The 113,588-nt window shown below is 30.4% G+C and carries 128 protein-coding genes and 1 pseudogene (2 of these 129 only partly in view); 91 read left to right on the top strand and 38 right to left on the bottom strand.

What is annotated here, in order from left to right:
• The 4 genes in view from ACIJYH_RS01770 to ACIJYH_RS01785 are tightly spaced (at most 2 nt apart) and all read left to right on the top strand, a layout consistent with a single transcriptional unit that may run on beyond the window.
• On the top strand, positions 1-629 hold the 3' portion of the coding sequence (locus ACIJYH_RS01770; protein ID WP_435163536.1) for a membrane dipeptidase. It extends 337 nt beyond the left edge of the window; the window shows 629 of its 966 coding nt (coding positions 338-966); its start codon lies off the left edge, out of view; its stop codon occupies positions 627-629.
• 2 nt (positions 630-631) lie between these two features.
• Entirely contained in the window at positions 632-2,293 is a 1,662-nt protein-coding gene (locus ACIJYH_RS01775; protein ID WP_435163538.1) for a hypothetical protein, read from the top strand.
• Between the two features lie 2 nt (positions 2,294-2,295).
• Positions 2,296-2,907 carry a DUF3726 domain-containing protein gene (locus ACIJYH_RS01780; RefSeq protein ID WP_435163539.1) on the top strand — a complete coding sequence of 204 codons (612 nt, stop codon included), beginning with the start codon at positions 2,296-2,298 and terminating at the stop codon, positions 2,905-2,907.
• Complete coding sequence (locus ACIJYH_RS01785; RefSeq protein WP_435163540.1) at positions 2,900-3,067, top strand: hypothetical protein; 168 nt, start codon at positions 2,900-2,902, stop codon at positions 3,065-3,067. Before ACIJYH_RS01780 ends, ACIJYH_RS01785 begins: the two co-directional genes overlap by 8 nt.
• Here the strand turns inward: ACIJYH_RS01785 and ACIJYH_RS01790 are convergent.
• From ACIJYH_RS01790 to ACIJYH_RS01800, 3 genes and pseudogenes are all read right to left on the bottom strand, one after another.
• On the bottom strand, positions 3,064-3,609 hold the full coding sequence (locus ACIJYH_RS01790) for a hypothetical protein (protein WP_435086650.1): 546 nt from the start codon (positions 3,607-3,609) through the stop codon (positions 3,064-3,066). The two genes, ACIJYH_RS01785 and ACIJYH_RS01790, sit on opposite strands and share 4 nt — an antisense overlap.
• Positions 3,610-3,762: 153 nt before the next feature.
• Positions 3,763-5,122: pseudogene (locus ACIJYH_RS01795) on the bottom strand (aminomethyl transferase family protein).
• Positions 5,115-5,843, bottom strand: coding sequence for a methylenetetrahydrofolate reductase (locus tag ACIJYH_RS01800; protein WP_435163542.1), 729 nt, complete (start codon positions 5,841-5,843; stop codon positions 5,115-5,117). Before ACIJYH_RS01800 ends, ACIJYH_RS01795 begins: the two are co-directional and overlap by 8 nt.
• A 103-nt stretch (positions 5,844-5,946) precedes the next feature.
• Here ACIJYH_RS01800 and ACIJYH_RS01805 point away from each other — a divergent pair, with 103 nt between their 5' ends.
• The 15 genes from ACIJYH_RS01805 to ACIJYH_RS01875 are packed head-to-tail and all read left to right on the top strand — an operon-like array spanning position 5,947 to position 17,880.
• A complete protein-coding gene (locus tag ACIJYH_RS01805) occupies positions 5,947-7,140 on the top strand; it encodes an aromatic ring-hydroxylating oxygenase subunit alpha (RefSeq protein WP_435164229.1) in 1,194 nt (397 codons plus the stop codon).
• A gap of 2 nt (positions 7,141-7,142) precedes the next feature.
• Positions 7,143-7,550: an AAA family ATPase gene (locus ACIJYH_RS01810; protein WP_435097894.1), complete on the top strand. Its 408-nt coding sequence runs from the start codon at positions 7,143-7,145 to the stop codon at positions 7,548-7,550.
• A complete protein-coding gene (locus ACIJYH_RS01815; protein ID WP_435163544.1) occupies positions 7,550-7,924 on the top strand; it encodes a cytidyltransferase in 375 nt (124 codons plus the stop codon). Before ACIJYH_RS01810 ends, ACIJYH_RS01815 begins: the two co-directional genes overlap by 1 nt.
• A gap of 6 nt (positions 7,925-7,930) precedes the next feature.
• Entirely contained in the window at positions 7,931-8,782 is an 852-nt protein-coding gene (locus tag ACIJYH_RS01820) for a HalD/BesD family halogenase (protein WP_435163546.1), read from the top strand.
• A gap of 1 nt (position 8,783) precedes the next feature.
• The gene (locus tag ACIJYH_RS01825; RefSeq protein WP_435163548.1) at positions 8,784-9,563 is read left to right on the top strand and encodes an enoyl-CoA hydratase; all 780 of its coding nucleotides are present in this window, start codon (positions 8,784-8,786) and stop codon (positions 9,561-9,563) included.
• Positions 9,563-9,760, top strand: coding sequence for a hypothetical protein (locus ACIJYH_RS01830; protein ID WP_435088775.1), 198 nt, complete (start codon positions 9,563-9,565; stop codon positions 9,758-9,760). Before ACIJYH_RS01825 ends, ACIJYH_RS01830 begins: the two co-directional genes overlap by 1 nt.
• Before the next feature lie 3 nt (positions 9,761-9,763).
• Positions 9,764-10,198 (top strand): CoA-binding protein, encoded by a 435-nt coding sequence (locus ACIJYH_RS01835; RefSeq protein ID WP_435097902.1) that lies wholly within the window; start codon positions 9,764-9,766, stop codon positions 10,196-10,198.
• A complete protein-coding gene (locus ACIJYH_RS01840) occupies positions 10,199-10,618 on the top strand; it encodes a YeeE/YedE family protein (protein ID WP_435163550.1) in 420 nt (139 codons plus the stop codon).
• Positions 10,615-11,028: a DUF6691 family protein gene (locus ACIJYH_RS01845; protein ID WP_435088778.1), complete on the top strand. Its 414-nt coding sequence runs from the start codon at positions 10,615-10,617 to the stop codon at positions 11,026-11,028. Before ACIJYH_RS01840 ends, ACIJYH_RS01845 begins: the two co-directional genes overlap by 4 nt.
• A gap of 5 nt (positions 11,029-11,033) precedes the next feature.
• A complete protein-coding gene (locus ACIJYH_RS01850) occupies positions 11,034-11,606 on the top strand; it encodes an NAD(P)H-dependent oxidoreductase (protein WP_435097908.1) in 573 nt (190 codons plus the stop codon).
• A complete protein-coding gene (locus ACIJYH_RS01855) occupies positions 11,575-12,051 on the top strand; it encodes a hypothetical protein (protein WP_435088780.1) in 477 nt (158 codons plus the stop codon). The genes ACIJYH_RS01850 and ACIJYH_RS01855 overlap by 32 nt, the downstream gene beginning before the upstream one ends.
• A 56-nt stretch (positions 12,052-12,107) precedes the next feature.
• Positions 12,108-14,537 (top strand): GcvT family protein, encoded by a 2,430-nt coding sequence (locus tag ACIJYH_RS01860; RefSeq protein ID WP_435163552.1) that lies wholly within the window; start codon positions 12,108-12,110, stop codon positions 14,535-14,537.
• A complete protein-coding gene (locus ACIJYH_RS01865; RefSeq protein ID WP_435117343.1) occupies positions 14,537-15,286 on the top strand; it encodes an electron transfer flavoprotein subunit beta/FixA family protein in 750 nt (249 codons plus the stop codon). The genes ACIJYH_RS01860 and ACIJYH_RS01865 overlap by 1 nt, the downstream gene beginning before the upstream one ends.
• Positions 15,286-16,239, top strand: coding sequence for an electron transfer flavoprotein subunit alpha/FixB family protein (locus ACIJYH_RS01870; protein WP_435163554.1), 954 nt, complete (start codon positions 15,286-15,288; stop codon positions 16,237-16,239). Before ACIJYH_RS01865 ends, ACIJYH_RS01870 begins: the two co-directional genes overlap by 1 nt.
• A gap of 36 nt (positions 16,240-16,275) precedes the next feature.
• Entirely contained in the window at positions 16,276-17,880 is a 1,605-nt protein-coding gene (locus ACIJYH_RS01875; protein ID WP_435163555.1) for an electron transfer flavoprotein-ubiquinone oxidoreductase, read from the top strand.
• 1 nt (position 17,881) lies between these two features.
• On the opposite strand, the gene ACIJYH_RS01880 is transcribed toward ACIJYH_RS01875, so the two are convergent.
• On the bottom strand, positions 17,882-18,256 hold the full coding sequence (locus ACIJYH_RS01880; RefSeq protein WP_435163557.1) for a DUF2237 family protein: 375 nt from the start codon (positions 18,254-18,256) through the stop codon (positions 17,882-17,884).
• Positions 18,257-18,724, bottom strand: a complete 468-nt coding sequence (gene hisI, locus ACIJYH_RS01885) for a phosphoribosyl-AMP cyclohydrolase (RefSeq protein WP_435088785.1) — start codon at positions 18,722-18,724, stop codon at positions 18,257-18,259.
• Between the two features lie 76 nt (positions 18,725-18,800).
• Here hisI and folE point away from each other — a divergent pair, with 76 nt between their 5' ends.
• From folE to ACIJYH_RS01930, 9 genes are all read left to right on the top strand, one after another.
• Positions 18,801-19,418 (top strand): GTP cyclohydrolase I FolE, encoded by a 618-nt coding sequence (folE, locus tag ACIJYH_RS01890; protein WP_435163559.1) that lies wholly within the window; start codon positions 18,801-18,803, stop codon positions 19,416-19,418.
• A gap of 1 nt (position 19,419) precedes the next feature.
• Positions 19,420-20,421 (top strand): oxidoreductase, encoded by a 1,002-nt coding sequence (locus ACIJYH_RS01895; RefSeq protein ID WP_435163561.1) that lies wholly within the window; start codon positions 19,420-19,422, stop codon positions 20,419-20,421.
• Positions 20,421-21,308 (top strand): LysR family transcriptional regulator, encoded by an 888-nt coding sequence (locus tag ACIJYH_RS01900; protein ID WP_435088788.1) that lies wholly within the window; start codon positions 20,421-20,423, stop codon positions 21,306-21,308. The genes ACIJYH_RS01895 and ACIJYH_RS01900 overlap by 1 nt, the downstream gene beginning before the upstream one ends.
• A gap of 135 nt (positions 21,309-21,443) precedes the next feature.
• The gene (locus tag ACIJYH_RS01905; protein WP_435163563.1) at positions 21,444-22,463 is read left to right on the top strand and encodes an extracellular solute-binding protein; all 1,020 of its coding nucleotides are present in this window, start codon (positions 21,444-21,446) and stop codon (positions 22,461-22,463) included.
• 3 nt (positions 22,464-22,466) lie between these two features.
• Complete coding sequence (locus ACIJYH_RS01910; protein ID WP_435163565.1) at positions 22,467-22,637, top strand: hypothetical protein; 171 nt, start codon at positions 22,467-22,469, stop codon at positions 22,635-22,637.
• A gap of 75 nt (positions 22,638-22,712) precedes the next feature.
• Positions 22,713-24,332 (top strand): ABC transporter permease, encoded by a 1,620-nt coding sequence (locus ACIJYH_RS01915; protein ID WP_435163567.1) that lies wholly within the window; start codon positions 22,713-22,715, stop codon positions 24,330-24,332.
• A 7-nt stretch (positions 24,333-24,339) separates the two neighbouring features.
• Positions 24,340-25,398: an ABC transporter ATP-binding protein gene (locus ACIJYH_RS01920; RefSeq protein WP_435163569.1), complete on the top strand. Its 1,059-nt coding sequence runs from the start codon at positions 24,340-24,342 to the stop codon at positions 25,396-25,398.
• Between the two features lie 17 nt (positions 25,399-25,415).
• Positions 25,416-26,114, top strand: a complete 699-nt coding sequence (locus ACIJYH_RS01925) for an AzlC family ABC transporter permease (RefSeq protein WP_435163571.1) — start codon at positions 25,416-25,418, stop codon at positions 26,112-26,114.
• Positions 26,107-26,427 carry an AzlD domain-containing protein gene (locus tag ACIJYH_RS01930; RefSeq protein WP_435163573.1) on the top strand — a complete coding sequence of 107 codons (321 nt, stop codon included), beginning with the start codon at positions 26,107-26,109 and terminating at the stop codon, positions 26,425-26,427. Before ACIJYH_RS01925 ends, ACIJYH_RS01930 begins: the two co-directional genes overlap by 8 nt.
• Here the strand turns inward: ACIJYH_RS01930 and ACIJYH_RS01935 are convergent.
• Entirely contained in the window at positions 26,420-27,103 is a 684-nt protein-coding gene (locus ACIJYH_RS01935) for an MBL fold metallo-hydrolase (RefSeq protein ID WP_435163574.1), read from the bottom strand. The genes ACIJYH_RS01930 and ACIJYH_RS01935 overlap by 8 nt on opposite strands.
• A 22-nt stretch (positions 27,104-27,125) precedes the next feature.
• Here ACIJYH_RS01935 and ACIJYH_RS01940 point away from each other — a divergent pair, with 22 nt between their 5' ends.
• Genes ACIJYH_RS01940 through ACIJYH_RS01965 form a run of 6 tightly spaced genes read left to right on the top strand, consistent with a single transcriptional unit; the run spans position 27,126 to position 34,625 of the window.
• On the top strand, positions 27,126-27,563 hold the full coding sequence (locus ACIJYH_RS01940; RefSeq protein ID WP_435163576.1) for a DUF4396 domain-containing protein: 438 nt from the start codon (positions 27,126-27,128) through the stop codon (positions 27,561-27,563).
• Positions 27,564-27,566: 3 nt separating this feature from the next.
• Complete coding sequence (gene putA, locus ACIJYH_RS01945) at positions 27,567-30,602, top strand: bifunctional proline dehydrogenase/L-glutamate gamma-semialdehyde dehydrogenase PutA (RefSeq protein WP_435163577.1); 3,036 nt, start codon at positions 27,567-27,569, stop codon at positions 30,600-30,602.
• A complete protein-coding gene (locus ACIJYH_RS01950; protein ID WP_435163579.1) occupies positions 30,603-31,802 on the top strand; it encodes an MFS transporter in 1,200 nt (399 codons plus the stop codon).
• A complete protein-coding gene (locus ACIJYH_RS01955; RefSeq protein WP_435163580.1) occupies positions 31,777-32,493 on the top strand; it encodes a class I SAM-dependent methyltransferase in 717 nt (238 codons plus the stop codon). The genes ACIJYH_RS01950 and ACIJYH_RS01955 overlap by 26 nt, the downstream gene beginning before the upstream one ends.
• Complete coding sequence (locus ACIJYH_RS01960) at positions 32,486-33,949, top strand: DUF294 nucleotidyltransferase-like domain-containing protein (RefSeq protein WP_435163582.1); 1,464 nt, start codon at positions 32,486-32,488, stop codon at positions 33,947-33,949. Before ACIJYH_RS01955 ends, ACIJYH_RS01960 begins: the two co-directional genes overlap by 8 nt.
• The gene (locus tag ACIJYH_RS01965) at positions 33,933-34,625 is read left to right on the top strand and encodes a 3'-5' exonuclease (RefSeq protein WP_435163584.1); all 693 of its coding nucleotides are present in this window, start codon (positions 33,933-33,935) and stop codon (positions 34,623-34,625) included. The genes ACIJYH_RS01960 and ACIJYH_RS01965 overlap by 17 nt, the downstream gene beginning before the upstream one ends.
• Here the strand turns inward: ACIJYH_RS01965 and ACIJYH_RS01970 are convergent, their stop codons facing one another.
• A complete protein-coding gene (locus tag ACIJYH_RS01970; RefSeq protein WP_435163586.1) occupies positions 34,626-35,153 on the bottom strand; it encodes a cytochrome b in 528 nt (175 codons plus the stop codon). It abuts the gene before it with no gap.
• On the opposite strand from ACIJYH_RS01970, the gene ACIJYH_RS01975 reads away from it, so the two are divergent.
• Both ACIJYH_RS01975 and ACIJYH_RS01980 read left to right on the top strand, forming a co-directional pair.
• Positions 35,148-35,615 carry a c-type cytochrome gene (locus ACIJYH_RS01975; RefSeq protein WP_435163588.1) on the top strand — a complete coding sequence of 156 codons (468 nt, stop codon included), beginning with the start codon at positions 35,148-35,150 and terminating at the stop codon, positions 35,613-35,615. The two genes, ACIJYH_RS01970 and ACIJYH_RS01975, sit on opposite strands and share 6 nt — an antisense overlap.
• A gap of 28 nt (positions 35,616-35,643) precedes the next feature.
• On the top strand, positions 35,644-36,168 hold the full coding sequence (locus ACIJYH_RS01980) for a hypothetical protein (RefSeq protein ID WP_435163590.1): 525 nt from the start codon (positions 35,644-35,646) through the stop codon (positions 36,166-36,168).
• Here ACIJYH_RS01980 and ACIJYH_RS01985 read toward each other — a convergent pair.
• Together ACIJYH_RS01985 and ACIJYH_RS01990 are read right to left on the bottom strand one after the other, a co-directional pair.
• Entirely contained in the window at positions 36,155-38,692 is a 2,538-nt protein-coding gene (locus ACIJYH_RS01985) for an ABC transporter permease (protein WP_435163592.1), read from the bottom strand. The genes ACIJYH_RS01980 and ACIJYH_RS01985 overlap by 14 nt on opposite strands.
• On the bottom strand, positions 38,676-39,341 hold the full coding sequence (locus ACIJYH_RS01990; protein WP_435163593.1) for an ABC transporter ATP-binding protein: 666 nt from the start codon (positions 39,339-39,341) through the stop codon (positions 38,676-38,678). The genes ACIJYH_RS01985 and ACIJYH_RS01990 overlap by 17 nt, the downstream gene beginning before the upstream one ends.
• On the opposite strand from ACIJYH_RS01990, the gene ACIJYH_RS01995 reads away from it, so the two are divergent.
• The 5 genes from ACIJYH_RS01995 (at position 39,340) to ACIJYH_RS02015 (ending at position 44,049) form a co-directional block, all read left to right on the top strand.
• Positions 39,340-39,948, top strand: coding sequence for an arylesterase (locus tag ACIJYH_RS01995; RefSeq protein ID WP_435163595.1), 609 nt, complete (start codon positions 39,340-39,342; stop codon positions 39,946-39,948). The genes ACIJYH_RS01990 and ACIJYH_RS01995 overlap by 2 nt on opposite strands.
• Positions 39,949-40,029: 81 nt before the next feature.
• Complete coding sequence (locus ACIJYH_RS02000) at positions 40,030-40,527, top strand: tetratricopeptide repeat protein (RefSeq protein ID WP_435163596.1); 498 nt, start codon at positions 40,030-40,032, stop codon at positions 40,525-40,527.
• A gap of 30 nt (positions 40,528-40,557) precedes the next feature.
• Positions 40,558-42,183, top strand: a complete 1,626-nt coding sequence (locus ACIJYH_RS02005; protein ID WP_435163598.1) for a SulP family inorganic anion transporter — start codon at positions 40,558-40,560, stop codon at positions 42,181-42,183.
• A gap of 15 nt (positions 42,184-42,198) precedes the next feature.
• Positions 42,199-43,380, top strand: coding sequence for an NAD(P)/FAD-dependent oxidoreductase (locus ACIJYH_RS02010; RefSeq protein ID WP_435163600.1), 1,182 nt, complete (start codon positions 42,199-42,201; stop codon positions 43,378-43,380).
• Positions 43,381-43,425: 45 nt separating this feature from the next.
• A complete protein-coding gene (locus ACIJYH_RS02015) occupies positions 43,426-44,049 on the top strand; it encodes an SOS response-associated peptidase (RefSeq protein WP_435163602.1) in 624 nt (207 codons plus the stop codon).
• Between the two features lie 7 nt (positions 44,050-44,056).
• On the opposite strand, the gene ACIJYH_RS02020 is transcribed toward ACIJYH_RS02015, so the two are convergent.
• Entirely contained in the window at positions 44,057-45,085 is a 1,029-nt protein-coding gene (locus tag ACIJYH_RS02020) for a permease (RefSeq protein WP_435163604.1), read from the bottom strand.
• A gap of 112 nt (positions 45,086-45,197) precedes the next feature.
• Between ACIJYH_RS02020 and ACIJYH_RS02025 the strand changes: the two genes are divergently transcribed.
• The 11 genes from ACIJYH_RS02025 (at position 45,198) to ACIJYH_RS02075 (ending at position 54,230) form a co-directional block, all read left to right on the top strand.
• Positions 45,198-46,544 carry an NAD(P)/FAD-dependent oxidoreductase gene (locus ACIJYH_RS02025; RefSeq protein WP_435163605.1) on the top strand — a complete coding sequence of 449 codons (1,347 nt, stop codon included), beginning with the start codon at positions 45,198-45,200 and terminating at the stop codon, positions 46,542-46,544.
• A 39-nt stretch (positions 46,545-46,583) separates the two neighbouring features.
• Positions 46,584-47,033 (top strand): YtoQ family protein, encoded by a 450-nt coding sequence (locus ACIJYH_RS02030; RefSeq protein WP_435163607.1) that lies wholly within the window; start codon positions 46,584-46,586, stop codon positions 47,031-47,033.
• A 22-nt stretch (positions 47,034-47,055) separates the two neighbouring features.
• Complete coding sequence (locus tag ACIJYH_RS02035; protein ID WP_435163609.1) at positions 47,056-47,187, top strand: hypothetical protein; 132 nt, start codon at positions 47,056-47,058, stop codon at positions 47,185-47,187.
• On the top strand, positions 47,184-48,452 hold the full coding sequence (locus tag ACIJYH_RS02040; protein WP_435163610.1) for a flavin-containing monooxygenase: 1,269 nt from the start codon (positions 47,184-47,186) through the stop codon (positions 48,450-48,452). Before ACIJYH_RS02035 ends, ACIJYH_RS02040 begins: the two co-directional genes overlap by 4 nt.
• Complete coding sequence (locus tag ACIJYH_RS02045; RefSeq protein ID WP_435163612.1) at positions 48,449-48,865, top strand: RidA family protein; 417 nt, start codon at positions 48,449-48,451, stop codon at positions 48,863-48,865. The genes ACIJYH_RS02040 and ACIJYH_RS02045 overlap by 4 nt, the downstream gene beginning before the upstream one ends.
• Positions 48,862-49,539, top strand: a complete 678-nt coding sequence (locus ACIJYH_RS02050) for a DUF1028 domain-containing protein (RefSeq protein WP_435163613.1) — start codon at positions 48,862-48,864, stop codon at positions 49,537-49,539. Before ACIJYH_RS02045 ends, ACIJYH_RS02050 begins: the two co-directional genes overlap by 4 nt.
• Positions 49,540-49,543: 4 nt before the next feature.
• Positions 49,544-50,698 (top strand): acetylornithine deacetylase, encoded by a 1,155-nt coding sequence (gene argE / locus ACIJYH_RS02055; protein ID WP_435163614.1) that lies wholly within the window; start codon positions 49,544-49,546, stop codon positions 50,696-50,698.
• Positions 50,699-50,928: 230 nt separating this feature from the next.
• On the top strand, positions 50,929-51,216 hold the full coding sequence (locus tag ACIJYH_RS02060; RefSeq protein ID WP_435163616.1) for a DUF1330 domain-containing protein: 288 nt from the start codon (positions 50,929-50,931) through the stop codon (positions 51,214-51,216).
• A 24-nt stretch (positions 51,217-51,240) separates the two neighbouring features.
• Positions 51,241-52,353, top strand: a complete 1,113-nt coding sequence (gene rseP / locus ACIJYH_RS02065) for an RIP metalloprotease RseP (protein ID WP_435163618.1) — start codon at positions 51,241-51,243, stop codon at positions 52,351-52,353.
• A gap of 157 nt (positions 52,354-52,510) precedes the next feature.
• Complete coding sequence (locus ACIJYH_RS02070; RefSeq protein ID WP_023648697.1) at positions 52,511-52,786, top strand: HU family DNA-binding protein; 276 nt, start codon at positions 52,511-52,513, stop codon at positions 52,784-52,786.
• Between the two features lie 142 nt (positions 52,787-52,928).
• Positions 52,929-54,230 (top strand): ammonium transporter, encoded by a 1,302-nt coding sequence (locus ACIJYH_RS02075; protein ID WP_435163619.1) that lies wholly within the window; start codon positions 52,929-52,931, stop codon positions 54,228-54,230.
• Between the two features lie 51 nt (positions 54,231-54,281).
• Here ACIJYH_RS02075 and ACIJYH_RS02080 read toward each other — a convergent pair whose 3' ends face one another.
• Both ACIJYH_RS02080 and ACIJYH_RS02085 read right to left on the bottom strand, forming a co-directional pair.
• The gene (locus ACIJYH_RS02080) at positions 54,282-54,752 is read right to left on the bottom strand and encodes a peroxiredoxin (RefSeq protein ID WP_435163621.1); all 471 of its coding nucleotides are present in this window, start codon (positions 54,750-54,752) and stop codon (positions 54,282-54,284) included.
• Positions 54,753-55,766, bottom strand: a complete 1,014-nt coding sequence (locus ACIJYH_RS02085) for a rhamnosyl transferase (RefSeq protein WP_435163623.1) — start codon at positions 55,764-55,766, stop codon at positions 54,753-54,755. It lies immediately after the preceding gene.
• Positions 55,767-55,843: 77 nt separating this feature from the next.
• Between ACIJYH_RS02085 and ACIJYH_RS02090 the strand changes: the two genes are divergently transcribed.
• Positions 55,844-56,227: a rhodanese-like domain-containing protein gene (locus ACIJYH_RS02090; protein ID WP_435163625.1), complete on the top strand. Its 384-nt coding sequence runs from the start codon at positions 55,844-55,846 to the stop codon at positions 56,225-56,227.
• On the opposite strand, the gene ACIJYH_RS02095 is transcribed toward ACIJYH_RS02090, so the two are convergent.
• Entirely contained in the window at positions 56,224-56,811 is a 588-nt protein-coding gene (locus tag ACIJYH_RS02095) for a 2-hydroxychromene-2-carboxylate isomerase (RefSeq protein ID WP_435163627.1), read from the bottom strand. The genes ACIJYH_RS02090 and ACIJYH_RS02095 overlap by 4 nt on opposite strands.
• On the bottom strand, positions 56,804-57,277 hold the full coding sequence (locus ACIJYH_RS02100; protein ID WP_435163629.1) for an ABA4-like family protein: 474 nt from the start codon (positions 57,275-57,277) through the stop codon (positions 56,804-56,806). Before ACIJYH_RS02100 ends, ACIJYH_RS02095 begins: the two co-directional genes overlap by 8 nt.
• Before the next feature lie 26 nt (positions 57,278-57,303).
• Here ACIJYH_RS02100 and ACIJYH_RS02105 point away from each other — a divergent pair, with 26 nt between their 5' ends.
• The gene (locus ACIJYH_RS02105; RefSeq protein WP_435163631.1) at positions 57,304-57,732 is read left to right on the top strand and encodes a regulatory protein RecX; all 429 of its coding nucleotides are present in this window, start codon (positions 57,304-57,306) and stop codon (positions 57,730-57,732) included.
• A 122-nt stretch (positions 57,733-57,854) separates the two neighbouring features.
• Here the strand turns inward: ACIJYH_RS02105 and ACIJYH_RS02110 are convergent, their stop codons facing one another.
• Genes ACIJYH_RS02110 through ACIJYH_RS02120 form a run of 3 tightly spaced genes read right to left on the bottom strand, consistent with a single transcriptional unit; the run spans position 57,855 to position 58,940 of the window.
• Entirely contained in the window at positions 57,855-58,004 is a 150-nt protein-coding gene (locus tag ACIJYH_RS02110; protein WP_435087419.1) for a hypothetical protein, read from the bottom strand.
• Positions 58,004-58,765 (bottom strand): 3'(2'),5'-bisphosphate nucleotidase CysQ family protein, encoded by a 762-nt coding sequence (locus ACIJYH_RS02115; RefSeq protein ID WP_435163632.1) that lies wholly within the window; start codon positions 58,763-58,765, stop codon positions 58,004-58,006. The genes ACIJYH_RS02110 and ACIJYH_RS02115 overlap by 1 nt, the downstream gene beginning before the upstream one ends.
• Before the next feature lie 7 nt (positions 58,766-58,772).
• Positions 58,773-58,940 carry a DUF3553 domain-containing protein gene (locus ACIJYH_RS02120; RefSeq protein WP_435163633.1) on the bottom strand — a complete coding sequence of 56 codons (168 nt, stop codon included), beginning with the start codon at positions 58,938-58,940 and terminating at the stop codon, positions 58,773-58,775.
• A 41-nt stretch (positions 58,941-58,981) separates the two neighbouring features.
• Between ACIJYH_RS02120 and mnmA the strand changes: the two genes are divergently transcribed.
• The 13 genes from mnmA to ACIJYH_RS02185 all read left to right on the top strand — a co-directional run bounded on the left by mnmA (position 58,982) and on the right by ACIJYH_RS02185 (position 70,478).
• A complete protein-coding gene (gene mnmA, locus ACIJYH_RS02125) occupies positions 58,982-60,100 on the top strand; it encodes a tRNA 2-thiouridine(34) synthase MnmA (protein ID WP_435163634.1) in 1,119 nt (372 codons plus the stop codon).
• Between the two features lie 164 nt (positions 60,101-60,264).
• The gene (locus ACIJYH_RS02130; RefSeq protein ID WP_435163635.1) at positions 60,265-61,440 is read left to right on the top strand and encodes a trans-sulfuration enzyme family protein; all 1,176 of its coding nucleotides are present in this window, start codon (positions 60,265-60,267) and stop codon (positions 61,438-61,440) included.
• A gap of 7 nt (positions 61,441-61,447) precedes the next feature.
• Positions 61,448-62,668: an MFS transporter gene (locus ACIJYH_RS02135; RefSeq protein WP_435163636.1), complete on the top strand. Its 1,221-nt coding sequence runs from the start codon at positions 61,448-61,450 to the stop codon at positions 62,666-62,668.
• Positions 62,669-62,672: 4 nt separating this feature from the next.
• Entirely contained in the window at positions 62,673-63,836 is a 1,164-nt protein-coding gene (locus ACIJYH_RS02140) for a chorismate-binding protein (protein ID WP_435163638.1), read from the top strand.
• On the top strand, positions 63,833-64,390 hold the full coding sequence (locus ACIJYH_RS02145; protein ID WP_435163640.1) for an aminodeoxychorismate/anthranilate synthase component II: 558 nt from the start codon (positions 63,833-63,835) through the stop codon (positions 64,388-64,390). The genes ACIJYH_RS02140 and ACIJYH_RS02145 overlap by 4 nt, the downstream gene beginning before the upstream one ends.
• Positions 64,353-65,123: an aminotransferase class IV gene (locus ACIJYH_RS02150; protein ID WP_435163642.1), complete on the top strand. Its 771-nt coding sequence runs from the start codon at positions 64,353-64,355 to the stop codon at positions 65,121-65,123. Before ACIJYH_RS02145 ends, ACIJYH_RS02150 begins: the two co-directional genes overlap by 38 nt.
• A gap of 3 nt (positions 65,124-65,126) precedes the next feature.
• Positions 65,127-65,525: an HIT family protein gene (locus ACIJYH_RS02155; RefSeq protein WP_435087400.1), complete on the top strand. Its 399-nt coding sequence runs from the start codon at positions 65,127-65,129 to the stop codon at positions 65,523-65,525.
• A gap of 111 nt (positions 65,526-65,636) precedes the next feature.
• Complete coding sequence (locus tag ACIJYH_RS02160) at positions 65,637-66,431, top strand: adenylyl-sulfate reductase (RefSeq protein ID WP_435087398.1); 795 nt, start codon at positions 65,637-65,639, stop codon at positions 66,429-66,431.
• A 33-nt stretch (positions 66,432-66,464) separates the two neighbouring features.
• Complete coding sequence (gene aprB, locus ACIJYH_RS02165) at positions 66,465-66,935, top strand: adenylyl-sulfate reductase subunit beta (protein WP_435087396.1); 471 nt, start codon at positions 66,465-66,467, stop codon at positions 66,933-66,935.
• Positions 66,935-68,794 (top strand): adenylyl-sulfate reductase subunit alpha, encoded by a 1,860-nt coding sequence (gene aprA, locus ACIJYH_RS02170; protein WP_435163644.1) that lies wholly within the window; start codon positions 66,935-66,937, stop codon positions 68,792-68,794. Before aprB ends, aprA begins: the two co-directional genes overlap by 1 nt.
• Positions 68,795-68,814: 20 nt before the next feature.
• Positions 68,815-69,165 (top strand): hypothetical protein, encoded by a 351-nt coding sequence (locus ACIJYH_RS02175; protein WP_435087393.1) that lies wholly within the window; start codon positions 68,815-68,817, stop codon positions 69,163-69,165.
• Positions 69,166-69,234: 69 nt separating this feature from the next.
• A complete protein-coding gene (locus ACIJYH_RS02180; protein ID WP_435163646.1) occupies positions 69,235-69,369 on the top strand; it encodes a hypothetical protein in 135 nt (44 codons plus the stop codon).
• Positions 69,370-69,398: 29 nt separating this feature from the next.
• Positions 69,399-70,478 (top strand): sulfite exporter TauE/SafE family protein, encoded by a 1,080-nt coding sequence (locus ACIJYH_RS02185; RefSeq protein ID WP_435163648.1) that lies wholly within the window; start codon positions 69,399-69,401, stop codon positions 70,476-70,478.
• A gap of 5 nt (positions 70,479-70,483) precedes the next feature.
• On the opposite strand, the gene ACIJYH_RS02190 is transcribed toward ACIJYH_RS02185, so the two are convergent.
• From ACIJYH_RS02190 to ACIJYH_RS02200, 3 genes are read right to left on the bottom strand one after another with little or no spacing between them, the layout of a single operon-like run.
• Entirely contained in the window at positions 70,484-71,566 is a 1,083-nt protein-coding gene (locus ACIJYH_RS02190) for a YeiH family protein (RefSeq protein WP_435163650.1), read from the bottom strand.
• Positions 71,567-71,574: 8 nt separating this feature from the next.
• Positions 71,575-72,741 (bottom strand): UxaA family hydrolase, encoded by a 1,167-nt coding sequence (locus ACIJYH_RS02195; RefSeq protein WP_435164232.1) that lies wholly within the window; start codon positions 72,739-72,741, stop codon positions 71,575-71,577.
• 4 nt (positions 72,742-72,745) lie between these two features.
• The gene (locus ACIJYH_RS02200; RefSeq protein ID WP_435087388.1) at positions 72,746-73,030 is read right to left on the bottom strand and encodes a UxaA family hydrolase; all 285 of its coding nucleotides are present in this window, start codon (positions 73,028-73,030) and stop codon (positions 72,746-72,748) included.
• Positions 73,031-73,145: 115 nt separating this feature from the next.
• On the opposite strand from ACIJYH_RS02200, the gene xsc reads away from it, so the two are divergent.
• Together xsc and ACIJYH_RS02210 are read left to right on the top strand one after the other, a co-directional pair.
• The gene (gene xsc, locus ACIJYH_RS02205) at positions 73,146-74,930 is read left to right on the top strand and encodes a sulfoacetaldehyde acetyltransferase (RefSeq protein WP_435163651.1); all 1,785 of its coding nucleotides are present in this window, start codon (positions 73,146-73,148) and stop codon (positions 74,928-74,930) included.
• 39 nt (positions 74,931-74,969) lie between these two features.
• Positions 74,970-76,274, top strand: a complete 1,305-nt coding sequence (locus ACIJYH_RS02210; protein ID WP_435163652.1) for an NAD(P)/FAD-dependent oxidoreductase — start codon at positions 74,970-74,972, stop codon at positions 76,272-76,274.
• Here ACIJYH_RS02210 and ACIJYH_RS02215 read toward each other — a convergent pair.
• The 6 genes from ACIJYH_RS02215 to ACIJYH_RS02240 are packed head-to-tail and all read right to left on the bottom strand — an operon-like array spanning position 76,271 to position 81,941.
• Complete coding sequence (locus ACIJYH_RS02215) at positions 76,271-77,422, bottom strand: M24 family metallopeptidase (protein ID WP_435163654.1); 1,152 nt, start codon at positions 77,420-77,422, stop codon at positions 76,271-76,273. The genes ACIJYH_RS02210 and ACIJYH_RS02215 overlap by 4 nt on opposite strands.
• A complete protein-coding gene (locus ACIJYH_RS02220) occupies positions 77,422-78,198 on the bottom strand; it encodes a fumarylacetoacetate hydrolase (protein WP_435163655.1) in 777 nt (258 codons plus the stop codon). Before ACIJYH_RS02220 ends, ACIJYH_RS02215 begins: the two co-directional genes overlap by 1 nt.
• Before the next feature lie 9 nt (positions 78,199-78,207).
• The gene (locus tag ACIJYH_RS02225; protein WP_435163657.1) at positions 78,208-79,011 is read right to left on the bottom strand and encodes a M23 family metallopeptidase; all 804 of its coding nucleotides are present in this window, start codon (positions 79,009-79,011) and stop codon (positions 78,208-78,210) included.
• Complete coding sequence (locus ACIJYH_RS02230) at positions 78,996-79,754, bottom strand: SDR family NAD(P)-dependent oxidoreductase (RefSeq protein WP_435087374.1); 759 nt, start codon at positions 79,752-79,754, stop codon at positions 78,996-78,998. The genes ACIJYH_RS02225 and ACIJYH_RS02230 overlap by 16 nt, the downstream gene beginning before the upstream one ends.
• A gap of 1 nt (position 79,755) precedes the next feature.
• Entirely contained in the window at positions 79,756-80,346 is a 591-nt protein-coding gene (locus ACIJYH_RS02235; RefSeq protein ID WP_435095346.1) for a TerC family protein, read from the bottom strand.
• The gene (locus tag ACIJYH_RS02240; protein ID WP_435163659.1) at positions 80,346-81,941 is read right to left on the bottom strand and encodes a GMC family oxidoreductase; all 1,596 of its coding nucleotides are present in this window, start codon (positions 81,939-81,941) and stop codon (positions 80,346-80,348) included. The genes ACIJYH_RS02235 and ACIJYH_RS02240 overlap by 1 nt, the downstream gene beginning before the upstream one ends.
• Positions 81,942-82,090: 149 nt before the next feature.
• On the opposite strand from ACIJYH_RS02240, the gene ACIJYH_RS02245 reads away from it, so the two are divergent.
• The 6 genes from ACIJYH_RS02245 to ACIJYH_RS02270 all read left to right on the top strand — a co-directional run bounded on the left by ACIJYH_RS02245 (position 82,091) and on the right by ACIJYH_RS02270 (position 88,124).
• Positions 82,091-83,188 (top strand): TRAP transporter substrate-binding protein, encoded by a 1,098-nt coding sequence (locus ACIJYH_RS02245; protein ID WP_435163661.1) that lies wholly within the window; start codon positions 82,091-82,093, stop codon positions 83,186-83,188.
• 68 nt (positions 83,189-83,256) lie between these two features.
• The gene (locus ACIJYH_RS02250; protein WP_435095340.1) at positions 83,257-83,895 is read left to right on the top strand and encodes a TRAP transporter small permease subunit; all 639 of its coding nucleotides are present in this window, start codon (positions 83,257-83,259) and stop codon (positions 83,893-83,895) included.
• A complete protein-coding gene (locus ACIJYH_RS02255; protein ID WP_435163663.1) occupies positions 83,896-85,230 on the top strand; it encodes a TRAP transporter large permease in 1,335 nt (444 codons plus the stop codon). It begins immediately after the preceding gene.
• Positions 85,231-85,256: 26 nt separating this feature from the next.
• A complete protein-coding gene (locus ACIJYH_RS02260) occupies positions 85,257-86,714 on the top strand; it encodes a cytosine permease (protein WP_435163665.1) in 1,458 nt (485 codons plus the stop codon).
• A gap of 5 nt (positions 86,715-86,719) precedes the next feature.
• Positions 86,720-87,466, top strand: a complete 747-nt coding sequence (locus ACIJYH_RS02265; protein WP_435163667.1) for an SDR family NAD(P)-dependent oxidoreductase — start codon at positions 86,720-86,722, stop codon at positions 87,464-87,466.
• Between the two features lie 7 nt (positions 87,467-87,473).
• Positions 87,474-88,124 carry a DUF3047 domain-containing protein gene (locus ACIJYH_RS02270; RefSeq protein ID WP_435163669.1) on the top strand — a complete coding sequence of 217 codons (651 nt, stop codon included), beginning with the start codon at positions 87,474-87,476 and terminating at the stop codon, positions 88,122-88,124.
• On the opposite strand, the gene ACIJYH_RS02275 is transcribed toward ACIJYH_RS02270, so the two are convergent.
• Genes ACIJYH_RS02275 through ACIJYH_RS02290 form a run of 4 tightly spaced genes read right to left on the bottom strand, consistent with a single transcriptional unit; the run spans position 88,125 to position 91,575 of the window.
• Complete coding sequence (locus ACIJYH_RS02275) at positions 88,125-89,012, bottom strand: DMT family transporter (RefSeq protein WP_435163671.1); 888 nt, start codon at positions 89,010-89,012, stop codon at positions 88,125-88,127. It abuts the gene before it with no gap.
• A gap of 59 nt (positions 89,013-89,071) precedes the next feature.
• Positions 89,072-89,935: a DMT family transporter gene (locus tag ACIJYH_RS02280; protein ID WP_435163673.1), complete on the bottom strand. Its 864-nt coding sequence runs from the start codon at positions 89,933-89,935 to the stop codon at positions 89,072-89,074.
• A 3-nt stretch (positions 89,936-89,938) separates the two neighbouring features.
• Positions 89,939-91,021, bottom strand: a complete 1,083-nt coding sequence (locus tag ACIJYH_RS02285) for a glycosyltransferase family 4 protein (RefSeq protein WP_435163674.1) — start codon at positions 91,019-91,021, stop codon at positions 89,939-89,941.
• Positions 91,021-91,575, bottom strand: a complete 555-nt coding sequence (locus ACIJYH_RS02290; protein WP_435163676.1) for a thioredoxin family protein — start codon at positions 91,573-91,575, stop codon at positions 91,021-91,023. Before ACIJYH_RS02290 ends, ACIJYH_RS02285 begins: the two co-directional genes overlap by 1 nt.
• Before the next feature lie 20 nt (positions 91,576-91,595).
• Between ACIJYH_RS02290 and ACIJYH_RS02295 the strand changes: the two genes are divergently transcribed.
• The 3 genes from ACIJYH_RS02295 to ACIJYH_RS02305 are packed head-to-tail and all read left to right on the top strand — an operon-like array spanning position 91,596 to position 93,347.
• Positions 91,596-92,108: a gamma carbonic anhydrase family protein gene (locus ACIJYH_RS02295; protein WP_435163678.1), complete on the top strand. Its 513-nt coding sequence runs from the start codon at positions 91,596-91,598 to the stop codon at positions 92,106-92,108.
• A gap of 3 nt (positions 92,109-92,111) precedes the next feature.
• Positions 92,112-93,032 (top strand): ROK family protein, encoded by a 921-nt coding sequence (locus ACIJYH_RS02300; RefSeq protein WP_435163680.1) that lies wholly within the window; start codon positions 92,112-92,114, stop codon positions 93,030-93,032.
• A gap of 24 nt (positions 93,033-93,056) precedes the next feature.
• On the top strand, positions 93,057-93,347 hold the full coding sequence (locus ACIJYH_RS02305; RefSeq protein WP_435088876.1) for a DUF1330 domain-containing protein: 291 nt from the start codon (positions 93,057-93,059) through the stop codon (positions 93,345-93,347).
• A gap of 2 nt (positions 93,348-93,349) precedes the next feature.
• Here ACIJYH_RS02305 and ACIJYH_RS02310 read toward each other — a convergent pair whose 3' ends face one another.
• Genes ACIJYH_RS02310 through ACIJYH_RS02320 form a run of 3 tightly spaced genes read right to left on the bottom strand, consistent with a single transcriptional unit; the run spans position 93,350 to position 95,075 of the window.
• Positions 93,350-93,556 carry a SlyX family protein gene (locus tag ACIJYH_RS02310; RefSeq protein ID WP_435088877.1) on the bottom strand — a complete coding sequence of 69 codons (207 nt, stop codon included), beginning with the start codon at positions 93,554-93,556 and terminating at the stop codon, positions 93,350-93,352.
• Positions 93,557-93,564: 8 nt separating this feature from the next.
• Complete coding sequence (locus ACIJYH_RS02315) at positions 93,565-94,194, bottom strand: flavin-binding protein (protein WP_435163682.1); 630 nt, start codon at positions 94,192-94,194, stop codon at positions 93,565-93,567.
• A 5-nt stretch (positions 94,195-94,199) separates the two neighbouring features.
• Entirely contained in the window at positions 94,200-95,075 is an 876-nt protein-coding gene (locus ACIJYH_RS02320; RefSeq protein ID WP_435163684.1) for an NAD(P)-dependent oxidoreductase, read from the bottom strand.
• Between the two features lie 14 nt (positions 95,076-95,089).
• Between ACIJYH_RS02320 and ACIJYH_RS02325 the strand changes: the two genes are divergently transcribed.
• From ACIJYH_RS02325 to ACIJYH_RS02370, 10 genes are all read left to right on the top strand, one after another.
• Positions 95,090-96,295 (top strand): MFS transporter, encoded by a 1,206-nt coding sequence (locus tag ACIJYH_RS02325; protein ID WP_435163686.1) that lies wholly within the window; start codon positions 95,090-95,092, stop codon positions 96,293-96,295.
• A gap of 43 nt (positions 96,296-96,338) precedes the next feature.
• The gene (gene rpoZ, locus ACIJYH_RS02330; RefSeq protein ID WP_435117525.1) at positions 96,339-96,875 is read left to right on the top strand and encodes a DNA-directed RNA polymerase subunit omega; all 537 of its coding nucleotides are present in this window, start codon (positions 96,339-96,341) and stop codon (positions 96,873-96,875) included.
• 22 nt (positions 96,876-96,897) lie between these two features.
• Positions 96,898-97,890, top strand: coding sequence for a tRNA dihydrouridine(20/20a) synthase DusA (gene dusA, locus ACIJYH_RS02335; protein WP_435163688.1), 993 nt, complete (start codon positions 96,898-96,900; stop codon positions 97,888-97,890).
• 40 nt (positions 97,891-97,930) lie between these two features.
• Entirely contained in the window at positions 97,931-98,716 is a 786-nt protein-coding gene (locus ACIJYH_RS02340) for a sulfite exporter TauE/SafE family protein (protein ID WP_435163690.1), read from the top strand.
• 59 nt (positions 98,717-98,775) lie between these two features.
• Positions 98,776-100,257, top strand: coding sequence for a tripartite tricarboxylate transporter permease (locus tag ACIJYH_RS02345; protein WP_435163692.1), 1,482 nt, complete (start codon positions 98,776-98,778; stop codon positions 100,255-100,257).
• Positions 100,250-100,696 (top strand): tripartite tricarboxylate transporter TctB family protein, encoded by a 447-nt coding sequence (locus ACIJYH_RS02350; RefSeq protein WP_435163694.1) that lies wholly within the window; start codon positions 100,250-100,252, stop codon positions 100,694-100,696. Before ACIJYH_RS02345 ends, ACIJYH_RS02350 begins: the two co-directional genes overlap by 8 nt.
• 163 nt (positions 100,697-100,859) lie before the next feature.
• Positions 100,860-101,840, top strand: coding sequence for a Bug family tripartite tricarboxylate transporter substrate binding protein (locus tag ACIJYH_RS02355; protein ID WP_435088886.1), 981 nt, complete (start codon positions 100,860-100,862; stop codon positions 101,838-101,840).
• A gap of 75 nt (positions 101,841-101,915) precedes the next feature.
• Positions 101,916-103,337, top strand: coding sequence for an acylating sulfoacetaldehyde dehydrogenase (gene sauS / locus ACIJYH_RS02360; RefSeq protein ID WP_435163696.1), 1,422 nt, complete (start codon positions 101,916-101,918; stop codon positions 103,335-103,337).
• Between the two features lie 4 nt (positions 103,338-103,341).
• Complete coding sequence (locus ACIJYH_RS02365; protein ID WP_435163698.1) at positions 103,342-104,856, top strand: AMP-binding protein; 1,515 nt, start codon at positions 103,342-103,344, stop codon at positions 104,854-104,856.
• 4 nt (positions 104,857-104,860) lie between these two features.
• The gene (locus ACIJYH_RS02370) at positions 104,861-105,259 is read left to right on the top strand and encodes an HIT family protein (protein WP_435163700.1); all 399 of its coding nucleotides are present in this window, start codon (positions 104,861-104,863) and stop codon (positions 105,257-105,259) included.
• A gap of 107 nt (positions 105,260-105,366) precedes the next feature.
• Here ACIJYH_RS02370 and ACIJYH_RS02375 read toward each other — a convergent pair whose 3' ends face one another.
• Both ACIJYH_RS02375 and ACIJYH_RS02380 read right to left on the bottom strand, forming a co-directional pair.
• A complete protein-coding gene (locus ACIJYH_RS02375; RefSeq protein ID WP_435088890.1) occupies positions 105,367-105,651 on the bottom strand; it encodes a hypothetical protein in 285 nt (94 codons plus the stop codon).
• A complete protein-coding gene (locus ACIJYH_RS02380) occupies positions 105,635-107,089 on the bottom strand; it encodes a phosphomannomutase/phosphoglucomutase (protein WP_435163701.1) in 1,455 nt (484 codons plus the stop codon). The genes ACIJYH_RS02375 and ACIJYH_RS02380 overlap by 17 nt, the downstream gene beginning before the upstream one ends.
• Positions 107,090-107,246: 157 nt before the next feature.
• On the opposite strand from ACIJYH_RS02380, the gene ACIJYH_RS02385 reads away from it, so the two are divergent.
• The 3 genes from ACIJYH_RS02385 to ACIJYH_RS02395 are packed head-to-tail and all read left to right on the top strand — an operon-like array spanning position 107,247 to position 110,826.
• A complete protein-coding gene (locus ACIJYH_RS02385) occupies positions 107,247-109,184 on the top strand; it encodes a ribonucleoside-diphosphate reductase subunit alpha (protein ID WP_435163703.1) in 1,938 nt (645 codons plus the stop codon).
• On the top strand, positions 109,175-110,191 hold the full coding sequence (locus ACIJYH_RS02390; protein ID WP_435088893.1) for a ribonucleotide-diphosphate reductase subunit beta: 1,017 nt from the start codon (positions 109,175-109,177) through the stop codon (positions 110,189-110,191). Before ACIJYH_RS02385 ends, ACIJYH_RS02390 begins: the two co-directional genes overlap by 10 nt.
• A 2-nt stretch (positions 110,192-110,193) precedes the next feature.
• Complete coding sequence (locus ACIJYH_RS02395) at positions 110,194-110,826, top strand: class I SAM-dependent methyltransferase (protein WP_435163705.1); 633 nt, start codon at positions 110,194-110,196, stop codon at positions 110,824-110,826.
• 2 nt (positions 110,827-110,828) lie between these two features.
• Here ACIJYH_RS02395 and ACIJYH_RS02400 read toward each other — a convergent pair whose 3' ends face one another.
• The 3 genes in view from ACIJYH_RS02400 to ACIJYH_RS02410 are tightly spaced (each overlapping or abutting the next) and all read right to left on the bottom strand, a layout consistent with a single transcriptional unit that may run on beyond the window.
• Entirely contained in the window at positions 110,829-111,953 is a 1,125-nt protein-coding gene (locus ACIJYH_RS02400) for a bifunctional 2-methylcitrate synthase/citrate synthase (RefSeq protein ID WP_435163707.1), read from the bottom strand.
• Complete coding sequence (prpB, locus tag ACIJYH_RS02405) at positions 111,953-112,849, bottom strand: methylisocitrate lyase (RefSeq protein WP_435163708.1); 897 nt, start codon at positions 112,847-112,849, stop codon at positions 111,953-111,955. Before prpB ends, ACIJYH_RS02400 begins: the two co-directional genes overlap by 1 nt.
• Positions 112,849-113,588 carry the 3' portion of an MmgE/PrpD family protein gene (locus ACIJYH_RS02410; protein ID WP_435163710.1) on the bottom strand. 763 nt of this gene lie beyond the right edge of the window, so the window shows 740 of its 1,503 coding nt (coding positions 764-1,503); its start codon lies off the right edge, out of view — the gene reads right to left on this strand; it ends in the stop codon at positions 112,849-112,851. The genes prpB and ACIJYH_RS02410 overlap by 1 nt, the downstream gene beginning before the upstream one ends.

The following is a 113,588-nucleotide window of genomic DNA, read 5'->3' on the forward strand; positions in this document are numbered from 1 at the left end:
ATAACCAATCATTACTAGCAACTGGCTGCTATGAAAAAATAGATAGTGGAGTTACAAACTTTGGTCGTGAAGCAATAAAAGAAATGAATAGAGTAGGTATAGTGGTTGACATGTCTCATTCAGCAGAAAAGAGTACATTTGATGCAATTGAATTAAGTGAAAAACCAATAGCAATAACTCATGCAAACCCGACATTTTGGCATGCCGCAAAAAGAAATAAATCTAATGATCTTTTAAAAACGCTAAGCGAAAGTGGTGGCATGTTAGGGCTATCTTTGTACCCACATCATTTAAAAGATAACACAAATTGTACAATTGAAAGTTTTTGTGAAATGGTCGCTAAAACAGCTGAAATTATGGAGTTAAAAAATATAGGTATTGGTTCTGATCTCTGCTTAGATCAACCAGACAGTATTGTTGAATGGATGAGAAATGGCACTTGGTCTAAAAGTAAAAATTATGGAGAAGGTTCTAAAAATAAACCTGGCTTTCCTAAACAACCTGAATGGTTTGAGGATGCTAGAGGATTTAAGAATATTGAAAATGGCCTTAAAAAGATAGGATTTTCAGATAGTGAGACATATGGAATACTAGGAAACAACTGGTATAATTTTTATAAATCAATTTAATTATGAAAATTGAGTTAAGAGACCCAAATACAATTATGAAATTATCAAGATTAGGATCATTTCATCAGTCAAAATTATCATTTTTGAGAAGTTTTTTAAGTGAGTTTAAAGATTGGGATTACAATAGAGATATTTTTAACTTAGACCAAGAAGGTTATGGAGAAGCAGTTTATTCATTTAAAAAAAAAGATAGAGTTTATTCTTTAGTATGTTTTGCAAATCCAATTAAAGATGAGGAAAGATCTGATAGGGTTATAGCAACTAAATGGGACGCAGCATTTACATTACATGATGGCGTTCCAAGCTCAGATGATATTAAAAGATTAAAAGACGAAGTTCCCAAACAGGAAGTAGGGAGACTTACGTTTAAAGAGTTAACTCTTTCAAGAGCTAACAAATCAGTAAGAGTTTTTAACCATGTTGTAGAAAGTCTAAGTGAGGGCAAACAACCTGATGTAAACTTATTATCTAAAGTTGGTTACTTGTATAGAACCACAGCAGTTTATGGATCTGGTAAATTTGGACTTGCTGATAGATTTAGAATTAAAAATAGAGAGGAAATTAATGGTCCTTTCAGATTAGAGATGATGTTAGTTTACCTTGTAAGACAATTTACTTTTGATCAAGTAAATCATGTTGCACATTGCAAAAACCCAAAAAAAGCAGTGAAATTAGATAAGAAAATTTGTAAAAATTTAGGTATTGGCAACTCAACAGGCCTTGGCATGGCTCCTTTTATAGTCAATCACCCAACATTGTTAAATAATTGGATCCTTAGCAGAGAAACGGCATTAAAAGAAATTAGAGAAATAGAAATTGTTGAAAACGAGGATAGTGAACTTTTTATAGATTGTGTGAAAAAATCTATAAAAAATATTACTAGCTGGAATACAGATAGCGAATATCAACAAAAAAAAATTAGCTTACTTCTCAAGAATGTCGAAAAATTTATAAATTACATTGAAAATAATTTTGATTTTAAAACTGAATATCCATTCAATGAAATATATTTGTGGTTAGAGCAAAACACATGTGAAGAATGTATAGAATATATCGTTTCTATAATGATGGAGCCTTATAGCAATATTACAAACCCTTTAGTAAGCAATATGAGTTCTGATGAAGATAAGTACTTTAACATTCCAACTAATCGTACTGTGCACGAATTAAGGGACATTATTGAAATTAAATATCCAAATATTTTAAACATTAATTTTGATCAAAAAGAAAATCATCAAAATTTCTGGTTTATTTCTAAAAATAAAGAAGAACCTAGATTAGCGGATAGATTTGAGGAACATGGGTCTGATCTTGAGCAGCCACTTGCTGTTGCAAGAGATATAAAAAAACTTTATGAAAAATTATTGTTTGAAAAAAATAATTCATCTATTGCTGAATTTTTATCCTCAAACTCAGAATTAAGACACGTTGTTAGAAGGGCCTTTATAATAGAAAAATTTCCTTATTCGGAAATTCAAGATAATACAATCAGTAAAAATATTGTCCCTATTGATATGTTGAGGCTTAAATTGTCATTTTTTGGTGCATTAAAGTTTGATCCAAGATCAGATAAATGGTTAAGAATTTGCATGTTCCAAGGCGCACCATTACCAGGCGAATTAAAAAACTACGATGAGCAATGGGTATATAAAACTAATAATTAATTATGAGATCTTTAAGTGAAATTGAAACTGCAGCCAAAAGAGCAAGTAGAGCAGTTGGTTTTTCGTGGGGAAATTCTGAAGAGGTAGGAAAATCTATACGATTATTGGAGATGTTTGGATTGCAAGGAATTAAAAATTTAAATTATTATTATAAAGAGAAAGATACAAAAAATTTTGAAGAATTAAATTTAATTAGCGAAAAAAACGAACCTACTTCAGAAGCTTTCTGCCCAATTATACTTGGTATTAGTTTTTTGGATCAAATTAAATTGATAGAAAATTTTGAGACAATTAAATTTAAGAAAATTGCACATCCAATTATATTTTTATCATTTTTAAGCAGAGCATCAGAAATAAGTGGAAAAAAAATATATATTAAATTTGATCAAAATGAAATTTTGATGAATTTAAATGTAAATATTTCTTCAAATATTTTTAATAAAGAGTTTCCTAAATTTGCAAATGAAATTGAGATCAAATTTATTAATAACCAAGATAATTTCACAGATTCAGAGTGGAATAGCTTGTATAAATTAGCTGAAAATACTTTTGTTGAAGAAAGTGATAGTTTAAAACAAGGTGCCGCTGGGGCAGGACTTACAGATAATGACTGATAAATTAGAGCAAAAGTATAGTGAAGAAATTGCTAAAGAATTAAACAATATTTGTGAAGAATGTAAGAAAGAAGATGAAAGTGTTTCTCAAAATTTAATTTTGACTAGTTACAAACTGTGTTCATCCTGTAGAGTTTCTAAAACTATTTTTCCAATTTAGCTGATCTGATTTACGGGCAGCATATTCATTCTACTCATTACAAAAGAAATAGATAAGAATGCTATTATCAAAAAAGATAAAAATACTATTCCAAATGATTTTATATTAGATTTCAATCCTAATATTTGTTTGGTAGAGATAATTAATCCTGCAAAAATCCAAAATTGTGTAAGAAAAATGATTGGTATCATCATGTTTGGAGTTACTGCAAAAAATCTAAGTAAACCAGGTGCATGAGCAAATCCAACTGCAGTTAAAACTTTTTTAAAAGGAACTTTTGTTTTTTTGTCTGGAAAAAGTTTAACACCAATTACATAAATAAAGATTGCCCAAACTAACCAAGTTATAATTGACGTAAGTCCTGACATAGCAACTGCAGTTTTAATGACCGTGTTTGCGGCTACAGCACCAGCAATTCCGTCTAAGATCATTATAAGTCCAGCAAAATAAACTGAAGCTTCTCCAAAGTTTTTATTATCTGTATAAAGAGATTTATCTAATTTAATTGATTTAAAAACTATATTTAAAAATTCACCAAACATTAATCTTTATTCTTTTTATTCTTTTGAGCTTTATATGAAACTATTAATGGGAATATTATTAAAGCAATCGCAATAATAATGCAAATTACGATTAAAAAATTTTTAGTCATCGAGAAAATGGGGGAGCTTTAATAAAACTCCCCCAAAATAGATTTAGCCTTTTACAACTTCTCTTGTATTTGCGTTGAAAGACTCTTTAAATGGAATATCCACTACTACTGCATCAACAGGTGTTCCTGGTGTATCAGAGTATTTTTCAGGTAGATGAACTTTAAATTTAGTTCCAACAGTACCTTTTGGAAAGCCATTAGAGTTTAATGTTCCATCAAATGGCACATATCCCATAGCAATGTTTTGTTTTTTTTCTGGGTGATACCAAGGAGAGGTGATAAATCCAACTGGATCTCCACCATTCTCAGGTGACACTAGCCAAAAATCAGGAGCATACTCTTCAATTGGTTTTCCACCTAATTCAAGTCCAACTAATTGAAGCTTGTAAGGTTTTTTACCATCTTTAAGTTCTGCACCCATCTTTTCTAAAGCAGCTTTACCAACATAATCACCTTTTTTGTTCCATTCACCTTTTCCAGATAATGAAACTTGGTAACCTAGGTTACACTGAAACGGATTATGTTGAGCGTCCATATCTTGACCCCATGAAAGAATTCCTGCTTGAATTCTTCTATGGTGAGCAGGAGCAATAACCATTAGGCTATGTTTTTTACCTGCTTCAAGAACAGCATTCCACATATCCTCAGCATATAAAGTAGAAGTCTCTTAAGTATATTTCATACCCAGCTTCTCCAGAGAAACCAGATTGTGAAATGACACAACTTCTTCCACCCACTTTAACTTCTGCTAAACCGTAGAAAGGCATATTGTCGAAATCAACTTGATCCCCACAAAGGTCTTTCATTAAAGCTTTTGATTTTGGTCCTTGTATTTGTACTGGACTGACATCAATTTCTTCAATCGTACAATCAAATCTTCCATCAGCATTTACACCTTGAAGGTACATGCCAATATCAGAGTCTGATAAAGAGAACCAAAATTCGTCTTCAGAAATTCTAAGAAGAATTGGATCATTTAAAACTCCACCATATGCATTACACAAGATTACATATCTTGCTCTCATAGGAGAAATTTTTGTTGCATCTCTAGTTATTACATAGTCAGTAAATTTTTCTGCATCCGGACCCTTAACTCTAATTTGTCTTTCAACAGCAACGTTCCACATAGTAACGTGATTTACAATTGCATCATACTCAACCATTGCTCCACCGTCTTCTGGTTTTACATATCCTCTTGGGTGATAAATACGATTGTAAACTGTTGCTCTCCAGCAACCTGCCTGCATTGATAAATGCCAATAAGGTGATTTTCTTACTCTTGTTGAGATAAGCATTTCAACTTTAGTTGGCCCACTTTGTCTTAAATTGTATGGTACTGCACGATCTGATTGATCAACTGTAGTAGCATGTTTTAACTTAGTATAGTCAAACTCATTAGACATAACTATTCTCCTTCAACCACTTGTTTGTTTCCTTCAAGCCGCCGAATGTATAAATGTGGAAGTTATCAGTATGTGATTTAACTTTCCCAATTAAATCATTAGGGTCTTTAGGTTTCAATAAATCTAACGCCTTAGTAAAATTAGATTTAAGAAAATTAATGGAATTTTTCGCCCCGACAATATTAGCAAATTTTATTAAGCTAGATATTTTCATTGGCCCAGTAATTCCAACATGCACTGGTACGCTTTGTTTAGAAATGAAATCAACAATAGGCTGACTGTCTAATAACCATTGGGTTACTATGTAATCAGCATAAGGCTTTTTATCTATCATTGCTTTTTCTAAATTTTGTTCTGGTATATCTGGACTTCCTTCAGGATGACCTGCAATACCAATTTTAATTCCTTCAAAAAAACCTGTTTCTAAAATTTGATATGAGCTATCAAACTTTCCAATTGGCTCTCTACTTCCTCCAATTACTAAAGCTTGCTTAACTCCTTGATCTTTACATCTTGAAACATAATCTTTTAATTCATCTTCATTGTTTATTGATCTAGCTGGAAAGTGTGGAACTGGATTAAAACCTTTTTTTACAAGGTCTCCCGATTTATTGGCAGTTTCTTTATAATCACCACCTGGCAACATTGTAACATAAACATCCTTCACAGAAGGTAAAGTTTCTAGGTCAGTGTGTGGACCAATTTCCAATGAAAAATTCATTTTTTCCCGATCATTATCTTATTTGAAAAAGCTGTCAAAGAAATTCAACATGTTCCAAAATGGAAATTTGTTGCCAAAAATTATGGCCATGGTAATTTTTTTTATGGGCCAAAATCTTAAAAATAATTCTCTCTCAAAAATCTTGGATATTAAGAAATTGATGAATGTGGACAAATCTATTGAGACTGCAAATGGGCTTCCAAACGAATGCTACACCAATGAGCAATATTTAGAATATGAAAGGGGTAAGATTTTTTGTGATAAATGGACAGTAATTGGAGTGGGTAGCTCAATACCTAATGCTGGAGATGCCAAACCATACAATCTACTCGGGATTCCTTTGATGATAGTTAGAGACAAAGATCTTAATATTAGAGTATTCCACAATGTCTGCAGCCATAGAGGTTTCAAGCTTATAGACAAGCCATGCACTTTAAAGAATGTAATTAGATGTCCTTATCATTCCTGGTCATATGACTTTACTGGAAAACTGGTGGCTACCCCTCATATAGGAGGTTTAAATATTCATAATTCAAATCAATTTAATAAGAATCAGAGCAATCTAAAAGAAGTTAGATCTAAAATATGGATGGATATTATTTTTGTTAATATTAATTCAAATGAAATTGAATTTGAAGAATATATCAATCCACTTGAACAAAGATGGTCTAAATTCATTAATCATGAAGATCAAAAATTATTAGTTCATTCTAAAGACCATGGTTCATTTGATTTAGAAGTTAAATGTAATTGGAAGTTTGCAATTGAGAATTATTGTGAAAGTTATCATTTACCAACTATTCACCCAGAACTAAACAAAGTATCAAATATTAATGATCATTATCACATTCAAGGGTTACCAAATCGATTTGCGGGACAAGGAAGTGAGAAATATGAACAACCAGTTAAAGGAAATAACAAATTTGATACATTTAAAAACTGGGAAAAAAAATCACTCAAAAATTCTGAATATATTGCACTATTCCCAAATGTAATGATTGGATTGCACTTAGATCATTTTTATGTATTTTGGCTGGAGCCACTTGCAACGAATAAAACTAGAGAACATATGCAAATGTATTATGTTGGTGATAAAAGTGCTAATGGTGAAGAACTCAAAGAATTGAGAAAAGAAAATGCAAGATTTTGGAAAGATGTAATGTTGGAAGATATAAGTGCAATCGAAGGAATGCAGGAAGGAAGAGGTTCACCAGTTTATAATGGAGGAAACTTTTCACCAGTTATGGATCAACCAACTCATCAATTTCATAAATGGGTAGCAAATAGTTTATTATAAAGATGAAAATTATTTTAATAATGGGTCTACCTGGCTCAGGAAAAACAACATTAGCTGAAGAATTAGCACCAATGCTTAATGCAAAAAGATTAAATGCTGATGAGGTTAGAAAAGAAGCAAATGATTGGGATTTTTCTGAAGAAGGAAGAAAAAGACAAGCAAGAAGAATGGCAGATTTTGCAAAAAAATTAAAAGAGAGAGGAAATTTTGTTGTAGCTGATTTTGTTTGCCCAACACCTGAAGCAAGAAAATTATTCCCTGCAGATTTTGTTGTTTGGGTTGATACTATTAAAGAAGGAAGATTTGATGACACTAATAAAATGTTTGTTAAACCTGATAAGTTTAACTTTCATGTGACCACACAAGATGCTAAAAATTGGGCACCAAAAATATTAAAGGAGATAAAATAATGGCTCACGAATGGGATAATAAAAAACCAACTGCACAAATGTTAGGAAGATGGCAACCATTTCATGATGGTCATTACACTTTATTTAAAGAAATTGTAAAAAAAACAGGTCAAGTTTGCATTCAAATTAGAGATGTTCAAGGAGTTGATGATAATCCTTTTGATTTTGAAACAGTTAAAAAAAATATTGAAGACAAGTTAAATCCTGAATTTGAAGGTCAATTTAAAGTAATGCTTGTGCCAAATATCACCAACATTTGTTATGGACGTGGTGTTGGCTACAAAATAGAAGAAATTGAACTTTCGAAAGAAATTCAAGAAATCTCAGCTACTAAAATTAGAGCTAAGATGAGAGAAGAAGGAAAATTGGAATAAATTTTAATGAACGATAGATTAAAAACTATTGTAGATTTAGAAAATTATCCAATTCATGATCTGTCTTCCAGCAAGATACAAGCAATAATTAAAAAATGTAAAGAAGATTTAGAACAGTTTAGCTGCTCTACTATTCCAAATTTTATTTTACCAAAGTCAATTGAGACTATGAATTTTGAATTGGAAAAAAAAATTGATAAAGTTTTTATGTCTAAAAAAAGTATTAATCCATATCTTAACTCCAAGGATGATCCTTCTTTATCTCCAAACCATCCTAAAAGAACTTTTTTAGAGAGAGATAATGGATATTTAAACTCAGATCTTTTTGACAACGGCTCTGAAATGAAATTTTTATACGAGCAGGAAGAGCTTTTAAAATTTGTATCCGCTTGTCTAGGGATCTCACCAATATACAGATGGGCAGACCCATTGGCTTGTCACGCTTACAATGTAATGAGGTCGGAAGGAATTCTTCCTTGGCATTTTGATAGCTGTGAATTTACACTCAGTATAATGATACAAAAACCTGACGAGGGTGGAATTTTTGAATATTGTCCATTTATTAGAGAGCCAGGAAATGAAAATTTTGATGAAGTTAAAAAAGTACTAGATGGTGACAGAACAAAGGTTCGGCAATTAAAATTAGAACCTGGAGATTTACAAATATTTAAGGGTAGATTTACACTGCATAGAGTTACAAAAGTAAAAGGAGAAAAACCAAGATATCTTTGTATACCAGCTTATGTATTGGATCCTTGGAGAGTTAATACTCCTGAACATTCAGAAGCTATTTATGGAAAAGTTCTACCAATTCATATAGAAAGAAATCAAGCTAGATCTGATGGTTTAGCTGATTGATATGGCAAGTAATATTAAAATAAAAAAAATAACTAATGAAATTGCATCAATTATTATTGATGAACAAAAAACTTATAATTCTTTATCGTTTAAAAATTTAACTGATTTACTTAAAGTTTTTAAAAAACTTGATGCTGACAAACAATTAAAAGTTATTATTTTAGAAGGTGCCGGTAAAGGCTTTAGTGCAGGACACAATTTAAAAGAAGTTAGAGGATTAAAAAAAAGAGACAAATATCAAAAATTATTTAATCTTTGTTCAAAAGTAATGCTCCAAATTGTCGAGGGAAGAAAGCCAGTAATTGCAAAGATTCATGGAGCAGCTTTTGCTGCTGGATGTCAATTAGTTGCAAGTTGCGATTTAGCTTACAGCGCCAATGATGCTTTGTTTGCTACTCCTGGTGTTAATATAGGGTTATTTTGTAGTACTCCTATGGTTGCTGTTAGTAGAAAAATTAATAGAAAACCAATGATGAAGATGTTGTTAACTGGAGAACCTATTAAAGCAAATTATGCAAAAGAAATTGGACTAATTAACGATTGTTATTTAAAATCAAAATTAGATAATGAGGTACTGAAAGTTGCAAAAACCATTGCCTCAAAATCAAATTTAACAATTAAAATTGGTAAACAAGCCTTTTATAAACAATTGGAAATGCCATTAAAAAAAGCATATGCATATACGAGTAAAATGATGACTGTGAATATGATGGCAATGGATGCTCAAGAAGGAATATCTGCTTTTTTGGAGAAACGAAAACCAAAATGGAAAAATAAATAATGAAAAACAAAAAAAATATTTTAATTATTATTTTTATTATTTCAGGAATGTATTTTGCTTTAAGTTTTAAAGATCACAATCTCAAAAGAGCTGTAGATGCATGTCTTGCTGGAAGTCAAAAATTATCAGAGTCAAAGATTACAGATTTAAAGGAAGCCCGAAAATTTTGTGAAGATCAGATAAAAAAAAATAAATAATTTATGTCTGAGATCAAGGATATTCTCTCAAAATACAAAACTATTGCAATGATAGGAGTGAGTAAAGATCCTGGCAAACCATCAACTATAGTTATGAAATATATGCAAAAATATGGATACAAAGTTATTCCAGTTAACCCAAGAGCTAAAGGTGAAAAAATCTTAGGCGAGGAAGTCTTTGAAAAAATAATAGATATAAAAGAACCAGTTGATATAGTTGATGTTTTTAGACCTTCCAAAGAAGTATTTCCCATTGCAGAAGATGCAGTAAAGATTGGAGCAAAAGTTTTGTGGTTACAGCTAGGTATTAAAGATGAGAATGCAAAAGAGTTAGTTGAAAAAAATGATATTGAATATATAGAAAATAAATGTACTAAAATGGAATACCAAAAACATTTTTTAAAAATTAGACAAGCATTCCCTGTTTTAAACAATTAAATGAATATAGTAAATTTTACACCTGTTACAGCAACTCTTGGGGGCATACTTATTGGTTTTGCAGTTGTGGTGTTTTTTTTATTTAATGGTCGATTAATAGGAATAAGTGGAATAGCTGCCAATGCTCTAACTAATAAAGATAATAAATTTGATAACATATTGTTTTTATTAGGTTTGGTGATCGGACCAATTCTTTATAGTTTGTTTGCTAATAACGAAATTAAAATCACAATCTCAAACTCTTTCATTTTGTTAATAATTGCAGGTCTTTTAGTTGGAATTGGAACTAGAATAAGTGGTGGCTGCACAAGTGGTCATGGCATTAGTGGTTGTGGAAGATTTTCACTTAGATCAATTGTTGCAACTGTAACTTTTATGATTGTTGGAATCTTAACAGTACTAGTAAAAAGTTTTATATGAATAAATTAGTTTCATTAATTTCAGGAATTGTTTTTGGTATTGGGCTAGTTATTTCAGAAATGATTAATCCTGAAAAAGTTTTAGGTTTTTTGGATTTGTTTGGAAACTGGGATCCTTCTTTAGCTTTTGTTATGATTGGTGCTTTAATAGTATCCTCACCACTATTTCATATAATCAAAAAAAAAGAAAAACCAATATTTGCTGAAAATTTTAACTATTCAAAAAACAAAAGTATTAATAATAAACTTATTTTAGGATCAGCAATATTTGGAACTGGTTGGGGATTAATCGGATTATGTCCCGGACCAGCAATATCATCAATTGCACTCTTAGATATTCACTCAATAACATTTGTTATAGCAATGTTTGTAGGTTTTTATTTAGTAAAGTTAATTAACTTTGATAATTAAAATTCATGAGTAAAAAAATATTTTTAGTTTATGGGCACTATAATGATAAATCTTTTAATGCCGCAATAAGAGATACCTTTATAAAAACAGCTGAAGAAAAAGGGAACAAAGTTGATGCTGTTGATTTGTATAAAGAAAAATTTGATCCAGTTTTTGCAGGTGAAGAACCTGGTGAAGATGTTTTAAACCATCGTCAAAGAATTGAAGAGTGCGATACAATTGTTTTAATTGCACCAATTTGGAATTTTAGGATGCCAGCAATAGTTGAAGGTTGGATAGATAAAGTATTAGCACCACCTTGGGCGTTTAGATTTAAACAGTTGTGGGGTAACTATGGTTATCCGATTGGAAATTTGAGACAAAAAAAAGCAATTATTTTTTGCACTTATGGATCTCCAAGATTAGCAATTACGACCTTTTTTTTAAACCTTCCTATAAGAAGACTAAAAAGAGGAGTATTTCATATGTGTGGCATATATAACATTGTTTATAGAAGATATTTTGCAGTACCATTTGTTAGTGATGCAAAAAGACAAGAATTTTTAGATGATGTTAAAAAGACTGCCATTAATATTTAAGGTTTTAGTTCTACTCTTAATCACAATTTCAATATCCAAAGCAGAAATATTAAAGCCAAGTAGCGATATTAATCCTAAAGAAGTGGTTAAAATTCAGCTAACAGGCCTTCAGAAAAATGACCTTAATTTTAAAGATAGTGGCATAGAGCAAACATGGAATTTTGCCCACCCAAACAACAAAAAGGTTACTGGTCCCCTAGGTAATTTTAAAAGGATGTTGAAGGGCAACTCCTATGAGATGATGATTAATCATTTAAGTCACACAATTACCCAGCTTGGAAGTAGCGAAAATTGGGCTCAATTTGAGGTAGTTATTTTAGATAAAAATAAAATCTATCATAAGTTCAATTGGCAGGTTGAAAAGTATACTGAAGAGGGTGAACTTAAAGACTGTTGGTTGACGAGCATGGTCTCAAATCCGATCCCACTAGGCAGTTCAATTTAATTATCCACAGATACAATTTTGTTTCGTTATTTCAAAAAATTTAGTAGGAATCGCGAATGAAAACAAAAACTAAAGTTGTAGTAGTTGGCGGTGGAGTAGTAGGTGTTAGTGCTCTTTACCATTTAGCAAAAAAAGGTTGGTCAGATGTTGTTCTTGTTGAAAGAAAAGAATTAACATCAGGATCTACTTGGCATGCAGCAGGATTATTACCTTTATTTAATATGAGTTATTCAGTTGGACAACTTCATAAATATGCAGTTGATCTTTATAAAAAATTAGAAGAAGAAACTGGAAAAAATGTTGGCTTTAGTGTTGTATCAAATATTCGTTTAGCAAGTACTAAAGATAGAATGGATGAGTATCATCAGTATGCTGGTGTAGCTCAAACTATTGGCGTCGATGTAAAATTTTTAACACCAGATCAAGTAAAAGAAATTTGGCCTTTGTGTCATACAGATGATTTAGTTGGTGCGATCCAACACCCTGAGGATGGATATATTCAGCCTGCTGATTTAACTCAAGCAATGGCAACTGGTGCAAGAAATATGGGAGCCGAAATTTATAGAAATACAAGTGTACTTTCAATGAAACAAACTAAAGATGGTTGGGTTGTTGAAACTGACAAAGGTTCTATAGAGTGCGAGCATATTATTTCTTGTTCAGGAAACTTTGCAAGACAAACTGGTAAAATGGTTGGCTTAGATATTCCTGTTATTCCAGTTGAACATCAATACATTGTAACCGAACCACATCCTGAAATTCAAAAAAGAAAAAAAGATGGTTTACCAGAAATGGGAGTTTTAAGGGATAGCGATAACAGATGGTACATGAGAGAAGAAGCAGGTGGATTAATTTTAGGTCCATACGAAGATGGTGCACCAGCTTGTTATGTTAATGGTCCCTCAAAAGATTCAGAGTATGAATTGTTTCAAGAAGATTTAGATAGATTAGCACCACACATTGAGGGTGCAATACACCGTGTTCCTGCGTTTGGAGAAGTTGGTGTTAAAAAAGTTTATAACGGTGCAATATGTTATACGCCAGATGGCAATCCAATTGTTGGACCTGCGTGGGGATTAAAAAACTTTTGGATTAACGAAGGACATAGTTTTGGAATTACTGCAGCGGGTGGAGCAGGATGGCAATTAGCTGAATGGATTGTTGATGGTGAGCCAACTATTGATATGCTTGGTGTTGAGCCTAGACGTTATGGAGATTATGCAACTAAGTCTTATTTAAAAGCTAAAAATGAAGAAGCGTATAGTCATGTATTTATTACCCACTATCCTGATGAAGAAAGACCTGCTGCAAGACCTTTAAGAACATCTCCTTGTTATGAAAGAATGAAAGATTTAGGTGCAGTTTTTGGACAAAAATTTGGTTGGGAAAGACCCAATTTTTTTGCAACAGATGGTATGGAGCAAAAAGATGACTGGTCGTTTAGAAGATCTAAGTGGTTTGAGGCCATTAAAAAAGAATGTCAAAATGTAAAAGACAATGTTGGTCTTTTAGATATGACCGCATTTGCAAAATGTAGAATTAAAGGTCCAAAAGCTGAGGAATTTTTAGATCATTTAGTAGCAAATAAACTGCCAAAAAAAATTGGAAGAATTGGTTTGTGTCATGCTCTTAATACCAAGGGTGGGGTTCATTCAGAATTTACAATTATGAGAGAATCTGAAAATAGTTTCTATTTAGTATCTGCTGGAGCAAACTTAAGATTAGATCATGATTGGATTAAAAAATGGATGCCAGATGAAGGTGTTACCTTTGAAGATCTAACTAACAGCACGGGTGTACTGGTTGTAGCGGGTCCTAAATCAAGAGAGTTGTTGCAAAAAGTATCTACTGATGATTTTTCAAATGAGAATTTTAAATGGTTAACAGCACAAAATGTTGATGTTGGATATGCTCCTGTTAATGCTATGAGAGTAAATTTTGTTGGTGAACTAGGTTGGGAACTTCATCATCCAATCGAATATCAAAATCATATTTTTGATAAGTTAATGAAAGCTGGTAAGGATTTAGGTATTAAACCTTTTGGTATAAGAGCAATGAACAGCTTAAGATTAGAAAAATCATACAAACTAGTTGGTACTGAGCTTTCAATTGAATATTCACCTTACGAGTCTGGGTTAGATAGATTTGTTCACCCTAACAAAGGTAGTTTCATAGGACTAGAGGCTCTTAACAAATGGAGAGAAAAAGGTTTTGATAATAAACTTATTACTCTTGAAATTCACAATACTAAAGACGCAGATGTTTTGGGAAATAACCCAATTTACAAAGATAACAAAGTTGTTGGAAGAGCAACTGGTGGCGAATTTGGTTTTAGATTAGATAAATCAATTGCTCTTGCCATGGTGAAGCCAGAGCATGCTAAGGTAGGCGACAAATTACAAGTTGATATCCTAGGTGAAATGTATGAGGCTACTGTTTTAGAAGAGAGTCCGTACGATTCTGAAAATAATTTATTGAGAGCTTAATGAAAATTTTAGTAGCCGTTAAAAGAGTTATTGATTACAATGTTCAAATAAGAGTTAAAGAAGATGGCACAGGTGTTGTTACTGAAAATGTTAAGATGTCAACAAATCCACCAGATGACAATGCAATCGAAGAGGCAGTAAAGATTAAAGAAAGTGGAAAAGCAACAGAAGTAATTGCTGTAACTGTTGGTGAAGAAAAAGCTCAGGAAACTGTCAGAAAAGCTTTAGCGGTTGGAGCTGATAGAGGAATTCATGTCAAAGCAGAAGGCATAATAGAACCCATTGCTGTTTCAAAAATTTTACAAAAAATTGTTGAGAAAGAAAAACCAGATTTAGTCTTTATGGGTAAACAAGCAATTGATGATGATTGCAATCAAACAGGACAAATGTTGAGTGCATTATTAAATTGGCCTCAAGCAACTTTTGCTTCAAAAATTGAAGTTAAAGATGGAAAATTAGAAGTTATTAGAGAAATTGATGAGGGTTTAGAAACTATCGAAATCAATACTCCAGCCATCGTAACCTGTGACTTAAGATTAAACGAACCAAGATATGCTTCATTGCCAAATATAATGAAAGCAAAGAAAAAACCAATTGAACAAATGAATGCATCAGATTTAGGAGTTGATACCGCACCTAAAATACAACAGATAAAAGTCGAAGAACCACCTAAGCGTAAAGCTGGAATTAAGGTTTCAAGTGTTGCTGAATTAGTTCAAAAATTAAAAAATGAGGCAAAAGTAATATAATGTCAGTATTATTAATAGCAGAGCACAACAATAAAGAGCTTAAATCTTTTACTTTAAATGCTGTTACAGCAGCATCTCAAATTGATACCGATGTTCACGCATTAGTTATTGGAAATAATTGTAGTGATGCTGCTAAAGCTGCCTCAGAACTACCCTTGGTTAAAAAAGTAATTACAGTTGAAGCTGCTCATTATGAAAATTTTTTAGCAGAAAATTTTGCTCCGGTTGTTACAAAACTTGCAGATAATTATTCTCATATAGTTTGTTCAGCAAATACATTTGGTAAAAATTTAATGCCAAGAATAGCTGCTAAATTAGATACATCACAAGTTAGTGATATTATCAAAGTAGAGTCTGTGGATACTTTTGTTAGACCCATTTATGCAGGAAATGCTTTTGCAACTGTTAAAAGTTCTGATGCAAAAAAATGTATTACTATTAGACCAACTTCTTTTGATCCATGTGAAAGCTCGGGGGGATCAGCACCAATTGAAACTGCTGAAGCAGGAGAAGAGTTTTCGTTAACAAAATTTATTAAAAGAGAAGAAATAAAATCAGATAGACCTGAACTTGGTACAGCAAGAATAGTAGTATCAGGTGGAAGGGGGATGCAAAGTGGAGATAACTTTAAATTAATTACTTCTATTGCAGATAAATTAAATGCAGCAATAGGTGCTTCTAGAGCAGCAGTGGATGCTGGTTATATCAGTAATGATCATCAAGTTGGTCAAACAGGCAAAGTAGTTGTTCCAGATCTTTATATCGCTGTCGGGATTTCAGGAGCTATCCAGCATTTAGCAGGAATGAAAGAAAGCAAAGTAATTGTTGCAATTAATAAAGATGGAGAAGCTCCCATTTTTAGTGTTGCAGATTATGGTTTAGAAGCAGATCTATTTGAAGCTTTGCCACAGTTCCTGGAAGAACTGAACAAATTAAACACTATACAAAAATAATTCTTAAAGATAAAAATATCATATGGCTAGAAGTCGATGGAATATGATGTTGTAATTATTGGAGGAGGTCCCTCTGGATTATCTACAGCAATTAAACTCAAACAACTTGATCCAAATTTAAACGTTTGCTTATTAGAAAAAGCATCAGAGATTGGTGCGCATATCTTAAGTGGTAATGTTTTTGAAACACGAGCATTGGATGAACTCTTACCAAATTGGAAAGAACTTAATTCACCGATTAAAACTAAAGTTTCAAAAGAAAAATTTTTATTTTTAGGTAAAACAAAATCATTAAGTTGGCCAACCTGGTTGCTTCCTAAGGTTCAACAAAATCATAACAATTATATCATTAGTTTAGCAAATTTATGCAGATGGCTTGCAGAACAAGCAGAGACCTTAGGCGTTGAAATATTTCCAGGATTTCCAGCGAGTGAAATTTTATATAACGAAGATGGATCTGTTAAGGGTGTTGCGACCCAAGATATGGGTATTGATAAAGAAGGAAATCAAAAAGATAGTTTTGAGCCTGGTATAGAATTATTAGGAAAAGTAACTGTATTTGCAGAAGGTTGTAGAGGTCACTTAGGAAAACAATTAATTGAAAAATTTAATCTCTCAAAAGATAAAAATCCCCAACAGTATGGAATTGGGTTTAAAGAAATTTGGGAAATAGAAGATAAAAATCATGAAGAAGGAATGGTAATGCATACTGCGGGATGGCCATTAGACAATAATACTTATGGAGGTAGCTTCATATATCACGCTGAAAATAAGCAAGTATTTTTAGGATATGTTATTGGCTTAGACTATAAAAACCCATATCTTTCCCCATACGATGAGTTTCAACGATTTAAAACTCACCCAGCAATTAAAAAAATAGTTGAAGGAGGAAAAAGGATTTCTTATGGGGCGCGTGCATTAATTGAAGGAGGTCTTCAAAGTTTGCCTCAAATGTTTATGCCGGGTGCATTACTGATTGGTTGCGATGCTGGAACATTGAATATGCCTAAAATCAAAGGCTCTCACACAGCAATGAAAAGCGGTATGATTGCTGCTGAAACAATATTTGAAAATATTAAAGAAAATAAAAACTTATCAATTTATGAGGAAAAATTTAAAAAAAGCTGGGTTTATGCAGAACTTCATGCGGCTCGTAATGTAAAACCAAGTTTTAGTTGGGGTTTAATACTTGGAATAATTTTTACAGGAATTGATCAAATTTTATTTAAAGGAAAGCTGCCTTTTACTCTAAAACACAAACATGCTGATCATGAAACTTTAAAACCAGCAAATCAGATGCCTAAAATAGATTATCCAAAATATGATAATGTCATTACCTTTGATAAAACAAGTTCAGTTTATCTAACTGGTACAAATCATGCTGAAAATCAACCAGTTCATTTAAAACTTAAAGATCCTAATTTGCCAATTAGTTACACTTTAGAAAAATTTGATGAACCTGCGCAAAGATATTGTCCAGCAGGAGTTTATGAGGTTCAAAAAGAAAATGATCAAAATAAATTTGTGATTAATTCTCAAAATTGTATTCACTGTAAAACTTGTGATATTAAAGAACCTTCGCAAAATATTACTTGGGTGACACCAGAAGGTAGTGGTGGGCCTAAATATGGAAATATGTAAATTAAGATAAATCTATTGCAAACTTTTTTAATGTTTCAATAGGTACGTGCTTAAGAGTATTTTTATGAGTTCTTTTCAAAAATACTGGGCAACCTTTACCAGCTTCAACTGCTTTAGCGTACCAGCTAGCACAAACACACCATCCATCACCATCTTTTAAACCAGGAAATCCAAACTCAGGGTGAGGTGTTATCAAATCATTACCTGAAACTTTTAACCATTCTAAAAATTCAGTTGTAACTTTTGCACAAACAGTGTGAATACCATGATCATTTTCATCTGTATTGCAACAACCATCCCGATACCAGCCTGTTAAAGGATTATTAGAGCACTCTTCTAGATCCTCACCAAGAACATTTTTTTGTTTATCACTCATTTAAATTTTTGTTGGATTGGGCTGACCTTTGTAAACTTCTTCTGGATTAAAAGATTTTTCTTTTTCCTCAAACTTCATCTTTATTTCTCGACCATTATCTATTGGCCCCATCGGAATAGATCTATAAAAACATGATCTATATCCTACATGACAACTTGAGCCATCCCCAATATCAACTGTCATCCAAACAGAATCTTGATCATCATCAATTCTCAGCTCAGTTACCTTTTGAGTAAACCCACTTGTTTTTCCTTTATGCCAAATAGCTTTTCTTGATCTACTAAAATAATGAGCTTCTTTTGTCTCGATTGTTTTTTTTAAAGCCTCAACATTCATATATCCGTGCATTAAAACGTCCCTTGTTTTAGAACACATAGTAATTACAGGAATTAGACCATCATTATCAAATTTAGGGGATAGAAGATTTCCCTCTTCAATTTCTAGGACATTTTCTCTTTTTTTGAACATATGCATTGATTATTTAGCACATATCTCGATATATTAAATATTTTAAAATTAAGTAATTACTGTATAAAAAGGCGCTATGAAATTAGTAAAAGATACTGACAACAAAAATTTAGAAACTAATAAAGTTTCAGATAAAGAAGCAGAAGAAGCTTTTAAAACCATATTAGCTTGGATGGGTGAAGATCCAAATCGTGAGGGTTTATTGGAAACACCAAAAAGAGTAGTTAAAGCTTATAAAGAATATTTTGCTGGTTACAAAGAAGATCCAAACAAAATTTTAGACAAAACATTTGGGGATGTTGATGGATATGACGATATGGTTGTTCAAAAAAATATCTCTGTTCAAAGTCATTGTGAACATCATATGGCACCAATCATTGGTAAGGCTCATGTTGCATACATTCCAAAAGAAAGAGTTGTTGGCTTAAGCAAGCTTGCAAGAGTAGTTGAAGTTTTTTCAAAAAGACTTCAAACTCAAGAAAGATTGACAATGCAAATTGCAAAAACATTAATGCAATCTTTGGATGCTAAGGGAGTTGCAGTAACAATAGACTCAACTCACCAATGTATGACCATGAGAGGTATTAAAAAGGAACAAGCATCAACTGTAACAAATTATTATTTGGGTCAATTTAAAGATGATCTAAGTTATCAAAATAGATATTTAAGATTTATCAGCATAGCAAAAGATTAAAGTGTCAGATCAATTTAAAGCATTAATCATCAATCAAGAGGGTGAAAGCTTTACAAGAGAAGTTAAATCAATTGATAAAAGTTTTTTAAAACATGGCGATGTAACTGTTAAAGTTGATTATTCATGTTTAAATTATAAAGATGCATTAATTTTAAATAATGGCGCAAAATTAGTTAAAGATTTTCCTCATATACCAGGTATTGATTTTTCAGGAACAGTTGTTGAAAGTACAAATGATAAATTTAAAAAAGACGACGAAGTAATCTTAACAGGTTGGAGAGTTGGAGAGATTTATTATGGTGGTTTTTCACAATATGCAAAAGTAAGCGGAGATTTTTTGGTTAAAAAACCAAAAAACCTATCTTCAAAACAATCAATGATTATGGGCACGGCAGGTTTGACTGCATTACTTTGTTGTTTTGCAATTAAAGCAAGAGAAGAATTGTTATTAGGTGAAAAAGTAAAAGATGTATTAGTTACTGGTGCCTCTGGGGGTGTTGGAAGTATTGCTGTAATGATTTTATCAAAATTTGGTTATGATGTGACAGCGGTAACAGGAAAAAAATCAAACGAGGATTATTTAAAATCAATAGGTGCAAAAACAGTTGTAAATAAAGACGATTTTGACAAAGATCCAAGACCACTAGACAAAGGTTTGTGGGATGGAGTAGTGGATACAGTGGGTGGAAAAATTTTAGCTAATACATTAGCTCAAACTAGAGACAACGGAATTGTTGCTGCATGTGGAAATGCATCTGATTACAAATTAAATACAACAGTAATGCCATTTATAATTCGTGGAGTTAAATTATGGGGCATAAATTCGGTCACAGCATCAATTAAAAGAAGAGAATTTGTTTGGAATGAAGTTTCAAATGTAATTGATTTTGATAAACTTGAAGAGTCTATTAAAACAATTGGCCTGAATGAGTTAACAGATATTTACTCTAAAATGCTAAAAGGAGAAACATCAGGTAGATATTTGATTGATGTAAATAAATAATGGATTGGGACAAATTAAAAATTTTTCATGCTGTAGCTGAAGCAGGAAGTTTTACCAATGCGACTGTAAACCTTAATCTGAGTCAATCAGCAATAAGCAGACAAATTCAGTCACTTGAACAAGATTTAAAAGTTCAATTGTTTGAAAGACATGCAAGGGGATTAACTCTTACTGAAAATGGCGAATATGTATTTAAGACAGCCCACGAAGTAATCAGCAAATTAAAAGAAGTTGAAACATCTTTAGGTGATCAGAAAAATAAGCCAACTGGAAAACTAACAATTACAACAGTAAGAAGTTTTGGAACACACTGGTTAACACCTAGAATTCAAGAGTTTATGAGGTTAAACCCTGAAATAGAAATTGAACTAGTATTTGACGATAAAGAATTAGATTTAAGTACACGTCAGGCAGATATTGGTATTTTTATGAGAAGACCAAAACAATTGAATTACATTCAAAAAAAATTAGTTGATATTAAATATTATATTTATGGATCTAATAAATATCTAGAAAAATTTGGAATGCCAAAAACTATTGCTGACTTAAATAAACATAATTTTATTTCATTTGGAAAAGGAGCACCTTCGCCTGTTTATAACCCTGATTGGGCATTAAAACTTGGAATGCATGATGGAAAAAAAAGAAAAACAGTTATGAAAGTAAATAGTGTTATGGGTTTACTTTTGGCTGTAGAGTCTGGAGTAGGATTAGCTGCTTTACCAGAGTATTTGGTTTTCAACTCAACTAATGTGATTAAAGTGCTGCCTAAATCTGAAGGACCAATTACAGAGGCTCACTTTGTATATCCTCAATCATTAAAAAATACTGCTAGAGTTCAGGCATTTAGAAATTTCTTATTTAGTAAAATAGGTGACTGGAAATAAAATAGTTCCTAAAAAATATCTCTTAAATTCCTAATATTTATTTCTTTACAAGTGCGTCAATATATGCGATTGATAATCATTCGCATTGAGAATAGTTCTCAACTAAAAAAAATTAAGGGTAAAGAAAAGGATAAAATGAAAAAAATAAGTTTATTAGCATTAACTTTAGTTTTCTTTACCAATTTAGGTATTGCAGCCGAAGTCAATGTATTTAGCGCAAGACATTACGACTCTGATATCCAACTTTACAAAAAATTTACTGCAAAAACAGGCATTAAAGTAAATGTTGTATCAGGAAAAGATAAAGCTCTTCAAAAAAGAATTACTGAAGAGGGGACAGACTCTAAAGCTGACATTTACATTACTGCAGACGCTGGAAGATTGGGCGCGTTTGATGCAAAAGGAATGTTTCAAAATTCAATGACGCCAGCAATAAAAGCCTCAGTTCCAAAAAACTTTAGATCAAGAAATTGGACAGGAATAGCTAAAAGAGCAAGAATTATGTATTACTCTCCTAAGAGAGTTAATGCCAACGAATTAAATGGAATGACTTACGAAGGTCTTGCTGATCCAAAATGGAAAGGAAGAGTTGTAATCAGACAATCAAATAACATTTATAACCAATCTTTAGTTGCCTCATTAGTTAAAAATGATGGAGAGAAAAAAACTTGTGAATGGGCAAAAGGTGTTGTTGCTAATATGGCAAGAGACTCTAAAGGAAATGATAGAGCTCAAATTTTAGCAGTAGCTGCTGGAGAAGCGGATTTGGCTGTAGCAAATACTTATTATCTAGCTTTAATGTTGTCTGGTAAAAAAGGAGCTGAGCAGCAAGCAGCAGCTAAAAAAGTTCTACCTTTTTTCCCTAATCAAGGAGACAGAGGAACACATATGAATATTAGTGGTGGAGGAGTTCTTAAAAATTCTCCAAATCCAGATAATGCAAAAAAACTTCTTGAGTTTTTATTAACAAAAGAAGCACAAGAACACATAGTAAATAATACATTTGAATATCCAATGATTGATGGTGTTGAGCCACATGAATTAGTTAAGCAAATGGGTTTAGGGTTTAAACAGGATTTAAATACTAAAGTAGTTAATTACGGAAAAAACCAGGCAAAAGCTTTAGAGTGTATGCTTGCAGCAAAGTGGAAGTGATTAATGATAAAAAAGAATTCATTAAATTTTGATTATAATAAGTCTTCTAGAGCATGTGATCCGTGTTTCTCAGAGTGTAAAAAAATTGAAAAAAAAATGAATAATAGAAAATTAACTGAGATCAAAGGTGATGAAACTGATCAATTCATAAACGTTTTTGATAAAAAAGATTAATTTTCAAAAAGTGAACATAATTTAATAGTCCTTACCCTTCTATTAATTATGTTCACTTAAAATTAAAGGGTAAGTATGGTTTTAAGAAAAATAAATATTTGGTATTTTAGCTCATTTTTGATTTCAATTGCTGTTGCAATACCAATTGTTACAGTATTTTCTAGCTTTTTTGAGAGCACCGGTGAATATTCAAGTATTATTAAAAATACGTTTCTTTATGAATATATCTTTAATTCTTTATCTCTTTTATTAGGTGTTTTGTTTTTAACATTTGTGATTGGAGTATTAGGGGCTTATTTAGTCTCTTTTTATTCTTTTCCAGGATCAAATTTTTTCAAATGGGCTTTGATTTTATCTTTTGCAGTACCCGCATATATCTATGCATATTCATTGACAGCTTTTTTTGAAAATTATGGTACAGCCTTTACAATATTAAAGAATTTATTTGGTGAAGGTGATTACAATTCCTCAATACCAAAATTTGACGGAATGATGGGTGCAATAATCTCAATTTCATTTTCATTGTTTGGTTATGTGTATGTTTTAACAAGAGCATCATTTCACTATCAGTCACAAAATTTAATAGAGCTTGGAAAAAATCTTGGTTTTAGTAAGCAAAAATCATTTATGAAAATAATTTTACCATCAGCACGACCTGCAATTGTAGCTGGATTATCACTTGTTGCTATGGAAACTTTATCTGATTTTGGTTCAGTATCATTTTTTGGAATTTCAACTCTAACAACAGGCATTTATAATGCATGGATTTCATTTGATGATCTTGTGCTAGCAAATCGATTATCTTTTTATCTTTTAATCTTTATCCTTGGATTGTTTATATTGGAAAATTTATCTAGAAAAAAAGCACAATATCATTCACCAAGTAAAGGTGGATTTAAAAAAAAATCTTTAACAAACTTATATGGGTTCAAAGCTTGGCTTGCTTTTTCATTTTGTTTTTCAGTATTCTTTATTAGTTTTTTATTTCCTGTGTGCCAAATGCTTTATTGGACAATTATTTTTCCCAAACATTTAGCAGATTTAAATTTAGTTGAATTATTTTCTAATACGATAATTCTCGTTTTATTATCGAGTATAGTTTTAATTGGATTTGCTTTTATTTCTAATTATGGAAATAGACTTTCTCGAAGTAAATTTTTGGAAATTTTGACTACTTTTTCTATATCTGGTTATGCCATCCCAGGCATTATATTAGCTGTTGCATTTATTACTTTTATTTCATGGTTTGATAATAGTATTATGAATTTGTTTGAAATTAGAAATGTAAAATCTATTTTCATTGGTTCTATTTTAGGCTTGGTTGTTGTTTATTTTATAAGGTTTTTTTCTTTAGCAAGTAATGGATTAAAATCTGGTTATTTAAAGATAAATTATTCTATTGATGAAAGTGCATACCTTTTAGGTTACTCAAAATTTAAAACTTTTAAAAATATTCATATTCCTTATTTAAAAAATACCATCATGTTAATTGGTATACTGATTGCTATTGAAATTATTAAAGAGTTGCCCATAACATTGATAATGAGGCCATTTAATTTTGAAACTTTTGCCACCCAAGCCTACATATATGCTTCCCAAGACTTACTAGAAGCAGCTGCTGCACCTTCATTATTTCTTATTCTTATTGCAAGTTTCTTTATTTTAATTACATCTAGATATATTCTTAAGAATTAATTCTTATATGCCTAAAAATTTTTTAGAAATTGACAACGTTACATTTGCAGCAAGTGCAAAAAGTAAAGTTAACAACGTTTCTTTAACTATAGAAAATGAAGGAGACATTATTTGTCTTTTAGGCCCTTCTGGAATTGGAAAAACAACAATTTTAAGAACTATTGCTGGATTAGAAAAAATTCAATCAGGCAAAATTTCTTTAAAAAATAAAGTAATTTCATCTAAGGATGTTCATGTTGAGCCAGAAAATAGAAATATTTCTTTGGCGTTTCAAGATAATTCACTTTTTCCTCATTACAGTGTTCTTGAAAATATTCAATTTGGTGCTGAAAGAAATAAAAAAAGGAAAAAAGATTTAACTACAAAAGAAGTTATTGAATTTCTACATTTAGACCACGTTAAAGAAAAATTTCCTCATCAAATTAGCTCTGGTGAAGCTCAAAGAGCGGCATTAGCTAGAGCTTTACTTTCTAAACCAGATTTACTTTTATTAGATGAACCATTATCAAATGTTGATCAAAGTTTTAAAGAAGAGATTCAAGTTAAATTAAAACAAGTTTTAACTGACTTAAAAATTACAACGATCATAGTAACACATGATTCTTATGAAGCATTTTATCTTGGAAGCAAATGTGGAATAATTTTAGACAGTCAACTTAAACAATACGATGATCCTTATAATGTTTACCATTTTCCAAATTCTGTAGAAGTTGTTAATTTCTTAAATAGAGGAATTTTAATTCCAGCCAAAGTAACTGGTGAAAATAGTTTAGAAAGTTATGATTTAGGAACTATTAATGGAAATTTTACAAAACGTTATCCAAAAGGGTCAGATGTTCAATTATTATTACAGCCAGAAGATCTTGAACATGATGATAAAAGCAATTTAAAATTAGAAGTGGTGGATAGAAAATTTAGAGGAACTAATTTTATTTATACTTTAAAAACTAATAGTGACTTATTAATACCAGTTTTTGTTCACTCCCATCACATGCATCAACATGAGATTGATGAAAAATTTGGCATTAAAAGACCTATTAATATTGATCATATAGTTTGTTTCTAATACATATCATTTTTTAAATGAGCAATAGATCTAAAATATTTTTTAAGGGTGTGGTAGACGTAAGCCCATTAATGATACCCGTTGTACCATTTGGAATAATATTTGGTGTTTTAGCTATAGATCTTGGTTTATCACCCATAACAACTATGGCTATGTCGATTATTATTTTTGGTGGAGCATCACAAATAATTTTTTTACAACTTTTTTCTGCTGGAGCTTCTTCTTTAGTAATCCTTAGCTCTGTAGGTGCGGTAAATTCAAGACATTTACTATATGGGGCTGTTTTATCAGAACATATGTCAGATTTTAAAATGACTTGGAAAATAATAATTTCTTATTTTTTAGTTGATCAAGCGTTTGCTGTAACAAACTCTTATTTAAAAAAAAGCTCTGATAGAAACAAAGCATTTCATTCATTTGGTGCTGGCGCTACTTGTTGGGTAATTTGGCAAATAACAACAATTATTGGGATATTTCTAGGCTCAATAATACCTGAAGAACTTGGATTAAGTTTTGCTGTTCCTTTAACGTTCTTAGCTCTAATAGTTGATGATCTAAGAAAATTGATAAATGTAATTGTAATTATTATCTCTGGTTTAATAGCAACATTGGGTTATGAAATTATTCCATTCAAAGCTTATGTAGTTGTTTCGGCAACAAGCGGTTTGATAGCAGCAATGATCTTAACAAAATTTAAAGGTTTAAGTAATGGTTGAATGGTCTTTAATTATTTACTGTGGTTTAATCACTTTCTTTTCAAGATATCTAATGATTGCAATACTTAAAAAAGAAATGTTTACAGATAGAGTAAGAGAAGTTTTATCCTATGTTCCCTCTGCAATATTTCCAGCTATTATTTTTCCAGCTATTTTTTTGGACATGACAGGAGGTATTTTAATTGAAAACAACCCAAAAATATTTGCTGCAATTATTGCTATACTAATTGGTCTTTTTAGTAAAAACGTTATAGCAACAATATTTTCTGGATTAATTTCTTATTGGTTTTTAATATTTGTTATATTTAATTAATACCTAATTGAATATTTCTACTAACATTACTATCCATCATATCTGGTTTTGTTAGTTTTAAGTTTGACATAATTTCAATATATTCATCAACGTTCTTAACTTGTAATCTTGGATTAAACTTTTTTTCATTTCCAATTGTACTTACTTTCTCACCATTGTAATCATGACCAGGATAAAGAAGTGTATCTTCTGGTAAGGTTAAAAGTTTATCAAAAATTGAATGATAAGAGTCTTTTGAGTTACCATTTTGAAAATCAGTCCTACCGGTTCCGTTGATTAAAAGCGCGTCACCTGAGAAAAGAAAATTATCTAGCAAAAAACTATAACTTTCTGATGTGTGTCCAGGAGTATAGATAGATTTAATATTTAAATCATCAAGATTGATCATTTCATTATCTTTTACTTTAATTTCAACTGTATCAGCAGGTGTGTGCTCCCCCATAAGTGTCGCACAATTAGTGACTTGTTTTAATTTAGAAGCACCAGTGACATGATCTGCATGAATATGGGTGTCAATGACTTTTACAAGTTTAAGATCTAATTCCTTTAAAAGTTGAATATATTCATTAACATTTTCGATTACAGGATCTATAATTATGGCTTCGCGACCTTTTGCCGAAGCAATTAAATAAGTATAAGTTGAAGTTTTAATGTCAAATACTTGTTTAAAGATCATAAAATATTAATATCAAATTATTATGAATACCTCTACATTTGATTGGTCATGTAATCACACTTGGAAAACAAGTGCTAAAAATACGATGTGGTGTGTGATTGGTTGTTCGATTGGAGATTTTGGAACTATCTTATTATTCCAAATTACACAAATTCCATGGACAGTTGTAGCCATTATGACTCTTGCAATCATAAACGGATTAATCACAAGTATAATCTTAGAGACTATAATATTAATGAGACAGAATTTTAATTTCATTAGTGCATTTAAAACTGCGTGTGGGATGAGTTTTATTTCAATGATTAGTATGGAAATTGCAATGAACTTAACTGATTATCTTTTAACAGGTGGGGCAATGTTAACATGGTGGATCGTGCCAATCATGTTAATTGTGGGTTTTCTAACTCCATGGCCTTACAATTATTGGAGATTAAAAAAGTTTGGAATAGCCTGTCACTAAGCAATGGAAAATATATTTAATAATAAATATTTAAATCAAAAAAAATTAGTCAAAGATCATTTTTTTTATCTAGTTTCTAATTTTTCAGAACTTAATCAAAAACAAATAGATTATTTATCAATTAATATTGTTAAAAATGCTCAAAACTACAAAGCTGGAAGCCCATTTAGTAAATTAATTCATGAGTTCTCACTTACAAGTAACGAAGGTATTGTGCTTATGTGTTTAGCAGAAGCTCTTTTAAGAATACCAGATGCAACAACAATTAATGATTTAATAGAAGACAAAATTCCGATAGGGGATTGGAAAAAATATATCAAGAATGATAAAGATTTATTTGTAAATATCTCCTCAATAGCTTTTTTATTAACGGGTAAAATTGTTGAAGAAAAAGTTGAAGAAAATAAAAATATACTAGGCAAAGTTGTTAAAAATCTTTCAGGCCCAATTTTAAGAAACGCAATCAAGCAAGCAATTAATATTCTTGCTAAACAATTTGTTTTTGAAAGAGATATAAAAAAAGCAATTAATTTTAGTAATGAAAAAAAACACGACAAATATACTTTTTCATTTGATATGTTGGGTGAAGCTGCAGTTACTTATGGGGACTCTGATCGATATTATAATCAATATGAAGAAGCAATAATTGAAACTGGTAAAGGAAAGAATCCTCATAAAAAAAGTATTTCCATTAAATTATCATCTCTACATCCAAGATATGAGCGAAACAAATTAGATTTATTAAAAAAAGAACTTTTTCCAAAGGCTTATAAACTTACTGAACTTGGAAGAGAAAATAATGTTGATATCTGTTTTGATGCAGAAGAAGCTGATAGATTAAATTTATCGTTATTCATATTTAAGGAAATAATTGAAAGTAAATTAATTGATGAAAAATACCAAGGTTTTGGATTTGCAGTTCAAGCTTACCAAAAGAGAGCTTTTTTTGTATTAGATTGGCTTAAAAAATATTTAAACAAAGTTAATAAAAAAATTAATATCAGATTGGTTAAGGGAGCTTACTGGGATACAGAAATAAAAATTGCTCAAGAACAAGGTTTTATTGATTACCCTGTGTTTACTAAAAAATTTGCAACTGACATATCATATCTAGCTTGTGCTCATAAACTCTATGAAAATGATAATGTTTTTTCACAATTTGCGACCCACAACGCTCATAGTATTTCATATATTAAAACTCTTTTTAAAGATCGGGATTTTGAATTTCAAAAATTACATGGAATGGGTGATGAAATTTATTCATATCTTGAAAAAGATGAAAATTTTAAATGTAGAGTATATGCGCCAGTTGGTGGCTATAAAGATTTACTACCTTATTTAGTAAGAAGATTGTTAGAAAATGGTGCTAACACTTCATTTATTCATCAACTAAAAACGAAAGATTTTGATGTCTCAAAATTAGTTCAATCCCCACTCGCTAAAATCGAAAAACTTGATGAGGACAAAATTAAAAAACCAATAGATATCTATGGAGATCGAAAAAATTCAAAAGGCTTAGATTTAAGTGAGGAAGATGTGGTTGAAAGTTTTCAATTTAATGGAAAATTTAAAGATATTAAAGCTTACTCATTAATTAATGGCAAGGATATTAAATCGGATAAAGAGATAGATATAAAATCTCCTCATAGCTCTTCTGTTTTAGGGAAAAAGTATTTTGCTGATGAGAAGATATCTGAAATAGCAATTGAAAACTTAAAAGAATATTCTTCAAAATGGAAAAAATTTCCAATTGAAAAAAAAACTGAGATTTTTTTAAAATTTGCAAATTTAATTGAAGATAATACAAATGACATTATTGAAATATGCGCAAAAGAGTCTGGTAAAAGTATTAAAAACTCAATTGCAGAGATTAGAGAAGCAATTGATTTTTGCAGATACTATTCAAAAGAAGCTTTAAATTTATTTCAAACTCAAACATTAAAAGGACCAACTGGAGAACTTAATCAATACAGAATGGTAGGAAAAGGCCTTTCGTTCGTGGTAAGCCCTTGGAATTTTCCAGTTGCAATTTTTATAGGTCAAACTGTTGCTGCACTTATTACTGGTAATGTAGTAATTACCAAACCCGCTGAACAATCATCATTTGCAGCATATTATATTATAAAACTTTTATTAAAAGCTGGTTTGCCCAGTAACGCAATTGCATTGTTATTAGGTGATGGAGCGTTAATTGGAAAAAAAGTTATTAATGATAAAAAACTTAAAAATGTCATCTTTACTGGTTCCTTAGAAACAGCAAAAATTATTCAATCTAATCTTCAGCAAAAAGAAAATATTCCAACTTTCATTGCAGAAACTGGAGGCCTTAATTGCATGATTGTAGATACTTCAGCTTTAACAGAGCATGTTGTAAAAGATGTAGTTAATTCAGGTTTTGATAGTGCGGGACAAAGATGTTCAGCTTGTAGAATATTATGTGTTGAAGAAAATATCTATGAACATACTAAGCATACTTTGATTGGAGCAATGAAAACACAAAAAGTTGGTAATCCAGAAGAATTGTCAACAGATATTGGGCCAGTAATTGATACTGAAGCATTTGATAATATTAATAATCATATAAAAAAATTTGATAAAGTTTTCCAAACAGAGATAAATTTAAATCAAGGTAATTTTATTCCACCAACATTAATTGAAATTGAAAAACTATCAGATTTAAAAAATGAAGTATTTGGTCCAGTAGTTCACATGCTGAAGTATAAAGCTTCAAATTTAGATCAATTAATCGAAGATATTAATGATCTTGGATTTGGATTAACACTTGGTATTCACAGTAGAATAGACAAAACTATTGATAGGGTGGTAGAAAAAGCTGAAATTGGCAATATTTATATAAATAGAAATATGATTGGTGCAGTAGTAGGAGTCCAACCTTTTGGAGGATATGAAAAATCAGGCACAGGTCCAAAAGCTGGAGGACCTGAGTATTTAAAACGGTTATGCCATGAACAAAGTATTTCTAACAATACTGCTTCAATGGGTGGAAATGCATCATTATTATCAGAAGTAGAAGATTAAATGGTAAATAAGAATCTAGTTCTTCTGACTATTTGTCAGGTATTTTCTTTTACTGCACCCCCAATAACAGTTTTTATTAGTGGTATTGTTGGTTTAAAAATATCTCCAATTGCATCTCTTGCTACATTACCAACTTCACTTTCAATTGTTGGAACAGCTGTATTTTCTTTTTTTGCAGCAAAGATAATGAGTAAAATTGGAAGAAAAAAAGGATTTATACTTTCATCAACATACTCAAGTTTAGCTTCATTGCTTGGAGCTTATTCAATTTATAATGAAAATTTTATTTTATTCTGCATTTCATGTTTTATAATTGGAACAGGTATTGCTTTCACCCATCAATATAGATTTGCAGCAGCTGAAACAGTTGAAAAAAATGATAGTTCAAGAGCTATTTCAATTTTGTTACTTGCAACAATTCTTTCAGCATTAATAGGACCTAATGTTGCAAATTTTACTAAAAATATAATCTCAGATCATCTTTATACAGGATCATATATTTCATTAGCAGCCTTAACTATTATACCGGTTTTTCTATTAGCCTTTTATAGAGCAGATAAAAACCCAAAACCTAAAGAAAACACTAAGGGAAATCAAAGATCGTATATTGAGTTATTACTAAACCCAATTATTCTTCAAGCAATTGTTACAGCTGCTTTTGCATATTCAATAATGTCATTCATTATGACTGCTACACCAATCAGCATGTACAAGATGCATGGATTCACATTAGGCTCAACAAGTATTGTAATCCAGTCGCATATAATAGGAATGTTTTTGCCATCATTAATTACAGGTAGATTGATAAAGAAATTTGGACATTCGACAATTATTTATTCAGGAGCATTAATTTATCTAATTTGTATTTTCTTAAGTTTTTATGACCAAACATTCATCAATTACTTAATTGCATTAGTATTACTGGGAATTGGATGGAATTTTTTATTTATTGGTGGAACTAGTTTATTAGTGCTTTGTTATCAAGAAAATGAAAAGTTTAAAGTACAAGGTTTTAATGATGTATTAGTCTTTTCTATACAATCTATAGCAAGCCTAACTGCTGGTTACTCAATTTTAAAATTTAGCTGGAATGAAATTAATTTAGCTTGTATTCCCTTAGTTTTATTGATTATTTTGATTTCAATAAGAGCAGATTTCTATAAAAAAAAACAAAATGGCATCGTTAAAAAATTGGGATAATAAAACCTGGTTGTCCTCAAAAGATTATATTAAATCTTTCAGTAAATTCTTAATTAAAAACAGCAATCTTAATTCTAAATCTGAAATTTTAGATATTGGGTGTGGAAGGGGCAAAATTTCTGGAAACTTATATAATGAATTAAAGTTAATATCTAAACCTACAGGTATCGATATTGTAGACCACAAAGACAAAGATAAAAGAATTAGATTTAAAAAATCAAATGGTTTAAATTTTTTAGACAAAAATAAAAAGTTTTTTGATTTAATCTTAATAAAACAAACAATTCACTTGTTGAAAATAAGAGAAATTAAAAAACTAATTAGACTTTGTAAAAAATATCTAAAACCAAATGGTGTTATTATGGTGTTAACTTTAGATCCATATAAAAATGAAATCCCTACATTCAAATTAATGAACAGTAAACTTAAAAAATCTTTGAATAGGGATAAAAAGATAATTGCACTATTAAAGAAAAACAACAAAATTAGTAAGACAAAAAAATTTATTTATAAAGTTAAAATTTTAAAGTCAAAATACCTTCAAATGATTAACGATAGGTATATTTCAATATTATTAGAATTTGATCTAAATCAAATTAAAAATGGAGTGAATGAAATTAATTCAAACTTTAAAAAAAGAATTATATTTAAAGATAAGTTGCAATGTATAATTATATCTAGAAATGTCTAAAAGATCTAACAGTGTAGATTTGTTTACTAATAAAGTCATGGATTATATGACCGATGACTTTATCTTGGTTGAAAAAAATGAACTGGTTAAAACAACTATTGAGAAACTCAGAAAAGAAAAAAAATCAACTGTCATAATTCAAAAAAATGAAAAAATGATCGGAATAATAACTGAAAAAGATATTCTTAAAAGGGTCGCTTTTAGTGCTGATGAGAAAACAAAAGTTGATCAAGTTATGACACATCCAGTTAAATTCGTTTATGAGGATGATTTGTTATTTCATGCGGTAGGCAAAATGAGAAAATTAAATTTAAATCATCTTCCTGTTATAGATATGAGTTTAAAAATACAGGGAATGATTGATATGAATACAGCTTTACAAGCTGAATTAGGAGATGTGGTCAATCAAATTGACAACATGACTTATGATGAACAAGACGTTTCAGGTTTAATTAAAATTAAACAACAACAAGTCGTTTTAGCTAATAACATGCTAGTTAGAAATGCTTATCCAGGTGATATTTCATATTTATTAAGTTTTTTAAATAATGTCATCTACCGTAGGGCAATTCGATTGGCAGAAAAAAGAGTTGGGAAAAAAAATATAATAGAAAAAATCCCAGAATATTCAGTCATTGTTATGGGCTCAGGGGGAAGAATGGAAAGTTTTCTGCATCCTGACCAGGATAATGGGATAATCTATGAAACTAACAATGAAGACCCAAAAAAAGTAGATTTATATTTTAATGAACTCGCTAAGGATTTTTCAAAAACCTTAGATGACTGTGGTATTCCTTTTTGTAAAGGAGATTTAATGGCAAGTAATCCATTGTGGAGAAAAAGTGTACCAGAATGGAAAAATCAAATTAATCAATTTTTAGATAATCACACCCCTCAAGATATGAGAAATATTGATATGCTTTACGATTTTAGATCTATTTATGGTAAAAAAGAATTAGCTGAAAATTTAAAGATATATTTGAACGAAAAACTGCATGAAAAAAAATTATTAAAGTTTTTGTATTTTAGTGAAGAACAAAGTGATGCTGCAATTGGTTTTTTTGGACAACTTATTTTAGAAAAAAATGATAAGGAAAATTTAGGATTATTAAACCTAAAACACACAGGAACACTCCCGTTGGTAGAAAGTATTAGATTATATTCAATTAAACATAAGGTTACAAAAATTTCAACATTTGAGCGATTAAATGAACTCAATAAATTAAAGGTTTTAACTGTTGATGAAGTAGATTTTTTTAAAAATGCTCATCGTTTTATGTCAAATATTTTACTTAAAAATCAAGTTGAAAGAATAAAACAAGGTTTAACAATTAAAAATTTTATTGATCCAAAAACTTTACTTGAAAGAGAAAAAAAAGTTTTAAAAATTTATCTTAAGCAAATTAGAAAATTAAAACAAAGGGTAAGAGTAGATATTGGTGAAGAGTATTTTTAATAAGATTAAATATTATTTTGAAAAACAAAAGTTGTTTAATCAAGTAACACTTGAGCAATCTAATTTTGCAATTTTAGATACCGAAACAACAGGATTGAGAGTGTCCAAGGGAGATAAAGTTGTATCTGTTGCTTCTATTAAAATTAGTGAATTTAAGATTAGAGAAGATGTGATTTTAGATGAATTAGTGAATCCTCAAATAAAAATTCCAGAGCAATCAACTTTGATACACAACATTAAGGATGAAGATGTCAAAGACAAACCAACATTAATTGAAATAGAAGATAAAATCCTAAAATTTATTAAAAAAAGTGTTTTAGTTGGTCATAATATTGATTTTGATATTAGATTTTTAAAAAATAATGCTAAAAATACTAATCTAGCCAATCGAATGGAGGTTATTCAGCCAATTGATACAATTCATCTTACCGCAGGACTTTTCCCAGATTTAAAGAATTACGAACTAACAAGTTTATGTGAACATTTTAATATAAAAGCTGGTGATCAAGTTAGACATTCTGCCCTAGGAGATTGCTGGTTAACAGCAAGATTATTTTTGTTTCTTTTAAACAAAGCAAAAAATTTAGGAATAACAAATATCGCAGGGCTGGTAAAACTTTGTAATAGAGGTTTAAACCTGCATCACATTATAAAGAATGCAAAAAATATTCATTAATTAAAGAATTCTTTTTAATAAATTGTCATCAAAAAATAATTTATGGGTAATTACTGCCATTAAATGAATAATGATAAGAACTATCAGCAAATAGTTTGAAAAAACATGAATATCGTAAAATAATTCTCCTAATTCAAAATTATCTTGAATTCTGATTTTTTTAAAAATAATTGTGAGCGTTTCTCCATTGAATAATTTTTTAAAAATACCTGATATTGTGATTGATAGAATTGTCACATATAGAAGTGCATGATTTACTTTCGCCAAGAATTTTTGACCTTTAAAAATACTTGGTTCTAATTTTGGTGTTGGATTAAAAACTTTATATAACAGTCTTAAAATAACCAAGTAAAATAAAGACAAACCAACTACAACATGAATATTTTCTATACTTAATCTTTCTGGTCCAAATTCTAAATTCACCAAATAAAAACCAAATGGTATTTGAGCAAAAAGCAATATTGCACTTAGCCAATGTAATAATTTTGAAATTAAACCATACTCTGTTACTGTATTTTTTACATGCATACATTAATTAAACACATTGCTAAGAAAATTGGTATTAATTTATTTTTAATAACTTCAATATTAATTTGTTCAAATGTTAGTGCTGAACAATCAGCTGAAGAAATAATTAAAAATAGAAAAGTTTTATTCAAAAAGAATTATAATACAGCTAAAAAAGTTCAGTCCCTTTCATCAAATGAGGATTTTAATAAAGCAAAAGAATTAATGTTAGAAATGAGTGAAAATTATAAATCTTTAAAAAAAATGTTTCCTGAAAATACTAAAGAGGGATTTAAAACAGAAGCCCTCCCTCTAATTTGGCAAGAAAAAAATAAATTTAATTTGTTAATGGAAAAATCTTCCGGCGATATGGTACAATTGGCATCTGTTATTGAAAATACAGATAATATTAAAGGAACATTAGGAAAGCTAATGTGGGCTAATTGTAAAGCTTGTCATTCAAAATATCGTGAAGAACATTAAATTTCTAATATTTTAAATTTAAAAAATAATGATCCCTATAAAAATCAAAGAACACTTAGATAGTTATATTTATCAGGAAGTCTACGTTCAAATAGCAGTCATTAAAGGTAAGGAAAAGGTATCTACTAAAATAGCTGTTAACAATTACTTTAATTCAAATCATTTTAGAGATCTGTCTGAAGGCAAACCTTACTACCATTTTATAGATGGGTTAAATGATAAGTGTTTAATTAAATTAATAGACTCGCCCATGAAAGATAAAGAAACTGATGATGAGGTAATTATTGAACTTCAAAAAAAATTACAAAATTTAAGTAACGATGAATTAAAAAATACTTTTTGGGAAATAGAAACTGGGGAATTTGTAAACAGCGATCAGATCAAAGAGCTTGAACAAGAAAGAGATCAAATGATTGAAAGTTTAAATCTTAATAATAAAGATAACGTACATAAAGTTTTGATGGATTTTTGCAAAAAATATGAAGAATTATGCATTGTTAAATATCCTGACGCACCACTTCCATTGGAGATATTGAAATCTACTGGTTCCTAATCATTGGATAAACCTTAGGATTTAGGTATTTTAAATTTGTAATCATTATTAATGCTAAGGTAACCAATCCAATACTCAATCCTAAGTTAAATAATACTTTAAAATCAAAAGCCCAGACTAATTCAAAAATATTCTCCATAATAAATTTAGAGGCAGTTACTGCAAAAAAGGTTGCTATCAATATTACAGAATTAAAGATTATTAAAAATTCGATTAAGGAAGATAAAATAACTTCTTTTTTTGAAAACCCTAAAATTTTAAATACTAAATTTTGATATTCTTTAACTTTTCCTTGAACCATAATAGCGCTAGAAATAACAATTAATCCTATAATAATAGTGACTGTTGAAATAAGAGTAACTGCTATGAAAACTTTGTTCAAAACATCGGTTACTTTATTCAAATAATCTGCAATCTTAATCATGGACAAACTAGGTAATACATCTAGCATTGAAGTCTCATCAAACTTTTCAATTGTTTCAAATTTTGCAGTTGCTAAATATTCATGAGGAATATTATTTGCAAATTGAGGATTAAATAACATGGCAAAATTAATACTGAGATCACGGTAATCTACCGCTCTAAAATTAACTATCTCTCCATCAATTTCTCTACCATAAATATTTAGTGTGAACACATCGCCTAATTTAATATTTAAATTTTTTGCAACTTCAGCATCTAAAGAAATTTGAAGTTGGTTAGGTTTGGTAATATCCCACCATTTACCTTCAGTTAATGGATTATCTTCTGGAACTTCATTTACCCATGAAGATCTTCTATCACTACCAATTACCCAGTAACTATCATTATCAGGTTTTATATATGTGTTTGGATTAATCCCATTAATCTTAATAATTCCAGATGACACCATCGGTACCACCTCAATTTTTGCATTAGCATCCATATTCAGTATATTTTTTTCAAAAATTTCTTTTTCTCCCTTTTGAATACCTACAAAAAAATAATCAGGAGCAATATCAGGTATGGATTTTGCAATTTCTCTTTGAAAATTAGTGCCAACTAACGCGAGTGTAAGCAGTAAAGTAACTCCTAAACCTAAAGACATAATTGTAATTGGAGTAATACTTTTTGTCTGGGTTATATTTTTAATCGATACTTTTAAAGATATATTAGAAGTAGATTTAAATTTTCTTAAAAAATAAATGATTATTTTTGAAAGTAAAAAAAATACTATTAAACAAACAAAAAAAGCCACAAAATATCCTAGACTATAAATAGGGCGTTCAGATCCAAAACTAAATAATAAAACTAAAATAGATAATAATATTAGACTTAAAGATGCAGATTTTTTTGAATAATAAAATTCCAAATTTTGAAATACATTTCTAAATAAATTAGAGGCTTTTACTTGATCAATTGAACTTATGGTTGGGATTGAAAAAATAATAAGAACTAATAACCCAACTAAAAATATTTTAATAAAATTTATAATCGAAAATATTGGAGAAATATTAAGACCCAATCCATCAGATAAATATTGATCGACAAAAGGTACAATTAAAAAACTTGAGCCATAAGCAAAAGTTGTGATTACTAAAAGTAAGATAAATAATTGAAGATAATAGAGTGTTTTAATATTACCCGAATAAAATCCAACTGCTTTTCTAACTGCAATAGACATATTGTTTTGATTAATAAAAGAAAGAAGAGTATTTGCTATCCCAATTCCTGCAATCAACATCGCACTAATTGAAACTAATGATAAGAACTGTGAAAAATTGTTGATTATTCTCTTTAATCCACTTGCAGAATTTTCAGGATACCTAAGTTTAACTTTTTGATCATCTTTAAATATATTCTCTATTTTTTTTTCTATTTTACTGGCATCATCTGTTTCATTGAATTTTACTTTGTATTCGTAATTTAAAAAGCTGCCAATTCCATTAAGTTTCAAAATTTCTAATGTTTGATCTCCTGCAAGTGCCCAGTCACCAAAGGCAACAAACCCACTGACATCAGGGACAGATTTTACAATTCCAATAATTGTGAATAATTGATTTTGAACTTTAATTTTTTCATTAATTTTTAAGTTTAAATTTTTTGATAAACTTTCATTTATTAACAAAGTATTGGGTTCGTTATGCATTCTATCAAATGCGCCAGCAGGCTCATAATCAACAGAGCCATATAAAGGATATTTAGTATCTACAGTTTTAATTCTAGTAAACAGAGATTTGTTTTTTTCTCTACCAATGGTTGAGACCATTGTACTAAATTCAATCATTTGAGAAATGGTTGCAAATTCCTTAACTTGATTGACTAGTTTAAGACTTCCTTCATTACGATTATAGTCAATTTCAAGGTCGCCACCTAACAGGGCTTTAGCATTATCATTTAATTCTTTTTTTAAACTATCTTTAATGGTGAAGATGGCACTTAAAATGAAAAGACTGATAAAAAGAGTTATGATGATGCTTGATAACTTCTTATAATTTCTGCTTAAATCCTTTAAAGCATACTTAATAATTAGATTAAATTCAGACGGATTATTTAATTTTTCCATCTTTAATTCTAATTTTTCTTTTAGCTTTATTAGCTAATTTTGGATCATGAGTTACCATAATGAGCGAGGAACCTTCTTCTTTCACGTATTTAAATAATATATCAGAAATCATTACTGAATTTTCAGTATCTAGATTTCCAGTAGGCTCATCCGCTAAGATTAATTCTGGTTTCATTGCAATCGCTCTTGCTATCGCAACTCTTTGTTGTTCTCCGCCTGATAGTTGGCTTGGTAAATTATTAAATCGATGATTAAGTCCAAACCGATCTAATAATAGCTTTGCTTCTTTTCCTGGGTTTTTGAATTTATTTAGTTCAAGAGTTAAGGCTACATTTTCAACCGCTGTGTAATTGGGGATTAAATAAAATGACTGAAATATAATTCCAATATTTTTTCTTCTTATTTTCGAGACTTCATCTTCGCTTAATTTTGTAATCTCATGATTTTGAAAAAAAATTTTTCCAGAAGTAGCTTTTTCTAAGCCTCCAATTAACATAATAAGACTAGTTTTTCCTGAACCACTTTCACCAACAATAGATATTGTCTCTTTTTTCTTGGTAGTTAAGTTAATATCTTTTAAAACTCTGATATTATCTTTACCAGTTTGGTATTTAAGATTTACCTTATTTAATTTAAGAAGAACACTCATGAATAAAAGTTTTATTATTAAAATAATTGTATTTTGTCTAGTCACCATAAAGGTTAGTGCAATAGAAAAAGTAATTTTGTTTGGAGATAGTTTGATGGCAGGCTATGGATTACCTAAGGAACAACATTTATCAGTAGTTTTGCAAAATAGTTTAGAGTTAGAAGGTCACAAAATAGAAATTGTTAATGGTAGTGTTTCAGGAAGTACTTCTGCAGGTGGATTAAATATAGCTGAGTGGACTTTATCAGAAAATAATATTGATCTTATGATCTTATGTCTTGGAGCGAATGATATGCTTAGAGGAATTAATCCCAAGGAGACAAAAAATAATTTAGAAGAAATTATTAAAATTGCAAAAAACAAAAATATCCAAGTGGTCATAGCTGGCATGATTGCACCAACATCTTATGGTTTTGAGTATAAAAAATCTTTTGATAAAATTTTCTCTGATTTATCTAAAAAACATAATTTACAACTAATCCCATTTCTACTTGAAGGTGTAGCTCAAAAGCCTGAATTTAATTTAAGTGATGGCATGCATCCAAATGACCAAGGCACAATTATCATTGGTAACACTCTAAAAAAAGCCATCTTAGAAAATCTATAAAGACTTAATATTATTTTTTTGTTATCTTTTTTTATGAGGAAGATTCTGGCAATTATCATTTTATTTTTTTCAGCCTCATCCTTGAGCGCCAATGATAGAAATGTTGAACTTGACAAATTATTTCTAGAATTAAAAAAAAACATTCCATCTTTATCATCGGGAATAGCACAGCAAATTTGGATGTTATGGAGTACTCATCCTACAGATCAAAAATTGACATCACTTTTAGATGAGGGGTCAAGGTTAGTTCAAGATCAACAATTAAATAGAGCGATCGATGTTTTTTCGGAAGCAATTGAATTAGACCCCAACTGGGCTGAGGCTTGGAATAAAAGAGCAACAGTATTTTATATGGTTGGAGAGTTTCAAAAATCTCAAGATGATATTGATAAAGTTTTAGAATTAGAAGAAAGACATTTTGGAGCTTTAGCAGGGCAAGGTATGGTTAATATAAAGTTAAAGAATTATGATAAAGCAAAGAGAAGCTACCAAAAAGCACAAGAAATCTATCCAGCAATGAAATCATCAAAGGTAATGATTGAACAAATTGAAGAGTTAATTAAAAGACAATCAATTTAATTAATTAAATAGTTTAAAATCAATTACTAGATGAAAAAAACTACATCTCCCTCTAAAGCAATGTTGACACTTGCTAGATCTTTAAGTTTTAATGCTCAGAACTATATTCCAAAAGGTGGAGTATCTTTATCTTTATTTAAAGTAGAAATTTTATCAGGATTAACAGTAGCTCTAGCATTAGTGCCAGAAGCAATTGCTTTTGCTTTTGTTGCAGGAGTTGCACCTTTGTCTGGTTTATATGCTGCATTTATTGTTGGATTAATTACCGCTGTATTTGGTGGAAGACCTGGAATGATATCAGGTGCAACAGGTGCTCTTGCTGTAGTGATGGTCTCATTGGTAACTGAACATGGTGCTGAATATTTATTTGCAACTGTTGTTTTAATGGGAGTTTTACAATTATTAGCTGGTGTTTTTAAACTAGGAAAATTTATAAGAATGGTACCTGAGCCTGTGATGTTAGGTTTTGTCAATGGACTAGCAATTGTAATTGGTATTTCTCAACTAAGTCAGTTTAAAACAATAAATAATCTTGGACAATCAGTTTGGATTTCAGGTGATATATTACTTTATTCTATTGTTTTTGTTCTACTTACTATGTTTGTTATTTGGTTTTTACCTAAACTTACAAAAGTAGTTCCTTCAACTTTAGTTGCAATACTTTTAACAACGGTATTAGTTCTTGTCCTTAAAATTGATATTCCAAGTGTTGGAGATCTAGCAAGCGTTAAAGGTGGTTTGCCGAATTTTTCAATTCCAAATGTTCCATTAAATTTTGAAACATTAAAGATTGTTTTGCCCTATGCATTTATCTTAGCATCTATTGGATTAATAGAGAGCTTGTTAACTTTAAACTTAGTAGGAGAGATTACTAATAAAAGAGGTGGGGCTAGCCAAGAATGCTTAGCTCAAGGATTTGCAAATTCAGTAACTGGTTTTTTTGGAGGAATGGGTGGTTGTGCCATGATTGGTCAGTCAATGATTAATGTAAGATCAGGTGGTAGAACTCGTTTAGCTGGTATTACGGCAGCAGTATTTTTATTAATTTTTATTTTATATACTTCAAACTATATAGAGATGATCCCCATTGCAGCTTTAGTAGGGGTAATGTTTATGGTGGTGATAGGAACTTTTGCTTGGAATTCAATTAAGTTTTTAATGATGGTACCAAAAAGTGATGCCCTAGTTACGGTACTTGTAACGGTTGTAACAGTGTTAGAAGATTTAGCAGTTGCAGTGATTGTAGGGGTTATTGTTTCAGCTTTAGTTTATGCGTGGAAAACAGCTTCAAGAATTAGAGCTATTGAGAGACCTTCAAAAACAGATAAGGGCGCTAAAGTTTATGAAATTGAAGGACCTTTATTTTTTAGTTCAGCCAATAGTTTTTTAGAATTATTTACACCAGAAGATGATCCTAAGTTGGTTATAGTTGATTTTGCAAAGTCTAGAGTAATTGATCAGTCTGCATTAAAAGCAATTGAAGATGTTGCTCATAAATATAATAGTTTTGGAAAAAAAATTAAATTAAGACATTTAACCAAAGATTGTCATAAGCTTTTGAGTAAAACAGGTCAGTTGGTGGTTGATAGTGATGATGATCCTGATTACAGTTTAGCTGTTGATTATGGAGTTAAATTAAAAATATTTGGTAAATAAAACTCACTACTAGTTATGAGTATTCAATACGATGTAATTATAATAGGAGCGGGTGCAGCTGGCATGATGAGTGCTATCGAAGCTGGTAAACGTGGTCGAAAAGTTTTACTCGTTGATCATTATAAAAAAATAGGAGAGAAGATTAGAATTTCTGGTGGAGGTAGATGTAATTTTACTAATATTAACACTAATCCAAGCAAATTTCTTTCTCAAAACCCAAAGTTTGTAAGATCAGCCTTAAGCCAATATACTCAAAATGACTTTATTAATTTGATTAATAAGTATGAAATTAAATTTCATGAAAAAAAATTAGGACAATTGTTTTGTGATCACAGCGCTCAGCAAATTGTTGAGATGTTGCTTAAAGAATGTGAGTTAGCAAATGTAACTGTTTTAAAAGAATTTATTATAAAGAATGTTGATAAAGATAATGATCAGTATCTTGTATCAACGGAAACTGAAGAATATTCATCAGAGTCTTTAATTGTTGCAACTGGCGGATTATCAGTTCCTAAAATTGGTGCGACTTCATTTGGTTACGAAATCGCTAAAAAATTTGATCATAATATTATTGAAACCTTACCTGCTTTAGTGCCCTTAACGTTTAGTGAAAAGATATTAGAAATGTGTAAAGAATTAACAGGACTTTCTGTTGAAGCGATAGTCTCTTTTAATAAAGTTTTGTTTCAAGAAGGAATGTTATTTACGCATAGAGGGTTAAGTGGTCCTTCTATTTTGCAAATTTCATCTTACTGGAAACAGGGTGATAATATTAAAGTTAATCTTTCACCAAAATTAAATGTTTACGATTTATTAGAAGAAAAAAGAAAGTTAAATCCAAAATTTGATATCTTAAATATTATAAGTGAAATTTTACCCAAAAGATTAGCTCAAATTATTTGCAATGAAAATAAAGTAAGTGGAAATATTTCTGAACTATCTAACAAAATATTAAAACAACTAAGTGAGAATATAAATTCTTGGTTAATCAATCCAACAGGATCTGAAGGGTATAGAACAGCAGAGGTCACTTTAGGAGGAGTTAATACTAAAGAGTTATCATCAAAAACAATGATGTCTAATAAGCACAAAAATTTGTTTTTTATTGGTGAAGTTGTCGATGTAACTGGCCATTTAGGTGGATATAATTTTCAATGGGCTTGGTCATCTGGTTATGTTGCTGGCCAGTATGCTTAAAACCACCATATCGACTCAACTCATTCTATTTGCTAAAATATATACATGTGTGGAAGATATGTGGTTAAAAATCCGGTTACTAAAACTAGCAAGTTAGTTAAATCTGCAATTCAAGTTGAAGATATTGAAAACTATAACGCACACCCATATCAAAAACTTCCAGTAATTAAAAAATATAAAAACGGAAACACATTAGAAGCTCTTAAATGGGGATTAATTCCAGGTTGGGCTAAAGATAAAGATTTTAAAGCTTTAATTAATGCAAGACTAGAGACCATTGATGAAAAAGTTTCATTTAAAAAACTAATTAAGAATAATAGATGTGTTGCAGTAGCGGATGGTTTTTATGAATGGAAAAGAGAAGAAAAAGAGAAAACTCCTCATTATTTTACAAGAAAAGATACCAAACCAATATTCTTTGCAGGAATTTTTGAAGAGGATCAATTTTGTTTAATTACAGAAGAAGCAAAAGATAACAATACTGAAATACATCACCGTCAACCAGTCATCATTAATCAAACAGATGTTAATCGATATTTAAATTTAGAGTTACAAGGTTCAGCATTTTTAAAGGAATGCAGTAAACCAAATCTTGTTTTTCATGAAGTTTCAAAAGATGTTAATAAACCTACAAATAACAGCACATCATTAATTCAAAAAATAAATTAAATTTTGTTTAAAAATTAACATAAAATTGAAAAGCTATTCCACATAAAATAGCTCCTCCAAAACCAAAAGTTAAGTAAGCGATAAATGTAGAGCGGTTCACCAGAGACCAAACAGCTGTCATTGCTGGAATAGAACTGATTGCTCCACCAACTAGAAAAGCCATAGCACCACCAGCACTCAATCCTTGTTCAATTAATCCTGACACAATAGCTGGTGCTGCATAAGAATTTAAGTAAGCAGGTACACCAGCAAAAGCTCCAATAACAATAGATGACAATCCATCTCCTGACAAAAAACTTCCAATTATTTGAGCAGACATAAATTGAACCATTAATGCTTCAATTAAATAAGCAAGCGATAACCATTTTAATAAAAATAATCCATTCGTTATAAATTCATCTCTAAAAATTTTAGTTCTTTCTGAATTATTCCAAAATTTTATGACAAGCTCTTGATTAAAAGGATCTTTAGTATCACAGCATGAGCCACTACTAGATCTATTTTGATCTTTTAATGGGCTCGTAAACATCCCAAGTTTTGCTAAAAAATAAATTCCAAAGCCACCAATTAAACCAATAGTTAATGCTGAAATTGTTTTTGCTATAGCATAATCCCAACCAAGAGCACTTGCTGTGATCAACAGAGCAGGAGGATCAATTAAAGGTGAAGATAACCAAAAAGCCATCACAGCAGATAGCGGAACTCCTAAAGCTAGCATACTTGCTATAAATGGTATTACTTCACATGAACAAAATGGAGCAAGACCACCAACTAATGTTGCAATAAAAATTGTTCTAACTTCTTTTCCTTTAAATGCTTTTGAAACTAAGCTTTCGGCACCAGTTGCTTTTAAATATGCAACTAAGCTGATAGCAAATAAAATAAAAGGAATAGTTCCCATTAAAGCCTTTAAGGCAAAAGTTAAAATTGAATTAAAATTTTCAGGAATAAATACAAAAATTAAGAATGGAATTAAAAATACTAATGTCCATACTGATTTAATTTTATTAATTCTTTTTATGTTGATAGTTTTCATCCACAGAATTAATTAAACCATAGTCAATTTTTTTCGCAATTGATATGCTAAAATTTAGTTAAAACTTGTCAATATCTTGTTAAACTAACTCAATTAGATAGACTTTATTAAAATGAAAAATCTATATCATTCAGATATTTATAAATTTGATACTCCTGTCAGTAGTTATTGGGAGGATATTTCAAGCGAAAATTTAAATTTAGAAAAGTTAACAAAAGAGATTAATTCAGAAATTGTAGTGATCGGTGGTGGATATACAGGATTAGTTTGTGCAATTAATTTAATAGAAAACCATAACTTAGATGTCATTTTAGTTGAAGCGGGAAAAATAGGTTGGGGTGCATCATCCAGAAATGCTGGATTTAACTGCTTACCACCAAGCAAGATGTCTTTTAAACAGATGCAATCCATATATGGAGTGGAGGAGACAAAAAAGTTTTTTAAAAATTCAGTAGAAGGTTCCAATCACACAAAAGATATCATTAAAGAATATAATATTGATTGTGATGTATCAGGAGATAGTAGTTATGTAGTTGCTCATCATAAAAATAAATTTGAACAAATAAAAGAGCAAGCTGAGGTTTATAAATCTGAGTTTGATATTGAGACTAAAATTTATTCAAAAGAAGAATTTGATGAAATTGGACATGGAGGAACCGAACAACATGGAGCGTTTTCATATAAACCAGCATTTGCAATCAATCCTCTTAAATTTGTAAATGGAATTGCAAAACATGCTTTATCCAAAAAATTAAAGATATTTGAACACACCAAAGTAGATAAAATTAATAAAGAAAATGGATCTTATGTTTTAGAAACTAAAGAAGGGTCTATTCGATCTAAAAAGATAGTAGTTGCAACGAATGGGTTTTATCAAGAAGGGTTAATCCCACAAATGGATGGAAGGGTGCTGCCTGTTATCTCAAACGTAATTGTAACAAGAAAACTTAATGAGGATGAATTGAATGCTCATAACTTTAAAACATTTTCACCCGTCGTTAATACTAAAAACCTTTTGTGGTATTATAGAAAGTTGCCAGATAATCGAATTTTATTCGGAACTAGAGGAGATTTAACAGGAAGTGACCAGTCAAATTTAGTTATGTCAAAAAAGATGGAAAAGTTTTTAAAAGATATTTTTCCTCAATGGTCAAATGTCACGATTGATTATAATTGGCGAGGGTTGATCGCTTTATCCCAAAAGCTTGCCCCATCTATTGGTAAAATTGATAATGAAGAGATTTATTATGGATTTGGTTATAATGGAGTAGGCGTTAGTGCGGCCCCTTGGACTGGAAAACAACTATCTAAACTAGTTTTTTCATCAAACAGTAAAGATCTTGATATCTCAAAAATCTATAAAGGATTACCTAAAAAGTTTATTTTTCCTCAATTAAGGACTTTTTATTTTAGATTGGCTGTGTGGTTTTATGCAATTAAAGATAAACTAAACATCTGATATATTTAATATAAAGAATTAAAATAAACAGGAGAATAAATGTTAAAAGTATATTTAGCGGGTGAAATTCACACTAATTGGCGTGAAGAAATAATTGAAAATTGTAAAAAAGAAAATTTAGATATTCAATTTTCATCTCCTGTAACCGATCACGCATCCTCAGATGATTGTGGGGTTAAAATATTAGGCCCAGAAGAGAAAAATATTTGGAAAGATAGAAAGGGCGCTAATATCAATTCAATTAGGACTAAAAAATCTATTAAAGATAGTGACGTGGTTGTTGTTAAATTTGGTGAAAAATACAAACAATGGAATGCAGCTTTCGATGCAGGATATGCATCTGCATTAAATAAATCACTTATTGTTATACAAAATGAAGATCATCAACATGCATTAAAAGAAATAGATGCTGCAGCTTCTGCTGTTGCATCAGACCAAAAGCAAGTGGTTCGAATATTAAAATATGTATTAAGCGGATCTTTAAAGTAAATCTGATGAGTCTAAAATTTTAATGCCATTAAAAACAAGATACCATAAAAGCTTTCAACCTCATTCTTCAACTACCTATAATGAAAAATGTTTATCGTTAGTTGTTTGGCAAGATAAATTGAACTCTGAAATAAAAGTAGTTAAAAATTCATGAGTAATTCACTAAATATTAAAAAAATTAACACATTGGTAGTGGGAGCAGGCCAAGCTGGTCTTGCAATGAGTGAACATCTATCAAACCATTCAGTAGAGCATTTAATTTTAGAAAAAAATCGTATTGTAGAAAGTTGGCGATCTTTTAGATGGGACTCTCTTGTTGCAAATGGACCTGCTTGGCATGACCGATTTCCAACCTTAGATTTTGATGATCATTCACCTAACTATTTCGCTAAAAAAGATGTTGTAGTTTCTTATTTTGAAAAATTTGCAAAAAAAATTAATGCTCCAGTTAGAAGTAATGTAAATGTTGAAGAAGTTTTAAGAGATAATAGTACTCAAAAATATCTAGTTAAAACTTCTGAGGGAAATATTGAGGCTGATAATATTGTAGTTGCCACAGGTGCTTTTCAAAAACCTATCATTCCACCTATAGTTCCTGATAATATTGATTTAACCCAAATGCACTCTCAATTTTACAAAAATCCACACCAATTAAAAGAAGGAGCTATTTTGGTTGTTGGATCTGGTTCATCAGGATCACAAATTGCTCAAGAAATAATGCTATCAGGTAGGAAAGTTTTTTTATCTATAGGTCCACATAATAGACCCCCTAGAAGGTATCGTGGAAAAGACAATGTATGGTGGTTTGGAGCTTTAGGAGTATGGCAAAAAAAAACTCCTGATCCAAATACTCAACATGTAACAATTGCTGTCAGTGGTTATGATGGAGGTAAAACTATAGATTTTAGAAAATTTGCAAATCAAGGAATGTCCTTAGTGGGATTAACTAAAAATTATGAAAATGGAAAATTATACTTTGAAAATGATTTAAAAATTAATTTAGATATAGGGGATCAAAGTTATTTAGCTGTTTTAAAACAGGCTGATGAATATATTGAGAAGAATAATCTAGATTTTCCCGAAGAACCTGATGCTAGAAATATTATACCTGATCCTGATTGTGTAACTAGCCCAATATTAGAAATAGATCTTAATAAGGAAAAAATAAAAACAATTATTTGGGCAACTGGGTATCAGTATGATTTTAGTTGGTTGAAAGTTGATACTTTTGATAAAGAGGGTAAACCCGATCACTATAAAGGGGTAGCAAAAGCTAATGGGGTATATTTTATAGGCTTACCTTGGTTATCTATGAGAGGATCATCATTTATTTGGGGTGTTTGGCAAGATGCTAAGTATTTAGCTGAACAAATTTTCAAAAAAAATAATATATTAAGTAAAATGATTAAAAGTAAATGATGCACAAAAGAATTAGAAAGTTTAATACTAAAGACACTTATCCAGAACAAAATCTAAATAATGATTTGTGTCAAGCGGTAGTAACAGAAGGTGGTAAAACAGTTTGGATGAGGGGGCAGTGTCCTCAAAACTTAGATGATGGTAGTAATATAGCTAGTTTGGATCCAGCTGAACAAACTCACAAAGTAATGAAAAATATAAAACAACTTATTGAAGAAACTGGTGGAACAATGAACCATCTAGTAAAGATAGTTGTTTATATTACTGACATTAAAAATAGAGAAGCGATTTATCAAGTTATTGGTGAATATACAAAAGGTGTTTATCCAGTTTCAACAGGTTTAGTAGTTGAACGTTTAGCTAGACCAGAATGGTTAGTTGAAATTGATGCGACAGCGGTAATTCCAATATGACATTTTCATTAATTGGAAGATGTGAGAAAACCAACATGGTTGGTGTTGCAATCTCATCGTCAAGTATTAGCGTTGCTAGTCGTTGCCCATGGGTAAGAGCAGGAGTGGGTGCAGCCTCAACGCAAAACGTTACTGATCCTAGCTTAGGAAAACTCATGTTAGATTATTTAGAAAAAGGTTTAGAAGTTACAGAGGTAATTGATAAAATTATAAAGCAGGAAAAAAATATTGAATATCGACAATTACTTTTAATAGATAATAAAGGTAATACTTCGCAGCACACTGGATCAAAAATCCTAGGGATAAGTGGTCTAGAAAAGGGATCAAATTGTCTTGCTGCGGGCAACATGCTTAAGTCTGAAATGGTACCTAAAGCAATGGTGGATAATTTTAATAACAATCAAAATGTTCATCTTGCAGAAAGATTGTTACTTGCTCTTAAAGCAGGTTTAAATGAAGGTGGAGAAGAGGGATCAGTTCATTCTGCTGGAATTAAAGTCGCTGATAATACACTTTGGCCACTTGTTGATTTACGAATTGATTGGTTGGAAAGCAAACCTATAGAGGAACTTTATAAACTATGGAAAGCGTTTGAACCTCAAATGAAAGATTATAAAACTAGAGCTTTAAATCCTTCTGAGTCACCCAGCTATGGTGTTCCAGGGGACTTATAAACTCATGATCGAAAAAAAATCTTTAGATTTACTTAAAACATTAATTGGATTTGACACCACAAGTTTTAAATCAAATTTAAATCTAATTATGTTCATAGAAGATTATTTAAACCAATACAAAATTAAATCTGAGTTGGTTTATGATGAAACTAAAAATAAAGCTAATTTATTTGCAACAATAGGTCCTAATTCTTCAGGGGGCATTGTGCTTTCTGGTCATACCGATGTTGTTCCAGTTACTAATCAAAAATGGGACAGTGACCCTTTTCAATTAATAGAAAAAGATCAAAAACTTTACGGTAGAGGAACCTCTGATATGAAAAGTTTTATTGGTTTAGTTTTAAGTCGCATTCCTAAAATAGTTGAAAAAAAATTATCTAAACCAATTCATCTTGCTTTTTCCTATGATGAAGAAATTGGATGTGTTGGTGTGCATGGTTTATTGGAATTAATTGAAAAAAAATCAATTAAACCAGAGTTTTGTATTGTAGGAGAGCCTACAAGTATGGAGGTGGTGATAGGTCATAAAGGAAAACATGCCTACAGCGTTAAAGTTGAAGGATTAGCATGTCATTCTGGACAAGCACCGCATGGTGTTAACGCTATTAATTATGCTTCAAAGCTAATTGATTATATTGATCAATTGAATAAAGAAAAATCAATTAATGGACCTTTTGATAATGACTATGAAGTTCCACACACTACTCTTCATACAGGCGTAATTAAAGGCGGAACTATTTTAAATATAGTACCTGATTTATGTGAATTTGAATTTGAAATAAGAAATTTAATAAAAGATGATCCTTTTCAATTGATTAATAAAATTGAGGATTATGCCAATCAAAAATTAATAACTGATATGCATAAAGTTTCATCAAAAACAGAGATTAGTTTCAATGAAAAAGTTAATTATCCAGCTTTAGACATGGGTGAAGATATTGATCTTGTAAAAAAAATTAAAGGATTGTTAGGAAATAATAAACATAAAAAAGTTGTTTATGGAACAGAAGCTGGTTTGTTTAAAAATATATCTAATATACCAACTATTGTATGTGGACCTGGAAGTATAGACCAGGCACATAAACCTAATGAGTTTATAAGTATTGAGCAAGTTAATAGTTGTAGTAAATTTTTAGATAATTTAATTGATAACCATTAATGATCAAATATATTTTAGAAGGATCTTTAAAATAATTTAAGTATATTAAAAAAGCATGACTGAATTAATTGATCTATTTTTTAATCAGTATTTAAGAATATTTGTAGGAGTTGTTCTAGTAGGTCTTATTCTGTTTTCTCTATATTTTAAGTTTAAGGGTAAATAATTTTTTTAAAGCAATTAGACTCACAGTCCAGGATTTGTTACATTAAAATATATAGGAGAAAATTATGAGCAAAGGATATTTAATAGCACATCTTAAAGAACACGATCAAGAAGGTATGGACAAGTTTAAACAAATGGCTGGCCCAACTATTGGTGAGCACGGTGGCAAAGTTCTAGTTCGTGAACCTAGTCCTGACGTAAGAGAAGGTGAGAATTTAGGTACTGCTGTAGTAATTGAATTTGAAAGTATTGATGCTGCTCGTGGATTCTATGAATCAGAAAAATACCAAGCGGCTAAAGTGGTAAGAGAATTAGCGGCCAAAGCTCATCTAATTTTAGTTGAAGGGGTTTAAAATCAACCAATTAAAATCTAGATTATGCTTACATATATAATTCCATTTATAATATTGATTTTGGTCGTGGTATTTATCCACGAGTACGGTCATTATTATTTTGCAAGAAAATATGGGGTAGGTATTACTGATTTTTCTATAGGATTTGGTAAAGAAATTTTTGGTTGGAATGATAAATCTGGAACTAGATGGAAAATTTGCTGGATTCCACTTGGAGGATATGTAAAGTTTTTTGGAGATCGAAATGTATTTTCACAAGCCGATCAAGAAAAGATTTTAAAACAATATAATAAGGAAGATCAAGATAAGTTATTTGTATTAAAACCGTTATATCAAAGAGTTTTAATAGTATTTGGTGGGCCACTTGCTAATTTTTTATTAGCAATTGTAATTTTTTTTTCAATTTATACTTTTGTTGGAAAAGATTTTACACCAGCTGTTATTAATGAAGTACAAAAAGATAGTCCAGCTATGATTGGTGGACTTAAACAGAATGACATCATTTTGGAAATTGATGGTAATAAAGTTAATAGCATTATGGATGTTTCGAAATTTATCACAACTTCCACAGGTGAAATTATCGATTTTAAAGTTGAGAGATCTGACCAAGAGTATTTGCTTAAAATTAAACCAAATATAGTTTTAAGCGAAGATAATTTGGGTAATAAAATTAATAAAAGAATGGTTGGTATTAAACTTGGTGCTTACAATAATGAAATAAATCATGTTAAATTAGGACCAGCCCAAGCTTTAATTCATTCTGTTAAAGAAGTTTATTTTGTGAGCGCTACATCACTAAAATATATTGGCAGTATGTTTAAAGGTACTGGTGATACCTCCCAATTAGGGGGACCAATTAGAATTGCTAAGATTACTGGTCAAGTCGCAGAAATTGGTATCTTACCTTTTATTTCTATCATGGCTTATATTTCAATAAGTCTTGGTTTAATTAACTTATTTCCTATCCCAATGTTAGATGGCGGACACTTAATGTTTTATGCTTTTGAAAAAATTTTAGGACGCCCCTTGTCTCAAAAAACGCAAGAAGGTTTTTTTCGAATCGGGATGTTTTTGTTGCTATCATTGATGTTTTTTACAACATTTAATGACCTAAAGGACTTAGGTTTGTTCAATTAATTAAACTTATTTGAACTTTAAAAAAGTAAGTAAAATCAATACTTATTTAATAAATATCAAGATATTGTATGTTTTAAAAATAAAGACACTAAAAAAAAGCTTGATTTATCAACGTTTATGATAAGTATGATAATTAATCAACTAAACCGGAGCTAAAATGAACAAAAAACAACTAATGGCACAGCTTTCTGGCTCATTAAACTTGAGCAAAGCAGATGCTGAAAGAACATTTGATACAATTACCAACACTATTTTAGATGCACTAAAAGGTGATGACTCAGTGAAAATTGCTGGGTTTGGTACTTATAAAGTAGCTAAAAGAAAAGCAAGAGTTGGAAGAAACCCAAGAACAGGTGAACAAATCCAAATCGCTGCTTCTCAAAAAGTAAAATTCTTACCTGCAAAAGCTTTAAAAGAAGTATTCAACAAGTAATCATTTTTTTTTAACAGCCCTAACGTCTTTAAATACGTTTGGGGCTGTTACTATATGCAAAAACTGCATACCAAATTTACCTAATCAGCGTTAGTTTTTAAAATTCATCAATTTATAAGACTTCATATTAACTGGAGGTTTTATGAATAAAATTATTAAACTAATATCAACACCATTGCTCTCATTAGTAATGTTAATTGGTTTAACTAGTGTTGGAAATGCTGAGACAACTGTATCAGCGGAAGTAGGGTTTATCTTTAATACTCTATTATTTTTAATTTGTGGTTTCCTTGTCATGTTCATGGCAGCAGGTTTTGCAATGCTTGAGTCTGGTATGGTAACTTCAAAAAGTGTTTCTGTAATTTGTGCAAAGAATATTGGTCTTTATGCAATATCAGGAATTATGTTTTGGCTTGTTGGTTACAACTTAGCATACGGTATTCCAGAAGGTGGATACATAGGAAATTTTGTGCCTTGGTCAGATGCCAGTACATTAGAAACTGGCTATTCAGATGGATCTGACTGGTTTTTCCAAATGGTATTTTGCGCAACAACAGTTTCAATTTGTTCAGGAGCTATGGCTGAAAGAATCAAATTATGGCCATTCTTTTTATTTGCAGCTATTTTAGCTGGAGTAATTTATCCAATCGTAATGGGTTGGCAGTGGGGTGGAGGCTGGTTAGCTGAAATTGGTTTTTCTGACTTTGCTGGATCAACATTAGTTCACTCAACTGGTGGTGCAGCTGCGCTTGCAGGTATAATGATACTTGGACCAAGATATGGTAGATTTACAAAATCTGGTGTACCAACACCTATCAAACCTTTTGCAGCCTCATCAATACCTTTAGTTACAATCGGTGTTTTTGTACTTTGGTTAGGATGGTTTGGATTTAATGGAGGGTCACAATTAGCTCTTGGATCATTTGCTGATGCTGTTTCGATTTCTACAATCTTTATTAATACCAATTTAGCAGCTTGTGGTGGTGTATTAGCAGCGGCAGTAGTTACTAGATTAATGTTTGGTAAAACTGACGTAGTTCAAATGTTGAATGGTGCAATAGGTGGATTAGTTGCCATAACAGCAGAACCATTAGCTCCATCGCCTTTAACAGCAATTTTAATTGGTGCTGTTGGTGGTGTCATTGTTGTGTTCGGAACTAAATTACTATTTAGTTATAAACTTGATGATGTTGTTGGAGCAATACCAGCTCATTTACTCTCAGGTATTTGGGGAACATTAGCCGTGCCATTAACAAACCCGGATGCTACGTTTGGTGCACAGTTAATTGGAGTGGTTTCAATAAATATATTTGTATTTATTGTTTCATATATTATCTGGTCAGTGCTTAACTCTCTGGTAGGAATTACTTTAAGTAAGGAGGCTCAAGCAAAAGGAACTGATGTTACTGAAACAGGTGTAATTGCTTACGCAATTAGAGACTAAAAACTTCTCTCTCCATAACGTTAAAGGTCCCTTAGAAATTAGGGGCCTTTCTTATTGTTTTATAATTTCTTTTAAAGTTTCTAACACCTCTTTTGCGTGATCTTTAACCCTCACATTATCCCAAATCTTTATAATTTTACTCTTTTTATCAATTAAAATTGTAGTTCTTATAACCCCCATAAACTCTCGTCCCATAAATTTTTTTTTACCCCAAACTTTATATTTTTTAAGGACTTTAATTTCTTCATCAGCTAATAAATCAAATTTAATCTTATATTTTTCTCTAAATTTATCGTGACTTTTAAGATTATCTTTTGAAATTCCATATATCTCACAATCTAACTTTTTAAATTTTAAAAGTAATTTGTTAAAATCATTAGTTTCTATAGTGCAGCCCGGAGTATCATCTTTTGGATAGAAATAGATTACAACAAACTTTCCGATAGAGTTTTTTAACGAATAATTTTCTTTTGATGTTGAGGGTAAAATAAAATTAGGAGCTTTGGTATTAATTTTTATCATTTAATATTGATTTTTATTCCAAATTTTTATCCAGTCTTTAAGTGGGGATAATCCATATATTGAATTTATATTAGCAAGATGCAAGCTTAAGGATGGCATAGGCGAAAAACAATTTATTTTTTTATATAATTCATGAAGTGGTTTTTCATAAGGATCATAATTATTCAAGAACATATCCTCATAATATGCCCAATACTTTTCTAATGTTTTTTTGGATATTAAATATGTGCACAAGCTTTGATTAATTAGTCTCCAATGTTTTTTGTGACCAATAAAATTTAGAGTATTGCTAGGCTCAACGTATAAGTAAGGATAGTCAGTAGGACAAAGAACCACTTCATCATTGAATTGTGATGCAAGTTTTTGGTAACTGTAAATCATTTCAATTAATGCATCTTCTTCATGAACATAATCGTCTTCAACAAAATATAAAAGGTCAAACTCAGATTTTAATGCAAGTTCCTTTGATTGGACTATATGTGAATTATGAGCTAACATTCTATTATTATCTCGAAAATTCATTTTTTTTTCATATTTTGTTATATCTAAATTATTTATTTTAAAAGAAATTTTATGTTTAATGCATATGTCTTGCATTTGATTTACAACATTTTTTTGAGAGTTATCATCTATAATCTCTAAAGAAACATTAAAATTTTTAAATTCATTTTTTATTTTGTTTATATTTTGACATAACGAAACAAGTGATCTGAATGTGTATTCTTTTTTTTCACTTTCAAATAATCGTTTTTTGTTTTGGCTTAAAAGTTTATTTTCATTTGTAAAAGATCTAAAAATAATTAATAAATTTTCAATTTTTCTTGTTATTTTCACCTCTCCTAGTGGAAGGGATATACTTTTTTTATTTAAAATATTAAGATTTTCGTTAATTTTTTTATTATTTGTTGGAATAATGAGATTATTTTGGTCTATGATTTCATAACCTAATTTTCTAATAACTTTTATGATAATTTTTTTAAGGAAATTGTTTTTCTTAATTTTAATTTTTTTCATATCTAATTTAAAAATTCACGAAAATTAATTATTATTTTTTTTTGTAAAATAATGATAAATTATTATAATAAATCATTATGAGAATAAAAACAGCACAAACTTTAGTTGAAGAAGCATTAAAAGAAATTAAAACAATTAATACCGATGAAGCTTTTAAAATTGTTGAAGATAACAATTGTAATTTAATTGATATCAGAGATGTCCGAGAGTTGGAAAAGGAAGGAAGAGTTGAAAATTCACACCATGTTCCAAGAGGAATGTTAGAGTTTTGGCTAGATCCAAATAGTCCTTATTTTCAACAAGGTAAATTAGATCGTAATAAAGAAATGATTTTATTTTGTGCAGGTGGAATGAGATCTGCTTTAGCTGCTAAATCATTAAAAGATATGGGATTTGAAAAAGTTTCTCATATTGATGGTGGGTTTGGTGCGATTAAACAAAGCAAGTTTAAGATAGTTTAATTATCGCTTAATTCCTCAAGAGCATATTCCAAACGATCCTGTCCCCAAAAAATTTTATTTTTTACTATAAAAGTTGGAGCACCAAAAACTTCTTTTTCAAAAGCATCACTGGTTAATTCTTTTAAATTATCTTTAATTGATTGATGTTTGATTTCCTTAAAAAAAATTTCTGTATCAATATTTAAAAAATTTAGCAATTTGCACAATTCATTTTCTAAAGATAAATCCAAATTATCTTTCCAATAGGCATCAAAAAAAGTATCCAAGTAATCTTTTTTTTGATCTTCATCCACTTGTAAATATCCGCGCATAATTGATAATGAATTTATTGGGAATTTTAAATTCCATTTAAAAGAAATGTCATTTTTTTTTGAAATTAATTCACAATCACTTTGCATATTTTTCATTTTATACTTGTTAAATGCTGGAGCGCTTATACCTGCTAGATGGTGAAGACCGCCTAACAAAATTGGCTTATAGTTAAATGTAATTTTTTTGTTTTCTTTGATTTTTTTTATTTTTTTATGGGCAATGTAAGAATAGGGGCTGATTATATCAAAATAAAAATCTATATGATCACTCATATAAGTTCATTCTTTTTGCATAAAACATTCTAATGATCCAATATATGAATAAACCAATCGGTCCTACTAAATAAGTCACTATTAGAGGAAACGCTATTAAGATTTTATTGATATAAAATTTTTGAGAGTCTTTAACAATCCACCCACCCACAAATAAATTGATTGCAATGAAGTGTGTCCAAAAGAGCATTAAATATAGATGATCTTCAAATAATCTAGAGAGCTCATCTAAACCTAAGTATAATGTAAAATTACCAATAAAATCATAACCAATTAGATAGGATTTATATAAAACAAAAATATAGACACCACTTAAGACAAATATTGGAAATATCGATGCAACAAAAATTCTACCAAGATGAGACTGAGGAAAAAAAATTAGTATAAACCAAAATGGTAATACACCAATGTTGATCCACATATAAAGTGTCTCAATAGAAAAATAAGTATAAATTTGTTCGATCATTTAAATATATTATATAAAATCTATCCATGATTCCTATAAGAAATAGAAAAAAAACACTGCAAGTAACTGTAGAAGAGATGAGAAATTTTGCATTTGCTTATGTTGAAAAGTATGCCCCTTCAAAACAGCAGTTAAAGACTTATTTGTTGAAGAAATATATGAAACTTTCTTCCTCCGACGTGAGAAAAAAAGATGTTAATAAATTAATAGATATTGTTTTGTCTGATTTAGAAAAAACTAAATTTATTAATGACCAATTTTATTCTGAAAGCAAAGCAAAAAGTATGATCCAAAGAGGAAGCTCTATTAATAAAATTAGAAACTACTTAATAGGCAAAGGAATTCATGATGAGTTTATTAAAGACACTGTCAATAAAATTAAAGAAGATAACTCTGATCAAGATTTTTTTTCAGCTATAAAAATTTGTAAAAAAAAAAAGAATAGGGCCGGCTAGAGCTGAAGATAATAGAACTTTGTTTTACAAAAAAGATATTTCTTTATTAGCTAGAAATGGTTTTGATTTTGAGACTTCCAGAAAAGTAATGGATATAGAAAAAGATGAATACCTAAAAATAATTAATCTACTTTAGTTTTTGTATCTTTTTCTTCTTCAACTAAATTATTAATTTTTTGTCTTACATAGTTTTTAACAAATACAAAAACTAATAAACCAAAAATAGATACAGAAACTATTATAATTAATATAATTCTTAACTGTTCATCCATTATAATATATTTTTACTTTTTAATATTAGACTTGGGTTTTTAAGATCCTTTTTTCCATAAAGAATTTCTTTACCATCAAAATCTGTAACTGTTCCACCAGAGTGTTCTAATATTGCATGACCTGCAGCTATATCCCATTCATAAGCTCTTGGTTCAGCAACATAACCATCATATTCGCCAGCTGCAACCACACAAAATTTTAGTGAACTTTTCATTTTCACATTTTCAACTACACCAATATCTTGATATATTTTTTGAATTTCAGGTTTAATTTTGTTTGAGTAAGAAATAAATTTAATTGGTCTAGTAACAGTATCCTTTTCACTTAGCTTTGTGGTTTTCCCATCACTTAATTCATAAGCATCACCTTCACCATAAGAATAAAACATTCTTTTTTTTGCAGGCGCATAAATTAATCCTGCTACAGGCTTGTTATTGATAATTAAACCAGCATTTATTGTGAACTCTTCAAGGTTATTTATGTAATCATATGTTCCATCTATAGGGTCAACTAACCAAAAATTTTTTAATTGAGTATTATCTTTGTTATCAGAAGTTTCCTCGGATATAATTGGAATATCAGGTGTTATTTCTGAGATTTTTTTTGTGATGTATTTGTTAACTTCTAAATCCCCATTACTGACTGGAGTATTATCAGATTTGATTTCTTTCTTTAGACCTTTTTTTCTAAGTTCAATTGAAAGTTCTCCTGCTAATAAGAAAGTTTCTATTAAGTTTTCTATGATTATTTTGATATCCATTAAAAGTTTATTTAATTAGTTTTAATTCTATATTTTTAGCATTGATTACTTTTTTTCCAACATTCTCAAAATTTACTGTCACTTTATCATTTATAATAGATTGAACTTGACCAATACCCCAATCTTTATTGTTTGGATTAGTGACTTTGTCACCTGGTTCATAATCTAAAATCATTTAATTTAACTTATATTGTAAATAAGTATAAATACCACCTTATGAATAACGAATTAAATTCTATTGGAATTAATAAAAAACCTGAGGATACAACAGTAGTTGTTGCTATGTCTGGTGGAGTAGATTCTTCAACTGTAGCCGGTATTATGAAAAATGAAGGTTATAAAGTTATAGGCATTACACTTAAACTTTATGATGATGGCAAAGAAGTTGCAGCATCTAAACAATGTTGTTCAGGTCAAGATATAATGGATGCAAAACGTGTTGCACATAAATTAGGCATAGAACATAAAATTTTATATTACCAAGATAAATTCAAACAAGGTGTAATAGATAATTTTGTTGATAGTTATCTAAATGGAGAAACTCCAATACCATGTGTTCAATGTAATCAAACTGTAAAGTTTAAAGATTTATTTGAAGTTTCAAAAGATCTCAATGCAGATGCACTAGTAACTGGCCATTATGTAAAAAATGTTACATCAAATAACACCAACAACATGTATAGAGCAATTGATGAAAATAGAGATCAAAGTTATTTTCTATTTAATACAACCAGAGAACAATTGGATTATCTAAGATTTCCTCTAGGTGGAATGCTAAAAGATAAAACAAGAGAGATTGCAAAAGAATTAGATTTAAATGTTGCTGATAAACCTGATAGCCAAGATATTTGTTTTGTACCCAACGGAGATTATGCATCAGTAATTAGAAAATTTAGACCAGACTCCTTTCAAAAAGGAAATATTAAGAATTTAGAAGGAAAAGTAATTGGTGTCCATGATGGTATTATTAATTTTACAATTGGACAAAGAAAAGGAATTAAAGTTTCTGATGTAGAGCCTCTTTATGTTTTAAAGATAAATTCAGATAATAACGAGATTATAGTTGGTCCAAAAGAAAATCTTGGAAAAAAAGACATATCTCTTAAAGATCTTAATTTATTAACTGATAAAAAGGATCTGGATAAAAATATATTTGTAAAAGTAAGATCTACAGGAAATCTTCTTGAAGCAAAAGTAGATCTAAAAGATGATAATACTGCCCATGTTAATTTGACTAATCCTGAAGATGGTATTTCACCGGGGCAAGCATGCGTATTCTATAGCAAAGACCAATATGGCCATAGGGTTCTCGGGGGTGGTTGGATTAAAGAATAGAGGAATTATTTCTTCTTGTTTTTTCTCTTTGCTCTTCTCTTTTTAGAGCCTTGTTTTCTTCGGCCTCTATGTTTCTTTGGGTAACTCATTTAATCCTATTTATTAATTTTATTGACGTTTTTTACGGGATATAGCATTGTCTTATAAACATATCAAATTTTATTATGAGTAATTCTTTCAAAACATTTTTAAAACACACTGCAAAAGACTTTCATAATCAGTCAGTTAATCCGCCGATTGTTCGGGCTTCAACGATTATTTTCAAATCAATGCAGGATATTAGAAAAACTCAAGATAAAGCAAAAAAAAACCCTACAGGTGGACATTTTGATTATGGAAGACAAGGGACATCAACAACTCATATATTGCAACAAATTTTATCAAAGCTAGAAGAAAGCTATTTTACTTTTTTAACTCCCACAGGTTTTGGAGCAGTTTTTCTTGCAATTTTTAGTGTTACTAGACCAGGTGACGAAATAATTGTAGCTGATCCAGTTTACAGTCCAACACGTTTACTTTCACAAGATTTTCTAAAAGAATTTAATATTAAAACTACATTTTATGATCCTCATGATCTTAAGACATTAGAAAAAGCTATTACAAATAAAACAAAATTAATTTTTGTAGAAAATCCAGGAAGCAACACATTTGATTTTCAAGATCTTGGTAAAATTATTTCTATAGCAAAAAAACATAAAATTTTAACTGCAATTGATAATACATGGGGAACTCCATATTTTTTAAAACCTATTAAACTTGGTTTTGATATGTCCATTGTATCTGCAACAAAATATTATTCAGGTCATTCTGATGTGATGGGGGGAAGCTTAGCTGTCAATAAAAAAGTTTTTGCTAAAGTTAAAGCTGCAGAAAAAGTTACTGGTTTAAGATTAGGACCTGACGATGCTTATTTGATAACAAGAGGGTTAAGAACTTTAGATGTTAGATTAGATAGACATAGAGAGAATGCCAAAAAAGTTGCAGAATTTTTATCTAAATTTAAAAATATTAAGTTGCTATATCCATATAAAAAAGATTCTTACAATTTTAGAATGTGGAAGAAATATTATTCTGGAGCATCAGGTTTGATGGGATTAAGAGTTAAAGCTAAAAGCGAAAAATCAGTGGTTAAATTTGTGAATAATTTAAAACTATTTGGCCACGGTTATAGTTGGGGTGGGTTTGAAAGTTTAGCTTTACATCAAAATATAAGAGAACAAGGAAATAGAAGTTACTTAAAATTAGAAAAAAATGAGCATCTTGTTAGATTGCATATCGGACTTGAAGATCCTAATGATCTTATAGCTGATATCAAACAAGCCCTTAAACATTTAAAATAGATTTTAAATGTCATCTGAAAGATTCATAAAAAATAAAACAGTTTTAATTACTTTGTTGTCGGCCTGTTCAATTGTAATTATTTCTCTTGGGATAAGACAAACTTTTGGAATGTTTTATTTTGATTTCTCAACTGATTTAGGAATAACTCTGTCTCAATTTGGGTTTGCTCTTGGACTTCAAATGTTACTTTGGGGAGTATTTGGACCTTGGTTTGGAATAATCACCGATAAGTATGGTGGACATATAGCTGTATTAATTGGTTTTGTATTTTATTTATTTGGTATTTTGATGCTTTATTCTCAATTTAATACAGGGCTATACTTTGTGACAGCAATTGGAGTTTTTATAGGAATTGCTCTTGGTGGCACAGCAATCAGTATTCCTGTCTCAGTTGTTGCTAAACATTTTCCTCAATCTAATAGAACTTTAGCTATGGGAATTGTTACAGCTTCAGGCTCATTTGGTTTTTTTGTTTCTCCAATTTTTACTAGATATTCTTTGGTTGAATTTGGATGGGAAAATACTTTGTTATTTTTCGCAGTGTTTGTGTTTATTGGATCAATTTTAGCGTTCCTTTTAACTACACCTAAAGATGTGGTAGGTGGAAAAATTGATGACAAGCAAACTGCAACTGAAGCACTTAAAGAGGCTTTTGATAATAAAAGTTTTATTTATCTAATTTTAGGTTTTTTTGTATGTGGCTGGCACATCACATTAGTTGCAACACATATACCTATATATATAAACGATCGAGGTTTGCCTGAATGGTGCACTGTTACGATTTTATCAATGATTGGATTGTTTAATATTTTTGGAACATTAACATCTGGTTATCTTGCTCAAAAATTTAGTAAAAAATTGATATTAAGTGTAATTTATCTAACTAGAGGTTTAGTGATTGCTATATTTATTTTTTCACCACCGAGCACATTCATGGCTATTTTTTTTGGAATTACATTCGGTTTTTTATGGCTTTCAACGGTTCCCCCTACGATGGGATTAGTTAGCTTTATATTTGGAACAAAATATATAGGTTTATTGTATGGAATAGTATTTTTAAGTCATCAAATAGGTTCTTTTTTTGGAGCTTACTTGGGGGGAGTATTTCATGATTATTATGGTTCTTACGACTATGCTTGGTACATTTCTATCGCATTATCAATTTTTGCAGGTTTGATACATTTACCAATTATTGAAAAGCAGGTTAAAAGATTACAAACTACTTAATAAATTGACAAAAAATTATTTACTTAACGAAATCAATAGTTCCAATAAATCTTTTATTTTATATAAAAGTAAAAAAGGTTTTGATCTCTATTCAGATTTTTCAAAAAAGATAATTCTCAACAATAAAAACATTAATAAATTTTTAAACAAAAAGTTAAAAATTAGAAAAAGATTAAAAGATACAGATTTGTTTATTGGATTTTTTGGCTATGAAATCTTAAACAACCTTATAGGTGTTAAGCTTCCTAAACAAAAATCTATTAATTTTCCCAAAGGAATTTTTTACAAACCAGAGACCAAAGTAAGTCTCAAAGACAATTTATTTTATAAATCTAATAGTGACAAGAAAGTAGATAAAAACTTTAAGATCAACATTAATCAAAACACATACACCAAAATTTTTAATAGATTTAAGAAAAAAATAAGATCTGGTGACACTTATCAGATTAAAATATGCACAAAATACAAGAATAAATCAAAAATTGATCCTTTAGATTTTTTTTGCAGACTTGCTAAATCTAATTTAGCACCTGAGGCATTTATGATTAAAGATAAGAATTTCTCAATTATAAGCTGCTCGCCTGAAAATTTGATTACTAAAAATGGCTTATCTATTTCAACCAAACCAATTGCTGGAACTTTGAGAAAAACAAAAAAAATTAATAAAACAAAAGCTTTAAATTTCTTTAGAAACAATATTAAGGAAACCAAAGAGCACAACATGATTGTTGATATGGAAAGAAATGATCTTTCAAGAATATGTGTTCCTGGGAGTGTAAGATTAAAAAATGAAAAATCCGTTGAAGAATATAAAGACCTTTATCATTATGTAAGTTTAATTTCTGGTAAGCTCAAAAAGAATGTAAAAAACATAGATATCATAAAGGCTATGATGCCAGGCGGTTCAGTTATTGGTTGTCCAAAAATAAATACTCTCAATCTTTTAAATAATCAGGAAAAAGAAAACAGAAATATATACACAGGGAGCTTTGGTTTTATTAAATTTAATGGTGATATGAGATTCAATATTATTATTAGATCTATTTTAAATTATAAAAATATTTCTGAGATCTCTGTTGCCTCAGGTGTTGTAATTGACAGTAATGCAAAACATGAATTTAATGAAAATTTTATTAAGGCAAAAGCACTAATAGATTTATACAAATGATATATGTAATTGATCATAAAGACTCGTTTACACACAATGTGGTTCATCAATTTTCATTATTTGACGATGTTGAGTGTGATGATTTTAGCAAAATTGATAAATTTAAATTAAACCAAGCATCTACAATTGTTTTTTCTCCAGGACCTGGTTCACCAAAAGATTATCCTACATCTTCAAAAATTTATAAAAAATTTAAAGGAAAGAAGAGAATAATAGGAATTTGTCTTGGATTTCAGCAAATATTATTTAGTGAAGGGGCCAGTATAATTGAGCAAAGTAAAATTTACCACGGCTTCCAATCAGAAGTATTAGTGAATAAATCAAGCAAACTATTTAATACTGGACAGAAATTTAAGGTCGGTCGATATCATTCTTTAAAATTGAAAGAACCTTTCAAGGCAGAAAATTTTGACATAACGATGAGATGTGTTATCTCAGGAGCCGCAATGTCATTTGAAAATAACATTGATAAAATTTATGGATTTCAATTTCACCCAGAATCTTTTTTAACTTTAAATGGTAAACTACTTATTAAAAAAATCTTATCAGCTTAAAGATCTTAAGGAAATTAAATTTAAAGATCTTTGGGGCGATCATGGTGTATTTACTACCATGTGGATTTTTGGTTCTCCTCCAAGAATTCTTTTTTTTAAAGATCATATTAATAATTTAATTAAGTCTACCAAAGCTTATTCTATTATAAAGACATCTATAAAATCTGATATTTTAAGATTAATTGAAGAAAATTTAGACAATAAAATTAAATACAACCATCTGTTAAGAGTTGCTCTCAATAAAAAAACTTTATCGATTTCTTTGCGTAAGAGAATTAAGCCTAAGTTAAATTTTAATTTAAAATTAGTTAATTTAAAGCGACAAAAACCAGAATTTAAAAATTTGAAATATAAAGAAATTTTAAAATATTTATCAAAACTTGATAATTCTAAATCAGATATTGGATTGTGTTCTAACAAAAAAATTCTTGAAACAGGAACATCGAATATACTTTTTGTAAAAGATAAAAAAATTTTTTCACCAATAAATAAATTTTATAAGGGAATTACTTATAAATTTTTTAAGTCAAAAATTAAAAAAATTATAAAAAAAGATATTTTAATAAATTCCTTAAATGAATTTGATGAAATTATTTTAATTGGCTCAGGAAAAGGAATTGCTTCAGTCAGAACAATTAATCAAATTAATTGGAAAAGAAAAGAATTCAAAATTTATAACCAACTATTAAAACATTACAATTCAGCTATAAATAATTGTCCAAAATATAAATAAATTATGAGAGATCCTAATAATCCTTGTTTGTTTTGTAATTCTAAGGCTAGTGGTATAGCGCATGAAAATAATTTAGCATATGCAAGTTATGATACTTATCCTGTTTCAAATCATCATTGTCTAATAATTCCAAAAAGACATTTAATTGATTACTTTGAGCTAACCAATGAAGAGTTAATTGCATGTAATGATCTAATTAAAAAAATTAAAGAAGAAATTTTAAGTAAAGATAAAACTGTAAAAGCTTTTAACGTGGGAACCAACGCTGGTAAAATTGCAGGCCAATCAATTATGCATTGCCACATTCATTTAATTCCAAGAAGGGAAAATGATGTTGAGAATCCCCAGGGTGGCGTAAGGTCAGTGATCCAAAAAAATCAACACTACAAGCGTAAAATTTAAATTATAGGTTGTTATTAAAGACAAATTGCACAATAGTTAGGGTTGATCTGGGCAAATATCTAGATTAGAAAACTCATTAATTAATTCATAAAAATTTAACACAAGGGTAAAATGTTAGAGACTAATCCATTTTCAATACTAGCAGAGACGGTATCTCCATTTGCTATGCAATCCTTCATTATTGCAATGATTGCATTAATTGCACTAGGTACAATCATTCAAATGATACATCATAAAAATTTGACGTATTTTTTAAATAATGCAAAAAAAGCCAAGCTTCAGGCAACTAGAGAAATAGGAGCTGGTGAAAAAGCATCTATAATTGCAAAAACAACTGTTGTTGATATTGGTACTACTGCTGAACTTGGATTTGGAAAAAGAAGATTATCCCACGTGCTTGGTATGTATGGCACAATTATTTTTTGGGTGTCATCAGCAGTGTTAGTATTTTGTTATACAGGTGCTGATAAATCATCATCATCTATGTGGTCAATGTTATGGCATGTTGGTGCTATTTTGACATGTGTTGGTGGATATTGGTTTTGGTTTTTCTTAAGAGTTGATGTTTCGGCCGAAGCTCATCCTTGGTATAGAATAATTAAAGCAGATTTATTTGTATTAGCATTATTAGCATGTTCGACTTTTGGACTGGCTTGGTCATATACTCAATCTAATGGTCAGACAGAACTCTCTTTCTTATTTTTAGCTTTATTTGTTGTTTCAAATTTAGTTTTATTTGGAGGAGTTTACTGGTCAAAATTTGCACACATGTTTTACAAACCTGGTGCTGCAATACAAAAAAATCTAGCTGAAGCTGATGGGTCTAGAGATAATTTACCACCACCAGCAGATGCGCCTGAACAGTTTGGTTTAGGTATTAAAAGAGAACAACCTAAACATTATTAATTATGAAAATTTTAAATAAGGAGAGAAAATAATATGTCAACATTTGTATACATGACTAGATGTGATGGCTGCGGTCATTGCGTAGATATTTGCCCATCAGATATAATGCACATTGATGAAAATATTAGACGTGCAAAAAACATTGAGCCTAATTTTTGTTGGGAATGTTATTCTTGTGTAAAAGCTTGTCCTAATCATGCTATTGATGTTAGAGGATATGCTGATTTTGCTCCAATGGGTCACAGTGTTAGAGTAAGAAGAGAAGAAGAAAAAGGAACCATTTCTTGGAAAATTAAATTTAGAAATGGAACTACAAAAGATTTTGTTTCACCAATTACAACTAAACCATGGGGAAAATTTATTCCAAAACTTGCAGATGGTGATAAACCAAACCAAGGTGAAATTAATTCTCAAAGATTATATACAGAACCGCAAGGTCTTAATATTGATGGTGAACTACCAGTTGTTCCAAAAGATTCATTTAAAAAAGGAGTTTACTACTAATGGCTAAACATAAAACACATTACGAAGATTGCGATGTTCTAGTTGTTGGTGGCGGTATGGCTGGAACTGGTGCTACTTTTGAAGCTAGACACTGGGGAAGAGACATGAAGATTATTTGTGTTGAAAAAGCTAATATCGATAGAAGTGGTGCTGTTGCTCAAGGTCTTTATGCAATTAACTGTTATATGGGAATGCAGTGGGGTGAAAACCAACCAGAAGACCATGTAAGATATGCAAGAAATGACCTAATGGGAATGGTTAGAGAAGATTTAGGTTATGATATGGCTCGTCACGTAGATTCAACAGTTCACATGTTTGATGAATGGGGTCTTCCAATGATGAAAAATGAGGAAACTGGTAGATACCTTAGAGAAGGTAAGTGGCAGATAATGATTTATGGTGAAAGTTACAAGCCTATCGTTGCAGAAGCTGCAAAAAAGTCAGCTGATAAAATTTACAACAGAATTATGATTACTCATTTATTGATGGATGAGTCTCAAGAAAACAGAGTAGGTGGTGCTGTTGGATTTAATATGAGAACTGGTGATTTCCATGTGTTTAGAGCAAAAGCTGTAATAGTTGCAGCTGGTGGTGCTTCTCATATATTTAAACCAAGAGCTGTTGGTGAAGGAATGGGAAGAACTTGGTATGCTCCTTGGAGTAATGGTTCAGCTTATGCCTTGCCTATTGCTGCTGGAGCAAAAATGACACAAATGGAAAACAGAATTGTGTTATGTAGATTTAAAGATGGGTATGGACCAGTTGGTGCATATTTCTTACATTTAAAAACTTATACTCAAAATGCTAATGGTGAAAACTATGAGAAGAAATGGTATGACCAAACTAAAGAGCTTGTTGGTGAATATATTGATCATCATCCTACTCCAACTTGTTTGAGAAACCATGCATTTATTCAAGAAACTATGGCTGGAGGTGGACCAATTCACATGGTTACAACTGAGGCATTCCAAGACCCTCATTTAGAAACTGTTGGTTGGGAAAACTTTTTAGGTATGACAGTTGGTCAAGCAGTTGTTTGGGCATCTCAAAATATTGATCCAAAATACACAAATCCAGAATTAACAACATCTGAGCCATACGTAATGGGTTCTCATGCTACATGTTCAGGAGCTTGGGTTAGTGGTCCAGAAGATTTATCTCCACCAGAATATTTCTGGGGATATAACAGAATGCTTACAATTGATGGATTGTTTGGTGCAGGTGACACAGTAGGTGGAAGTGCTCATAAATTTTCATCAGGTTCTTTTACTGAAGGTAGATTAGCTGCTAAAGCTGCAGTTAAATACATTGAAGACAAAAAAGCTGAAGGTTTAAAGGTTTCTGATAATCAATGTGAGGATTTTAAAACTAAAGTCTATAAACCACTTGAAACGTATACAGTTGCTCAAAATGAAATTACTGGAGGAACAGTATCTCCAAGTTACATTTCACCAATTCAAGGTTTACAACGTCTACAAAGAATTATGGACGAATATGTAGGTGGAATTGCGACTAATTATATGACAAATGCTAACATGCTTAAAAGAGGTTTGGAGCTTTTAGCTTGGTTAGAGGAAGATCTTGAAAATGTTGGAGCTGAAGATTACCACCAACTGATGAGAGCCTGGGAGTTAAAACATAGAGCTCTTACTTCTCAGTGTGTAACAGAACATACAATGTTTAGAGAAGAAACTAGATGGCCAGGATACTATTACAGAGGTGATCATATGAAACTTGATGATGATAATTGGCATTGTTTGACTGTTTCTAGAAGAGATCCTAAAACTGGTAAGTTTAGTATGGAAAAAGTTCCCGTCTACCATATAGTGGACGAGAATGAGAAGAAAAAAGCTTCTTAACAAGACTTTAAGTTAACAACATGGATATATTGTCAAAGACAGACGATGAGGTTTATGAGATAGCTAAACCCATCTGGGATAATTTGGTTAAATCATCAAATCTTAAAGATTATGGTGGTTTTACTAAAGATTTTTCAACTCAAATGTTGTTTGGAGCCAATGAGGTAGAACTTGGCAAGCAGTGGGCCAACAATAAAATAATAACCAATTTAAAAGAAACATTTGAACCATTTGGTTGTCTTAGAAGAGGTGTTCATGTGACTGTCTTAATTAAACAGACGAACAAAGAAATCTCAGGAGAATTTCTTGGAAGACTAGTTTTAGGTGAGGAGGATGGTGCAATCAAAGTCTTTGGTGCTACCATCTATTAAATAATTAAAATTATAAAGAATTAAAATAATTGTTTGACAAATATTCCTGCGGGTGTATTGACGCAGTTAATGCAACTTTCAAACATAAAAATCATAAATAAAATTACAAATCTAAAATCTGTTTTAATAAAAACTGGTATATTTATGAGCCTAGCTGCTTATTGGGGTGTTATTTTAGTTGGAACTTTTATCACATTTAACTAAGTTGTTTTTAAACAACTGTTAATTTTTTTATGGAAGTATTTTTACCAATAGCTCAAGTATTTGTTAATCCAATTGAAATACTTATGTTAAGTGCAATCGTTGGAGTTCTCTCAGGGTTGTTTGGTGTTGGTGGCGGATTTTTAATGACACCATTTTTAATTTTCTTAGGTGTTCCCCCAGCATACGCCGTTGCCAATGAAGCTAACAATATACTTGCAACGTCTGTTTCTGGTTCAACAACCCATTATTTAAAAAATACTTTAGATTACAAAATGGGTTTAATGATTGTTGTGGGTGGTACTATTGGAACTTCTTTAGGAATTTATACATTTTCATATTTTAAAGGAATTGGTAAAATTGATACTGTAATTTCTTTAGCTTACATGTACATACTAGCAATCATTGGTACATTAATGCTTGTTGAAAGTTTGGGTGAGATCGACAAAGCAAAAAAAAATCTTTTAATTAAAAAAAAATTACACGTTCATTATTGGATACATGGTCTTCCATTAAGAATGAGATTTCCAAAATCTAAATTATATGAAAGTGCTTTTACACCGATTATAATCGGTTTAATGGTAGGCTTTATTGCAGCTATTATGGGTATTGGGGGCGCTTTCATTTTGGTTCCTGCAATGATTTACATTATTAAAATGCCAACAAAATTAGTTCCAGGTACTTCGCTATTTGTAACAATTTTTGTAAGTGTCATAGTTACATTTTTACATTCATTCAATTATGGATCTATAGATCTGTTGTTAGTTGTGATGTTGGTCGTCGGGTCAATTGTAGGTGTTCAAATCGGACAAAAACTAGGTGAGAAAATTGATAGCTCAGGTTTAAGAGCTTTACTAGCGATTTTATTATTAGTGGTTGGTATTGCTATTGCTTATGACTCATTTTTTGCTGAACACGTAGAAAGTAAAATTAACATGGTGTCAGATGCTGATTTAAATTTCTTTTCATTATTCATTCAACAATTTTCTAAAGAAATGCCTTTCTTTTATGGATTGTTTTCGATTATGTTTGCAATTTTTCTGGGTGTTAGCGCAGCTTTTATAAGACGATTTTTTTCAAATTTGAGAAAAAAATTACTTTTAAAATCTTAAATTGACTAAATAAATTTAGTTAAAGTTTCAATATATATAAGACTTATAAATCCGACTGTTACTGCTGCTATTAAACCTACAACAAACGGTTTGTAGCCCATTGACTTTAATTCACCTAAATTAATTGAGATACCTACAGCAGCCATAGCCATTGTTAAAAATACTGTAGCTAAAGTTTTTAAATATCCAATTAAATTTATCCAAAGATCGTAACTGTTGTTGTTAGGTGTAAAGAGTTGGTCGCCAATATTTCTTAAGATAATCATTCCTATGAAACCAATTACAAAATAAGGAAAAATACTCAAAATAGAGTAATTTTGGCCTTTTAATTCACCTCGATTATACAAAAATGCAAACAAAGGTATTAGAATTACTAAAAAAGTATTTCTTATTAGCTTTGTTACAGTTGCAACATTTAATGTTTCAGGACTATTAAATTGCTGATCATAAATTAACCCAGCTGCCGCAACTTGAGAAGTTTCATGAATTGATGTTCCTAAAAACAAACCGATTTTTAAAGCATCATTATCAAAATACCATTCTGCAAAATAAGGATAAATAATCATTGCTATTACACCAAACAATGTAATGTTTGCTATTGCGTAAGCTACTTCTGATTTTTTTGCATTAATAACTGGTGCTGTTGCAACAATGGCAGTTGCCCCACAAACACTTGTGCCAATAGCTATCAAATAAGACATTTTTGATGAAATAGGTACTTTCTTAATCAATAATTTTACTAGTATTAACACACCCACAATGCAACAAATGATTAAAGGAATAGCGATTGATCCAAATTTAATAAGTTCTTCAAAACTTAATCTTATACCTAAAAAAATAATTCCTAATTTTAAAATATATTGTTGAGTAAAATCTAATCCAATCATCATACCTGGTCTTGGAGTAAATGCATTACCCATTAAGATACCAAGTAATATTGCAATGAGAACTGTTGAAATCGGGCTTTTAGGAGTTCCAAAAATTTCTATAGCTAAGACGTTATTTATTCCCTGCGAAAATAAACAAAATACTAAAGCTAAAATAACACCTGGTATGATTGACTTTAAGTATTGGAAATTAATAGGCACAAAAGATTTTATGCACTTCTGTAAAGCTTAGTCATCACAAATTCTTTGTGACCTAAAGCTTCAGCGCAAGTTAATCTTCCATTAGCAACTCTCAAAGTAGTTTTGATTAATTCATCTCCAGCTTGAGACATATTCATTTCACGAGTTAATATTTTTGAAACGTCGCAATCAATATGTTCACCCATACCTTTTACAGTCAATGGATTAGCTGTAAGCTTAACAACTGGCTCAATTGGGTTACCAACGATATTACCTTGACCTGTTGGAAACAAATGAATGTTAAAACCCGCTGCTGCTTGAAGTGTAACACACTCTGCTGCTGCTGATGAAGTATCCATAAAGTACAAACCTTTACCTTTAGTTGGTTCTTCTGCTGGTTCCAAAACATCTATAAATTTACAATTTCCGATCTTTTGGAAGTTTCCAAAAGCTTTTTCTTCAATCGTAGTTAAACCACCAGCAATATTACCTGCTGTTGGTTGGCTTTCTGAAAGATCATCTGTTGCTTCTTTTAAAATAAAATCATTGTAAGAGTTCCAAGTTTTCATGAATTTATCTGAAGCCTCAGGAGTCGCACCTCTAGTTGCACAAACTTGCTCTGCACCTGTTAATTCTGAAGTTTCACCAAAACATAAATGAACACCCATCGGCTCTAGTTTGTCCATTAAATTTCCAACTGTTGGGTTTGCAGCTAATCCAGATGTTGTATCAGATTTACCACATTTTACAGAAATCCAAAGATCACTCATTGGACATTCTTCTCTTTGTTTTTCTGAAGCCCACATTACAAATTCTTGAGCTTTTTTTGATGCTTTCATTGTAGTACCAATGTCTCCAGTACGCTCAATGTGAAATCCTTCAACTGGTTTTCCAGTTTTAGCAATCCCATCTACAATTTTTTTAGTCCATTTTGGCTCAATACCAATAACTATTACTGCAGCAACATTAGGGTTACATCCAGTTCCAATCATAGTCCTAAAATGAAGTTCTAAATCTGCTCCAAATTGTAGTCTTCCATATGAATGGGGTAGTGCGATTGTTCCTTTAATATTATTTGCTACAGCTTCAGCACATGCATTAGATATGTCATCAACTGGTAGAATGATTACGTGATTTCTTGTACCAGCTCTGCCATTTTCTCTTTTATAACCTAAAAAACTTTTTGGAATTTCCATATTATTACCACTTCTTTGTTTTAACATTGTGAACATGAACGTGTTCACCTTTTTTAATTGATTTAACCACTTTACCTATATCATGACCATATTTAAGGATTGTGTCACCCTCATTAAGATCAATCATAGCAATTTTATGTCCTAAAGGGATTTCATCTACTGATTGAATATTTGTTGAACTGTCATCTTCCATTATCCAGCAAGCACAGTCTTGTTTTGGAGTGATTTTTTCAATAACAACTACTCCTACGTTGTCTTTTTTATCATGAATTATAATGTCTGTAGCCATATTTATTGTGTCGATTTGTTTGTTTGAAATTTGTAAAATCTTATATATTAATCGCAAAAATTAACAAACGATTTTTAAATATTATAAATTTACACTTTAGAGGAGTTCTAGTTTTATGACAAAGATGACAACAGAAGAAGCTTTTGTAAAAGTTTTACAAATGCACGGAATTGAACACGCATTCGGAATTATTGGATCTGCTTTTATGCCAATTTCAGATATCTTTCCAGATGCTGGGATAACTTTTTGGGATGTTGCTCATGAAACTAATGGTGGATTAATTGCAGATGGCTACACAAGAGCCACTGGTAAAATGTCAATGGTAATTGCACAAAACGGACCTGGAATTACTGGATTAGTCACACCTATTAAAACGGCATATTGGAATCATACTCCATTGTTATTAGTTACACCTCAGGCTGCAAATAAAACTATGGGACAAGGTGGTTTTCAAGAAGTTGAGCAGATGAATTTATTTAAAGATATGGTTTGTTATCAAGAAGAAGTTAGAGACCCTTCAAGAATGGCTGAGGTTTTAAATAGAGTTATTGAAAAAGCAATTAGAGGTTCGGCCCCGGCACAAATAAATGTTCCAAGAGATTATTGGACACAGGTAATTGATATTGACTTACCGCCAATCGTAAGATTGGAAACTCAAGGTGGAGGAGCAGATGCAATTAAAAAAGCAGCAGACTTATTATCAAACGCAAAATTTCCAGTAATTTTATCAGGCGCAGGTGTTGTAATTGGTGGAGCTATTGAAGATTGTAAAAAACTTGCTGAAAAATTAGATGCACCAGTTTGTTCTGGGTATCAACACAATGATAGTTTTCCAGGAAGTCACCCATTAGCGGCTGGCCCACTAGGATATAATGGTTCAAAAGCAGGAATGGAATTAATTCAAAAAGCTGACGTTGTATTAGCATTAGGAACAAGACTTAATCCTTTTTCAACTTTACCAGGTTATGGAATGGATTACTGGCCTAAAGATGCAAGCATCATTCAAGTAGATATGAATTCAGATAGAATTGGTTTAACCAAAAAAGTTTCAGTTGGAATTTGTGGTGATGCAAAATTAGTTGCACAACAACTCTTAGCTCAACTTTCACCAACAGCTGGTGACACTGATAGACAAGCAAGAAAAGATATTATTCATCAAACTAAATCTGCTTGGTTACAAAAATTATCAAGTCTTGATCATGAGGACGATGATGAAGGTACAGTTTGGAACGAAGAAGCCAGAAAAAGAGATTCAGATAGAATGTCTCCCAGACAAGCCTGGAGAGCAATTCAAGCAGGGATGCCTGAAGATGTTATTATCTCAAGTGATATTGGGAACAACTGTGCAATTGGTAATGCATATCCTACATTTGAAAAAGGAAGAAAGTATTTAGCTCCAGGATTATTTGGTCCTTGTGGTTATGGCTTCCCTTCAATTTTAGGTGCAAAAATCGGTTGTCCAGATACTCCAGTAATAGGTTTTGCTGGTGATGGTGCTTTTGGTATCAGTATGAATGAAATGAGCTCATGTGCCAGAGAAGAATGGCCAGCAATTGCAATGGTTATTTTTAGAAATTATCAATGGGGTGCTGAAAAAAGAAACACAACTCTTTGGTTTGATGATAATTTTGTTGGAACAGAGTTAGACCCAGAATTAAGTTATGCAAAAGTTGCTGATGCATGTGGATTAAAAGGAGTTTCTGTTAGAACAATGGAAGAAACTACAGCAGCTATCAAGCAATCTTGTGAAGATCAAAAGAAAGGAATTACAACATTTATAGAAGTAATTCTGAACCAAGAGCTTGGTGAACCATTTAGAAGAGATGCAATGAAGAAACCAGTTAAAGTTGCTGGTATCAACAAAGCAGACATGAAAAAACAACCTTCTTTAAACTCTTAAGAACTTTAAAATTTATACCAATTATCGTACAGTCACTTCATGGAAGTGACTAACGATAATTGTTGTAGTTGGGTTAAAGATTTAATTCCTCGAACAAATGTTAAAACACTTCAATTAAATGAGGATTGTCAATGGTTAGTAATTGGAGCAGGTTACACTGGGTTGTCTGCTGCAAGAAAATTAGGTCAATTACATCCAAATCAAAGAATTATACTAGTTGATGCTCAATTAGCAGGTGAGGGTGCTAGCAGCAGAAATTCAGGATATTTGGTTGATACAACACTTAATGATGGTTTCACTTCAAATAAAGAGTTGGATAACTATAAAAAAAAAGCTGATATTTATGAATTAGGAATAAATATTGTTAAGAAATTCATAAACGAACATCAAGTAGATTGTGATTGGAATGAATGTGGAAAATATTTTGCATCTTCAAAAAAAGAAGATGAAAAAATTTTAAGAAACTTTTCTGATACTCTTACAAAATTAGATTTTGAACATAATTTATTATCTAATAATGAATTATCTAAAAGACTAGGTACTAATTTTTATAATATAGCACTTCATACCAAGGGTGGAGTTTTATTGCATCCTGGAAAACTAGTTAGAGCAATGGTTGACGTATTACCAAAGAATGTTTGTTTATATGAAAATTCATCATTAATAAGTTGGAATAAAACTAAAGATATAATCTCTTGTGAATTTAAAAATGGTAAAATTAATACTAAGAAAATTATTTTTGCTACAAATGGTTTTTTGAAATCATTAGGAATAAAATCAAACTATAATTTTCCAATTACTTTAACTGCAAGTATGACAAGACCATTGACTGATGATGAATTTAAAACTATTGGTCAGCCAGAAGAGTGGGGCGTGCTACCTGTAAGACCAATGGGCGCTACAATTAGAATGACTAAAGATAAAAGAATTTTGATAAGAAATACAGCAGAAGTTCACAATCCTTTTAAAATGAAAAAATCAGATCTAGAGATGAGATCAATTAATCAAAGAATTGGTATTAAAAAAAGATTTTCACAATTACCCGAAGATATAATTCAATCATCATGGTCTGGCGTTGTATCCAGAACAAGAAATAGTTCGCAAATATTTGAAAAAATTGACAACAATGTTTTTGTTGCTGGTTGTTATAATGGCTCAGGTATTGGTGTAGGTACTTTATTCGGTGAACAAATTGCTATTAAAGCAAGCGAAGAAAACACAAAAGAAATAGAAATTATAGAAGCAAGAAATAAACCTACTTGGTTACCACCTCAACCATTTTTAGATTTAGGTGTTAAAACGCGTCTAATTTATGAACGTTTAAGAGCTAGGTCAGAAATTTAAAGAACAACCAAATCTAATTTTTGCTTACCTAATCTTTCATTACCATTCTCTGTAACTAAATAAGTTTCACCTAAATTCATGGCTAAATTACTATCTGAATCCATTAATATCATGTGCATAAAGAAGATATTACCAGGAACAATCTTATATGGATTTCCAGTGTATAGCATTGGCCAATCCATCCAATTAGGCGAGAAAGTTGAACCTAACGAATATCCACAAGCATTCATTCTTGCTTTATTAAACCCTAAATTGTCAAAAGTTGTTGCATGAGCATCAAAAACTTCTCCTGCAGTTTTTCCTGGAACTAAAGTTTTTACACAATTAGTTAATGCTTCAACACAAGCTTCATGCATTTTTGTATGTTTGATGTCAGCTTTTCCTATAGGTATAGTTCTAAACATTGCAGAATGATAATGTTTAAAAGTACCAGCCCATTCTAAGCTTAGTTGATCTGTATTTGATAAGTTTCTTTTTTCGGCTTGATATCTGCAGAGTAGGGCGTTATCTCCTGATCCAATAATATATTCATTAGCAGGATAATCGCCACCACCTTCAAGAACTGCTCTTTGCATTTCAGCTAAAATTTTTGCTTCATTAGCACCAGCTTTTGCATATTTCCATGCTTCATCTAATGCTCTATCTGCAAGTTCAGCTGCTTGTCTTACATAAATTAATTCTTCTTTAGATTTAATAACTCTTAATTTTGTTATCAATTCAGATTGATCTTCGACTTTACAATAATTTTCTAAGGATTTATTTAATCTTAAAGCATTACGTCCTGTCATTCCATAAGCTTCATATTCAATACCTATATTTTTATTTTTTAGATCAAGTTCTTCTAAAATTATTTTAAGATCATCTGTTGGATTAATTCCATCTTTATCAACCCAAATTCTTATATCTTTAATATTTGATGTATTTTGTGCCTGTCTCAAGTCAGGTGCACGAGTTAATAAAATTACATTTCCTTTTTGATCCAAGACTAAAGTTTGAAAAAAAACATATCCAAATGTATCGTATCCTGTCAACCAATACATGGACTCTTGTCTAAACATTAAAAGAGCATCTAAATTTTGCTCTTTCATTGATTTTAAAACATCTTGTTTTCTATTAGAAAACTCTTCTTTACTGAAATGAAGTGCCATTAAGAAATAATTGCTTTTACTGAACCTAATTTATCGATTTTACCAGTGTACAAACCTTTACCAAGAATAGGAACCACACCCACTGTGGAGCCTGTAAACACATAAAAATCTTTTTCTAAATCAACTTTATCTTTTTTAACTTTGTTTAAAACAAATCTTAAAGAATTAAGAGGGTTAATGTAAACAGCATTTGTATTTCCATTGACACTTTGTTTAATTTTTTTGTTTGAAATATTAGTTTTTAAATTTCTAATATTAATCTTTTTATATTTTTTCTTTTGCCCAATCAAAAACTTAACATTTCCTCCAAAATCACTACTTAAATCGCCAAAAGAGGTAATACCTTTTCTTTTTTGTCTATAGCCAACAACCTCTATGCAGGGAGCCATATGAGATATAAATTTGGTAACGTTTTTGTTTGTAATTAAACCCTTTGAGCTAAAAAAAGATTTCTTTATTAAATAACAAACCTCAAGTTCAATTCCTAAAGTTGATTTATTTATTTTTACTCGCTTACCATTTTTTAAAAAATTTCTTTTATAAACTGAAGCATAAAAAGGTTCTTTTTCTTTTAATTTTTTTAAAAGAGGAATTCCAGTCCCACCAGCTTTATAACCAATTATTGGTTCTTTAATTTTACTTTCACATAATTTTCTAAATTTATCTGCTTCTGTTAATTTTTGAGTAAATTTTTTTGGAATAGGTGCAATAATTTTATTTTTTAGAAAGGCGTTAACTAATTTATCTGAAAGTTTATCTTTTAAAGTTTTTTTCATATAACTTTATTATTTTAATACAGACATTGGATCAAGTCTTGTTTGAAACCAATTAATTCTAAAATCTAAATGTGGGCCGGTTGATCTTCCTGTTGATCCAACAGTCCCAATTACATCCCCTTGATTTATTTGGTCACCAACTGATACCAAAATATTTTCGAGGTGAGAATATATTGTTGAAATTCCATGCCCATGATCCATTATAATTGTTCCACCAGTATAATATAAATCATCTTCAGCCATTGTTACCACTCCTGTTCCAGAAGATAAGATCATTGTTCCTTGTTTTGCAGCAATATCAATACCGTAATGTGGCCATCTAGGTTTACCATTTAATATTCTTTGACTTCCATAAACACCACTTATGATTCCTTCAACAGGCATGATAAATTTTTCTTTAAAGAAAAGTAAATTAGAATTAATTGATCGTGCTTCACCAATAGCGTTATTTTCTTTTTTAATTCTTTTATAAACTGACTCTGGAGGAGTTACTTTACTTTCCGCAAGGCCGTCAATTCTTTGAATATTATATTTTCTTTTTAAAACTTTTTTTGTAATTTTAGATGTTTTTCCATTTAAAGTTTTAGTAAAAGTTAGGTCAAATTTTCTGTCTCTATCAATTCCAAAAACAAAGAAGCCATCTCTGGATACTTTTACTTCTTTTTTATTAACTTTAATTTTAGCTTTAGGATCAGTTTTACCTAAAATAAAATGCCCTTGAGTGAATTTCCCTTGGAACTCTATGGCGTTAACTTGAGAGGTTGTGAAGATTAAAAATACTAAAAAAAATCTATAAATTATTGAGCTGTCCATCCGCCATCTATTACTATTGATGTTCCTGTGATCATTGAAGAAGCTGATGAAGCTAAGAAGCAAACCGATGTTGCAATATCACTCTCTGTTGCAGCTTTCCCTAATGGAATATTACCTAAAGCTAATTTTTTAAATTTTTTATTTTTGAAAAAGTTTTTAACCATTGGTGTTTCAACAAAAGTAGGTGCTACAGTATTAACTCTAATATTATTTTTCGCCAGCTCAACACCCATACCTTTGGTCAACCCTTCAATACCAAATTTAGTCATGTTGTAGACATTTCTACCGCTCATGCCAACATGGCCTAATTGAGAAGACATGTTGATTATTGAACCAGGTCTATTTTTATTTTTTAACATTTTTTTAACCACAAGTTGAGCAACATTAAAAGCTGCTTTAAGGTTTAAATCAACTAAGTAGTTCATACTTTGTTGTTTGATTTTTTCAAATGGTTCAGGAATATTAGTTCCCGCATTATTAACAAGAACATCTATAATTTTAATCTTTTCTATCTTTTGTTTTAAATCATTATAGTTCATTACATCACATGGAACTTTAACAATTTTGCCTTTAACTTTTTTTATCTCTTTTTCTAATTTATCTAAATCAGATGAAGTTCTGCTTAAAGCAATAACTGTTGCGCCTGCTTCAGCCAAGGCAATAGAGCAAGCTCTACCTAAGCCTTTTCCAGCACCTGTAACTAATGCGTATTTATTTTTTAAGTTAATTTTTTGTAAATACATATTAAATAAATAATTTTAAGTCTGTATAGATTAATTCTATAGCAACTACCAGAATAGCAATTAATCCAACCCAAGCAATCCACTTATACTCATTAATCCATCTAGATATTAAATTTGCAGCAGTAGCCATTAAAATAATTGATAAAGCTAATCCAAAAATTAATAATACGTAATGATCCCCAGCAGCTCCTGCTACACCTAGCACATTATCTAGACTCATTGTAAAATCAGCCAATAAAACTGTCCATATAGCTTTCATGAAGCTTGAATTATCAACTTTTATATCTTCTTCATTAGATTGACCTTTGATCACATCAACATAAAGTTTGTAGACAATATAAAGTAATAATAATCCACCAATTAGTCTTAATCCTGTAATTTGTAGTAAGTATGCTGTTAACATTGTTAAGATAATTCTTAAAATTACAGCACCACCTATGCCCCAAAAAATTACTTTTTTTCTTTGCTCTACTGGAAATTTAGAAGCAACCATTCCAATAATAATTGCGTTATCACCTGCTAATACTAAATCTATAAATATAATTTGACTTAAAATAACGAGCTGTTCAGCTCCAAATAATTCTGAAAACATTAGCTGCTTAATATCATATCTGCACCTTTTTCTGCAATCATTATTGTTGGTGCATTTGTATTTCCTGAAGTGATGTTGGGCATAATCGAAGCATCAATTACTCTTAAATTATTAAGACCTCTAACTCTTAATTTTTCATCAACTACTGACATATCATCTTGACCCATTTTACAAGTCCCAACAGGATGAAATATAGTTTGCGCATAATTTGAAGCTTCTTTAACTAATTCTTCATCATCATTAATATTTATTCCAGGCCTATATTCCTCTGGTGCATATTTTTTAAACGTTTCAGACTCTAATATTATTTTTCTAGTTAATTTAAGGCCTCTTGCGGCAACCATTCTATCGTGATCAGTTGAAAGATAATTTTGTTTAATTTTAGCGTAAGTTCTTGAATCTTGATCTACTATACTCACGTGACCTCTGCTTGTGGGTCTTATATTTGAAACAGTAGGGGTGAAGGCATGAAAATCATGGTTTTTAGTAGCACCTAATGTATCCATACTCATTGGTTGAACATGCCACTGCAAATCTGGTAATTCTAAAGAAGGATCACTTTTGGCAAACATACAAAGTTGACTGGCACCCATTGTCATTGGGCCACTTCTGTTAAACACATACTCTAACCCAATCATCAAATTACCAAACAAACTATTAATTTTTTTGTTAAGTGATTTTAGTCCATGAACTTTATATATTGGCCTTAACATTAAATGGTCATGTAAATTTTCACCAACACCATTTAATTCTTGCACTAAATTTATCCCTAATTTTTTTAATTTTTCCGCATTACCAACACCTGATACTTGTAAAATTTGAGGTGAGCCAATTGCTCCAGAGGAAAGAATTATCTCTCTATTGGCTTGGACTTTTTTAAGTTCATCACCATGCCAAAATTCTACTTCTTTAGCAGTTTTGTTTTCAAAAATTATTTTTTTTATATGAGCATTAGTAACAATTCTTAAATTTTTTCTATTCTTGATTGGATTTAAATAACCAACTGATGTGCTGCATCTAAAACCATTTTTTTGGGTTACTTGAAAATAACCACATCCATGATTATCACCAGTGTTAAAATCTTTAGTTTTAGGAATACCAAACTCTTCAGCAGCGTTTTGGAATTCATCTAAAAGAGGCAAATGAATTCTTTGATCAGAAACTGATAGTGGGCCGTCAGCTCCATGAAACTCACTTTTTCCTCTCTCTTGATTTTCAGCTTTTATAAAGTAAGGTAAAACATCGTCCCACCCCCAACCAGAATTTCCAGATTGTCTCCAAATGTCATAGTCTCTATGTTGACCTCTTATATAAAGAAGACCATTAATTGATGAACTTCCACCTAAAGTTTTTCCTCTAGGATATCTTATGGAAATATTGTTCATACTTTCATCGGGCTCTGTTCGATAACACCAATCAGTATTTGGATTGTGCATTGTTTTAAAATATCCAACAGGGATATGAATCCAAGGATAGTTATCTTTACCACCAGCTTCTAAAAGTAAAACTTTATGATTTGGGTTTTTAGATAATCTATTAGCAAGTACACATCCTGCAGATCCAGCACCAAGAATTATAAAATCAAAATTTTCCATTAACTTAGAACTCTTATAAATTAAAATTATTTATTTATAACAAATTTACTAAAAAATGTTGAATAAATACATATTAACCCTTGTTATACTTTTAAAATTTTGACAGGGTACTTTTTTTATAAAAAAAACAACAAGAGGAAAAATACAATATGAAAAAAATCATATCATTAGTTGTAGGAACACTTCTTTTAACAGTAATGACTGTTACAGGAGCAAATTCTGCACAAACTCTTAAGTGTCAAACTGTAATTAGTGCAAAAGCTGACGAAGTGAAAATGTTAAAAGATTTCACTGACACAGTAACTGAACTTACAGAAGGTTCACTTAAGTTCGAAATTATGCCAGCTGGATCAGTAGTTGGTGTTAAAGAAACTTTAGATGCAGTAGATAAAGGTCTTATCGATTGTGGTTTCGCTTGGACCCACTATTGGTCAGGTGATCACCCAGCAGCTATGTTATTTGGTTCGCCAGTAGCAGGTGCAGGTGTTGGTATTGATAACATCGCATTTTTATCTTGGTTCCAATATGGTGGTGGTAAAGAACTTTACGACCAACTATGGTCTGAGATGGGAAGAGACATCAAAGGATTTATGTTACAACCAGTAGGCCCAGAAGCTTTAGGTTGGTTCAAAGAGCCAATTAACAGCATGGCAGACTTTAGAAAGTACAAGTTCAGAACTCCTCCTGGAATTCCAGGACAAACTTATAAAGATATTGGTGTAGCTTCTGTTGCAATGGGTGGTGGAGATATTCTTCCAGCTCTTGAAGCAGGAACAATTGATGCTGCTGAGTGGTGTTGTCCAAAGCCTGACATGACATTCGGTTTCCAAAAAGTTCTAAAACATTACTACCTACAAGGTCTTCACCAAGTAGTAGTAAACGCTGACTTCTATATAACAGGAAGCAAATATAAGAAAATGTCTGCTTTAGAGAAGAAAGCTTTAGAAGTTGCTGCGAATGCATCTTTATCAAAATCAATGAGTTACAGAATATACGAAAACGGAAAAGCTCTTGCTGAGTTAACTGGAAAACATGGTGTAATTTTACATGATACTCCAGCTGACTACTTCCCAGCGTATATGGCTGCTGCTAAAAAATCTTTAGAGACTAATGCTGCTAAGAACAAGTTCTTTGCTCAAGTATGGCAGTCTCAAAAAGACTTCGCAGATATTGCAGTACCATTCTGGTCTGGATCTCAAATGTCTAATGCTAAGCTAGGAATGGCTCACGCAGCGACATTAAAATAGTATTAAAACTTTATATAAAGCGGACAAGAAATTGTCCGCTTTATTTTTATTAATTAAAGAATTTTTACATGCCAAGAAATCACAAACCCAAAAAACCAGTTAAACCTATGAAGCTCGACATTTCAGATGAAATGATAGCTGAAAGAAGAGGTGGTTCAGGACCAATGCCCAAGAGCATGCCCAAGTGGATGGCATCTTCAATTACAAAGATTGATTTATTTAATAAGTGGGTTGGTAATACAGTTTGTTGGATTACAGTTCCTTTAATATTGGCAATGACATATGAAGTTTTAGCCAGAAAATTATTTACAGCACCAACAATGTGGGCATACGACATGAGCAGATTTATGTACGGTGCTTTATTTATGTTAGGTGCAGGTTATGCACTATCAAAAGGTGTGCACATTAGAGCAGATTTTTTATATAGAAATTTTAAAACCAAAACACAGGGAAGAATAGATTTTTGGTTATACCTTTTATTCTATTTCCCAGGATTAATTGTTTTTCTTTATATGACTACTGGCTTTGTTCAAGAGTCGATAATGAGAGGTGAAAGAGGAATGGATACAGCTTGGATGCCATATATGTGGCCTATTAAAGCCTCCCTATGGTTCGGGATAGTTTTCTTGCTTATTCAAGGAGTTTCAGAGTTATTTAAAAGTTATTGGGCTGCCACAAAAGGTGTTTGGCCGGGAGAAGAAGAATAAATGTTAGCAGAGTTTATAGATCCAGCGATTTTAGGTTTTATTTTAATTGGAGTAATGTTGTTCTCTATATTTGTTGGATTTCCAATTTCATTCACATTGATATTTTTAGGATTTGTATTTGGTTACTTAGGTTTTGGTAAATTAGTGTTCTATTTAATGACTTTGCAGTTCTCAATGGTCATGACCGAACAAACCTTGGCTGCCGTCCCGCTCTTTGTCTTTATGGGAATAATGATGGAACAAGCTGGATTAATGGAAAGATTATTTTCTGCATTCCAGTTGATGTTAGCAAAAGTTAGAGGTTCACTTTATTACGCAGTGCTATTTGTTTCAGTGGTATTCGCTGCCGCAACAGGAATAGTTGGTGCTTCAGTTACAATTTTAGGAATCATGGCTGCAAAGTCCATGAACAAATCAGGATATAACGTAAGATTAGCAGCTGGAACAATTACAGCTGGAGGTACTTTAGGTATTTTAATTCCACCAAGTATTATGCTTGTTGTAATGGGACCGATTATGGAAATACCTGTTACTGATTTATTTGCAGCTGCGATTATACCAGGGATTTTACTTGCAACTCTTTATGCTGCATACACAACTATTAGATGTTGGATTGATCCAAGTTTGGGTCCAGTGTTACCACCAGAGCTTAGAGCAACAAGTATGAAAGCTGTTTGGGTTGAATTCTTTTTAGGATTGGTGCCACCTGCAGCATTAGTATTTGCAGCACTTGGAAGTATTCTATTTGGTTTTGCAACACCAACAGAAGCTGCTGGTTGTGGTGCAATGGGTTCTTTGTTGTTGGCCTTAGCATATAGAAAATTAACACTTAAAAAATTACAAGATGCATTAGTTAAAACTTTAGAAATCTCAGCTTTAATAATGGTTCTAGTTGCAGCCTCAAACTTTTTTGGTGCAGTCTTTTCAAGACTTGGAACTCCAATGTTATTAACTGACTTTTTGCTAGGTCTTGAGATGAATAAGTATTTAATTTTAGCTTTGATCATGGTGATGATCTTTTTGCTAGGATGGCCTTTAGAATGGGTTCCAATTGTCATGATTATAATTCCAATAATCTTACCTTTAGTTGAGGCATTAGGGTTTAATTTGACTTGGTTTGCAATCTTGGTTGCGGTCAATCTCCAGACGGCCTGGCTGTCTCCTCCTGTAGCCTTATCTGCATATTTTTTAAAAGGAGTTGTTCCAGAATGGGATTTAAAAGATATCTATTATGGAATGATGCAATTCATGGTTATTCAGGTAATAGGTTTAGTATTAATAATTATATTCCCTAAGATCGCATTGTGGTTACCTGCCTATCTATATGGACAGTAGAAATTATTAGTTTATTATAATTTTTAGTGAATCAGCCAAAAGTAAAATATTCTCTTTCAAACTGGGATCTTGTTACAGTTAACCCAAATTATAAAAAATGGGATTGGAAAGACCTCTTTTGTTATTGGGGCGTTAATGTTCAAAGTATAATAGGATTTTCTTTAATTGCTTCATTATACACGATTTATAGTTTGAATACTTTTGTAGTTTTTTTTGGAACTATATTAGGATCATTGTTAGTTTATTTATTTTCAAATTTAATCGGTGCACCCTCACAAAAATTTGGCTTACCATTTGCGGTTTTACTAAGGTCTTCTTTAGGGTTTAGAGGTGCAAAATTTTTTGGTTTATTTAGAAGTATTGTTGGAATATTTATGTTTGGTATTCAAACATATTTTTTATCAAAAGCTATTGGTTATCTCATAAGAATATTAATTTTCTCAATTGATAATTCTCTTTTAGATCAAGAAATCTTTCTTACATTTTTGTTAGGACTAAACATTATTGACTGGATATCGTTTAGTGGTGTTATTATTTTTCAAGCACTAATATTTAGTGTAGGAATTCAATTTAATAAAAAGTTAATTAATATTTCTGCTATTACAGTTTATGCTGGAATGATATTTTTTTTCTTTGTTGTACTTTTAAGTGATGTAAAGGTCACATCTAAAGCGTTTATTGATATTTTAGATTTTAAAAATTTTTTAGACATCAATAATTTAGTGCCATTAGTAACAGTAGCAGGAACAATTTTTACATATTTTTCAATAATAATTTTGAGTTTTGGAGATTATTCAAGATATGTAAAAGATGAGAAAAATTTAGAAAAAGGAAATTATAGTTTAGTTTTAAATCTAATTATATTTTCATTTTTTGCTGTGTTTATTGTTATTGGATCTGACACATTTTTAAATCAAAAATTTGAAGATTTAGACAGAATTTTTACAAATCCTACAGATATCATTGGTAAATTTGATAATTTGCAAATTACCATTGTAGTTCTTTTTTTTATAATTGTTGCTTCAGCCTCTACAAACTTGGTAGCAAATTTTATCCCATCTCAATATTCACTTATTAATTCTATGCCAAATAAACTAACTCTAAAAAGCGCTAGTTATATAATTTCAATTATAGGTTTTTTAATTGGTATTTTTTGGCTTACATTTTTAAGTCAAATTGGAATTTTATCTTTTATAGATACATTTGGTGCATTTTTTGGACCTTTATTTGGTGTAATAATAACTGATTATTATCTGATAAAAAAAAGTAGCTTAAGTAATAAAGATATCTACTCTGTTGAAGTCGACAGTGCATATTATTATTCAAAAGGATGGCACATCAAAGCAACATATTCTTTAATTTTGGGTTTTATTTTTTCTGCTTCAACAATTTGGAATGTTAATTTAATGTTTTTACAATCATATGCTTGGATTATTGGTGCAATTGTATCTTCAGTAACGTATTACTTGATGGCAAAAAAATAAATTTTATGAATGAATTTGATTTTAAAAATAGAACAGCTGTAATAACTGGTGGCGCTCAAGGTTTTGGTCTTGATATTGCAAAACGTTTTTTAAACTCTGGTGCTAAGGTTATTATTTGGGATATTGATGAAAAGTTGCTTAAATCAGCTATTGATGAAGTCAATAGTCCTAATTTAAGCTATAATACAGTTGATGTTTCAAATTATAAACAAATTGAAAGTACAGTTTCAGATATAACAAAGAAATCTAATATTGATATTTTAATTAATAATGCTGGGATTACAGGTCCAACAGCGCCATTATGGGAATACGATGTTGAAATGTGGAAAAAAATTGTGGAGATAAACCTAGTAGGTACATTTAATTGCTGTCGAGCAATTGTACCCAATATGATTGAAAAAAATTATGGAAGAATAGTTAACGTCGCGTCCGTTGCTGGAAAAGATGGAAATGCAAATGCAAGCGCATATAGTTCAGGCAAAGCAGGAGCTATTGGACTAACAAAATCACTTGGTAAAGAGTTAGCTGATAAAAACATAGCTGTAAATGCAGTAACTCCTGCTGGTGCAAAAACTAGAATTTTAGATCAAATGAGTAAAGAACATGTTCAAAGAATGCTTTCAAAAGTTCCGAGAGGTAGGTTTTTAGAAATACATGAGTTCACGTCATTAATCTGTTGGCTTTCCTCAGAAGAAAATTCATTTTCAACAGCAGCTGTTTTTGACATTAGTGGTGGTAGATCTACCTACTAAATAAGATATGAAAATTTTAGCAAAATCAGTAATTCTTTTTTTAATTTTATTGAGTCTAGGATATGCTGATGAAATTAAGGTATTTGAATTTTCCGAAACTGAACTTTTTACATTAGATGTAAGAAAAGTAAGAGGAGCCGACAATAATACAAATTACTCTGTTGGTTCAAATGAAAGTGGAAATTATTTAAAAGCTGTAGCTGATAATTCTGCTTCTGGACTTGGAAAGAAAGTAAAAATTGATTTAAATAAAACACCAATTATCAACATCACATGGAAAGTAGAGCAAGATTTACCAGGCATTAAAGAAAATACAAAAAAAAATCACGACTATGCAGCACGAGTTTTTGTAATAAAAAAAACTGGAGCAACCCCATTGTCAAACAGAGCTATTAACTATGTGTTTTCTAGTAATAACGAGGTTGGTTTTAATTCACCAAGTCCTTATACCAAAAAGTCTATAGACAATGTTTTGGCAACAACCCAAAAAAATTTAAATGAGTGGGTTACAGTTAAAGCAAATGTAAAAATGGATTTTAAGAGATTTCACAATTTAGATGTAAATGAATTAGATGGCTTAGCTATCATGTCTGACACTGATAATTCAAAGTTAAAAGCGATATCTTATTATCAAAATATTTATTTTTCGGCTGATTAATTAAGATTTAATATCTATTCTCTTTCTAATTATTTCTTTATCTAATTTCATCTCTCTATATGAAATGATGAGCACGCCAACAAATATTATAATAGCACCGATCCAAGTATAAAGATCTGGAATTTCATCGAATACAAAATATCCAATAACAGATGCAAAAACTAAATTTAAAAAAGAGTATGGTTGTGTCATGCTTACATCTACGAGTTTAAAAGCATGGTTGAGAGTTAAGTGTAAAACTGTTCCACATATAGCTGCCAAGATTAAGTAGATGAAAGTTTTTAAGCTTGGTATTTCCCAAAAAAATAAAACAATAATAAAACTAAAAAGACTCATAAATATAGATTGATAGGCCAGAATAGTAATTGCACTATCATTTTTAGAAATTTTTTTTGTTATAATTATATTAATTGACCAAAGTAATGCTGAAAATAAAACCATATATACTCCAATAGATATATCTACAAAACCAGGTCGAATAATTACCAACATTCCACTAAAACCAAGTATTAGAGCTAAAGTTCTATAAATATAAATTTTCTCTCCTAAAAAAAATACTGCAAGTATTGTTACCATTAAAGGAACTACAAAAGATATCGCGGTAAGTTTTTCAATAGGAAGCAGTACTAAAGCTGAAAAATATACAAGCATTGCAGGTAAGCCAAGTATTGCTCTTAAGAAATGTTGTTTAAGGTGAGTTGTTTTAAGTACAACATCTTTATTTTTAATTACGTATGGTAAAATTATTACTAACCCTAAAAAAAATCTAAAAAAACCAGCCACATAAACATTAACATCTTCTTGAGCTATCTTTAAAAAAGAAAGCATTACAGTTCCAAAAAAAACAGAAGTAATTATTAAAAAAATAGCTAATTTGTTATTGGACATTAATTAATTACTATAAGTATAACTGAAGTACAAACAATCTTAGATTAAAACATCTTTAATCAGATTTTTGATGATTGATTTAAAACAAAAATACCCGAACAAGTAATAATTATCGCCCCAAAAATAGTAAATATATCGGGCACATCATTATAAAATATATATCCAAAAATTATTGCCCAAAAAATCAAAGTATAATGAAATGGCTGAATAATACTTGCTCTTGCTTTACTTAAAGCAATTATTTGAAGATAAAGCCCTAATGAAAAAAATATCCCTATACCTAAAAACATTGTATACGAGGATATGTCTACTGGAGTCCAAAACTTAGAAGCCAACAATGACATAATTATTAATCCAATGATGGATGTATAAAATAAAGAAGTCTCATTTTTATCATGTTTAGAAACTTTTTTAGTAACGACTTGATAAAGTCCCAATATAAAAGCAGCAATCAATGGCAATAATGCTTTTGGATCAAAGATTGATGAAGTTGGTCTTAGAATAATTAAAACTCCAACAAAACCGATAAAAATTGCTACCCATGTTTTGGAAGATACTTTTTCTTTTAAGATTATTGCTGATAATGCCACCACTATTACTGGTGCCAGTGATCCAATACTATGAGCATTAGCTAATGATAAATATTTAAAAGATAATACAAAACATCCAGACTCTATAACTGATAATAAGCTTCTAAAGATCTGTAATTTAATATTTTTAGATTTATAAAATAAATAATTATTTTTTCTTTTAGACTCAAACAAACTCAAACATAAGACAAAAAAATATTTAACCAAAAGTAGCTGAAAAATAGAATGATAAAAAACTAGGGTTTTTTGAATAACATCTAAAATAGAAAAAGATAAATAAGCAAAGATTCCAAAAAGTATTCCAATAGACTCTTTGGATTTAAAAAGATGCATAGATTAATTTAGAATTTTTTTATATTTTTCAACAATATTTGGCCAATAAAACTTAGCAACGAAGTCTTTTGCATTTTTTCCGTACTCTAAATATTTTTTGTTTTCCAGCATAGAAATGATTGATGAATAAATTTCATCCAAATTATTACCATCACAAATTAAACCTGTTTTTTCATTATCAATTGCATCTGATGCTCCACCATCTTTACCACCAATTGAAGGGATATTGTATTGAGCAGCTTCAGTATAAGCTATCCCAAAACCTTCTACTGAAGATTTGTGAACAACAGATGGCATCACAAAAATATTTGATTTAGCAATTAAAGCATTTTTTAAATTATCGCTTATATCTTTAAAAAAAATTACCTGAGCTTCTAAATCTAATTCTTTAACTAATTTTTTAACATTTTCTTCTTCATCACCATAACCAATACAAATATAAATAATGTCTGGATAGATCTGCTTTAGATTTCTTAAGGCCATAACAACCTTTTCATGATTTTTTCGTTTATCAAACCTAGAAACGGTAATTAATCTTGGTGATTTTACTGCAAGTAAGCTTTCGACTTTATCTAATGATTTTTGGTCAAGTTCTTTTATAGGATCTATGCCTGGGTTGATAACAATAATTTTTTCCTTTTCAACTCCGATATCAATAGCTAAATTTTTAGTATATTCCGAATTAGCAATTATTTTATCAACATTATTTAAAACATTTAATAAACGTTTATTGATTCCTGATCCTTTAGCATGGTTAATTTCTTTACCGTGAATTAAGCAATATTTCTTTTTATTAGTTTTTAAATGTTCTAAACTTTTCCAATGATCCGCAATAATTCCATTTACTTTGCTATTTTTTACAAATTCATCAATTAGATAAGCTTTTCTATATTTTCTAAGTAGTTTAGGTCCACCAACTCTTTCAATAGAAAACGATGCTTGTTCATCAAAGATTTTGTGGTTTTCAATATAATCAGCAAAAACTTTAATCATAAAACTTTTTGAAAGTTCTCTTGCAAGTCCCCACATCAAACTTTGCATTCCACCAACTTCAGGAGGAAAGGATCTAGTTACAATTAAATACATTAATCATACTTCCATTTGATACCACATCCAGCACTTGGAATTTGATCTTGTGGTCCGTTACCAGTTTCAGCAATTTGTTTCATAGACTTTAATAAATCACTTTCAGCATTTTTTACTGGTATAAAATTTTTAAGTTCTCTTAATCTACCTCTATATTGAAGTTCTAAATTTTTATTATAGCCAAAAAAATCTGGAGTACATACTGCATCATATGCTTTAGCAATTTCCTGTGTATCATCTTGAAGATATGGAAAACTAAACTGATTATCATTTGAAAACTTAATCATATTCTCAAATGAGTCTTCTGGATAATTAACAGCATCATTAGAACATATGCCAACTGAATTAATTCCAATTTTCTTCAATTCATTACAGTCTTCAACTAATTCTTTTGTAATAGCTTTTACATATGGACAATGGTTACAGATAAACATTATCAAGGTTCCGTTTTCACCCTTAATATCGTCTAAAGTAATAATTTTATTTTCAGTTGATTTTAATTCAAAGGGTAAAGCTTTTTTACCAAAATCACATATTGGAGTTTGAACTGGCATACTATAAGAATATATAAATTATGTTTTATGATTTAAAAGATAAAAAACCACAAAACTCTGGCGAAAATTGGGTGGCACCTAACGCAACCATTATAGGAGATGTTACTTTAGAAAAGAACTCTAGTATTTGGTTTAATGCAGTTTTACGTGGAGATATTGAAAATATTCATATAGGCGAGGGATCAAACATACAAGACGGCAGTGTTTTGCATACTGATCCAGGTTGTCCTTTAAAAGTTGGAAAAGATGTTACGGTTGGTCATCTTGTTATGCTTCATGGATGCACAATTGGGGACAATAGTTTGATTGGTATAGGAGCAGTTATTCTTAACAAAGCTAAAATTGGTAAAAATTGTATTATTGGTGCTAAAGCTCTAATTACTGAAAACAAAGAAATACCAGATAACTCATTGGTGGTTGGTTCACCAGGTAAAGTTATAAGAGAAGTAACAGAAGAAGAGAAAAAATCAGTTCTAGAAAATACCAAACACTATCAAGATAATTGGAAGAAATACTCTAAATCAGTATTTTAATTAATGAGTAGGAAATTTAAAATTGGTATTGATTATGGAGGTACCAAAATTGAAGGAATTCTTTTAGATGAAAAGGGACTTCAAATAGAGAGAAAAAGATACTCATATGAAAAAAATTATTTGTCAGGAATTGAAACAGTAAAAAAACTTGTAGATGAATTTGATAAACTAAGTAATCAAATTTGCACAGTTGGTGTAGGAATACCAGGATTTTCATCTAAGGAAACAGGATTGGTTACAAACGCTAACTCTATGTGGTTAAATGACAAACCATTTAAAAAAGATTTAGAAATTACACTTAATAGAAAAGTAAAATTAATGAATGATGCTAATTGCTTTACTTTATCAGAAGCTGTTGATGGAGCTGGAAAAAATTATCAATCTATTTTTGGAATAATAATTGGCACAGGTTTTGGTGGAGCGCTCTCATTTAATAAAGGAATTATTGAAGGAGCTAATCAAATTGCAGGTGATTGGGGTCACCAACCTCTTCCTTACCCAACAACAGAAGAAATTGAAACAAAGATAAATTGTGCATCAATGAATTGTGGAAGACCTCTGTGTGCAGAACAATTTATGTCAGGTATCGGTTTTAAAGATGTATTTAATCAAAAACATAATACAAATTTTTCCTCAGAAGAAATTGCACAACTTGATTTAGATGGAGATCCTAGGGCTAATTTGGAATTAAATTTATATGAAGACAGGATGGCAAGATTAATGGCAGTGATGATAGGTATTTTTGATCCAGATGCTATTATACTTGGAGGAGGGATGTCAAACATAGATAGACTTTATAAAAATATTCCATCTCTAATACCAAAATATACTTTTTCAAATAAAGTAATAACAAAAGTATCAAAAAATTTTCATGGAGACTCAAGTGGAGTTAGAGGTGCTGCTTGGCTTTGGAATAATGTATAATATTTTTACAAAAAGGAGAGAACAATGTCAGCAGGTTATGTAATAGCACAATTAAAAGTAACAAATCCTGAAAATTATAAAGAGTATGTGGCTAAAGTCTCAGAGGTTGTTAAAAAATATGACGGTGAATACCTTGTTAGAAATGGTGAATATCAAGTTGTTGAGGGAGAAGATAATTTTCCAAGATTGGTAATCATTAAATTTCCATCTTATGAAAGAGCTCTAGAATGGTATCATTCAGATGAATATAAACCTGTTAAAGATATACGATTACAAAATTCTGAGGGGAGTAATATAATAGTAAAAGGCGTATAAATTTAATAATGAGGTGGTTTTTTATCTTCTTTAAAAATATCTGAAGTTATCTCACCATTCAGCTCTTCAATTTTTTTATTTAAATTTGTAATTTCGCCCTTTAAATTTTTAATTTCTTTTTGTTGAGAATATAGCTCACTGCTTATTTGAGATATTTCTTGTTGAAGAAATGTAATCTGTTCTTCTAATTTTTTAACTAAATTTTCCATAAAAAAAACTAAGGAACCAACCAATAATCCCTGCTAACAGTATTTTCAGAACCAAGATTATCAGCAAATTCAAATCGTGCTCTTCGATGACCTTTAGCTGCTAGATAAAGCCACTCAATAGATTTAATTTTACACTGTATAACAGTAAAGTTTTTATAACCTTCTTCACTTTGTTCTTTTGTGTAGTCAAAATTATCACGTTCCGGTTTTAATCCAGAAGTTGGAATATCACTTTCTGTTCCAGGCCCATTATCAACTAAATAACATTTTCTAGATATATGTTGTGTTTTAGACCAAGACTCTTTTGTTATTTCGTTGTCATGATTAACAGTACATTCTACTTTAAGTCTTACCTGAATTTTTTCCTCTTTATCATAGAATAAAATTGCAGCATTTTTATTAGTTTTTAATTTTCTAATTTTATCTGATCTAATATCACTATGGTATTGAATAAGATTGTTGGCTTCATCAGCCTTTCTTAGAACAACTATTCGTCCATCAAAATCAGATTGATCTCCACAAATAAATACAGGTATTCTAAAAGGTGAGCTTCTATCTTTAACTGCATTTGTTAACATTGACCAAAACTTCTTTTTGATCTCAGCAAAATCCTCGTAGTAAGGAACTGTGTCAGTCACAGATATTATTTCTTCTTCTTTAGTAAGGCAATTAGACTTGAACTATCCCAACGATTACCACCTATTTCTTGAACTTTTGCATAGTAGCCATCAATAAGTTCTGTAATTGGAACCGGGGAACCATTTTTTTTTGCTTCCTCAATGACAATTGCCAAATCTTTTCTCATCCAGTCTACAGCAAAACCATAATCAAACTTATCATCAGTCATAGTTCGATATCTATTTTCCATTTGCCAAGATTGTGCAGCACCTTTAGATATAGTTTCCATAACGATATCCATATCTAAGCCAGCATTAATTCCAAAATTAATAGCTTCTGATAAACCTTGTACCGCACCTGCAATACACATTTGGTTCATCATTTTAGTTAATTGACCACTTCCTGATTTACCAATTAATTTTACTTTTCTACTGTAACTATCAATTATTGGTTCAGCTTTTTTAAATACAGCTTCATCACCACCAACCATAACAGTTAGTATTCCACCTTCAGCACCAGCTTGACCACCTGATATAGGAGCATCTAAAAAATCAAATCTTTTATCTTTAGCGGCTTTATACAGTTCTCTTGATATCTCTGCGGATACAGTGGAATTATCAACATAAACTGAACCTTCTTTAGCAGTATTGAATAATCCATTTTCACCAAGTGATACTTCCCTTAAATCATTATCATTTCCAACACAGGTAAAAATAAAATCAGCACCTTCAGCTGCTTTTGCAGGTGTATCTGCTTTTGAACCTTTATATTCTGCAATCCATTTGTCAGCTTTAGCAGCTGTTCTATTATAAACAGTTACATTGTGACCAGCTTTTGATATATAACCTGCCATTGGATAACCCATGACACCAAGACCTATGAAAGCAACATTACAAGACATAATTTTTATTTCCTATGTTTAATAGTTTGAAATTTAAAGTAATTCTATTTGGTTTTATTTTTACATTTTTTTCCAGCTTTGGACAGAGTTATTTTCTAGGACTATTTAATTCCAGTATTAGAGATGCACTATCTATTACCCACGGACAATTTGGCTCAATTTTTGCATCAGCAACCTTATGCAGTAGTCTTCTATTAATTTGGGTTGGGAAAAAGATAGATGATGTAAATATTTTTAAATTTGCTTTTTTTGTAACTATTCTTTTATCATTTGCTTGTTTCTTCTTTTCAAGAATAACATCAGTTTTTTTATTATTTATTGGAATTTTTTTAATGAGATTTTCAGGACAAGGAATGATGTCTCATACAGCTTCAACAACTATTTCAAGATACTTTACCAAAACTAGAGGTAGAGCTTTAAGTATAAGCTGGTTTGGCCTTTCATCTGCAGAATTTATAATGCCCGTTCTAATGGTATATTTATTAACAATCATAAATTGGCAAAATCTTTGGATTATTTTTTCCATTACAGTTTTAATAATTTTACCAATTGCATCTTTTTTATTAATTAAAAATTTAAATTTAGACTCAAGAGAGGCTAATGATGAAAATAAAAAAGAAGTTGAAATTAAACAATGGAAGAGAAGAGAAGTAATAAAGGATTATAGATTTTATATCATAAGCTCGAACATGTTAGCAATGCCGTGGATATTTACTGGTTTTGCTGTTTTTCAATCTTTTGTTCAAACTTCAAAAGGATGGGGTCCATATGTAATTGCTCAATCATTTATGTCTTATTCGATTTTTTCAGTACTCACTTTATTTTTATCAGGTTTTTTAATTGACAAATATACAAGTAGAAAATTATTAATTTATATGAATATTCCACTTTTATTATCTGTAATTGTTTTATTCTTTTTCGACACACCAGCTACAGCTTTTGTATTTTTAGGTTTAGTGGGGATATCAAATGGATTTGCAAATATATTAGGATCTTCTACTTGGGCTGAGTTATATGGAGTTAAATATCTAGGATCTATTAAAGCTTTAACTACTGCATTGATGGTGTTTGCCACAGCTTTTGGAACTGCTTTATTTGGGTATTTGATAGATACAGGTTTTACAGTGGGTGATATAGCTGTTGTATCAGGCACTTATATATTCATTTCTTTGATTCTACTTTTCTTTGTAAGAAAAAAGCTAAATCCGGTAATAATTTAGAAAATACTTGCATTTTTGAAGTTCGAGGTATAAATAATCGCCCATGGCAAGAGTAACTGTAGAAGATTGTATAGATAAAGTAGATAGCCCATACGAATTAGTGCTTGTAGCTAAAGAAAGAGCTACTCAATTAAATTCTGGTATCGAACCAACTTTGGATAGAGATAACGACAAAAATACAGTTATTTCTTTAAGAGAAATTGCAGAAGAAAAAATTCAAGTATCAGATTTAACTGACAGTGCAGTTTACAAACTTAGAAAACATGTTGAGCAAGTTGACGATGGTTCAGAGGATGACGAAGAAGTGGGTGATGATTTTGAAAATATGTACAAAGGTGAAATTTCAAAAAGTGGAACACCTATTTTACCATCCAAAAGAGCAAGAAAAACTCCAGAAAAAATTCAAGTTTCTCAAGAAGATTTAGCTGAATTATCAGAGACTGCTAAGCCAGACGTAGATGTATCGGCTGATGAAGAAACAATGAATGAGCAAGGTGAAGTTTCTTTAGATGAAGTTTCAGAACAAGAAAATCAAGAAGCAGAAGCAATTACAGAAGATTCAGACGCTTCAAACTCATAATAAAATCATATAAAGTCAAATTATGAATAGGAAAGTATCAGTCGCTCCTATGATGGATTGTACAGATCGTCATGAGCGTTACTTTTTAAGACTGATTTCAAAGAATACACTTCTCTATACAGAGATGGTTGTTGATGAAGCAATCAATAGAGGAGATAAAAAAAGATTACTCCAATTTAATATTAATGAAAAACCTGTAGCACTTCAATTAGGAGGGTCTTCTCCAAAACTTTTGGCTGAAGCTTCTAAAATAGGGGAAGATTTTGGTTATGATGAAATTAATTTAAATTTAGGTTGCCCAAGTAAAAAAGTTGAAAAAAGTAAATTTGGTGCATGCTTGATGAAAGAACCTAATTTAGTTGCAGATTGCTTGAGTAAAATGCAAGCTTCAACTAATTTACCAGTAACCATAAAAACTAGAATTGGATACGATAATGTTGAAGATTATGAAAATCTTCATAATTTTATAACAACTCTTAAATCAACTGGTATTAAAACATTCATTATTCATGCTAGAAAAGCAATGTTGGGAAAATTTACTCCTAAACAAAATTTAAATATTCCTCCTTTAAAGTATGATTATGTTTACAAATTAAAGGAAGACTTTCCAAATGAAGAAATAATCATAAATGGTGGAATAACATCTGTTGATCAAATAAAGCCACTTCTTCAAAAAACAGATGGTGTCATGATTGGAAGGGCAGCTTACCATACACCTTATATGTTGGCAGATATTGAAAAAGAAATTTTTGGGACTGAAAACGTCTTAAGTAGACAAGATGTCATTGAACAATTAATTCCGTATGTAAAAGCTGAAATCAAAAAGGGTACAAGATTAAATCAAATAATGAGACATACTATAGGTTTATTTCATGGACAAACAGGCGCTAGTTATTGGAAAAGATATTTAAGTGAAAATATGTGCGTGAGAGATGCAGATGTTAAAAAAATTGATCACATCATGGATAAGATTAAATATAATAATATCGATACAAGTGTAGGGCAATCTGCTTAATTCAATTTTAGCAAACGAATATAGTTATTTTATTTTATTGATGGCATTAACAGCCATACCTGTTGGTTTTATAGCTGGTCTGTTTGGTATCGGTGGAGGATTGGTAATGGTTCCATTTTTATTTTATGTTTTTGAAAGCTTAAATATTGATACAAATTATATTATGCACCTGGCTGTTGGAACTTCTTTTGGTATTATTATTCCAACTTCTTTTGTTTCTGTAATGACTCATTATAAACTTGGAGCTGTTGATACAAATTTGGTTAAAACTTACGGTATATTTACAGTGATAGGTGTTTCATTGGGTACAATTTTTGCAGTTTATTTAAATACTAAAAATATGGTTTTATTTTTTTCTTTGGTACTTTTTTTGTTAAGTTTGTATTTATTATTTTTGAAAGAAAAAGAAACCATAATAGCAATTTCGATTAAGCAGAAATATAAAATTATTTTTGGCTTAATTTCTGGATTTATTTCTGCGCCCATGGGTATTGGAGGAGCAGTTATGAATGTCCCAATATTTAAGTTTTTTGGCTATTCAATTAATAGAGCTATTGGGACAGCTGCAGCAATCGGTTTTTTTATTGCATTATTTGGTGCTATTGGTTTTGTCATAAGTGGTACCTATTTAAAGACCAATTTACCTCTTAGTGTTGGTTTTCTAAATATACCTACTTTTTTAATCTTCATTCCTATTACAACTTTTATGGCTAGAATCGGTGCTCGGACAGTTCATAAAATCGATAAACAAAAAATAAGTAAATATTTTGGACTTTTATTGTTTGTGGTAGCTTGTAAATTTTTATACGAATATTTTACGATTTAAACTTAAATTCTTTTATAGACTTTTTGATTAAAATTTAGTTAGACTTAAATTTTAACATTATGGAGTTTATAGGATATTTTTCTAACGTTTTCATATTTGAAAATTTATTAATTTTAGTTTTAGGAACTATTGGTGGACTTTTAATGGGAGCTGCTCCTGGATTGAGTCCTACAATGGCAGTTGCTTTATTAATTCCATTCACTTTTAAAATGAGTCCTGACCAAGGTTTAATTATGCTTGGTGCGGTTTATACAGCTACTGTTGCTGGTGGAGCAATTAGTGCAATATTATTAAAAATACCTGGAGCTCCTGCAAACATTGCAACAGTTATGGATGGCTATCCAATGGCAAAAAGTGGTAAATCAAAAGAAGCTCTACATTATTGTTTTATCAGTTCATTCATTGGTGGCGTAATAGGAATTATTATTTTAATTTTTTTTACTCCTATATTAGCAAATTTTGCTCTTAAGTTTGGTCCATCACATATGTTTTGGATAGCAATTTTTGGTGTTACTGTAATTGCAACATTAGATTCTAATTCAATAATTAAAGGACTTTTTTCTGGAGCCATCGGTTTATGGTTGGCAACTATAGGGTATGACTCTGTGTTAGGTGTTGAAAGATTTGTTTTTAATCCAATTTTTTCAGGAGGCATAAATATTATTGCAGCTTTGGTTGGTTTGTTTGCTATCCCTCAAGTCTTATCAATGATTGAAAAAAAACAATTAGATTCTGATCAATTTCAAATGGAAAAAAAAAGTATAGTTCAGTCTATTATTTACAATCTTTCAAGAATTAAAGCATTAGTAGTTGGAAGCGTATCTGGAGTTATAATTGGTTTAATCCCTGGTGCAGGAGGACAGATAGCAGGACTTGTATCTTACGATCAAATTAAAAAATTAAGTAAAAATAAAGAAAATTTTGGAAAAGGAGAACCTGATGGAATTATTGCTGCTGAGTCTGCAAACAATGCTATGGTTGGCCCATCTTTAGTTCCTTTACTTACACTCGGGGTTCCAGGAAGTCCAACAGCAGCTGTTTTGTTGGGAGGCTTATTAATACATGGAATGTTTCCAGGACCAAATCTTTTTACAATTTATGCTGAAACAACATGGACTTTTATTAATTCATTATTAGTTGCACAATTTATGATGTTGGTTTTTGGATTATATATTAGCGGTTTAGCAAAATATGTAATTAAAACTCCAACAAATTATATGGCTGCAGCTATAACGATACTTGCTATCTTTGGAACCTATAGTGTCCAACATAACTTTGCGGATGTGATTGTTATGTTGTTTTTAGGTGTTTCAATGTTTTTTTTATCAAAATTTGGTTTTACAGCTGCACCGATAGTTTTAGGTTTAATATTAGGACCAATTGCTGAAACTAATTTTAGTCAAGCAAAAATAATTGCAGATACACAAGAGGGTATTTTTATATATTTAACATCAGGATATTTAAATTTAACAATAATAACATTATGTATAATTTCTATAGTTTATGGAATTGTTTCAGAAATGAAGAGAAAAAATGCTTAAGATAGATAATTTAATATCTTTGATTTGTATATTATTTATCTCAATTTTATTAGCATTTGCCTCGTTCACTGGCGGTTCAGAAAATACATCTGAAGCATATTTATTTCCAAAATTAATAACATCTGTAATGATAATCTTATCTTCTTTTTCATTAATTTTTTATTTTTTAAATAAAACTTTATCAGTTGCAGAGATTGATATTAAAAAACTATCAGTTTATTTATTTTCTTTAATTATATTTATTTTTATCGGCGAAACTATTGGGTTTTATCTTGTAGCTATATTATTGTTTTTTATAAATAGTTACTACTATTCAGAAAATAAAAATATTAAAAAAATAATTCAAATCATAATTATAACAACTATATTCATGTTATTTATTTATTTCCTTTTTTCTATTATGCTTAAAGTTCAAGTACCTAGATTTTTTCTTTTTTAGAAATATTTAATTAAAAATACAATCATAAGTAGTATTTTAAATAAGATAGCTTTAAGACAAGTAATTTTACATATCTTAAATATAATTAAAAAATATAACTAAAAAAAATAATGGTCAGACCGATTTTATTGTGATCTAATTTCTATTAACAGAGGAGGTAGATATGAATATAAAAAAATTTTTTTTATATATCACAATAATCTTATCGCTTCTTTCATTTGGATCAATTGCTAAAGCAGCTGATTATCCTGATAGACCGATAAGTGTAATGGTAGCTTATAACCCAGGTGGTGCTACTGATTTTCAAGCAAGACTAGTAACAATGATGGCGGCTCATCCTAAGAAAGATTATTTAGGACAGCCAATAGTTATTGTCAATAAACCTGGGGCTGGTGGAAAAGTAGGATGGAATTGGTTTGCATCTAAAGCTAGAAAAGATGGATATGATTTAGCTGCTTACAACATCCCACATTTTGTATCTCAATCAATAGTATTTGATGATACAAAATACAACATAGATAACTTGGAACCTATAGCGAACTGGGGAGCAGATCCAGCGGTTTTGATTGTCAGTAAAGACAGTCAATTCAATTCAGTTGGTGATATGGTTAAATTTGCAAAAGCGAATCCAGGTAAAGTTACTTTTTCAGGTGCTGGAAAATTTGTTGGTCATCATATAGCTTTTTTACAATTTCAAAAAGCTAGTGGAGCAAAGTTAACTTATGTTCCTCATACAGGAGGTGTTCCTGCATTAGCAGCTGTTAAAGGCGGTCAAGTAATGGCTGGTTTTAATAATCTTTCAGATGCTTTCAGAAGTCAGAATGATATTAAAATTTTAGCAATTGCCGATCTTCAAAGAGAAAAAACATTTTTACCAAATGTTCCAACATTAAAAGAAGAAGGTCTTGATGTTGATAATTCTAGTGTAAACTTTAGAGGCATCATGGCTCCTAAAGGAACTTCACCAGAAATTATTGAATATTTAGCAGCTAAAGTTCCTTTAATGTTTAATGATAAAAAAACTTTGAAACAAATGAAAAAAGGTGGTTCACCTGTTAGAATTATGAACAGAGCTGAAGTACAAGAAATGTGGAAAGCTAGAAAAGTAAGCTTAACAAAACTTCTTGCTGGACTAAAACCTTAATAGTAATTATTACTATATCAATTAAGTTTCGCCTTAATATTTTAAGGCGAAACTTCTAAAACTTAGTAAAAAATTATGAATAACAAGTCTTCTTCAGAAATAGTTCAATCATTAGTTCTTAAAGCAAAAAAAGCTCAATCTATTTTTGAAAATTATAATCAAAATCAAGTTGACGAAGTTGTTACTGCAGTTGCTTGGGCATTATGTAAGCCATCGAATAACAAAAAAATATCAAATTTAGCTGTGAGCAAAACTGGCCTTGGAAATCCAGAAGATAAAATTTTAAAGAATAAAAGAAAAACACTTGGACTATTAAGAGACTTAAAAAATATCAAAACTGTAGGAGTGATTAATGAAAACAAGAAAAAAGGAATTATTGAAATAGCAAAACCAGTTGGTATTGTTGCAGCTGTTACACCGTCAACCAATCCAGCAGCAACTCCAATAAACAATATCATTAATGCCTTGAAAGGAAGAAATTCGATTATAGTTTCTCCATCACCAGCAGGATCTAAGGTTTTTAGGGATTTATTAATATTAATTAATAATGAGTTAAAAAAAATTAGTGCTCCTGAAAATTTAATTCAAACTTTTGATTGTGATGTCACAAAAGAGTTAACTAATGAGCTAATGAAAAATGTTGATTTAGTTATTGTAACCGGCTCATTAAATAATGTTAGGGAAGCTGCAAAATCTGGCACTAAAGCAATTGGTGTTGGACAGGGAAATGTAACATCAATTGTTGATGAAACAGCTGATTTAGTAGACGCTTTTAAAAAGATTAAAATGTCAAAAACATTCGACAACGCCACAAGCTGTTCATCAGAAAATAATTTGATTTTAATTGAAGATATCTATGAAAAAGCAATCAACTTATTATCTAAAGAAAATGCAGTTTTACTCAATAAAAATCAAAAAGAGGTTTTACAGAAAAATTTATGGATTGATGGAAAACTAAATAGAAAAATAATTGCAAAATCAGCAAAATTTATTGCAAATGAGTTAAATCTTAAAGTAGATGAAAATGTTCAAATATTAATGGTTGAAGAAGATGGAGTTGGGTTAGACTACCCTTTTTCAGGTGAAAAATTATCACCAGTGTTGACCGTATATAGAGTCAAAAACTTTAATGAAGCTAAGGAATTAGCCAAAAAAATTCTAAATTATCAGGGCATAGGCCATTCCGTTGGTGTACATACCAAAAAAGATGAAAGAGTAATTGAATTAGGATTAGATTTATCTGTGTGCAGAGTGATTGTTAATCAAGCACATACATTTGCTACAGGTGGAAGTTTTACCAATGGTCTACCTTTTTCTCTATCAATGGGTTGTGGAACTTGGCAAAAAAATACAATTGATAATAATTTAAATTACAAACATTTTTTAAATATAACTAAAATATCTAATTTAATCCCAGGTAAGGAAGCTGAACTTAAAGAGTATTTTAAAGATTACTGTGAAAAAAATGACCCCAAAGAATTAAAAAATTTAGAATAGTTGAATGGAATTAGACACAGTAAGAGATTTTATAAACTTTAATTCAGAAAATAATCCAAATTTAGATTTTATTACTTGCCCAAATACTCAAAAAAAAATAACAAATAAAAACCTTAAAATAAATTTAGATAAGATAAATTATTATTTATCTGTTGAAAAAAAACAGAAGAAAAATTCACTTATTTGTACACTGACAGAAAATTCACTAAGTGGAATTCAACTCATGTTAGGAATTATGTATTCTGGAATGATACAAGTTCCTCTCAATTTAGTGGCAGGAGAGGAGCAGCTAGCATACATCATTGAGCATTCTGAATCTAAGCTATTACTTTCAACTAAATCAAATTTAAGTTTAGCACAAAGAATAATCAAAAAGTCTAGAAGTGAAGTTGAACTTATAGAAATTGATAAAGACAATTTTATAGATGAATTAAATGATGAAAAAATAGAATTAGATAATCTTAATAAATCTAACAACGCTTTGCTAATGTATACATCGGGTACAACTGGAAAACCCAAAGGTGTAATGCTCACTCATGACAATGTTTTAAATGGAGGTAAAAACGTTTTAATTTCACATGAATTGATTACTACGGACAAGGCATTATGCGTTCTTCCATTATATCACATTAATGGCTTAATAGTTACGGTAATGGGACCATTAGTAAGTCAAAGCTCATTAGTTTTATCTGAAAAGTTTTCTGCTACAAATTTTTGGAAACATATTGAAGAATTTAAATGTACCTGGTTTAGCATAGTACCAACTATAGTTTCTTCATTATTAAATAAATATTCAGAAGCTGAATTTAAATCATTGGATACATCACTTATAAGATTTGGTAGAAGTGCATCGGCAGCATTAGCCCCAGAAACACATAAGAATTTTGAAGAAAAATTTAAGATAAAGATGATTGAAACAATGGGTCTGACAGAAACGTGTGCTCCTATTTTGTCTAATCCGCCTTCTCCCAATCCTATTAAATACGGCTCACCTGGTATACCTTATGGAAACGAAGTTAAAATTTTTGATAATGAATTTAATGAAGTTGAAAGAAATACAATCGGTCAAATTTGTGTAAGAGGTAAAAATGTAATGAAAGAATATTATAAAGATCCCAACGAAACAAAAAAAAGTTTTTACAATGATTGGCTTTTAACGGGTGATTTAGGTTTAATGGACTCTGAAGATTTTGTATTTGTAAAAGGTAGAATTAAAGAACTTATAATTAAAGGAGGTGAAAATATTTCACCAAGAGAAATTGATGATGTTTTGTATCAACATCCCGATGTACTTGAAGCAGCAGCATTTGGTGATGAATGTAGTCATTATGGTGAAACTGTAAAAGCAGGTGTTGTGTTGAAAAATAAAAACTCATTAACTGAAATAGATTTGATTAATCATTGTTCAAAAATTTTAGGTAAATTTAAATCACCAGAAAATATATTTTTTTTTGATGAACTTCCAAAAGGATCTTCAGGAAAAATTCAAAGATTAAAGATTAAAAATTTGATTAAATAATCTTATGTATCGAATTAATAAGAAATTTTTAAAATCCTCTCATCATATAACTGAACTAAAATTATGCTCTATAAGACTTCATGATAATTTTAAATTTCCCTGGTTGATATTAATACCTAAGAGAAAAAATGTAACAGATATCAGTGAACTTAATTCTAAAGATCAGATATTGCTTATGAAGGAAATTGTTTTGGTAAGTAGGCTTATGAAGAAACTATTTAAAACATCAAAACTTAATGTAGAAAAAATAGGTAATATAGTTCCACAATTACATATCCATATTATCTCTAGAAAAAAAACTGATAGCTCTTGGCCGTTATCTGTATGGACTGTTAAAGGAAAAAAATATTCAGCAGAAAACTTAAAAGATGTTTTAAATAAAATTAGATCAGCTTTTAAATAAAAAGAGGTGACTTCAGTCTCCCTCCATCACCTCATATATAAATTTATATGATTCTTTGTTTTTTACTAAGCACGTTTTGATTGAATCTTTATAGAATTGTATAACTTTTATTCTATGATTTTTTCACAGAATTTTGATGCAAATTGAGTATCTTCAATTATTTGTTCTGGTTTTTGATTAAATACACTATCCAATTCATCATCTGAAAACCTTTCACTTAATTTATTAACTGTGCATTCGCAATAGGCTTTGGCTTTGTCTGTACCTAGATACTGTTTAGAGTTCTGGTAGCAACCAATATACATCTGTTGCCCATTTTGTTCGCTAAAAGCATGACTTTTAAAGGGTATTAATAAGAATAGAATTAAAATTAGGCTATATTTTTTGATCATATTCACCAACTTTTCCAGTTTTTTGGAGTAAATCATCAATAAATTCAAAGATTTTTTTCTTCCTAATATCTGATGTTGGGCTTTCAGTTACAATCACTAGTGATGGTTTGTTTGAAGATGCTCTAATCAGCCCCCAAGAACCATCATCAAAAGAAAATCTTACCCCGTTTACTGTTAATACTTCTGTTATTATTTGATCATCAATTTTAGTTTTGTTATTCTTAATTTCCTCAACTTGTTTAACTAATTCTTCAACTACCTGGTATTTTTCTTCATCTTTACAGAAAGGAGCCATAGTGGGGGTTTGATATGTATTAGGTAATTCATTAATGATTTCACTCATCATTTTGTTTTGATTGTCCAATAAATGGCACACATGAATTGCTGAATTAATTCCATCATCATAACCATAACCTAAAGGTTGATTAAAAAAGAAATGACCACTCTTTTCAAATCCTGCTAGTGCTTTTTCTGTGTTTACTTTTCTTTTAATGTGAGAATGACCAGTTTTCCAATAAATAGTTTCGCAATTATTTTTTAATAGAACATCATCTTTTGAGTATAATCCTGTTGATTTTACATCTACGACAAATTTTGAATTTTTATGTTTTGTAGATAAATTTCTTGCAATTAATAAACCAATTTTATCAGAAAATATTTCATTTCCTTCGTTGTCAATAACACCAACTCTATCTCCATCACCATCAAAACCAAAACCTATGTCTGCATCATTGTCTTTCACAGCTTTAGCAATTTCATGTAGCATTTCTAAATCTTCTGGATTAGGATTGTATTTAGGAAAAGTCCAATCTAATTCACAATCAAGTTCTATAACTTCACAACCAATTCCTCTCAAAATATCAGGAGCAAAAACCCCAGCAGTACCATTTCCACAAGCAACAACTGCTTTTAATTTTTTAGTAATCTTATTACCTTTTATTAAATCATCTTTATAAACTTGTTGAAAATTTTCAATTTGCTTTTCAGATCCAGCTCCATTTGAGAATTTTTCATTCAAAGTCAAATCTTTTAATTCTTTCATTTCTTCAGGAGCATGGGTTAAACCTTTTTTGATACCCATTTTTACACCAGTCCAACCATTTTCATTATGACTAGCTGTAACCATCGCAACGGCATCTGCGTTTAAATTAAATTGTGCAAAATAAACCATTGGTGACAATGATAAACCCACATCTTCAATATGACATCCTGTTGAGATTAAACCTTTTTTAAGAGCACTTTTAATTTCCTCACTATAAGATCTGTAGTCATGACCAACTATAACCCTTGGATTATCTTTTTGAGTGTGAATTTTTATTTGTGTACCTAAACCTTTACCAAGATTCGTGATTCCTTCTCTGCTAATATCTTTCTCATACAACCAACGAGCGTCATATTCTCTAAAGCCATAAGGATCTATTTTTATTTTTTCAGACATTTGTTAATTACTTACTATTTTTTAAATTTTTTTATTGATATTTTTTTTGTCGTGTTCTATAAATGTTCTGTTGATTAATTGTTTATATAGTATATCAACATAAAACGCATACAACATCTAGTTGTTTTCGTCACAATAACAAAATATAGTATTAATTATGAATAAGATTCTATCACAGGCCCTAAAGAAAGCTGTCTCTGAATATAGCCCAGAAGTAAAAGAGGTATCAAAAGGAAATAGACCTGATCTTTTTTCTTTAAGTACCGAAACTGAACTTTTTCAAAATGACAAGGGAATTATAATTAAGATCGATCGATCTAAAGATGCAAACTTAACAGACTTTGGTAAGGCAACATTGAAAGACAGATATCTTGGTCATAACGAATTTTTTCAAGATTTATTCGCCCGTGTTGCAAGCTCATATGCTGATGATAATTTACATGCACAAAGAATTTATAATTACATAAGCAACCTTTGGTTTATGCCAGCAACACCTGTTCTATCAAATGGCGGAACTAAAAGAGGATTACCTATTTCATGTTTTTTAAATGAGGCATCAGATAGTTTGGGAGGAATTCTTGATCTTTGGAGTGAAAATGTTTGGTTAGCTGCAAAAGGTGGTGGTATAGGAAGTTACTGGGGTAATCTTAGATCTATAGGTGAAAAGATTGGTAAGGTTGGAAAAACCTCTGGAATAATACCTTTTATAAAAGTTATGGATTCTTTAACAATGGCAATTAGCCAAGGTTCTTTAAGAAGAGGATCTGCCGCTTGTTATTTGCCAGTCGATCATCCTGAAATTGAAGAGTTTATTGAAATGAGAAGACCTACAGGTGGTGATCCAAATAGAAAAGCATTAAATTTACACCATGGTGTTTTACTTTCAGATGCATTTATGAGAGCTGTAGAAAATGATGAGCAGTGGGGATTAAAAAGTCCTGCAGATGGCACTGTTCAACAAACAATATCAGCTAGAAATTTATGGATAAGATTATTAACTGCAAGAATTGAAACAGGTGAGCCTTATATAATTTATATCGATACAGTGAATAGATTAATTCCACAGCATCATAAACTTGCTAACTTAACAGTTAAGACATCAAATCTATGTAGTGAAATAACTTTACCTACTGGAATTGATAAAGATGGGAGAGATAGAACCGCTGTATGTTGTTTATCTTCATTAAACTTAGAAAAGTACGAAGAGTGGAAAGATGATCCAGACATGATCAGTGATGTAATGAGATTTTTAGATAATGTTCTAAGTGATTTTATAAAAAAAGCTCCTGATCAATTTAAAGATGCAAAATATTCTGCAGAAAGAGAAAGAAGTGTTGGATTAGGTGTAATGGGCTTTCATTCTTTTTTACAAAAAAACAGAATTCCACTTGAGTCAGTGATGGCAAAATCTTGGAACAAAAAAATATTTAAACAAATTGACGAACAGGTTAATAAGGCTTCAAAAGATTTGGCTGAAGAAAGAGGGGCTTGTCCTGATGCTGCGGATTATGGATATCAAGAAAGATTTTCAAATAAAACAGCAATTGCGCCAACTGCTTCAATCTCAATTATATGTGGTGGGGCATCGCCAGGAGTTGAGCCAATTGCAGCTAACAGTTATACCCATAAAACTTTGTCAGGTTCATTTAATGTTAGAAATAGATATTTAGAAGAAATCCTTGAAGGGCATGGAAAAAATGATGATGAAACTTGGTCTACGATCACAACAAATCAAGGTTCTGTATCTCATTTAGATTTTTTAACTGATTTAGAAAAGGATGTTTTTAAAACAGCATTTGAGCTTAACCAACAGTGGATTATTGAATTAAGTGGAGATAGAACTCCATTTATATCCCAGGCTCAGTCAGTTAACTTATTTTTACCAGCTGATGTTCACAAAAAAGAGTTACACAAAATTCATTTTGATGCTTGGAAGAAAGGCTTAAAGAGTCTTTATTACTGTAGATCAAAATCAATTCAAAGAGCTGAAAATATTAATGATGCAAAATCAACAGATGTTTTAGCCAACGTTTATAAAAACAAACAAACTAAATCTGAAGAACCAGAATACGAGGAGTGCCTATCATGTCAGTAGCAGAAAAAATTAAGACACCAAGCAATGAAATAATCCAACCAAAAAAAATGGGTTTATTAGTTGAAAATCCAGTTTACAAACCTTTCAGATATCCATGGTGTTATGATGCATGGTTAACACAACAAAGAATTCATTGGTTACCAGAAGAGGTGCCATTAGGCGACGATGTTAGGGATTGGCAAAAAAATTTAACACAATCAGAAAAAAACTTATTAACTCAAATATTTAGATTTTTCACTCAAGCAGACGTAGAAGTTAGCAATTGTTATCTAAGACACTACACAACAGTATTTAAACCAACAGAAGTTCTAATGATGATGACAGCTTTTGCATCAATGGAGACTGTCCATGTAGCAGCTTACTCTCATTTGTTAGATACTATTGGAATGCCTGAGTCAGAATATTCTGCTTTCATGAAATACAAAGAGATGAAAGATAAATATGATTACATGCAAGGTTTCAATGTAAATTCTAAAGAAGATATTGCAAAAACAGTTGCTGTATTTAGTGCGTTCACTGAAGGACTTCAGTTGTTTGCAAGTTTTGCAATCCTTTTGAATTTTCCAAGACATAATAAGATGAAGGGAATGGGGCAGATTGTTACTTGGTCCGTTAGAGACGAAACTCTCCATTGTAATTCTATGATTAGAGTTTTTAAAGAATTCATAAATGAGAACCCAGAAATATGGACTCCAAAACTTAAAAAAGAGCTTTATGAAGCGTGTAGAACTATTATTGAACACGAAGATGCTTTCATAGATCTTGCGTTTGAAATGGGTCCAATGGAAGGTTTGACTGCTCAAGAAGTTAAAGATTACATTAGATTTATAGCTAACAGAAGACTTACTCAATTAGGTCTTGAGCCAATTTATGATGTGCAAAAAAACCCTTTAACTTGGTTAGATACAATGCTTAATGCTGTTGAGCACATGAACTTCTTTGAAGGACGAGCAACAGAATATTCTAAAGCATCAACACAGGGTACATGGGTAGAAGCATTTAGTTAATTTTGGAATACAAAAAATATTATCGAAAAACCAGTTTAAAACAAAAAGGGGTAGGTTCTTTTTTTTTAGATGAGGTGCTTAAAAAAAAACCTAAATGTTTTTTAGAGATAGGCGTATTTCATGGTGTAACTGCCAGAAATGTTTGTGAACTTTTGTTTAAAATACATGGAAACAATTTTAATTATATTGGCTTAGATTTATTTGAGGAAAGTGACGAAAATAAAAATGAGGTTATACCAAATACTACCTTTTCATCGAACCCAATAAAAAGATTTTATTACAAATATATTAAAAGACAAAATCCCTATAGCTTAGAAGCTGTCAAAGATTTATTAAAAAAATTTACAAACAATATTCATTTAATTAAAGGAAATTCTAATAAGATATTAAACAAAATAGATATGTCAAAAATTGATTATGTTTTTTTAGATGGTGGACATGAGTATAACACAGTCCTTAATGATCTTAATTGTTGTTTTGATGTAATAAGCAATAATGGAACAGTTTTATGTGATGATTATGATCTGAAACAAGCTCCTGGTGTTAAGAAAGCAATCGATGAGTTTATAAAAAAAAATAACTTAAATTGTTCAATTATATGCAATGGTAGATTTGCTAAAATAGAAAAAAATTAAAATTATCTATAATTTAATTCCATAACTTTTCGATGTTTATTACCTTTGTATTTGGCAAGTGGTCGAATAAGTTTATTTGCTGCATGCTGTTCCATTATGTGAGCAGACCAACCTGTAATTCTTGAAATTACAAATATTGGTGTAAAGAAATCAGTATCAAAACCCATTAAATGGTAAGTAGGACCAGTTGGGTAGTCCACATTAGGGTGGATATTCTTTTTCTTAATCATTACCTTTTCAACAATGTCATAGATTTTTTCAAAAGTTTTATCTTTTTTAATTTTAGCAACTTTTCCAAAATATTCTCTCATAGTGGGAACTCTAGAATCTCCAGATTTATAGACTCTGTGACCAAATCCCATTACTACATCTTTCTTTTTTAATGCGTCATTTATCCATTTTAATGCATTTTCAGGTTTTTTAATTTTTTTCATCATGTGCATTACTTCTTCATTTGCACCACCATGCAGGGGCCCTTTTAAACTTGCTATGGCTCCAGTTATAGCTCCATGAATATCAGATAAACTGCTAGTAATGGTTCTTGCGGTAAAAGTTGAAACATTAAAGCTATGTTCAGCATATAAAATTAAAGACACATCAAAAGCTTTAACAATTTCTTTTTGAGGAACTTTGCCAAAACACATATTAAAAAAGTTTTCAGCAAAACTTAATTCTTTTTTAGGTTTGATAATTTTTTTGCCATTTCTTACTCTATAAAAAGCAGCTAATGCTGTTGGTGTTTTTGCAAAAATTCTTAGAGCTTTTCTCATATTAGCCTCTGGTGAGGAATCTGATGTTTCATTATCTTCTAAACCCATCACACTAACAGCTGTTCTTGCAACATCCATAGGATGGGATTTTTTTGGCATGTGTTTAATTATTTCATATAAATTTTTGGATAGTTCTCTGTTATTTTTTTCTTCTTTTTCAAATTGTTTTAATTGAATTGAATTTGGAAGGTCTTTATTTAAAATTAAATAAGCAACTTCTTCAAATCTACAATATTCACATAAATCTTGAGCAGCATAACCTCTATAAGTTAGAGAGTTTATTTCAGGCATTACTTTTGAAACTTCTGTTTCATCAACCACAATCCCTAATAAACCTTTTTTAATTTCATCACTCATTATTCATGTCCTTCCGTACTAAAGTTATAAATCTTTTCATCAAGAGAGTTATATTTTTCATATTCAACTAACTCATAAAGTCTTTTTCTGGTTTGCATTTTATCAATAATATTGTTCTGATGTCCATTTGCATAAATGTCTTTTAAGCCATCTTCTACACTTTTCATGGCTAATCTTTGTGTAGTAACTGGATAAATCACAATATTATAACCAAAATTCTCTAATTCTTTATAATTGAAAAGTTTTGATTTACCAAATTCAGTCATATTAGCTAACAGATAGCATGAGAGCTCTTTTCTAACTTTTTCAAAATCTTTTTCATCATGTAACGCCTCTGGAAAGATGATTTCAGCACCAGCATCAATGTATGCTTTACATCTATCAATCATTTTATCAATTCCCTCAACTCCTTTTGCATCTGATCTTGCAATAATCTTAAAATTACTATCTTTTTTAGCAGCAACACATTCTTTAATTTTATCAACCATGGCATTTGTTGAAATTAATTCTTTATTATCAAGATGCCCACATCTTTTACGTTCAACTTGATCCTCTAGATGAACAGCTGTAATCCCAAATTCTTCAAACGTTTCAATTGTTTCTTTGCAAGATTTAAACCCTGTATCTATGTCTACAATAGTTGGCAAATTAGTAACCCTTGATATCAAATAAGATCTAGTGCTTACATCTTGTAATGTCGTTAAACCAATGTCTGGAAAGCCAAGATCATTAGCCATTACTCCACCAGAAACATACACTGCATCATAACCTATTTCTTCAATCAGTTTGGCTGTTAATGGATTATACGCACCTGGAACTCTTAATATCTTATTTGATTTTAATTTTTCAACAAAATCTATTCTTTTTTGACTTGGTTCTTTGTCAACAAAATGCACTAAAATATCCCTTTTTTTAAATTTCTTTTTAAATTATTTTTTTTAATTTCTATATTTAGTTTATCCAACTGACCTGATTTTAATTGTTTTAAGTTTTGAACTGTTTTTAAGAAACGATCACTTTCTTTCTTATCAAGAATACCATCTGTAAGTGTTAAAAACTTATTAATATAATTTTGTCTTTTAAATGGTCTCGCTCCATATGGGTGGGCATCAGCTCTATCAAGTTGTTCACTAATTTTTTTACCATTATTTAAAGTTACAACTACCTTAGCACCAAAAGATTTTTTCATTGGATTTGGATCGTGATATTTTTTAGTCCATTTCTTGTCTTCGTAAGTAGTAATTGATTTCCAAATTTTAATAGTGCTTTTTTTATTTGCTCTAGCCTTTGTGTAAGATTTTACATGATGCCAATCTCCATCCTCTAATGCTACAGCAAAAATATACATAATAGAGTGATCAAGTGTTTCTCTGCTTGCATTGGGATCCATTTTTTGAGGATCGTTTGCTCCTGTGCCAATTACATAATGAGTATGGTGACTAGTAAATATATCAATCTTTTTTATTTGATTTAAGTTAGGTATTTTATTTTTAAGTTTCTTAGCTAAATCAATTAAAGCTTGCGATTGATATTCTGCTGAATATTCTTTTGTATAAGTCTCGAGTATAGCTTTTTTAATTTCCCCTTTTTTAGGAAGTGGCACTTTATAATTAGCTTTTTTTCCATCTAATATTC

This window comes from Candidatus Pelagibacter bacterium nBUS_25 (assembly GCF_051200975.1).
GTDB lineage: Bacteria > Pseudomonadota > Alphaproteobacteria > Pelagibacterales > Pelagibacteraceae > Pelagibacter.

Excerpts from the sequence above, each read along its gene's own strand:
- ACIJYH_RS01775 (WP_435163538.1), top strand. The coding sequence starts at position 632 with ATGAAAATTGAGTTAAGAGACCCAAATACAATTATGAAATTATCAAGA.
- ACIJYH_RS01780 (WP_435163539.1), top strand. The coding sequence starts at position 2,296 with ATGAGATCTTTAAGTGAAATTGAAACTGCAGCCAAAAGAGCAAGTAGA.
- ACIJYH_RS01785 (WP_435163540.1), top strand. The coding sequence starts at position 2,900 with ATGACTGATAAATTAGAGCAAAAGTATAGTGAAGAAATTGCTAAAGAA.
- ACIJYH_RS01790 (WP_435086650.1), bottom strand. The coding sequence starts at position 3,609 with ATGTTTGGTGAATTTTTAAATATAGTTTTTAAATCAATTAAATTAGAT.
- ACIJYH_RS01800 (WP_435163542.1), bottom strand. The coding sequence starts at position 5,843 with ATGAATTTTTCATTGGAAATTGGTCCACACACTGACCTAGAAACTTTA.
- ACIJYH_RS01805 (WP_435164229.1), top strand. The coding sequence starts at position 5,947 with ATGGGCCAAAATCTTAAAAATAATTCTCTCTCAAAAATCTTGGATATT.
- ACIJYH_RS01810 (WP_435097894.1), top strand. The coding sequence starts at position 7,143 with ATGAAAATTATTTTAATAATGGGTCTACCTGGCTCAGGAAAAACAACA.
- ACIJYH_RS01815 (WP_435163544.1), top strand. The coding sequence starts at position 7,550 with ATGGCTCACGAATGGGATAATAAAAAACCAACTGCACAAATGTTAGGA.
- ACIJYH_RS01820 (WP_435163546.1), top strand. The coding sequence starts at position 7,931 with ATGAACGATAGATTAAAAACTATTGTAGATTTAGAAAATTATCCAATT.
- ACIJYH_RS01825 (WP_435163548.1), top strand. The coding sequence starts at position 8,784 with ATGGCAAGTAATATTAAAATAAAAAAAATAACTAATGAAATTGCATCA.
- ACIJYH_RS01830 (WP_435088775.1), top strand. The coding sequence starts at position 9,563 with ATGAAAAACAAAAAAAATATTTTAATTATTATTTTTATTATTTCAGGA.
- ACIJYH_RS01835 (WP_435097902.1), top strand. The coding sequence starts at position 9,764 with ATGTCTGAGATCAAGGATATTCTCTCAAAATACAAAACTATTGCAATG.
- ACIJYH_RS01840 (WP_435163550.1), top strand. The coding sequence starts at position 10,199 with ATGAATATAGTAAATTTTACACCTGTTACAGCAACTCTTGGGGGCATA.
- ACIJYH_RS01845 (WP_435088778.1), top strand. The coding sequence starts at position 10,615 with ATGAATAAATTAGTTTCATTAATTTCAGGAATTGTTTTTGGTATTGGG.
- ACIJYH_RS01850 (WP_435097908.1), top strand. The coding sequence starts at position 11,034 with ATGAGTAAAAAAATATTTTTAGTTTATGGGCACTATAATGATAAATCT.
- ACIJYH_RS01855 (WP_435088780.1), top strand. The coding sequence starts at position 11,575 with ATGATGTTAAAAAGACTGCCATTAATATTTAAGGTTTTAGTTCTACTC.
- ACIJYH_RS01860 (WP_435163552.1), top strand. The coding sequence starts at position 12,108 with ATGAAAACAAAAACTAAAGTTGTAGTAGTTGGCGGTGGAGTAGTAGGT.
- ACIJYH_RS01865 (WP_435117343.1), top strand. The coding sequence starts at position 14,537 with ATGAAAATTTTAGTAGCCGTTAAAAGAGTTATTGATTACAATGTTCAA.
- ACIJYH_RS01870 (WP_435163554.1), top strand. The coding sequence starts at position 15,286 with ATGTCAGTATTATTAATAGCAGAGCACAACAATAAAGAGCTTAAATCT.
- ACIJYH_RS01875 (WP_435163555.1), top strand. The coding sequence starts at position 16,276 with ATGGAATATGATGTTGTAATTATTGGAGGAGGTCCCTCTGGATTATCT.
- ACIJYH_RS01880 (WP_435163557.1), bottom strand. The coding sequence starts at position 18,256 with ATGAGTGATAAACAAAAAAATGTTCTTGGTGAGGATCTAGAAGAGTGC.
- hisI (WP_435088785.1), bottom strand. The coding sequence starts at position 18,724 with ATGTTCAAAAAAAGAGAAAATGTCCTAGAAATTGAAGAGGGAAATCTT.
- folE (WP_435163559.1), top strand. The coding sequence starts at position 18,801 with ATGAAATTAGTAAAAGATACTGACAACAAAAATTTAGAAACTAATAAA.
- ACIJYH_RS01900 (WP_435088788.1), top strand. The coding sequence starts at position 20,421 with ATGGATTGGGACAAATTAAAAATTTTTCATGCTGTAGCTGAAGCAGGA.
- ACIJYH_RS01905 (WP_435163563.1), top strand. The coding sequence starts at position 21,444 with ATGAAAAAAATAAGTTTATTAGCATTAACTTTAGTTTTCTTTACCAAT.
- ACIJYH_RS01910 (WP_435163565.1), top strand. The coding sequence starts at position 22,467 with ATGATAAAAAAGAATTCATTAAATTTTGATTATAATAAGTCTTCTAGA.
- ACIJYH_RS01915 (WP_435163567.1), top strand. The coding sequence starts at position 22,713 with ATGGTTTTAAGAAAAATAAATATTTGGTATTTTAGCTCATTTTTGATT.
- ACIJYH_RS01920 (WP_435163569.1), top strand. The coding sequence starts at position 24,340 with ATGCCTAAAAATTTTTTAGAAATTGACAACGTTACATTTGCAGCAAGT.
- ACIJYH_RS01925 (WP_435163571.1), top strand. The coding sequence starts at position 25,416 with ATGAGCAATAGATCTAAAATATTTTTTAAGGGTGTGGTAGACGTAAGC.
- ACIJYH_RS01930 (WP_435163573.1), top strand. The coding sequence starts at position 26,107 with ATGGTTGAATGGTCTTTAATTATTTACTGTGGTTTAATCACTTTCTTT.
- ACIJYH_RS01935 (WP_435163574.1), bottom strand. The coding sequence starts at position 27,103 with ATGATCTTTAAACAAGTATTTGACATTAAAACTTCAACTTATACTTAT.
- ACIJYH_RS01940 (WP_435163576.1), top strand. The coding sequence starts at position 27,126 with ATGAATACCTCTACATTTGATTGGTCATGTAATCACACTTGGAAAACA.
- putA (WP_435163577.1), top strand. The coding sequence starts at position 27,567 with ATGGAAAATATATTTAATAATAAATATTTAAATCAAAAAAAATTAGTC.
- ACIJYH_RS01950 (WP_435163579.1), top strand. The coding sequence starts at position 30,603 with ATGGTAAATAAGAATCTAGTTCTTCTGACTATTTGTCAGGTATTTTCT.
- ACIJYH_RS01955 (WP_435163580.1), top strand. The coding sequence starts at position 31,777 with ATGGCATCGTTAAAAAATTGGGATAATAAAACCTGGTTGTCCTCAAAA.
- ACIJYH_RS01960 (WP_435163582.1), top strand. The coding sequence starts at position 32,486 with ATGTCTAAAAGATCTAACAGTGTAGATTTGTTTACTAATAAAGTCATG.
- ACIJYH_RS01975 (WP_435163588.1), top strand. The coding sequence starts at position 35,148 with ATGCATACATTAATTAAACACATTGCTAAGAAAATTGGTATTAATTTA.
- ACIJYH_RS01970 (WP_435163586.1), bottom strand. The coding sequence starts at position 35,153 with ATGCATGTAAAAAATACAGTAACAGAGTATGGTTTAATTTCAAAATTA.
- ACIJYH_RS01980 (WP_435163590.1), top strand. The coding sequence starts at position 35,644 with ATGATCCCTATAAAAATCAAAGAACACTTAGATAGTTATATTTATCAG.
- ACIJYH_RS01985 (WP_435163592.1), bottom strand. The coding sequence starts at position 38,692 with ATGGAAAAATTAAATAATCCGTCTGAATTTAATCTAATTATTAAGTAT.
- ACIJYH_RS01995 (WP_435163595.1), top strand. The coding sequence starts at position 39,340 with ATGAATAAAAGTTTTATTATTAAAATAATTGTATTTTGTCTAGTCACC.
- ACIJYH_RS01990 (WP_435163593.1), bottom strand. The coding sequence starts at position 39,341 with ATGAGTGTTCTTCTTAAATTAAATAAGGTAAATCTTAAATACCAAACT.
- ACIJYH_RS02005 (WP_435163598.1), top strand. The coding sequence starts at position 40,558 with ATGAAAAAAACTACATCTCCCTCTAAAGCAATGTTGACACTTGCTAGA.
- ACIJYH_RS02010 (WP_435163600.1), top strand. The coding sequence starts at position 42,199 with ATGAGTATTCAATACGATGTAATTATAATAGGAGCGGGTGCAGCTGGC.
- ACIJYH_RS02015 (WP_435163602.1), top strand. The coding sequence starts at position 43,426 with ATGTGTGGAAGATATGTGGTTAAAAATCCGGTTACTAAAACTAGCAAG.
- ACIJYH_RS02020 (WP_435163604.1), bottom strand. The coding sequence starts at position 45,085 with ATGAAAACTATCAACATAAAAAGAATTAATAAAATTAAATCAGTATGG.
- ACIJYH_RS02025 (WP_435163605.1), top strand. The coding sequence starts at position 45,198 with ATGAAAAATCTATATCATTCAGATATTTATAAATTTGATACTCCTGTC.
- ACIJYH_RS02030 (WP_435163607.1), top strand. The coding sequence starts at position 46,584 with ATGTTAAAAGTATATTTAGCGGGTGAAATTCACACTAATTGGCGTGAA.
- ACIJYH_RS02035 (WP_435163609.1), top strand. The coding sequence starts at position 47,056 with ATGCCATTAAAAACAAGATACCATAAAAGCTTTCAACCTCATTCTTCA.
- ACIJYH_RS02040 (WP_435163610.1), top strand. The coding sequence starts at position 47,184 with ATGAGTAATTCACTAAATATTAAAAAAATTAACACATTGGTAGTGGGA.
- ACIJYH_RS02045 (WP_435163612.1), top strand. The coding sequence starts at position 48,449 with ATGATGCACAAAAGAATTAGAAAGTTTAATACTAAAGACACTTATCCA.
- ACIJYH_RS02050 (WP_435163613.1), top strand. The coding sequence starts at position 48,862 with ATGACATTTTCATTAATTGGAAGATGTGAGAAAACCAACATGGTTGGT.
- argE (WP_435163614.1), top strand. The coding sequence starts at position 49,544 with ATGATCGAAAAAAAATCTTTAGATTTACTTAAAACATTAATTGGATTT.
- ACIJYH_RS02060 (WP_435163616.1), top strand. The coding sequence starts at position 50,929 with ATGAGCAAAGGATATTTAATAGCACATCTTAAAGAACACGATCAAGAA.
- rseP (WP_435163618.1), top strand. The coding sequence starts at position 51,241 with ATGCTTACATATATAATTCCATTTATAATATTGATTTTGGTCGTGGTA.
- ACIJYH_RS02070 (WP_023648697.1), top strand. The coding sequence starts at position 52,511 with ATGAACAAAAAACAACTAATGGCACAGCTTTCTGGCTCATTAAACTTG.
- ACIJYH_RS02075 (WP_435163619.1), top strand. The coding sequence starts at position 52,929 with ATGAATAAAATTATTAAACTAATATCAACACCATTGCTCTCATTAGTA.
- ACIJYH_RS02080 (WP_435163621.1), bottom strand. The coding sequence starts at position 54,752 with ATGATAAAAATTAATACCAAAGCTCCTAATTTTATTTTACCCTCAACA.
- ACIJYH_RS02085 (WP_435163623.1), bottom strand. The coding sequence starts at position 55,766 with ATGAAAAAAATTAAAATTAAGAAAAACAATTTCCTTAAAAAAATTATC.
- ACIJYH_RS02090 (WP_435163625.1), top strand. The coding sequence starts at position 55,844 with ATGAGAATAAAAACAGCACAAACTTTAGTTGAAGAAGCATTAAAAGAA.
- ACIJYH_RS02095 (WP_435163627.1), bottom strand. The coding sequence starts at position 56,811 with ATGAGTGATCATATAGATTTTTATTTTGATATAATCAGCCCCTATTCT.
- ACIJYH_RS02100 (WP_435163629.1), bottom strand. The coding sequence starts at position 57,277 with ATGATCGAACAAATTTATACTTATTTTTCTATTGAGACACTTTATATG.
- ACIJYH_RS02105 (WP_435163631.1), top strand. The coding sequence starts at position 57,304 with ATGATTCCTATAAGAAATAGAAAAAAAACACTGCAAGTAACTGTAGAA.
- ACIJYH_RS02110 (WP_435087419.1), bottom strand. The coding sequence starts at position 58,004 with ATGGATGAACAGTTAAGAATTATATTAATTATAATAGTTTCTGTATCT.
- ACIJYH_RS02115 (WP_435163632.1), bottom strand. The coding sequence starts at position 58,765 with ATGGATATCAAAATAATCATAGAAAACTTAATAGAAACTTTCTTATTA.
- ACIJYH_RS02120 (WP_435163633.1), bottom strand. The coding sequence starts at position 58,940 with ATGATTTTAGATTATGAACCAGGTGACAAAGTCACTAATCCAAACAAT.
- mnmA (WP_435163634.1), top strand. The coding sequence starts at position 58,982 with ATGAATAACGAATTAAATTCTATTGGAATTAATAAAAAACCTGAGGAT.
- ACIJYH_RS02130 (WP_435163635.1), top strand. The coding sequence starts at position 60,265 with ATGAGTAATTCTTTCAAAACATTTTTAAAACACACTGCAAAAGACTTT.
- ACIJYH_RS02135 (WP_435163636.1), top strand. The coding sequence starts at position 61,448 with ATGTCATCTGAAAGATTCATAAAAAATAAAACAGTTTTAATTACTTTG.
- ACIJYH_RS02145 (WP_435163640.1), top strand. The coding sequence starts at position 63,833 with ATGATATATGTAATTGATCATAAAGACTCGTTTACACACAATGTGGTT.
- ACIJYH_RS02150 (WP_435163642.1), top strand. The coding sequence starts at position 64,353 with ATGGTAAACTACTTATTAAAAAAATCTTATCAGCTTAAAGATCTTAAG.
- ACIJYH_RS02155 (WP_435087400.1), top strand. The coding sequence starts at position 65,127 with ATGAGAGATCCTAATAATCCTTGTTTGTTTTGTAATTCTAAGGCTAGT.
- ACIJYH_RS02160 (WP_435087398.1), top strand. The coding sequence starts at position 65,637 with ATGTTAGAGACTAATCCATTTTCAATACTAGCAGAGACGGTATCTCCA.
- aprB (WP_435087396.1), top strand. The coding sequence starts at position 66,465 with ATGTCAACATTTGTATACATGACTAGATGTGATGGCTGCGGTCATTGC.
- aprA (WP_435163644.1), top strand. The coding sequence starts at position 66,935 with ATGGCTAAACATAAAACACATTACGAAGATTGCGATGTTCTAGTTGTT.
- ACIJYH_RS02175 (WP_435087393.1), top strand. The coding sequence starts at position 68,815 with ATGGATATATTGTCAAAGACAGACGATGAGGTTTATGAGATAGCTAAA.
- ACIJYH_RS02180 (WP_435163646.1), top strand. The coding sequence starts at position 69,235 with ATGCAACTTTCAAACATAAAAATCATAAATAAAATTACAAATCTAAAA.
- ACIJYH_RS02185 (WP_435163648.1), top strand. The coding sequence starts at position 69,399 with ATGGAAGTATTTTTACCAATAGCTCAAGTATTTGTTAATCCAATTGAA.
- ACIJYH_RS02195 (WP_435164232.1), bottom strand. The coding sequence starts at position 72,741 with ATGGAAATTCCAAAAAGTTTTTTAGGTTATAAAAGAGAAAATGGCAGA.
- ACIJYH_RS02200 (WP_435087388.1), bottom strand. The coding sequence starts at position 73,030 with ATGGCTACAGACATTATAATTCATGATAAAAAAGACAACGTAGGAGTA.
- xsc (WP_435163651.1), top strand. The coding sequence starts at position 73,146 with ATGACAAAGATGACAACAGAAGAAGCTTTTGTAAAAGTTTTACAAATG.
- ACIJYH_RS02210 (WP_435163652.1), top strand. The coding sequence starts at position 74,970 with ATGGAAGTGACTAACGATAATTGTTGTAGTTGGGTTAAAGATTTAATT.
- ACIJYH_RS02215 (WP_435163654.1), bottom strand. The coding sequence starts at position 77,422 with ATGGCACTTCATTTCAGTAAAGAAGAGTTTTCTAATAGAAAACAAGAT.
- ACIJYH_RS02220 (WP_435163655.1), bottom strand. The coding sequence starts at position 78,198 with ATGAAAAAAACTTTAAAAGATAAACTTTCAGATAAATTAGTTAACGCC.
- ACIJYH_RS02225 (WP_435163657.1), bottom strand. The coding sequence starts at position 79,011 with ATGGACAGCTCAATAATTTATAGATTTTTTTTAGTATTTTTAATCTTC.
- ACIJYH_RS02230 (WP_435087374.1), bottom strand. The coding sequence starts at position 79,754 with ATGTATTTACAAAAAATTAACTTAAAAAATAAATACGCATTAGTTACA.
- ACIJYH_RS02235 (WP_435095346.1), bottom strand. The coding sequence starts at position 80,346 with ATGTTTTCAGAATTATTTGGAGCTGAACAGCTCGTTATTTTAAGTCAA.
- ACIJYH_RS02240 (WP_435163659.1), bottom strand. The coding sequence starts at position 81,941 with ATGGAAAATTTTGATTTTATAATTCTTGGTGCTGGATCTGCAGGATGT.
- ACIJYH_RS02245 (WP_435163661.1), top strand. The coding sequence starts at position 82,091 with ATGAAAAAAATCATATCATTAGTTGTAGGAACACTTCTTTTAACAGTA.
- ACIJYH_RS02250 (WP_435095340.1), top strand. The coding sequence starts at position 83,257 with ATGCCAAGAAATCACAAACCCAAAAAACCAGTTAAACCTATGAAGCTC.
- ACIJYH_RS02255 (WP_435163663.1), top strand. The coding sequence starts at position 83,896 with ATGTTAGCAGAGTTTATAGATCCAGCGATTTTAGGTTTTATTTTAATT.
- ACIJYH_RS02265 (WP_435163667.1), top strand. The coding sequence starts at position 86,720 with ATGAATGAATTTGATTTTAAAAATAGAACAGCTGTAATAACTGGTGGC.
- ACIJYH_RS02270 (WP_435163669.1), top strand. The coding sequence starts at position 87,474 with ATGAAAATTTTAGCAAAATCAGTAATTCTTTTTTTAATTTTATTGAGT.
- ACIJYH_RS02275 (WP_435163671.1), bottom strand. The coding sequence starts at position 89,012 with ATGTCCAATAACAAATTAGCTATTTTTTTAATAATTACTTCTGTTTTT.
- ACIJYH_RS02280 (WP_435163673.1), bottom strand. The coding sequence starts at position 89,935 with ATGCATCTTTTTAAATCCAAAGAGTCTATTGGAATACTTTTTGGAATC.
- ACIJYH_RS02285 (WP_435163674.1), bottom strand. The coding sequence starts at position 91,021 with ATGTATTTAATTGTAACTAGATCCTTTCCTCCTGAAGTTGGTGGAATG.
- ACIJYH_RS02290 (WP_435163676.1), bottom strand. The coding sequence starts at position 91,575 with ATGCCAGTTCAAACTCCAATATGTGATTTTGGTAAAAAAGCTTTACCC.
- ACIJYH_RS02295 (WP_435163678.1), top strand. The coding sequence starts at position 91,596 with ATGTTTTATGATTTAAAAGATAAAAAACCACAAAACTCTGGCGAAAAT.
- ACIJYH_RS02300 (WP_435163680.1), top strand. The coding sequence starts at position 92,112 with ATGAGTAGGAAATTTAAAATTGGTATTGATTATGGAGGTACCAAAATT.
- ACIJYH_RS02305 (WP_435088876.1), top strand. The coding sequence starts at position 93,057 with ATGTCAGCAGGTTATGTAATAGCACAATTAAAAGTAACAAATCCTGAA.
- ACIJYH_RS02310 (WP_435088877.1), bottom strand. The coding sequence starts at position 93,556 with ATGGAAAATTTAGTTAAAAAATTAGAAGAACAGATTACATTTCTTCAA.
- ACIJYH_RS02320 (WP_435163684.1), bottom strand. The coding sequence starts at position 95,075 with ATGTCTTGTAATGTTGCTTTCATAGGTCTTGGTGTCATGGGTTATCCA.
- ACIJYH_RS02325 (WP_435163686.1), top strand. The coding sequence starts at position 95,090 with ATGTTTAATAGTTTGAAATTTAAAGTAATTCTATTTGGTTTTATTTTT.
- rpoZ (WP_435117525.1), top strand. The coding sequence starts at position 96,339 with ATGGCAAGAGTAACTGTAGAAGATTGTATAGATAAAGTAGATAGCCCA.
- dusA (WP_435163688.1), top strand. The coding sequence starts at position 96,898 with ATGAATAGGAAAGTATCAGTCGCTCCTATGATGGATTGTACAGATCGT.
- ACIJYH_RS02340 (WP_435163690.1), top strand. The coding sequence starts at position 97,931 with ATGGCATTAACAGCCATACCTGTTGGTTTTATAGCTGGTCTGTTTGGT.
- ACIJYH_RS02345 (WP_435163692.1), top strand. The coding sequence starts at position 98,776 with ATGGAGTTTATAGGATATTTTTCTAACGTTTTCATATTTGAAAATTTA.
- ACIJYH_RS02350 (WP_435163694.1), top strand. The coding sequence starts at position 100,250 with ATGCTTAAGATAGATAATTTAATATCTTTGATTTGTATATTATTTATC.
- ACIJYH_RS02355 (WP_435088886.1), top strand. The coding sequence starts at position 100,860 with ATGAATATAAAAAAATTTTTTTTATATATCACAATAATCTTATCGCTT.
- sauS (WP_435163696.1), top strand. The coding sequence starts at position 101,916 with ATGAATAACAAGTCTTCTTCAGAAATAGTTCAATCATTAGTTCTTAAA.
- ACIJYH_RS02365 (WP_435163698.1), top strand. The coding sequence starts at position 103,342 with ATGGAATTAGACACAGTAAGAGATTTTATAAACTTTAATTCAGAAAAT.
- ACIJYH_RS02370 (WP_435163700.1), top strand. The coding sequence starts at position 104,861 with ATGTATCGAATTAATAAGAAATTTTTAAAATCCTCTCATCATATAACT.
- ACIJYH_RS02375 (WP_435088890.1), bottom strand. The coding sequence starts at position 105,651 with ATGATCAAAAAATATAGCCTAATTTTAATTCTATTCTTATTAATACCC.
- ACIJYH_RS02380 (WP_435163701.1), bottom strand. The coding sequence starts at position 107,089 with ATGTCTGAAAAAATAAAAATAGATCCTTATGGCTTTAGAGAATATGAC.
- ACIJYH_RS02385 (WP_435163703.1), top strand. The coding sequence starts at position 107,247 with ATGAATAAGATTCTATCACAGGCCCTAAAGAAAGCTGTCTCTGAATAT.
- ACIJYH_RS02390 (WP_435088893.1), top strand. The coding sequence starts at position 109,175 with ATGTCAGTAGCAGAAAAAATTAAGACACCAAGCAATGAAATAATCCAA.
- ACIJYH_RS02400 (WP_435163707.1), bottom strand. The coding sequence starts at position 111,953 with ATGAGTGATGAAATTAAAAAAGGTTTATTAGGGATTGTGGTTGATGAA.